The organism is Leclercia sp. EC_58 (assembly GCF_019584355.1).
GTDB lineage: Bacteria > Pseudomonadota > Gammaproteobacteria > Enterobacterales > Enterobacteriaceae > Enterobacter.
Window position 1 is genome coordinate 3,938,122 of record NZ_VDAM01000001.1, and the last position, 115,343, is coordinate 4,053,464.

The 115,343-nt window shown below is 53.1% G+C and carries 109 protein-coding genes, 8 tRNA genes, 1 pseudogene and 1 other annotated feature (1 of these 119 running past the window's edge); of the genes and pseudogenes, 43 read left to right on the plus strand and 75 right to left on the minus strand.

Features of this window, described 5'->3' with window-relative positions; translation table 11 throughout:
* Positions 1 to 307: 307 nt before the first annotated feature.
* The 6 genes from FHC51_RS19275 to uvrY form a co-directional block, all read right to left on the minus strand.
* Positions 308 to 394, minus strand: a tRNA-Leu gene (locus FHC51_RS19275).
* A gap of 12 nt (positions 395 to 406) precedes the next feature.
* Positions 407 to 480, minus strand: a tRNA-Cys gene (locus tag FHC51_RS19280).
* A 51-nt stretch (positions 481 to 531) separates the two neighbouring features.
* Positions 532 to 607: transfer RNA gene (locus tag FHC51_RS19285), tRNA-Gly, on the minus strand.
* A 152-nt stretch (positions 608 to 759) separates the two neighbouring features.
* On the minus strand, positions 760 to 1,308 hold the full coding sequence (pgsA, locus tag FHC51_RS19290; protein ID WP_032612063.1) for a CDP-diacylglycerol--glycerol-3-phosphate 3-phosphatidyltransferase: 549 nt from the start codon (positions 1,306 to 1,308) through the stop codon (positions 760 to 762).
* A 56-nt stretch (positions 1,309 to 1,364) separates the two neighbouring features.
* On the minus strand, positions 1,365 to 3,197 hold the full coding sequence (gene uvrC, locus FHC51_RS19295; protein ID WP_220436367.1) for an excinuclease ABC subunit UvrC: 1,833 nt from the start codon (positions 3,195 to 3,197) through the stop codon (positions 1,365 to 1,367).
* Positions 3,194 to 3,850, minus strand: coding sequence for a UvrY/SirA/GacA family response regulator transcription factor (gene uvrY, locus FHC51_RS19300; protein ID WP_103180122.1), 657 nt, complete (start codon positions 3,848 to 3,850; stop codon positions 3,194 to 3,196). Before uvrY ends, uvrC begins: the two co-directional genes overlap by 4 nt.
* 472 nt (positions 3,851 to 4,322) lie before the next feature.
* Here uvrY and FHC51_RS19305 point away from each other — a divergent pair, with 472 nt between their 5' ends.
* Positions 4,323 to 4,547, plus strand: coding sequence for a DUF2594 family protein (locus FHC51_RS19305; RefSeq protein ID WP_103180123.1), 225 nt, complete (start codon positions 4,323 to 4,325; stop codon positions 4,545 to 4,547).
* Between the two features lie 66 nt (positions 4,548 to 4,613).
* Here the strand turns inward: FHC51_RS19305 and sdiA are convergent, their stop codons facing one another.
* The 7 genes from sdiA to fliA all read right to left on the minus strand — a co-directional run bounded on the left by sdiA (position 4,614) and on the right by fliA (position 10,304).
* Positions 4,614 to 5,336, minus strand: a complete 723-nt coding sequence (sdiA, locus tag FHC51_RS19310) for a transcriptional regulator SdiA (protein WP_220436368.1) — start codon at positions 5,334 to 5,336, stop codon at positions 4,614 to 4,616.
* A 220-nt stretch (positions 5,337 to 5,556) separates the two neighbouring features.
* Positions 5,557 to 6,309 (minus strand): L-cystine ABC transporter ATP-binding protein TcyN, encoded by a 753-nt coding sequence (tcyN, locus tag FHC51_RS19315; RefSeq protein ID WP_103180125.1) that lies wholly within the window; start codon positions 6,307 to 6,309, stop codon positions 5,557 to 5,559.
* Positions 6,306 to 6,974 (minus strand): cystine ABC transporter permease, encoded by a 669-nt coding sequence (gene tcyL, locus FHC51_RS19320; RefSeq protein WP_103180126.1) that lies wholly within the window; start codon positions 6,972 to 6,974, stop codon positions 6,306 to 6,308. The genes tcyN and tcyL overlap by 4 nt, the downstream gene beginning before the upstream one ends.
* Before the next feature lie 21 nt (positions 6,975 to 6,995).
* Complete coding sequence (gene dcyD / locus FHC51_RS19325) at positions 6,996 to 7,982, minus strand: D-cysteine desulfhydrase (protein ID WP_220436369.1); 987 nt, start codon at positions 7,980 to 7,982, stop codon at positions 6,996 to 6,998.
* A 106-nt stretch (positions 7,983 to 8,088) separates the two neighbouring features.
* Positions 8,089 to 8,889, minus strand: a complete 801-nt coding sequence (gene tcyJ, locus FHC51_RS19330; protein WP_114314567.1) for a cystine ABC transporter substrate-binding protein — start codon at positions 8,887 to 8,889, stop codon at positions 8,089 to 8,091.
* An 88-nt stretch (positions 8,890 to 8,977) separates the two neighbouring features.
* Positions 8,978 to 9,529: a flagella biosynthesis regulatory protein FliZ gene (gene fliZ, locus FHC51_RS19335; protein WP_220436370.1), complete on the minus strand. Its 552-nt coding sequence runs from the start codon at positions 9,527 to 9,529 to the stop codon at positions 8,978 to 8,980.
* 55 nt (positions 9,530 to 9,584) lie between these two features.
* Positions 9,585 to 10,304, minus strand: coding sequence for an RNA polymerase sigma factor FliA (gene fliA / locus FHC51_RS19340; protein WP_039030897.1), 720 nt, complete (start codon positions 10,302 to 10,304; stop codon positions 9,585 to 9,587).
* Positions 10,305 to 10,637: 333 nt separating this feature from the next.
* Here fliA and FHC51_RS19345 point away from each other — a divergent pair, with 333 nt between their 5' ends.
* Positions 10,638 to 11,054, plus strand: a complete 417-nt coding sequence (locus tag FHC51_RS19345) for an FdtA/QdtA family cupin domain-containing protein (RefSeq protein ID WP_220436371.1) — start codon at positions 10,638 to 10,640, stop codon at positions 11,052 to 11,054.
* Positions 11,055 to 11,257: 203 nt separating this feature from the next.
* Complete coding sequence (locus FHC51_RS19350; RefSeq protein ID WP_220436372.1) at positions 11,258 to 12,361, plus strand: DegT/DnrJ/EryC1/StrS aminotransferase family protein; 1,104 nt, start codon at positions 11,258 to 11,260, stop codon at positions 12,359 to 12,361.
* A gap of 45 nt (positions 12,362 to 12,406) precedes the next feature.
* Here the strand turns inward: FHC51_RS19350 and FHC51_RS19355 are convergent, their stop codons facing one another.
* The 3 genes from FHC51_RS19355 to FHC51_RS19365 all read right to left on the minus strand — a co-directional run bounded on the left by FHC51_RS19355 (position 12,407) and on the right by FHC51_RS19365 (position 18,184).
* Entirely contained in the window at positions 12,407 to 15,934 is a 3,528-nt protein-coding gene (locus FHC51_RS19355; RefSeq protein ID WP_220436373.1) for a glycosyltransferase, read from the minus strand.
* A 196-nt stretch (positions 15,935 to 16,130) separates the two neighbouring features.
* Positions 16,131 to 17,066 carry a flagellin gene (locus FHC51_RS19360; protein WP_255584923.1) on the minus strand — a complete coding sequence of 312 codons (936 nt, stop codon included), beginning with the start codon at positions 17,064 to 17,066 and terminating at the stop codon, positions 16,131 to 16,133.
* Between the two features lie 182 nt (positions 17,067 to 17,248).
* Positions 17,249 to 18,184 (minus strand): flagellin, encoded by a 936-nt coding sequence (locus FHC51_RS19365; RefSeq protein ID WP_255584923.1) that lies wholly within the window; start codon positions 18,182 to 18,184, stop codon positions 17,249 to 17,251.
* 236 nt (positions 18,185 to 18,420) lie between these two features.
* Here FHC51_RS19365 and fliD point away from each other — a divergent pair, with 236 nt between their 5' ends.
* The 4 genes from fliD to amyA all read left to right on the plus strand — a co-directional run bounded on the left by fliD (position 18,421) and on the right by amyA (position 22,202).
* A complete protein-coding gene (gene fliD, locus FHC51_RS19370) occupies positions 18,421 to 19,824 on the plus strand; it encodes a flagellar filament capping protein FliD (protein ID WP_220436374.1) in 1,404 nt (467 codons plus the stop codon).
* A 21-nt stretch (positions 19,825 to 19,845) separates the two neighbouring features.
* On the plus strand, positions 19,846 to 20,256 hold the full coding sequence (gene fliS, locus FHC51_RS19375; RefSeq protein ID WP_220436375.1) for a flagellar export chaperone FliS: 411 nt from the start codon (positions 19,846 to 19,848) through the stop codon (positions 20,254 to 20,256).
* Positions 20,256 to 20,615, plus strand: coding sequence for a flagella biosynthesis regulatory protein FliT (gene fliT, locus FHC51_RS19380; RefSeq protein WP_103180134.1), 360 nt, complete (start codon positions 20,256 to 20,258; stop codon positions 20,613 to 20,615). Before fliS ends, fliT begins: the two co-directional genes overlap by 1 nt.
* Before the next feature lie 102 nt (positions 20,616 to 20,717).
* Positions 20,718 to 22,202, plus strand: a complete 1,485-nt coding sequence (gene amyA, locus FHC51_RS19385; RefSeq protein ID WP_220436376.1) for an alpha-amylase — start codon at positions 20,718 to 20,720, stop codon at positions 22,200 to 22,202.
* Positions 22,203 to 22,252: 50 nt separating this feature from the next.
* On the opposite strand, the gene yedD is transcribed toward amyA, so the two are convergent.
* Positions 22,253 to 22,666, minus strand: a complete 414-nt coding sequence (gene yedD / locus FHC51_RS19390) for a lipoprotein YedD (RefSeq protein WP_103822444.1) — start codon at positions 22,664 to 22,666, stop codon at positions 22,253 to 22,255.
* Positions 22,667 to 22,734: 68 nt separating this feature from the next.
* On the minus strand, positions 22,735 to 23,049 hold the full coding sequence (gene fliE / locus FHC51_RS19395; protein ID WP_220436377.1) for a flagellar hook-basal body complex protein FliE: 315 nt from the start codon (positions 23,047 to 23,049) through the stop codon (positions 22,735 to 22,737).
* Positions 23,050 to 23,276: 227 nt separating this feature from the next.
* Between fliE and fliF the strand changes: the two genes are divergently transcribed.
* From fliF to rcsA, 14 genes and pseudogenes are all read left to right on the plus strand, one after another.
* Positions 23,277 to 24,956 (plus strand): flagellar basal-body MS-ring/collar protein FliF, encoded by a 1,680-nt coding sequence (gene fliF, locus FHC51_RS19400; protein ID WP_220436378.1) that lies wholly within the window; start codon positions 23,277 to 23,279, stop codon positions 24,954 to 24,956.
* Positions 24,949 to 25,944, plus strand: a complete 996-nt coding sequence (gene fliG / locus FHC51_RS19405; RefSeq protein WP_114314557.1) for a flagellar motor switch protein FliG — start codon at positions 24,949 to 24,951, stop codon at positions 25,942 to 25,944. The genes fliF and fliG overlap by 8 nt, the downstream gene beginning before the upstream one ends.
* Positions 25,937 to 26,644, plus strand: coding sequence for a flagellar assembly protein FliH (gene fliH / locus FHC51_RS19410; protein WP_103822448.1), 708 nt, complete (start codon positions 25,937 to 25,939; stop codon positions 26,642 to 26,644). The genes fliG and fliH overlap by 8 nt, the downstream gene beginning before the upstream one ends.
* Positions 26,644 to 28,014: a flagellar protein export ATPase FliI gene (gene fliI, locus FHC51_RS19415; RefSeq protein WP_103822449.1), complete on the plus strand. Its 1,371-nt coding sequence runs from the start codon at positions 26,644 to 26,646 to the stop codon at positions 28,012 to 28,014. The genes fliH and fliI overlap by 1 nt, the downstream gene beginning before the upstream one ends.
* 20 nt (positions 28,015 to 28,034) lie before the next feature.
* On the plus strand, positions 28,035 to 28,478 hold the full coding sequence (fliJ, locus tag FHC51_RS19420; RefSeq protein WP_103822450.1) for a flagellar export protein FliJ: 444 nt from the start codon (positions 28,035 to 28,037) through the stop codon (positions 28,476 to 28,478).
* Entirely contained in the window at positions 28,475 to 29,671 is a 1,197-nt protein-coding gene (gene fliK / locus FHC51_RS19425; protein ID WP_220436379.1) for a flagellar hook length control protein FliK, read from the plus strand. The genes fliJ and fliK overlap by 4 nt, the downstream gene beginning before the upstream one ends.
* Before the next feature lie 111 nt (positions 29,672 to 29,782).
* A complete protein-coding gene (gene fliL, locus FHC51_RS19430; protein ID WP_103180148.1) occupies positions 29,783 to 30,250 on the plus strand; it encodes a flagellar basal body-associated protein FliL in 468 nt (155 codons plus the stop codon).
* A 4-nt stretch (positions 30,251 to 30,254) separates the two neighbouring features.
* The gene (fliM, locus tag FHC51_RS19435; RefSeq protein WP_103180149.1) at positions 30,255 to 31,259 is read left to right on the plus strand and encodes a flagellar motor switch protein FliM; all 1,005 of its coding nucleotides are present in this window, start codon (positions 30,255 to 30,257) and stop codon (positions 31,257 to 31,259) included.
* The gene (gene fliN / locus FHC51_RS19440; RefSeq protein WP_103180150.1) at positions 31,256 to 31,669 is read left to right on the plus strand and encodes a flagellar motor switch protein FliN; all 414 of its coding nucleotides are present in this window, start codon (positions 31,256 to 31,258) and stop codon (positions 31,667 to 31,669) included. Before fliM ends, fliN begins: the two co-directional genes overlap by 4 nt.
* Before the next feature lie 2 nt (positions 31,670 to 31,671).
* Complete coding sequence (gene fliO, locus FHC51_RS19445; RefSeq protein WP_220436380.1) at positions 31,672 to 32,046, plus strand: flagellar biosynthetic protein FliO; 375 nt, start codon at positions 31,672 to 31,674, stop codon at positions 32,044 to 32,046.
* Complete coding sequence (gene fliP / locus FHC51_RS19450; RefSeq protein WP_103180152.1) at positions 32,046 to 32,783, plus strand: flagellar type III secretion system pore protein FliP; 738 nt, start codon at positions 32,046 to 32,048, stop codon at positions 32,781 to 32,783. The genes fliO and fliP overlap by 1 nt, the downstream gene beginning before the upstream one ends.
* A 10-nt stretch (positions 32,784 to 32,793) precedes the next feature.
* Positions 32,794 to 33,063, plus strand: coding sequence for a flagellar biosynthesis protein FliQ (gene fliQ / locus FHC51_RS19455; RefSeq protein ID WP_032612271.1), 270 nt, complete (start codon positions 32,794 to 32,796; stop codon positions 33,061 to 33,063).
* 2 nt (positions 33,064 to 33,065) lie between these two features.
* Positions 33,066 to 33,858: pseudogene (fliR, locus tag FHC51_RS19460) on the plus strand (flagellar biosynthetic protein FliR); the annotation flags it as partial.
* Positions 33,859 to 34,144: 286 nt separating this feature from the next.
* Entirely contained in the window at positions 34,145 to 34,768 is a 624-nt protein-coding gene (rcsA, locus tag FHC51_RS19465; protein WP_103822454.1) for a transcriptional regulator RcsA, read from the plus strand.
* A gap of 92 nt (positions 34,769 to 34,860) precedes the next feature.
* Here rcsA and dsrB read toward each other — a convergent pair whose 3' ends face one another.
* Entirely contained in the window at positions 34,861 to 35,049 is a 189-nt protein-coding gene (gene dsrB, locus FHC51_RS19470; RefSeq protein WP_197080098.1) for a protein DsrB, read from the minus strand.
* Between the two features lie 127 nt (positions 35,050 to 35,176).
* Here dsrB and yodD point away from each other — a divergent pair, with 127 nt between their 5' ends.
* Both yodD and FHC51_RS19480 read left to right on the plus strand, forming a co-directional pair.
* Complete coding sequence (gene yodD / locus FHC51_RS19475) at positions 35,177 to 35,404, plus strand: YodD family peroxide/acid resistance protein (RefSeq protein WP_103822455.1); 228 nt, start codon at positions 35,177 to 35,179, stop codon at positions 35,402 to 35,404.
* Between the two features lie 299 nt (positions 35,405 to 35,703).
* A complete protein-coding gene (locus tag FHC51_RS19480) occupies positions 35,704 to 36,516 on the plus strand; it encodes a mannosyl-3-phosphoglycerate phosphatase-related protein (protein ID WP_103822456.1) in 813 nt (270 codons plus the stop codon).
* Here FHC51_RS19480 and dgcQ read toward each other — a convergent pair.
* The 3 genes from dgcQ to FHC51_RS19495 all read right to left on the minus strand — a co-directional run bounded on the left by dgcQ (position 36,498) and on the right by FHC51_RS19495 (position 39,476).
* A complete protein-coding gene (gene dgcQ / locus FHC51_RS19485) occupies positions 36,498 to 38,171 on the minus strand; it encodes a cellulose biosynthesis regulator diguanylate cyclase DgcQ (RefSeq protein ID WP_309236355.1) in 1,674 nt (557 codons plus the stop codon). The two genes, FHC51_RS19480 and dgcQ, sit on opposite strands and share 19 nt — an antisense overlap.
* A gap of 126 nt (positions 38,172 to 38,297) precedes the next feature.
* The gene (locus FHC51_RS19490; RefSeq protein WP_103822458.1) at positions 38,298 to 38,480 is read right to left on the minus strand and encodes a YodC family protein; all 183 of its coding nucleotides are present in this window, start codon (positions 38,478 to 38,480) and stop codon (positions 38,298 to 38,300) included.
* Between the two features lie 78 nt (positions 38,481 to 38,558).
* Entirely contained in the window at positions 38,559 to 39,476 is a 918-nt protein-coding gene (locus FHC51_RS19495; protein ID WP_103822459.1) for a DUF808 domain-containing protein, read from the minus strand.
* A gap of 177 nt (positions 39,477 to 39,653) precedes the next feature.
* Here FHC51_RS19495 and yedA point away from each other — a divergent pair, with 177 nt between their 5' ends.
* On the plus strand, positions 39,654 to 40,568 hold the full coding sequence (yedA, locus tag FHC51_RS19500) for a drug/metabolite exporter YedA (protein WP_103822460.1): 915 nt from the start codon (positions 39,654 to 39,656) through the stop codon (positions 40,566 to 40,568).
* Here the strand turns inward: yedA and FHC51_RS19505 are convergent.
* Genes FHC51_RS19505 through drpB form a run of 4 tightly spaced genes read right to left on the minus strand, consistent with a single transcriptional unit; the run spans position 40,540 to position 43,504 of the window.
* Complete coding sequence (locus FHC51_RS19505; protein ID WP_220436382.1) at positions 40,540 to 41,031, minus strand: very short patch repair endonuclease; 492 nt, start codon at positions 41,029 to 41,031, stop codon at positions 40,540 to 40,542. The genes yedA and FHC51_RS19505 overlap by 29 nt on opposite strands.
* Positions 41,012 to 42,445 carry a DNA cytosine methyltransferase gene (locus FHC51_RS19510; RefSeq protein WP_220436383.1) on the minus strand — a complete coding sequence of 478 codons (1,434 nt, stop codon included), beginning with the start codon at positions 42,443 to 42,445 and terminating at the stop codon, positions 41,012 to 41,014. The genes FHC51_RS19505 and FHC51_RS19510 overlap by 20 nt, the downstream gene beginning before the upstream one ends.
* 49 nt (positions 42,446 to 42,494) lie before the next feature.
* Positions 42,495 to 43,190: a phosphohydrolase gene (locus tag FHC51_RS19515; RefSeq protein WP_220436384.1), complete on the minus strand. Its 696-nt coding sequence runs from the start codon at positions 43,188 to 43,190 to the stop codon at positions 42,495 to 42,497.
* 41 nt (positions 43,191 to 43,231) lie between these two features.
* Positions 43,232 to 43,504: a cell division protein DrpB gene (gene drpB / locus FHC51_RS19520; protein ID WP_103822463.1), complete on the minus strand. Its 273-nt coding sequence runs from the start codon at positions 43,502 to 43,504 to the stop codon at positions 43,232 to 43,234.
* A gap of 641 nt (positions 43,505 to 44,145) precedes the next feature.
* Between drpB and FHC51_RS19525 the strand changes: the two genes are divergently transcribed.
* From FHC51_RS19525 to dcuR, 3 genes are all read left to right on the plus strand, one after another.
* A complete protein-coding gene (locus FHC51_RS19525) occupies positions 44,146 to 45,219 on the plus strand; it encodes a porin (protein WP_103822464.1) in 1,074 nt (357 codons plus the stop codon).
* A gap of 134 nt (positions 45,220 to 45,353) precedes the next feature.
* Entirely contained in the window at positions 45,354 to 46,967 is a 1,614-nt protein-coding gene (locus FHC51_RS19530; protein WP_220436385.1) for a sensor histidine kinase, read from the plus strand.
* Positions 46,964 to 47,689 (plus strand): two-component system response regulator DcuR, encoded by a 726-nt coding sequence (gene dcuR, locus FHC51_RS19535; RefSeq protein ID WP_220436386.1) that lies wholly within the window; start codon positions 46,964 to 46,966, stop codon positions 47,687 to 47,689. Before FHC51_RS19530 ends, dcuR begins: the two co-directional genes overlap by 4 nt.
* A gap of 163 nt (positions 47,690 to 47,852) precedes the next feature.
* Here dcuR and FHC51_RS19540 read toward each other — a convergent pair.
* Positions 47,853 to 47,942 (minus strand) — tRNA-Ser (locus tag FHC51_RS19540).
* Between the two features lie 92 nt (positions 47,943 to 48,034).
* On the opposite strand from FHC51_RS19540, the gene mtfA reads away from it, so the two are divergent.
* Positions 48,035 to 48,832, plus strand: a complete 798-nt coding sequence (mtfA, locus tag FHC51_RS19545; protein ID WP_103822467.1) for a DgsA anti-repressor MtfA — start codon at positions 48,035 to 48,037, stop codon at positions 48,830 to 48,832.
* A gap of 100 nt (positions 48,833 to 48,932) precedes the next feature.
* Positions 48,933 to 49,008 (plus strand) — tRNA-Asn (locus tag FHC51_RS19550).
* Positions 49,009 to 49,093: 85 nt separating this feature from the next.
* Here the strand turns inward: FHC51_RS19550 and cbl are convergent.
* Both cbl and nac read right to left on the minus strand, forming a co-directional pair.
* Complete coding sequence (gene cbl / locus FHC51_RS19555) at positions 49,094 to 50,044, minus strand: HTH-type transcriptional regulator Cbl (protein ID WP_103180169.1); 951 nt, start codon at positions 50,042 to 50,044, stop codon at positions 49,094 to 49,096.
* Between the two features lie 96 nt (positions 50,045 to 50,140).
* On the minus strand, positions 50,141 to 51,058 hold the full coding sequence (gene nac / locus FHC51_RS19560; RefSeq protein WP_103180170.1) for a nitrogen assimilation transcriptional regulator NAC: 918 nt from the start codon (positions 51,056 to 51,058) through the stop codon (positions 50,141 to 50,143).
* Positions 51,059 to 51,377: 319 nt separating this feature from the next.
* On the opposite strand from nac, the gene FHC51_RS19565 reads away from it, so the two are divergent.
* Positions 51,378 to 51,453: transfer RNA gene (locus FHC51_RS19565), tRNA-Asn, on the plus strand.
* Positions 51,454 to 51,534: 81 nt separating this feature from the next.
* On the opposite strand, the gene FHC51_RS19570 is transcribed toward FHC51_RS19565, so the two are convergent.
* The 3 genes from FHC51_RS19570 to shiA all read right to left on the minus strand — a co-directional run bounded on the left by FHC51_RS19570 (position 51,535) and on the right by shiA (position 56,179).
* Positions 51,535 to 53,322, minus strand: coding sequence for an aminopeptidase P family protein (locus FHC51_RS19570; protein WP_220436387.1), 1,788 nt, complete (start codon positions 53,320 to 53,322; stop codon positions 51,535 to 51,537).
* Positions 53,323 to 53,340: 18 nt separating this feature from the next.
* Positions 53,341 to 54,795, minus strand: coding sequence for an AMP nucleosidase (locus FHC51_RS19575; protein WP_114314543.1), 1,455 nt, complete (start codon positions 54,793 to 54,795; stop codon positions 53,341 to 53,343).
* 73 nt (positions 54,796 to 54,868) lie between these two features.
* Positions 54,869 to 56,179, minus strand: coding sequence for a shikimate transporter (gene shiA / locus FHC51_RS19580; RefSeq protein WP_220436388.1), 1,311 nt, complete (start codon positions 56,177 to 56,179; stop codon positions 54,869 to 54,871).
* A gap of 239 nt (positions 56,180 to 56,418) precedes the next feature.
* Here shiA and ldtA point away from each other — a divergent pair, with 239 nt between their 5' ends.
* Entirely contained in the window at positions 56,419 to 57,366 is a 948-nt protein-coding gene (ldtA, locus tag FHC51_RS19585; protein ID WP_114314541.1) for a L,D-transpeptidase, read from the plus strand.
* A gap of 48 nt (positions 57,367 to 57,414) precedes the next feature.
* Here ldtA and FHC51_RS19590 read toward each other — a convergent pair.
* Positions 57,415 to 57,490, minus strand: a tRNA-Asn gene (locus tag FHC51_RS19590).
* Positions 57,491 to 57,570: 80 nt separating this feature from the next.
* The gene (locus FHC51_RS19595; protein WP_103822472.1) at positions 57,571 to 59,046 is read right to left on the minus strand and encodes an EmmdR/YeeO family multidrug/toxin efflux MATE transporter; all 1,476 of its coding nucleotides are present in this window, start codon (positions 59,044 to 59,046) and stop codon (positions 57,571 to 57,573) included.
* Positions 59,047 to 59,239: 193 nt separating this feature from the next.
* Between FHC51_RS19595 and FHC51_RS19605 the strand changes: the two genes are divergently transcribed.
* Positions 59,240 to 59,315: transfer RNA gene (locus FHC51_RS19605), tRNA-Asn, on the plus strand.
* A gap of 109 nt (positions 59,316 to 59,424) precedes the next feature.
* Here FHC51_RS19605 and FHC51_RS19610 read toward each other — a convergent pair.
* The 4 genes from FHC51_RS19610 to dacD all read right to left on the minus strand — a co-directional run bounded on the left by FHC51_RS19610 (position 59,425) and on the right by dacD (position 62,856).
* Entirely contained in the window at positions 59,425 to 59,760 is a 336-nt protein-coding gene (locus FHC51_RS19610) for a DUF496 family protein (protein ID WP_103180181.1), read from the minus strand.
* 167 nt (positions 59,761 to 59,927) lie between these two features.
* A complete protein-coding gene (locus tag FHC51_RS19615) occupies positions 59,928 to 60,986 on the minus strand; it encodes an FUSC family protein (protein ID WP_114386184.1) in 1,059 nt (352 codons plus the stop codon).
* Positions 60,987 to 61,088: 102 nt separating this feature from the next.
* Complete coding sequence (sbmC, locus tag FHC51_RS19620; RefSeq protein ID WP_220436390.1) at positions 61,089 to 61,562, minus strand: DNA gyrase inhibitor SbmC; 474 nt, start codon at positions 61,560 to 61,562, stop codon at positions 61,089 to 61,091.
* Between the two features lie 121 nt (positions 61,563 to 61,683).
* Positions 61,684 to 62,856: a serine-type D-Ala-D-Ala carboxypeptidase DacD gene (dacD, locus tag FHC51_RS19625; RefSeq protein ID WP_220436736.1), complete on the minus strand. Its 1,173-nt coding sequence runs from the start codon at positions 62,854 to 62,856 to the stop codon at positions 61,684 to 61,686.
* Between the two features lie 192 nt (positions 62,857 to 63,048).
* On the opposite strand from dacD, the gene sbcB reads away from it, so the two are divergent.
* On the plus strand, positions 63,049 to 64,485 hold the full coding sequence (gene sbcB, locus FHC51_RS19630) for an exodeoxyribonuclease I (RefSeq protein ID WP_375373811.1): 1,437 nt from the start codon (positions 63,049 to 63,051) through the stop codon (positions 64,483 to 64,485).
* An 88-nt stretch (positions 64,486 to 64,573) separates the two neighbouring features.
* On the opposite strand, the gene FHC51_RS19635 is transcribed toward sbcB, so the two are convergent.
* The 4 genes from FHC51_RS19635 to FHC51_RS19650 form a co-directional block, all read right to left on the minus strand.
* On the minus strand, positions 64,574 to 65,932 hold the full coding sequence (locus tag FHC51_RS19635; protein ID WP_168194464.1) for an APC family permease: 1,359 nt from the start codon (positions 65,930 to 65,932) through the stop codon (positions 64,574 to 64,576).
* Positions 65,922 to 65,984: a membrane protein YoeI gene (gene yoeI, locus FHC51_RS23305; RefSeq protein WP_138370007.1), complete on the minus strand. Its 63-nt coding sequence runs from the start codon at positions 65,982 to 65,984 to the stop codon at positions 65,922 to 65,924. The genes FHC51_RS19635 and yoeI overlap by 11 nt, the downstream gene beginning before the upstream one ends.
* Positions 65,985 to 66,202: 218 nt before the next feature.
* Positions 66,203 to 67,132 (minus strand): LysR family transcriptional regulator, encoded by a 930-nt coding sequence (locus FHC51_RS19645; RefSeq protein WP_114314537.1) that lies wholly within the window; start codon positions 67,130 to 67,132, stop codon positions 66,203 to 66,205.
* Positions 67,133 to 67,172: 40 nt separating this feature from the next.
* A complete protein-coding gene (locus FHC51_RS19650; protein WP_156239266.1) occupies positions 67,173 to 67,997 on the minus strand; it encodes an SDR family oxidoreductase in 825 nt (274 codons plus the stop codon).
* Positions 67,998 to 68,171: 174 nt separating this feature from the next.
* On the opposite strand from FHC51_RS19650, the gene hisL reads away from it, so the two are divergent.
* The 9 genes from hisL (at position 68,172) to hisIE (ending at position 75,388) form a co-directional block, all read left to right on the plus strand.
* Entirely contained in the window at positions 68,172 to 68,222 is a 51-nt protein-coding gene (gene hisL, locus FHC51_RS19655; protein ID WP_001364200.1) for a his operon leader peptide, read from the plus strand.
* Positions 68,198 to 68,321, plus strand: a sequence feature (His leader region). Its footprint overlaps the gene before it by 25 nt.
* Before the next feature lie 45 nt (positions 68,322 to 68,366).
* Entirely contained in the window at positions 68,367 to 69,266 is a 900-nt protein-coding gene (gene hisG / locus FHC51_RS19660; RefSeq protein WP_103180189.1) for an ATP phosphoribosyltransferase, read from the plus strand.
* Positions 69,267 to 69,271: 5 nt separating this feature from the next.
* Positions 69,272 to 70,576, plus strand: a complete 1,305-nt coding sequence (gene hisD, locus FHC51_RS19665; RefSeq protein WP_220436391.1) for a histidinol dehydrogenase — start codon at positions 69,272 to 69,274, stop codon at positions 70,574 to 70,576.
* On the plus strand, positions 70,573 to 71,634 hold the full coding sequence (gene hisC / locus FHC51_RS19670; RefSeq protein ID WP_220436392.1) for a histidinol-phosphate transaminase: 1,062 nt from the start codon (positions 70,573 to 70,575) through the stop codon (positions 71,632 to 71,634). The genes hisD and hisC overlap by 4 nt, the downstream gene beginning before the upstream one ends.
* A complete protein-coding gene (hisB, locus tag FHC51_RS19675) occupies positions 71,631 to 72,698 on the plus strand; it encodes a bifunctional histidinol-phosphatase/imidazoleglycerol-phosphate dehydratase HisB (RefSeq protein WP_220436393.1) in 1,068 nt (355 codons plus the stop codon). The genes hisC and hisB overlap by 4 nt, the downstream gene beginning before the upstream one ends.
* Entirely contained in the window at positions 72,698 to 73,288 is a 591-nt protein-coding gene (hisH, locus tag FHC51_RS19680) for an imidazole glycerol phosphate synthase subunit HisH (protein WP_220436394.1), read from the plus strand. Before hisB ends, hisH begins: the two co-directional genes overlap by 1 nt.
* Entirely contained in the window at positions 73,288 to 74,025 is a 738-nt protein-coding gene (gene hisA, locus FHC51_RS19685; protein WP_220436395.1) for a 1-(5-phosphoribosyl)-5-[(5-phosphoribosylamino)methylideneamino]imidazole-4-carboxamide isomerase, read from the plus strand. The genes hisH and hisA overlap by 1 nt, the downstream gene beginning before the upstream one ends.
* Positions 74,007 to 74,783, plus strand: a complete 777-nt coding sequence (hisF, locus tag FHC51_RS19690) for an imidazole glycerol phosphate synthase subunit HisF (RefSeq protein ID WP_220436396.1) — start codon at positions 74,007 to 74,009, stop codon at positions 74,781 to 74,783. The genes hisA and hisF overlap by 19 nt, the downstream gene beginning before the upstream one ends.
* Positions 74,777 to 75,388 carry a bifunctional phosphoribosyl-AMP cyclohydrolase/phosphoribosyl-ATP diphosphatase HisIE gene (hisIE, locus tag FHC51_RS19695; RefSeq protein ID WP_039030242.1) on the plus strand — a complete coding sequence of 204 codons (612 nt, stop codon included), beginning with the start codon at positions 74,777 to 74,779 and terminating at the stop codon, positions 75,386 to 75,388. Before hisF ends, hisIE begins: the two co-directional genes overlap by 7 nt.
* 42 nt (positions 75,389 to 75,430) lie before the next feature.
* Here hisIE and wzzB read toward each other — a convergent pair whose 3' ends face one another.
* Positions 75,431 to 76,411 carry an LPS O-antigen chain length determinant protein WzzB gene (gene wzzB / locus FHC51_RS19700; protein ID WP_220436397.1) on the minus strand — a complete coding sequence of 327 codons (981 nt, stop codon included), beginning with the start codon at positions 76,409 to 76,411 and terminating at the stop codon, positions 75,431 to 75,433.
* 193 nt (positions 76,412 to 76,604) lie between these two features.
* Between wzzB and FHC51_RS19705 the strand changes: the two genes are divergently transcribed.
* Positions 76,605 to 77,609, plus strand: a complete 1,005-nt coding sequence (locus FHC51_RS19705) for an NAD-dependent epimerase (protein ID WP_220436398.1) — start codon at positions 76,605 to 76,607, stop codon at positions 77,607 to 77,609.
* Positions 77,610 to 77,654: 45 nt separating this feature from the next.
* On the opposite strand, the gene ugd is transcribed toward FHC51_RS19705, so the two are convergent.
* The 32 genes from ugd to wzc all read right to left on the minus strand — a co-directional run.
* Positions 77,655 to 78,821 (minus strand): UDP-glucose 6-dehydrogenase, encoded by a 1,167-nt coding sequence (ugd, locus tag FHC51_RS19710; RefSeq protein WP_103822486.1) that lies wholly within the window; start codon positions 78,819 to 78,821, stop codon positions 77,655 to 77,657.
* 252 nt (positions 78,822 to 79,073) lie between these two features.
* The gene (gene gndA / locus FHC51_RS19715; RefSeq protein ID WP_220436399.1) at positions 79,074 to 80,480 is read right to left on the minus strand and encodes an NADP-dependent phosphogluconate dehydrogenase; all 1,407 of its coding nucleotides are present in this window, start codon (positions 80,478 to 80,480) and stop codon (positions 79,074 to 79,076) included.
* 203 nt (positions 80,481 to 80,683) lie between these two features.
* On the minus strand, positions 80,684 to 81,781 hold the full coding sequence (locus FHC51_RS19720; RefSeq protein WP_220436400.1) for a glycosyltransferase family 4 protein: 1,098 nt from the start codon (positions 81,779 to 81,781) through the stop codon (positions 80,684 to 80,686).
* A 165-nt stretch (positions 81,782 to 81,946) separates the two neighbouring features.
* Positions 81,947 to 83,374 carry a phosphomannomutase gene (locus FHC51_RS19725; RefSeq protein WP_220436401.1) on the minus strand — a complete coding sequence of 476 codons (1,428 nt, stop codon included), beginning with the start codon at positions 83,372 to 83,374 and terminating at the stop codon, positions 81,947 to 81,949.
* A complete protein-coding gene (locus FHC51_RS19730; protein WP_220436402.1) occupies positions 83,374 to 84,795 on the minus strand; it encodes a mannose-1-phosphate guanylyltransferase/mannose-6-phosphate isomerase in 1,422 nt (473 codons plus the stop codon). The genes FHC51_RS19725 and FHC51_RS19730 overlap by 1 nt, the downstream gene beginning before the upstream one ends.
* A 141-nt stretch (positions 84,796 to 84,936) precedes the next feature.
* Positions 84,937 to 86,085 (minus strand): glycosyltransferase, encoded by a 1,149-nt coding sequence (locus FHC51_RS19735; RefSeq protein ID WP_220436403.1) that lies wholly within the window; start codon positions 86,083 to 86,085, stop codon positions 84,937 to 84,939.
* 26 nt (positions 86,086 to 86,111) lie between these two features.
* Entirely contained in the window at positions 86,112 to 87,425 is a 1,314-nt protein-coding gene (locus FHC51_RS19740) for a hypothetical protein (protein ID WP_220436404.1), read from the minus strand.
* 16 nt (positions 87,426 to 87,441) lie between these two features.
* Positions 87,442 to 88,254: a hypothetical protein gene (locus tag FHC51_RS19745; RefSeq protein ID WP_220436405.1), complete on the minus strand. Its 813-nt coding sequence runs from the start codon at positions 88,252 to 88,254 to the stop codon at positions 87,442 to 87,444.
* 325 nt (positions 88,255 to 88,579) lie between these two features.
* On the minus strand, positions 88,580 to 89,407 hold the full coding sequence (locus FHC51_RS19750) for a glycosyltransferase (RefSeq protein ID WP_255584927.1): 828 nt from the start codon (positions 89,405 to 89,407) through the stop codon (positions 88,580 to 88,582).
* Positions 89,407 to 90,642 carry a flippase gene (locus tag FHC51_RS19755; RefSeq protein WP_220436407.1) on the minus strand — a complete coding sequence of 412 codons (1,236 nt, stop codon included), beginning with the start codon at positions 90,640 to 90,642 and terminating at the stop codon, positions 89,407 to 89,409. The genes FHC51_RS19750 and FHC51_RS19755 overlap by 1 nt, the downstream gene beginning before the upstream one ends.
* 326 nt (positions 90,643 to 90,968) lie before the next feature.
* Positions 90,969 to 91,847, minus strand: coding sequence for a glucose-1-phosphate thymidylyltransferase RfbA (rfbA, locus tag FHC51_RS19760; protein WP_220436408.1), 879 nt, complete (start codon positions 91,845 to 91,847; stop codon positions 90,969 to 90,971).
* 52 nt (positions 91,848 to 91,899) lie between these two features.
* A complete protein-coding gene (gene rfbD / locus FHC51_RS19765) occupies positions 91,900 to 92,799 on the minus strand; it encodes a dTDP-4-dehydrorhamnose reductase (protein ID WP_220436409.1) in 900 nt (299 codons plus the stop codon).
* On the minus strand, positions 92,799 to 93,884 hold the full coding sequence (gene rfbB, locus FHC51_RS19770; RefSeq protein ID WP_220436410.1) for a dTDP-glucose 4,6-dehydratase: 1,086 nt from the start codon (positions 93,882 to 93,884) through the stop codon (positions 92,799 to 92,801). Before rfbB ends, rfbD begins: the two co-directional genes overlap by 1 nt.
* A 366-nt stretch (positions 93,885 to 94,250) precedes the next feature.
* Complete coding sequence (gene galF / locus FHC51_RS19775; RefSeq protein ID WP_220436411.1) at positions 94,251 to 95,147, minus strand: GalU regulator GalF; 897 nt, start codon at positions 95,145 to 95,147, stop codon at positions 94,251 to 94,253.
* Positions 95,148 to 95,325: 178 nt separating this feature from the next.
* Positions 95,326 to 96,711 carry a colanic acid biosynthesis protein WcaM gene (gene wcaM / locus FHC51_RS19780; protein ID WP_220436412.1) on the minus strand — a complete coding sequence of 462 codons (1,386 nt, stop codon included), beginning with the start codon at positions 96,709 to 96,711 and terminating at the stop codon, positions 95,326 to 95,328.
* Positions 96,712 to 96,724: 13 nt separating this feature from the next.
* On the minus strand, positions 96,725 to 97,945 hold the full coding sequence (gene wcaL, locus FHC51_RS19785; RefSeq protein ID WP_220436413.1) for a colanic acid biosynthesis glycosyltransferase WcaL: 1,221 nt from the start codon (positions 97,943 to 97,945) through the stop codon (positions 96,725 to 96,727).
* Positions 97,942 to 99,222 carry a colanic acid biosynthesis pyruvyl transferase WcaK gene (gene wcaK / locus FHC51_RS19790; RefSeq protein ID WP_220436414.1) on the minus strand — a complete coding sequence of 427 codons (1,281 nt, stop codon included), beginning with the start codon at positions 99,220 to 99,222 and terminating at the stop codon, positions 97,942 to 97,944. Before wcaK ends, wcaL begins: the two co-directional genes overlap by 4 nt.
* Positions 99,223 to 99,271: 49 nt before the next feature.
* Positions 99,272 to 100,750 carry a colanic acid undecaprenyl disphosphate flippase WzxC gene (gene wzxC / locus FHC51_RS19795; RefSeq protein ID WP_220436415.1) on the minus strand — a complete coding sequence of 493 codons (1,479 nt, stop codon included), beginning with the start codon at positions 100,748 to 100,750 and terminating at the stop codon, positions 99,272 to 99,274.
* Position 100,751: 1 nt separating this feature from the next.
* The gene (wcaJ, locus tag FHC51_RS19800) at positions 100,752 to 102,146 is read right to left on the minus strand and encodes an undecaprenyl-phosphate glucose phosphotransferase (RefSeq protein WP_156239307.1); all 1,395 of its coding nucleotides are present in this window, start codon (positions 102,144 to 102,146) and stop codon (positions 100,752 to 100,754) included.
* A 49-nt stretch (positions 102,147 to 102,195) separates the two neighbouring features.
* The gene (cpsG, locus tag FHC51_RS19805; RefSeq protein WP_156654870.1) at positions 102,196 to 103,566 is read right to left on the minus strand and encodes a colanic acid biosynthesis phosphomannomutase CpsG; all 1,371 of its coding nucleotides are present in this window, start codon (positions 103,564 to 103,566) and stop codon (positions 102,196 to 102,198) included.
* A 111-nt stretch (positions 103,567 to 103,677) separates the two neighbouring features.
* Entirely contained in the window at positions 103,678 to 105,114 is a 1,437-nt protein-coding gene (gene cpsB, locus FHC51_RS19810) for a mannose-1-phosphate guanyltransferase (RefSeq protein WP_103180216.1), read from the minus strand.
* 3 nt (positions 105,115 to 105,117) lie between these two features.
* Positions 105,118 to 106,341: a colanic acid biosynthesis fucosyltransferase WcaI gene (wcaI, locus tag FHC51_RS19815; RefSeq protein WP_220436416.1), complete on the minus strand. Its 1,224-nt coding sequence runs from the start codon at positions 106,339 to 106,341 to the stop codon at positions 105,118 to 105,120.
* A complete protein-coding gene (locus tag FHC51_RS19820; RefSeq protein WP_103180218.1) occupies positions 106,338 to 106,811 on the minus strand; it encodes a GDP-mannose mannosyl hydrolase in 474 nt (157 codons plus the stop codon). Before FHC51_RS19820 ends, wcaI begins: the two co-directional genes overlap by 4 nt.
* A gap of 2 nt (positions 106,812 to 106,813) precedes the next feature.
* On the minus strand, positions 106,814 to 107,779 hold the full coding sequence (locus FHC51_RS19825; protein WP_103180219.1) for a GDP-L-fucose synthase: 966 nt from the start codon (positions 107,777 to 107,779) through the stop codon (positions 106,814 to 106,816).
* Positions 107,780 to 107,781: 2 nt separating this feature from the next.
* On the minus strand, positions 107,782 to 108,903 hold the full coding sequence (gene gmd / locus FHC51_RS19830; protein WP_220436417.1) for a GDP-mannose 4,6-dehydratase: 1,122 nt from the start codon (positions 108,901 to 108,903) through the stop codon (positions 107,782 to 107,784).
* Positions 108,904 to 108,930: 27 nt separating this feature from the next.
* On the minus strand, positions 108,931 to 109,479 hold the full coding sequence (wcaF, locus tag FHC51_RS19835; RefSeq protein WP_103825081.1) for a colanic acid biosynthesis acetyltransferase WcaF: 549 nt from the start codon (positions 109,477 to 109,479) through the stop codon (positions 108,931 to 108,933).
* A 15-nt stretch (positions 109,480 to 109,494) separates the two neighbouring features.
* The gene (gene wcaE / locus FHC51_RS19840) at positions 109,495 to 110,241 is read right to left on the minus strand and encodes a colanic acid biosynthesis glycosyltransferase WcaE (protein WP_220436418.1); all 747 of its coding nucleotides are present in this window, start codon (positions 110,239 to 110,241) and stop codon (positions 109,495 to 109,497) included.
* An 11-nt stretch (positions 110,242 to 110,252) separates the two neighbouring features.
* Positions 110,253 to 111,473 carry a colanic acid polymerase WcaD gene (wcaD, locus tag FHC51_RS19845; RefSeq protein WP_220436738.1) on the minus strand — a complete coding sequence of 407 codons (1,221 nt, stop codon included), beginning with the start codon at positions 111,471 to 111,473 and terminating at the stop codon, positions 110,253 to 110,255.
* Positions 111,448 to 112,665 (minus strand): colanic acid biosynthesis glycosyltransferase WcaC, encoded by a 1,218-nt coding sequence (gene wcaC / locus FHC51_RS19850; protein WP_103825078.1) that lies wholly within the window; start codon positions 112,663 to 112,665, stop codon positions 111,448 to 111,450. The genes wcaD and wcaC overlap by 26 nt, the downstream gene beginning before the upstream one ends.
* Positions 112,662 to 113,150 (minus strand): colanic acid biosynthesis acetyltransferase WcaB, encoded by a 489-nt coding sequence (gene wcaB / locus FHC51_RS19855; protein ID WP_103181109.1) that lies wholly within the window; start codon positions 113,148 to 113,150, stop codon positions 112,662 to 112,664. The genes wcaC and wcaB overlap by 4 nt, the downstream gene beginning before the upstream one ends.
* 2 nt (positions 113,151 to 113,152) lie before the next feature.
* Positions 113,153 to 113,992 (minus strand): colanic acid biosynthesis glycosyltransferase WcaA, encoded by an 840-nt coding sequence (gene wcaA / locus FHC51_RS19860; RefSeq protein ID WP_103825101.1) that lies wholly within the window; start codon positions 113,990 to 113,992, stop codon positions 113,153 to 113,155.
* Positions 113,993 to 114,012: 20 nt separating this feature from the next.
* Positions 114,013 to 115,343, minus strand: partial view of a tyrosine-protein kinase Wzc gene (gene wzc / locus FHC51_RS19865; RefSeq protein ID WP_114386131.1) — the 3' portion only. Its footprint extends 832 nt past the window's final position; 1,331 of the gene's 2,163 nt are visible here — the last part of the coding sequence; the start codon falls outside the window, past its right edge — the gene reads right to left on this strand; the stop codon is at positions 114,013 to 114,015.

A 115,343-nucleotide genomic window follows, 5' to 3' on the forward strand; every position in this document is an offset into this window, starting at 1 on the left:
AATAGCCTAAATAGGCTGATTCGATGTGTTTGCGGGAAAAAAATCGGCCCAGATCCGCGAAATTTTAATCAGCGAGTCAGCTTGGGAAGAAATGACCTGCTTATTCGCACCTTCCTTAGCAAAAACTGATAATTAAATGCCGTAAAAATACTTATACACAACTTGCTATAATCATACAATATCTATCTTTCCGGTAGTCGGGGAACAGTAATGTCCTCATTAAATGGCGATATTTCAGGCACAAAAAAACCACCTTTCGGTGGTTTCACGACACTGCTTATTGCTTTGATTATTCTTGTCTTTCCCATGGTAGCCGGAGTGGGACTTGAACCCACACAGCGCGAACGCCGAGGGATTTTAAATCCCTTGTGTCTACCGATTCCACCATCCGGCCTCGGGAAGAAAGTGGAGGCGCGTTCCGGAGTCGAACCGGACTAGACGGATTTGCAATCCGCTACATAACCGCTTTGCTAACGCGCCTTAAATCTTTTGTCTTGCGACTGACACCCGCTGTTGCGCATGTCTTAAATTTGGAGCGGGAAACGAGACTCGAACTCGCGACCCCGACCTTGGCAAGGTCGTGCTCTACCAACTGAGCTATTCCCGCATTCATCAAGTCATTATGCTAATCACTTGATTTTGCTATCGACTAACGGGCCGTGCCGTCGTTCGATGCGTTGCATTCTACTTACCTGACGCTTTGAGTCAACGTTAATTTTCGCAAGGATAGATCGTTTGCTGAAAATTGCGCCGAAACGATCACTGATCAAGCAAATCGCCGCGCGCGGCGTTCAAATATTGCAACATTGACCACAGGGTCAGCACCGCAGCGACCATAAACAGGCCAATACCTGCCCACTCTACCCACTCGTTTGGACGCCACAGCATCCATACCAGCGCCGCCATCTGCGCGGTGGTTTTGACCTTGCCGATCCAGGAGACGGCCACGCTGCTGCGTTTACCCAGCTCCGCCATCCACTCGCGCAGGGCAGAGATAATAATTTCACGGGCTATCATGGTCGCCGCAGGCAGTGTGACCCACCAGCTGTGATAGTGCTCAACCACCAGCACCATGGCAATGGCCACCATCACCTTGTCAGCCACAGGATCGAGGAACGCGCCGAAACGGGTGCTTTGATTCCAGCGACGCGCCAGGTAGCCGTCGAACCAGTCAGTGACTGCCGCAACAAAAAAGATAAGTGCACATGCGAAAGGCGCCCAGACAAATGGCAGATAAAACGCCAGTACGAAGAAAGGAATGAGAACGACGCGGAAAAGCGTCAGCAATGTAGGGATATTTAATCGCATAGTGACGGTAACTGTTTGTTGTCAGTAATTATTAGCCCTATGTTGCTACAGAGCCCTCAATGTTTCAACGAGTAGTAGATCTTTTCTGCCAGCCCTTGCGAAATACCTGGCACTTTTGCAATTTCCTCTACGCTGGCGTTGAGTAATCCTTGCAAACCGCCCATATATTTCAGCAACATCTGGCGACGTTTTGGCCCGACCCCTTCGATCGTTTCCAGGGTGCTGGTATTTTTTACCTTTGCCCGTTTTTTACGGTGACCGCTAATGGCATGAGCGTGCGACTCATCGCGAATATGCTGGATCACATGGAGCGCAGGCGAGTCGGGCGGCAGGCTAAAACCCTCCCCTTCCGGCTCAAGGAACAGCGTCTCCAGCCCGGCTTTACGATCGGTGCCTTTCGCCACGCCCAGCAGCAGCGGATGATGCTTATCCCAGCTTACATCCAGTTCGGCAAAAACGGATTTTGCCTGGGCGAGCTGGCCTTTACCACCGTCAATCAGGATAACGTCCGGGATCTTACTCTCTTCGATAGCTTTACCATAGCGACGGCGCAGCACCTGGTTCATGGCCGCGTAATCGTCACCGGGAGTGATATCCGTAATGTTGTAGCGCCGGTACTCCGCGCGTAGCGGTCCGTTAGCATCGAATACCACGCAGGAGGCCACCGTCTGCTCCCCCATCGTATGACTGATGTCGAAACACTCCATCCGTTTCACTTCCGGCAGCTTTAACACCGTCGCCAGCGCGATAAGACGCTGATGGACAGTCGACTGCTGCGACAGTTTGGTGGTTAACGCCGTTGCCGCATTGGTGCGCGCCAGCTTGAGGTAGCGGGCACGATCGCCGCGCGGTTTGGTCTGGACGTTAACCCGACGTCCCGCCAGCTCCGACAGCGAATCTGACAGCAGCGTTTTATCGCTGAGATTAAAATCGAGCAAAATTTCCGACGGCAGGGTTCGCATCTGGCTGCCCTGCAAATAGAACTGGCCAACAAAGGTCTCGACCACTTCACCCAGTTCGGTACCGCCTGGCACTTTCGGGAAATAGCTGCGGCTGCCCAGCACCTTACCCTGGCGGATAAAGAGTACATGTACGCAGGCCATGCCCGCATCGAACGACACGCCAATCACGTCCAGGTCATCGCCGGTATTAGAGACAAACTGTTTTTCCGTGACCCGTCGTACCGCCTGGATCTGATCGCGGATCCGCGCCGCCTCTTCGAAGTTCAGCGCCTGGCTGGCCTTCTCCATGCGGGCAATAAGCTGGTTCAGCACCTGATCGTCTTTACCAGCCAGGAACAGGCGCACATATTCTACCTGCTGTGCGTACTCCTCTTCGCTGACCAGCCCTTCAACACAGGGCCCAAGGCAACGACCAATCTGATACTGCAGACAAGGGCGAGAGCGGTTGCGATAGACGCTGTTTTCGCACTGGCGAATCGGGAATATCTTCTGCAGCAGCGCCAGCGTTTCTCGCACGGCGTGGCCGTTAGGGAACGGGCCGAAATACTCACCTTTCGCATGTTTGGCGCCGCGATGGGTAGCCAGACGCGGATGGGTATCACTGCTGAGAAAAATAAACGGGTAGGATTTGTCGTCACGCAGCAGCACGTTATAACGCGGCTGGTAGAGCTTGATGTAGTTATGCTCCAGCAACAGCGCTTCGGTCTCTGTGTGGGTCACAGTGACGTCAATCTGCTGGATCTGAGCGACCAGCGCTTCAGTTTTGCGGGAGGCAAGATTGCTGCGGAAATAGCTGGAAAGACGCTTCTTAAGATCTTTCGCTTTACCGACGTAAATAACCGTCCCGCCTGCGTCATACATCCGGTAGACGCCTGGCTGGCTGGTGACGGTTTTCAGGAAAGCACTGGAATCAAACACTTCACTCACTGACTAATTAGGGTCTCGGCATTGCACAGACCATGACGGATGGCCAGGTGAGTGAGTTCGACATCGCCATGAATGTTCAGCTTACTGAACATACGGTAGCGGTAGCTGTTCACCGTTTTCGGGCTGAGATTAAGCTGCTCAGAGATCTCATTCACCTTCTGGCCTTTGGTAATCATCAGCATAATCTGCAATTCGCGCTCAGACAAACTGGCAAACGGTGATTCAGTCTTTTCTGGTTCAATCTGGCTGAGCGCCATTTGCTGCGCGATATCAGAAGCGATATAGCGCTGCCCGGAATAGACAGAACGGATAGCGTTAACAACTTCCTGAGGGGCTGCGCCCTTGCTCAGGTAGCCCGCGGCGCCCGCCTGCATCACTTTTGCAGGAAGGGGATTTTCAGTGTGAACCGTCAGCATGATCACTTTGGTATCAACCCAGGCGCGCGCGATTTTACGCGTTGCTTCCAGGCCGCCAATACCGGGCATGTTCATGTCCATCAGGACAACATCTGCACTATTCGTCCGGCACCATTTTACGGCATCTTCACCGCAGCAGGCCTCGCCAGCAACTTTTATACCTTTAATATCTTCAAGAATGCGTCGTATCCCTGCGCGCACCAGTTCGTGGTCATCAACAAGAAGGACGTTGATCAAAGGAAATTCTCCAGAATAGGGATAACGCTACAGACAGTTAATTCGGCTCATATTAACGTTTTTTATCGCAAACTGAAAACGTTAAAAAATGCAGGCCTTCGTTATAACTCTCTTTTTTGGAAATTAACTTGTACATCAACTGGAAACGGAAGCCTTGCGCCATGCGGCTCAGGCACCTTTTTTCAGGTTGATGTTTTCAAAAATTTACAAATTTTAGGGGCTATTTTTTTATTGTTAAAATACCTCACGTAATTTTGTAACAATAATTAACCTGCTAACTACCTTAGTTAAACAATACCCTCCGCTTAACGTCTTAAAAGTGTAGGACGAACGGTCGTGCAATTAAATAAACAAAACGGCTGAAAGTACAAAAAACAAGCACTGCGTTTTTTTTTAAGGCTTGTGGTATACTCCGCCACCTTGAACTTTTGAACTATGCGCTCAAGCGCCGTTTTTATCATGAGGAAAATAAATGAGCACACCTGATTTTGCCACTGCTGAGAATAATCAAGAACTGGCACAGGAAGTCTCCTGTCTGAAATCTCTGTTGACCCTGATGCTGCAGGCGATGGGCCAGGCGGATGCCGGTCGTGTGATCATTAAGATGGAACGCCAGATTGCCCAGATGGAAGACCAGGCTCAGGCTGAGGTATTTTCCAGCACCGTTAAGCAAATCAAACAAGCTTACCGTCAATAAAACAAAAACGGCTGAAAGCAATGCATTCAGCCGTTTACTCGCCTGCCACGCAGAACTGAAGTGTAGTCAGATAATTCCCGTCGCTGCCGCATAGCAGGCTATTTGCGTTTTATTCGGCGCATTGAATTTCTTCTGCATATTCTTCTGGTGGAAGTTCACCGTATTCTCAGAGATAGAGAGAATAATCGCTATTTCTGCCGAGGTTTTGCCTTCCGCTGTCCATTTCAGGATCTCCTTCTCGCGCTTACTGAACTTCATCTCGGGTGGCATCACCATTTCATGCTCCAGGCGTAGCAGCGTGGTCAAGGCCATTTGCACCAGCATTTGCAGACGCAACTCAACCACTTCATTCGCCATCATATTGACCGACAGGCTGGTGCTGGAGACCGACAGGAACCCCATCGCATGATTAGGCAGCATCAGACACTGGGTAATCCCTTTGCGCAGACCGTGGTCGCGCGCACCGTCCCATAACGGCTGCGCCTCGGCAAATAAGGCGTCGTTCCAGGGTAAGTGCCCGTGGACGAAATTCTCAGGTTTCAGCACAGGATCGATGGTAAAATAATTTTCCGCCTGATAGTGCGCCATCCACTGTTGCGGATAGGTTGAGTGCACCGAGACTTTCGGTCGGGTAAACGGTACCGGATGACGGACGCAGAGAGCGAAATACTCATAACCCAGGTTCTGAGTTTGACGCTGAAGTTCGGGATATACCTCGCTGGCGGATGTCATCCCCTGAAAACGGAGATAGCACTCCCGTCGCCATGTAAAAAAGTCTAAATCCTTCATACCAAGTGAATGAAGCCCCTGTAAAGATAATCATTATTATGATTTCTTAAATTAACACATAAATCTTATTTATATGTATAAAATATCGACCCTGAGTTAATTATCTACAGATTTTAAGCACTTAGGGGGTTTATGGCGGGATAAAATCGCGGGACCATTCATTTCAGGGAGGAATATTTTGCTCCGGAGATTAATTCCGGAGCAATTAAAAGCAAATATGCTATTGCATCAGGAATTTCTCAAGGAATTGCCGGGTACGGGGCTGCTGAGGATCGGCAAACAGCGCTTTCGCCGGCCCCTGCTCCACAATACGCCCCTGATCCATAAAAATCGCCCTGTCTGCTACGTCGCGGGCAAAGCTCATCTCATGGGTGACAATGACCATAGTACGTTTCTCCTGTGCCAGCTGGCGAATGGCATTCAGCACCTCCCCCACCAGCTCCGGATCCAGCGCAGAGGTCGGTTCATCAAACAGGATCACGTCAGGACGCATTGCCAGCGCGCGGGCTATTGCCACACGCTGCTGCTGTCCACCGGAGAGTCGGCGTGGGTAACTGCCCTCTTTCCCGGAAAGCCCCACTTTCGCCAGTAACTCCCGGGCGCGGGCTGTGGCCTCCTCTTTGGGTTCGCCTTTGACAATCACCGGGCCTTCAATGATGTTTTCCAGCACCGTGCGGTGAGGAAACAGGTTAAAGCTCTGGAAGACAAAGCCGACATGTTGACGCAGACGACGAATGAGCCCTTTTTGCTGACCCAGCGACTTACCGGTATCAATGGTGATGTCACCCACGCGAATGGTGCCAGCTTCCGGATGCTCCAGCAGGTTGATACTGCGCAGCAGCGTGGTTTTACCGGACCCGCTGGGCCCGATAATCGCCACCACTTCGCCCTCCTGCACTTCAAGGTCGATACCGTGCAGCACCGTCTGGCCATGGAATTTCTTCACCAGGTTTTTAACGTCGATAGCACTCATTTCGGATCACGCTCCTGGCGGTTAAGCTGGTTTTCAAAATAGTTTTGCAGCGCGGACAGCACGGTTGCCATGATCCAGTAGATCAACGAGGCGGCCAGATACATGGTAAAGACCTCCAGCGTGCGCGAGGTGATCAACTGCGCCTGGCGGAACAGCTCCGGCACCTGAATGGTGGCGGCCAGCGAGGTGTCTTTTACCAGGCTAATGAAGCTATTGCTGAGCGGCGGCAGCGCCACGCGCGCAGCCTGCGGCAGAATGGCCCGGCGCAAAGTCTGCCACGGCGTCATCCCGATACTGGCTGCGGCTTCCCACTGGCCTTTGTCGATGGAGGAGATAGCTGCACGCAGGGTTTCCGCCGCATAGGCAGCAGTATTAAGCGACAGACCTATCATTGCCGCCGGGATGGGATCCAGCTCAATACCAAACTGCGGCAGGCCGTAGTAAATCATAAACAGCTGGGCAATCAGCGGCGTGCCGCGGAAGATGGAAATATAAAAACGCGCCAGCCAGCGCACGGGCAGCAGAGGCGACATGCGCATCAACGCCAGCACAAAGCCCAGCACCAGACCGAAAAACATCCCGCCAATACTCAGCTGCAGCGTAAATACTGCGCCTTTCAGCAGGAAGGGCAACGAATCAATCACCAGTTGAATACTTTCTTGCATTATGATTTTTCTGCCTGTGATTTAAACGTGAGGATGGTAGGCAAAGAGAGCCGGCGCCCCGCCAGTATGAATAAACAGAATCGGCCCTTCATCTTTGAAGCGTTTCTGTTCGATCCCGTCAATAAGTCCGGCCATGGCTTTGCCGGTATAGACCGGATCCAGCAAAATCCCTTCGAGACGTGCCAGCAGTTTCACCGCCTCGGTGCCTTCGTCATTTGGCGTGCCGTAGCCCGGCGCGAAATAGTCATCCCACAGCACGATATCCGCCTTCGCGCTCACCTCCAGCTGCTGTGCCACCGCCAGTTGCAACGACACTACCTTCGGTTTTTGATCGGCGACGCTGCGTGATACGGTAACGCCAATCAGTTCAACCTCCGGCATCAGCTGCTCCAGTCCTACCGCCAGCCCGGCATGGGTACCTGCACTGCCGGAGGCGACCACCACCGAGGAGAGGCCAACTGTGCCTTCGCACTGCTGGGCAATTTCCAGGGCGCTTTCGACGTAGCCCAACGCACCCAGCGCATTCGAACCGCCAACCGGGATCACATACGGGCGAAAACCCTGGGCTTCAACGCGGGTCGCCAGCTCATTCAGCTGCGCCACGGGATCGGTCAGCGCATCGCACATCTCTATCTGCACGTTGAACAGATCCAGCAGCAGGCGGTTGCCGTTGCTGAGGTAGTTTTCTGCCTTTGTGCCAATCGGGTTTTCCAGCAGGGCGATACAGTGCAGGCCCAGCTTAGCCGCCACGGCCGCGGTCTGGCGAACATGGTTCGACTGGATGGCGCCTGCGGTGATCAGCGTGTCGGCGCCTTCACGCAGCGCATCCGCCGCGAGGAACTCGAGCTTGCGCAGTTTGTTGCCCCCCATTGCTATGGGCGTCACGTCATCACGTTTGATAAGGATGTCGCGCCCCAGGTAATCCGATAAGCGCGGCAAATACTCCAGCGGCGTCGGCGCGCCGATAAATTCCAGGCGCGGAAAACGCGTCAGGTTCTGTAATGACATGAAAACCTCCATAACCCTGTCTAAGTCTGATTTTTTTATTATGCACGTTGATGGCGAGGAAATAAAAAAGGCGCTTATCAAAGCGCCTTTTTTTTCAGTCAACTGCTTACTTTGTGACGTCTGCCCCGAACCATTTTTCGGAGAGCGCCTTCAGGCTGCCGTCTTTCTGCATCTCGGCAATGGCGCCGTCAACAGCTTTGACCAGATCCTCGTTGCCTTTGCGGATCGCAACGCCCGCTTCCTGACGGGAGAAGGCATCACCGGCAACGGCCAGGGTGTTGTTGGTTTTCTTCACCAGATCCAGCGCCGCCAGGCGGTCAACCAGAATGGCATCAATACGGCCTACGCGCAGATCCTGGTATTTGGTCGGGTCGTCGTCATAGGTGCGGATATCAACGCCCTGCACGTTCTGGCGCAGCCACTCTTCGTAGTTGGTCCCCAGACCGACGCCCACTTTTTTATCTTTCAGGTCGGCAGCAGATTTAATGGAGCCTTCGTTACCTTTTTTCACCAATGCCTGGATACCGGAGACGGTATACGGGGTGGAGAAGTCATACTTTTTCTTACGTTCGTCAGAGATGGTGACCTGGTTAATCACCACATCAATACGTTTTGAGTCCAGCGAGGCCAGCATGCCGTCCCATTTGGTCGGCTTCAGCGACGCTTTAACACCGAGGTGTTTTGCCAGCTCTTCGGCAAACTCCACCTCAAAACCGGTCAGTTTACCGTCGTCACCCTGGAAGCTGAACGGAGGGTAGGTTCCTTCCAGCCCAACCAGCAGCGTGCCGCGCTCTTTAACTTTGTTTAAAAGACCCTCTGCGGCGAAGGTCTTAACGCTCATACCCGCAACCAGCGCAACGGCCATTACACCCATCAGCGCCTGACGACCCAGAAGTGCAAATTTCATACATACCCCGATATGATTGGAATTTTGGTTGTAGTGTAGGGCGTTCGGCCGCAAGGTCAAACACGACTGCGCTACATGTTATTCATTTTTAATATATATCAGAAGTTGTTTCACGGTGGACTTTCTGCTTCACCGCCATCGGCATTTGCGACCTGTATTGCGCATATTTGCGCAGCGCGATCCGGTAGTTGTTGGTACTGGTCCCAGGCAGCCACGGCTCCAGATTTTCATCCAGATAACCGTCGGTCAGAAGCTCACGGGAAATATTCAGCGAGGTCAGATGCTGGCCAAGACGACGCAGACGCACAACATACTCGCGCACCGTTCCGTGACTCATCTCTGTCTGTTCAAACAGGAACTGCTTGAAACCAATAATATCGAAAAAGTCGCTATGCTCTTTGCAGTGCAGATCGCCACAAAAACGACATAACGCCACCCACTCCTGCTGCTCTTGCTGCCATCCGGCTTCATCCAGCAGGGTATCGAGACGGGAGATCGCGATTTTATTGACGATCTCTCCACGACGGACCAGCGTGATGCGGTCAAGCAGTTTATGGCAATGGGCGCAATGCGTCTGGCTGTGTTTAAAGTCTTTCAGGTAGCGGCTTAATGGCCGTCTTTTAGATTGCTGCACCGTCATGATAACTCCTGGTTGTCAATACGTTGTGCGGCACTTAACGGGTGACAAGGATCACCTATAACTTACCCAGCTTGGTACGTAAGCGTTTAATGGCCTGGCTGTGCAGCTGGCTAACCCGCGACTCCCCTACTTCCAGCACGGCGCCAATCTCCTTGAGATTGAGCTCTTCCTGGTAATAAAGGGTCAGCACCAGTTGTTCACGTTCCGGTAAAGCTTCAATAGCTTCCATTACGCGCTGGCGTACGTTGCCTTCCATTAACTGGTGCAACGGGTTTTCCTGCTGATGATCGTCCGTCACCAGTTCAATGCTATCGCCATGCTCTTCGCGCCACTCGTCATAAGAGAAGAGCTGGCTGTTGTTGGTATCGAGCAACATCTGACGGTAGTCGGCAGTAGTAATCCCCAGACGATCCGCAACTTCGGTTTCCGTCGCGTTACGTCCAAGCTCCTGTTCCAGCTGCCCCATCGCTTGCGCTACTTCGCGTGCATTGCGGCGGACGCTGCGCGGCACCCAATCCCGGCTGCGCAGTTCATCCAGCATCGCACCACGAATACGCTGTACTGCGTAAGTCGTAAATGCCGTTCCTTGCAGAGCGTCGTATCGGTCAACTGCATTCAGTAACCCGATCCCGCCCGCTTGTAGCAGATCGTCCAGTTCCACACTCGCCGGCAGACGTACCTGAAGCCGCAATGCTTCATGACGCACCAGCGGAACATAACGCTGCCACAGCGAGTGTTTATCCATTACACCTTCAGCGGTATAGAGTGAATTCACGATAAACAGCCCTGCGTTAGTTGAGTTATCGGCATGATTATCCGATTCTGGAGGGGTTTTAATCGTGTGAATAGGGGTAGAAAAGACGGTTTATTTTACTAGTCCAAGGTGGGTACATTAAAAAGTTCTAAAAGTATCAAAAAGATAAGGTTTCTTATTGAATTTGATCTTATACAACGCAAACATTCTGGTTAGTTATCGTCCCTGAAGCTCCGCAACGCAATCCAAGATAGAAAGCTCTATAATGTGCGTTTTTCCTACCATTCCATTTGCGTCTAGCTCTGTATTCTTGTGCTTATGTATCGGTGCTATTAATTGGAAGTGTGGAAAAGTATGCACATCAAGATGATTCGCTTACAAACTCACGGTGACGATCGTGGTTCACTCGTCGCCCTGGAACAAGATCATAACATCCCTTTTGAAATTAAACGTGTTTATTACATGTTCAAAACTGGCCAAAATATCCGCAGAGGGTGTCATGCCCATCGCCATTTACGGCAAGTTGTGATTGCTGTACGCGGGTCCTGTCGTTTTTTACTTGATGATGGCCGCGAGCAGATTGAGTTACTGTTAGATAATCCGGCCCAAGGACTATTGATCGATTCATTTATCTGGCGCGAAATGTCCGAATTCAGTGAGGATTGCGTATTAATGGTATTGGCTGATCAAATCTATGACGAAACGGATTATGTCCGTAATTATGATGATTTTATAAAACTAGCTCAAAAAAATGATTACGCAGGCGCTTAATGGCAATTGACAATTAACTGAGGATACTTTAATGAAAGCAAGCTATTGCCTTAAACATTAGATCAATGCCATGCAAAATTTTCATGTCATGACATGCGCCTCGACCTTAACATGTAATTAATAAAAAATTAATTATTCGCACATGGGCAAAAGAAGCGAAATAAAAATTAATTGAATTTTATATTATCCAATCAGGAAGATGTATGAAAATCGATTTTCTAAATTTAAAGAAAATAAATACTCGGTTCGAAGATGATTTACGCGACGCCTGCATATCGGTTATCAACTCTGGATACTATATTAATGGCGAGCAATTAGACGCGTTCGAGAGCGAGTTTGCACAATATTGCGATGCAAAGTTTTGTGTTGGTGTCGGTAATGGTCTGGAAGCTTTAAGCTTAGTATTACGCGCATGGAAAACGACAGGCAAGTTAGCTGATGGCAATGAAATAATCGTTCCTGCAAACACTTTTATTGCCACATTGCTCGCAATCACTAGCAATAATCTTACTCCAGTACTAGTCGAGCCCGATCCTGAAACCTTTAATTTAACTTGTAACGAAATAGAGAGGCATATAACGCCCCAAACCCGGGCGGTGATCCCTGTGCATCTTTATGGTCAGCTTGCCCCCATGAACGATATCATGGTACTGGCAAACAAGTATAATCTGTTAGTACTTGAAGATGCGGCACAAGCTCATGGTGCGCAACAGAATACAATTAAAGCAGGAAACTGGGGGCATGCAGCTGCTTTTAGCTTTTATCCGGGCAAAAACCTTGGCGCGCTGGGAGATGCTGGCGCAATAGTTACTAACGATTACGAACTTGCCCATGTACTCAAGGCACTCCGAAATTATGGCGCGCATGAGAAATACCAGCATATCTACACAGGGACAAATAGCCGCCTCGATGAGATACAGGCCGCTATATTACGTATAAAGTTGCGCACTCTGGATAATGATACAATGGCAAGACAGCTAGCAGCGGCACGCTATCTTGAGGGCATAAAAAATCCTCAAATCGTCCTGCCCAAAGTAGTAGATCCTTTTGCCCACGTCTGGCATCTATTTGTTATTAAATGTGAAAAGCGGGATGAGCTGCAGACATGGCTGTCAGAAAAAGGTATACAGACGCTGATTCACTATCCCGTACCACCGCACAAACAACCAGCCTATACACAGCTAAACAACCTGAAACTTCCTATTACTGAAAAACTTCACCAACAGGTACTCTCCCTTCCTCTCTCGCCAGTACTGACTGATGTTGAAATAGAATACATCATCGACGCTATTAATACGTTTTGTTGAGACAAAAAATCACCTGCTTCAGCAGGTGATTTTTAATAATTTATTTTAACCTGGTAGCCAGGCTTTAGCCCACTCTTCTGCAGCAGACGCATCAAGCATGTAGTCAGAATGGATCGCACAATAAAGTGCATCTCCCATTCGGGCACTAGCGACCGGATCGGACAAATGCATACGAATCGCATTATGCCACTCTTTAAAACGGTTTTTCACTCTCGTCACCGGCAGTGCCCCTTGATAGCAAGGGACGTCGCTACAAATTACCGGAATGGCGCACGCGCCATATTCCAGCAAACGCAGATTGCTCTTACAAGCATTAAAATAATTATCCTCTACCGGTGCCAGAGCTAAATCTAAATTAAGCGAAGCCAATTTTTGTGGGTACAACTCTATATCTACACCAACGTGAAATTCTTTTACGTAGGGACGCAGTTTTGACGGGCACATGCCGAAGAAAATCCAGTCAACATCATCTGCAAATGCCTTAATTACGTCAAAAATCATCTCCAGATCACCAGTATGGCTGGAACCACCAGCCCAACCAACTCGTGGCTTATCACCTTGTTGTCGTAGGCTAGTCAGATTGCTCCACCAGTCGTAAGAGAGCCGGTTTTTTCTAACTATAATATCAGGATGGACATTAGCAAATGCCTCAGCTAATGGCTCGGTCGAAACAACAAACCTATCCATATAGCCTAGACTTTTACGCAACATCTTCATAATATCATTGCCGAATTCAGAACGATGATGGTTTTTGATTGGGATATTAGGTAAATAGTCGTCAAGCTCAAAAACTTTAAATACTTCAGAGCGTTTGCCAACTATCCTTGCCCATTCATGAAATTCCGAAGTGAGCTGACGTTGCATGATAATACTGTCAGGCTTGTAACGCTCTAAATATGGCAAGCTGAGGAAGGTCTCAGAAAGTTTGCCATCGATGATGCCAGCGTCTCGCATGCTTTCAAAAGGTTTAATAATGCGGTAGTAACCGCAACCCGCATAATCGCCCATGTGTGGCAGAACAATAGGCAACGGTTTCCAATCGAGAGGGCGCCAGCTTAGTTGGCTATCAGGACAGAGATTAAACTGCTCGCCGGTCAAAGAGAGATTAACATTATAGGCAGGATCGTTTGCGATAAGCGGTTTCCACCGACGATAAAGCTCGTCATCATCCCACTCAGCTTGCAAGCCAATTTTTTCACGTGTTTTTTCATCCTGCGGCTTGCTGCCCGCCACGCTTCGTAATACACGAGCATATGGTGTCCAGACCGTCAAATAGCCCTGCTGGCGAACCCGCAGGCAGAAATCAACGTCGCTAAAGTGATGCAACGTCTCATCCAGACCATTGACGTTCAAGAATACTTCCCGGCGTACCAGCATAAAATCACCGGAGACCGCCGAATAGTTTTGATCGGCATGGAGACGTTGCATATGTCCTTTGTTCTCGTCACTCACGCCGTAAAAGGCTTCACCCGCCACACCGTTCACACCTAACACATAACCTGCATGGCGCACGGTTCCGTCGGCATAAATCTGTTTACCACCAACAATCCCTACCTCTGGGCGCATGCCATGGTTGAGAAGGTTATCAAGCCAATCGTTTTCGATAATTGCGACGCTGGAGTGCAGTATACAAAGGTAGTCGCCATATGCAGCACTCGCCCCAAGGTTTACTCGCTTTGAGTAGCGCCACTCATTCCCCTCCTTCATTACCTTAATTCGAGCCGGATCCACTGCTACCACAGAGTCTAGCCAGCGATGAGTCTCATCGCTCCGCCGCTCGTTGACAACAATAATCAACTCATAGTTTAGCCATGTCGTTTTTTCGATGATCGTTAAGACGCACGACATCAGCGCAGCATCATCATCATCAGCAATCACCACCAGCGACACCAGAGACGTACCAGCATGGTGATAGCGAAGCCGTAGATTTCCATAAGCAGCAAGTTCAACCGCGGCATTGGTGTAACCGCGACTGACCAGATGGCGTTGAACTACAGCAATCTCATCGCTTTGTATCTCGGCTTTTTCAGAAAGATGCAGCAAAGGTTCTCCAAGATGGCCCAGTGAATTAAATCCTTGATTTTCGATAATTTTTAACGTCATATCTAACTCATAAGCGCCAGAAAGCTGGGTATCAAACCCACCAGCGGCCTGTAGCACTTCACGTCGCCATAACCAGTGATGCGCCATATTGGCTGGGGAGCTAAGCAATAGATCGAGGTTAAAGTCAGGACGGAATTTTGCACCCACCTTTCTACCGTCAAGAGTAAAACTCTCATCACAATATACGGCAAGTAGCCCCTCCGCCTGGGCTAGCGCAGTAGTCAAAGCTATCAGGCCAGATGAATGAAACTCTGTACCGGCATCTACAAAAATTAACCAATCGCTTTGTGTCTCAGCAATGATGCTATTAAACGCAGCCATTTTAGTTTCGTGATTCGCGGCAAGATATCTTATGTTTGATTGGATAGCTTCACCGATCACAATAACCTCTATTGTAAGACCAGTGCGTATTTGTTGGGGTAATGAATCCAGAGTCGCTACTAATGCTGAATTTAACCCATCGGTAGCATTAATAACCACCAAAAGAGTTGTAGATAAATTATTCTGCTTCAAATAATCATCAATGAGGCGTTCCTGAATAGGCAGTAGCTTTCGAGCATCCAGCCAATCTGCAAAGTGCCTCTGTTTGAGATCATGCGTCATGGCATCATAAATATCATGATATGCAAAATCTTTAGGTGAGTTAAGCGGCGCAACACGAACATTATTACTCTTAATGTTTCGTTCCTCTGCTATCGCGGCAACAAACTGTTTATAGCATTCCCGACTGCGATTTGAACGGTTAATTTCCGCTCTTGCCTGTTCACTTCTCTGGCTACGGGAGATGCGAAAGCTACTAAGGGGTTTCGTTAAATAAGCAAGATGGCCTTTGCGCATTACCTTAGAAAATAGAGTGAGATCTTCAAGGTAGACCATATGCTCGCCATCAAAGCTGAACAGCCCATCAGGCATATCCATAAGTTCAATAATATCAGAACGATACATTAGAACTGCACATGGTTCTCCGACGAAGTTCACCGCATGTTGCGATTGGAATGCAAAGAAGTCGTCACCATGAATGATGCTGTCTGTAGTAACTGGCATTGCAGTCGCGAAGATATCTGATTGAGGCTTGTTTTCAGCATTGATGCGTATACGTCGGGATGTGGCAATACGAATTTCATCACTTTTTTCGATCGCACTGACTAACGCTGAAACGCAGTCAGGAGTCAGCAGATCGTCGTCAGAAAAGAGTTTGATGTATTTACCCTTGCTCTCACGAAAACATTTTTCGTGGTTGCCAACATCGCCCAGAGCAGGTTGGTTGCGACTGTAGATTATCGGATGACGGCTTTTCTTACGCCAGGCCTTAACAATCTCCCCGGGTTCACCATAGGGTGAATCATCACTGACAATAATCTCGCAGTTGGGATAGTCCTGTGCCACTGCACTGGCGAGCGCTTGCTCAAACCATGTCGTTTTATACGTTGGAATAATAATACTGACGAGCGCTGGATGAGCAATCGGCATTTTCAACCTACCCTGTTCTCTTGCTGCTATGGTGGAGCAGCCCATATTGATTAAATAAAAAAGACTATAACCAAAACTTACCTAATCAATTGGCGCATTAGTTTTGGAAAATCCCTCTATTCCCTGCGTTAGCCAGAGGGGTCTGATGCAGCTAAAAAAAACCCGGCAAAGCCGGGTTTTTAATCTGCGTTGGCAATTAACGCAGCAGGGACAGCATGGTCTGCGGAACCTGGTTGGCCTGTGCCAGTACGGAAGAGCCAGCCTGCTGCAGGATCTGCGCACGGGACATGTTGGACACTTCAGTCGCATAGTCGGAGTCCTGAATGCGGCTGCGTGCAGCTGTCAGGTTGCTTACGGTATTGTTCAGATTGGTGATTGTAGATTCAAAACGGTTCTGGGATGCACCCAGCAGGCTGCGCTGGGAGTCAACGGACTTGATTGCCGCGTCGATGTCTGCCAGCGGTGTGGAGCCAGAAGCTGCGCCAGATGCGCCACCGGTTACTTTGCCTTTCAGTACGTCGAAACCAACAGCTTCGGTGGTACGGGCGTTGCCGTTAACGGTATCAGTACCGGATGCCATCGCTTTGGTATTGAGTGTGGTGCCGGACGAGCCAGCTGCAGCCAGGTTGAAGCTGTCGCTGGAGCTGATTTTGATGCCAATGGTTTCATCGTCTTTAGAGCCGACCTGGAAGTCGTAGGTGCTGGAGCTGGCACCAGTATTCAGCACCTTAATGCCGTTGAAATCGGTCTGTTTGGTTACACGGTCAATCTCTTTCATACGCTCGTTAACTTCCGCCTGGATGGAGTCAACGTCGGATGCGGAGTTGGAGCTGTTCTGCGCCTGTACGGTCAGGTCACGGATACGCTGCAGGTTGTTGTTGATTTCGCCCAGCGCGCCTTCTGCGGTCTGTGCCAGGGAGATACCGTCGTTGGCGTTACGTGCCGCCACGGTCAGGCCGTTGATGTTTGAGGTGAAGCGGTTAGCAATCGCCTGGCCCGCAGCGTCATCTTTTGCGCTGTTGATACGCAGACCGGACGAGAGACGCTCAATTGCAGTGCCCAGAGAAGACTGGGATTTGTTCAGGTTGTTCTGAGTCATCAGAGACAGGGTGTTAGTGTTGATCACTGCCATGATAAATATCCTTGTTTAAATAGTGATAATGCTATTTCGGCATGTGCCCAACGGCCTCATCGCCTTCATTAAGGTTATCGACACGAGGCAGTGAAGCTTTAGGCTTTCTGAAGAATTTTTTTGCCAATCAGAAATTAAAAAAGCGCCGACAAGCGGCGCTTTGAGTAGATCGTATTAGCTTATTAACGCAGCAGGGACAGCATGGTCTGCGGAACCTGGTTGGCCTGTGCCAGTACGGAAGAGCCAGCCTGCTGCAGGATCTGCGCGCGGGACATGTTGGACACTTCAGTCGCATAGTCGGAGTCCTGAATGCGGCTGCGTGCAGCTGTCAGGTTGCTTACGGTATTGTTCAGATTGGTGATTGTAGATTCAAAACGGTTCTGGGATGCACCCAGCAGGCTGCGCTGGGAGTCAACGGACTTGATTGCCGCGTCGATGTCTGCCAGCGGTGTGGAGCCAGAAGCTGCGCCAGATGCGCCACCGGTTACTTTGCCTTTCAGTACGTCGAAACCAACAGCTTCGGTGGTACGGGCGTTGCCGTTAACGGTATCAGTACCGGATGCCATCGCTTTGGTATTGAGTGTGGTGCCGGACGAGCCAGCTGCAGCCAGGTTGAAGCTGTCGCTGGAGCTGATTTTGATGCCAATGGTTTCATCGTCTTTAGAGCCGACCTGGAAGTCGTAGGTGCTGGAGCTGGCACCAGTATTCAGCACCTTAATGCCGTTGAAATCGGTCTGTTTGGTTACACGGTCAATCTCTTTCATACGCTCGTTAACTTCCGCCTGGATGGAGTCAACGTCGGATGCGGAGTTGGAGCTGTTCTGCGCCTGTACGGTCAGGTCACGGATACGCTGCAGGTTGTTGTTGATTTCGCCCAGCGCGCCTTCTGCGGTCTGTGCCAGGGAGATACCGTCGTTGGCGTTACGTGCCGCCACGGTCAGGCCGTTGATGTTTGAGGTGAAGCGGTTAGCAATCGCCTGGCCCGCAGCGTCATCTTTTGCGCTGTTGATACGCAGACCGGACGAGAGACGCTCAATTGCAGTGCCCAGAGAAGACTGGGATTTGTTCAGGTTGTTCTGAGTCATCAGAGACAAGGTGTTAGTATTAATAACAGCCATGATGTATTCCTTAAAAAATATTTCAGATTCAGGCATCTGCCTACGGCTTTCTCACCGCTAACTTGATTATCGACCTCCTCTTCCTAACCTTTAGAAAAAAGATCATTTTTTTAAAGGGACAAACTGCCCGCTATTTTTCCGCTTAATTTCCGCATTGAAGACGGTAAAAAAAGCTAATCTTTTCGCAATTTCTGCCGATAGAGCATCCAGCGATTGTCTCAATAAAGGATGAAAACATGGCAAGTATTAGTTCACTCGGTGCAGGTACCAGTCTGGATCTCAATACGTTGTATGACAATTTACAGACAGCCGAGCAGACCAAACTCACGCCGATTACCCAGCAGCAGACCTCTTATAAAGCAAAATTGACGGCCTGGGGCGTGGTACAAACTGCATTAACCAAGTTTCAAACGGCTTCAGATGCACTGAAAAATACTTCTACTATTGCTCAGTCAAAAGTGACCAGCACGAATACGGCATTCAGTGCCACTCTGGCAAGCAGTGCCTCGGCCGGCTCATACTCGGTAGAAGTGACGCAGCTGGCCGCAGCGCAAACCCTGCTGAGCCCAAAATTAGCGAGCAAAGATACCGATCTTGGCGACAGCAGCATGAGTTCGCGCACGATCACTATCACGCAGCCAGGTCAGAAAGATCCGTTAAAAGTAACGCTGGCCAGCGACAAGACAAGCCTTGCAGATGTACGTGACGCGATTAACGCTAAACAAGGCAGCGTAACCGCCAGCATCATTAAAGCGGATGACAACAGTTACTATCTGTCACTGACCTCGCGTGACAGCGGTGTCGCCAACGAAATGACGATCACCACCGATGACAGCGAACTGGCGAAATATATCAGCCACGATCCGCTTGATTCATCAACTGGAATGAAAGTTCAGGTTGCCGCGGCTGATGCCATTGTTAACATCAATGGCATCAAAATTACCCGTAGCAGCAACGCCATTACCGATGCCCCGGAAGGCGTCACGCTCAACCTGACCAAGACCAACGTTGGCAGCCCGGAAACATTGTCGATTGCGAAAGACAATCAGCCGATGACCGATGCGATCCAGGCCTTTGTCGATGCGTATAACTCGTTGCAGACGACCATCAGCAACCAGACGAAATATACCGCGGTGAAACAGGGCGATGGTTCTCAGGACTCTAGCAACGGCGACCTGTTGGGCGACGGCACCCTGCGTAATATCCAGACTCGCCTGCGCTCTATGGTCTCGTCAGCGCAAGGTACCGGCGAACTGGCGACGCTGTCGCAACTGGGCATCACCCAGGATATTAACGGCAAGCTGACCGTGGACAGCACCAAGTTAGGTAAGGCTCTGACGGATAAAACTACCGACGTGCTCGCATTCCTCTCCGGCGACGGTAAAACAACCGGCATGGCGACGCAAACCAGCAACCTGTTGAAAGACATGTTAGGCAACGAAGGTTCAGTTAAAAGCGCCACTGATGGCATCAACAAAACGTTGAAAAATCTGTCCGACCAGTACGACCGTGTTAACGCGCAAATTACAGCCACCATGGCGCGCTACAAAACGCAATTTACCAGTTTGAGTCAGCTGGTCTCCTCCATGGATCAAACCGGGAGCTATCTGACCCAACAGTTCAATGCTATGAACAGTTAATGAATGAGTTGAGGTTTTACGATGTATACAAAATCGGGAATTCAGGCCTATGCGCAGGTTAGTGTTGAAAGTGCCGTCCTGAGTGCCAGCCCGCATCAACTGGTGGTTTTACTTTTTGATGGCGCGTTAAGCGCCATGAAAAAAGCCGTCATATTGATTGAGCAAGGGGACATTCCCGGTAAAGGGCAGGCGCTGGGAAAAGCCATCAATATTATCAGTAACGGTCTGCAGTCTGGGCTAAATCACGAGATTGGTGGCGAGTTGACCACCAATCTCGACAGCCTCTACGACTATATGACCAGACGTCTTTTACAGGCCAATATTCATAATGACATTGATGCCATTAATGAAGTGATGGAGCTGCTCAACAACATCGCTGATGCCTGGAAAGAGATAGGCCCTAATTCTCAACATATGCGGGACAATAACTAATGGAAGCCAATCTGGGATTGCTCCAACACTATCAACACCTGTTAACTACCAGCGCCTCGATGCTGGCGCTTTCAAAATCGGGGCGTTGGGATGAGCTAATTACTTTTGAAGTGAAGTATTTAACCGCCGTTGAAAAACTGACACAGTTTCAGGATGCGAACGAGATTGCGCCGCACATACAGGCGCAAATACGCCCCATGCTCCGGCAGATCATCGATAATGAAATTGAGCTTAAAGCCTTGCTGCAACAGCGTATGGACGAGCTGAGAACTTTAGTTGGGCACTCCTCCCGACAACATAATCTGAATGCAACTTATGGACGTCTCTCTGGCAATATTCTTTTCCCCACGGACATCTGAACTGGGGTTGATAACAGGCGGGTGAATATATTTCGTTATTTCACCCGCTAAATATCCCCGCCTCGCTCATACTCTCTGTGTTCTTAAACTGGAGCACGGAAGATGAAAAACCCCACCCTCTTGCAGTTCTTCCACTGGTATTACCCTGAAGGCAGTCAACTCTGGCCGGAAGTGGCCGAGCGCGCCGATGGCTTAAATGATATCGGTATCAACATGGTCTGGCTGCCCCCGGCGTATAAAGGCGCGACCGGCGGCTACTCTGTCGGCTATGACTGCTACGATCTCTTCGATCTCGGCGAGTTCGATCAAAAAGGATCTATTCCCACCAAATACGGTGACAAAACCCAGCTGTTGGCCGCTATCGACGCGCTGAAACGCAACAATATCGCGGTGCTGATGGACGTGGTGGTTAACCACAAGATGGGTGCCGACGAGAAAGAGGCCATCCGCGTTCAGCGGGTTAACGCAGACGATCGCAATCAGATCGATGACGAGATTATCGAGTGTGAAGCCTGGACCCGCTACACCTTCCCGGTTCGCGCCGGAAAGTATTCAAAATTCATCTGGGATTACAAATGCTTCAGCGGCATCGACCATATCGAAAACCCTGATGAAAATGGCATCTTCAAGATCGTCAATGATTACACCGGCGATGGCTGGAACGATCAGGTCGATAACGAGATGGGGAACTTTGACTACCTGATGGGCGAAAACATCGATTTTCGTAACCGTGCGGTAACCGAGGAGATCAAATACTGGGCGCGCTGGCTGATGGAGCAAACCCAGTGCGACGGCTTCCGTCTGGACGCGGTGAAACATATTCCGGCCTGGTTCTATAAAGAGTGGATCGAACATGTCCAGGAGGTAGCGCCGAAACCGCTGTTTATCGTGGCGGAATACTGGTCGCCAGATGTTGATAAACTGCGACAATATATCGATCAGGTGGAGGGAAAAACCATGCTGTTCGACGCCCCGCTGCACATGAAGTTTCACGAAGCCTCGCTGCAGGGACGTGATTACGACATGAGCCAGATCTTTACCGGCACCCTGGTGGAGGCCGCTCCGTTCCATGCGGTGACCCTGGTCGCTAACCATGACACCCAGCCGCTACAGGCACTTGAAGCCCCTGTCGAAGCCTGGTTTAAGCCGTTGGCCTATGCCCTGATTTTACTGCGCGAAAATGGCGTTCCCAGCGTCTTCTACCCCGATTTGTACGGCGCCAGCTATGACGATACCGGTGGTGACGGCGAGATGTACCACATCGATATGCCGGTGATTGAGCAGCTCGATCAGCTGATCCTCGCCCGCCAGCGCTTTGCTCACGGCATTCAGACCCTGTGGTTCGATCACCCTAACTGCATCGCCTTCAGCCGCAGCGGCACGGACGATAATCCCGGCTGCGTGGTGGTGCTCTCTAACGGTGACGAAGGCGAAAAAACCATTACGCTTGGGGAAAACTACGGCCATAAAACCTGGAAAGATTTTCTCGGTAACCGGGAAGAGGTCGTCATCACCGACGAAACCGGTACCGGCGTCTTCACCTGCAACGGCGGCAGCGTCAGCGTGTGGGTTATAGAAGCGGAATAGTAAGGCGTTGATAGCCGGGCGGCGTTGCCCCTGCCCGGCCTGCAAATCCCTTAAGGCAGCTTGCTCTCAAGCGGATTTTTACTCAGGTAATTTGCACACTCGACGGTAGGTTTGTCGACGCGCTGCAGGATCATGCCATCGTACTCAATGGCGGAGCCTTCCCGCTCCAGCGGGTAGATATCCAGCTTGCGGGTGACGTTGTAATAATCGTCAGAACGCAGCATGATTTTCCCCGGCACGGCCACCACGCGCTGCCACTGCCGGCAATCGAGGGTATCCCCCTCTTGTGTCACGACCAGCGTCGCGATCGCTTCCGGGCTGACCATGCTGCTCTGCGGCCCTTTCGACTGCCAGTAACCCGCCAGTTCAGCCGGGACAGGATGCTTGATCACGTCCTGATATCTGTCGACCTGCACACAGCCGGTTAAGGCCAGCAGCCCCGCTATAATTGCTATTTTTTTCATCATGATTCCGTCTATGTCGAAAAAAATAGTGTGGCATTAAAGCGGTCGCGTCGCCAGCACCAGAAGGACTAAACCTGCATAGACATTACGTCCTGATACGCCTGCATCAGTTTATTACGCACCTGAATGCCCATCTGCATCGACACCGATGCTTTTTGCATATCGGCCATCACATCGTTCAGACCAATGCCCGGTACGCCGAGGGTGAATTTTTCGCCCTGCACGCGCGCCGCGGTTTGCGTGTCGCTGATCCGGTCCAGCGCCGCATGCAGCTGGCCCGCGAAGCTGACCGTCGACTGCACATCAGCCACGTTCTGATTACGCGCAGACAACGCCGTTGCCTGCAGTTGACTGATGACGCTTTCAATGCCCTGTATTGCCATGACTTTCCCCTGATGGTTTTCTACGCGCTCAAGAGTAGCAGTCTGTCAATGAGATAAAGGCGCTAAATAGCGTTAAAAAACCAGGTTATTTGACGCATAGAAATTCCCGTTTCAACAAATAATGGCACAGCCATGATTATGGAATTTTTTGTGTGTTTGCCGACCCGGGAGTCTGTTTTGTTTCTCCACACTAATAATGAAATCCACGATGAGTCGCGAGGTGCGCTATGAGTGCGTCAGCAACAACAAGCCCTCAAACTAAATCTCTCGAATGGATGAGCCGCTTGCGCGCGAACCCTAAAGTGCCGTTGATCGTGGCAGGCGCTGCCGCCATCGCGATTGTTGTCGCTATGGTCTTATGGGCCAAACAACCAGACTACCGCACGCTTTTCAGCAACCTTTCCGATCAGGATGGCGGCGCTATCGTCACCCAGCTCACCCAGATGAACGTCCCTTACCGCTTCGCGGATAACGGCGGCGCGCTGGAAGTCCCCGCCGATAAAGTTCATGAACTCCGCTTACGTCTTGCCCAGCAAGGTCTGCCGAAAGGCGGGGCAGTAGGCTTTGAACTGCTGGATCAGGAAAAATTTGGCATCAGCCAGTTCAGCGAGCAGGTGAACTATCAGCGCGCACTGGAAGGCGAGCTGGCCCGTACCATCGAAACGCTGGGTCCGCTGAAAAGCGCCCGTGTTCACCTGGCCATGCCGAAACCTACCCTGTTTGTCCGGGAGCAAAAAGCCCCTTCGGCATCCGTCACCGTTAATCTGCAGCCTGGCCGCGCGCTGGACGAAGGGCAGATCAGCGCGGTGGTGCATCTGGTCTCCAGCGCCGTGGCGGGTTTACCGCCGGGTAATGTGACCCTGGTGGACCAGACGGGTCGCCTGTTAACCAAATCCAATACCGGCGATCGCGATCTCAATGACGCGCAGCTGAAATATGCCACTGATGTGGAAAATCGCATTCAGAGCCGCATCGAAGCCATTCTCGGGCCGATTGTTGGGACAACCAACGTTCATGCCCAGGTTACCGCGCAGATCGATTTCTCCGATAAAGAGCAGACCGAAGAGCAGTATCGTCCGAACGGCGATGCCGCCCAGGCGGTGATGCGTTCGCGTCAGGTAAACGAAAACCTGCAGGTGGGCGGCCCCTTCCCGGGCGGCGTACCGGGTGCGCTCTCTAACCAACCTGCCCCGGCCAACACGGCGCCGATTAATGCGCCAGCGCAGAATCAGCAGAACGGTCAGCAGGCGAATCAGCAGCAAACGACGGCTGCGGCCAATTCCGGCCCGCGCACCAGCAGCCGCAACGAAACCACTAACTACGAAGTTGATCGCACTATTCGCCACACCAAAATGAACACCGGTGATGTGCAGCGCCTCTCCGTGGCGGTGGTCGTCAACTACAAAACCCTGCCGGACGGTAAGCCGCTGCCGCTGACCGCCGAGCAGATGAAACAGATCGAAAACCTGACCCGTGAAGCGATGGGTTACTCAGAGAAGCGTGGCGATACCCTCAACTTGGTGAACTCGCCGTTCAGCGCGGTTGACGATAACAGCGGTGAGCTGCCGTTCTGGAAAACCCAGTACTTTATCGCGCAGATGATGGATGCCGGTCGCTGGCTGCTGGTGGTGATTGTCGCCTGGCTGCTGTGGCGTAAAGCGGTACGTCCGCAGTTGGTACGCCGCGCCGAAGAGGCGAAAGCGCTGAAGGAGCAGACCACGCTGCGTCAGGAAACAGAAGAAGCGGTGGAGGTCCGTCTCAGCAAAGACGAGCAGCTGCAGCAGCGCCGTGCTAACCAGCGCATGGGCGCTGAAGTGATGAGCCAGCGTATTCGCGAAATGTCAGATAACGATCCGCGCGTCGTGGCGCTGGTCATTCGCCAGTGGATGAGTAACGAAAATGAGTAACCTTACCGGAACGGATAAAAGCGTCATCCTGTTGATGACCATTGGCGAGGACCGGGCGGCAGAGGTGTTCAAACACCTCTCCCAGCGCGAAGTGCAGGTTCTCAGTGCGGCAATGGCCAACGTGCGTCAGATCTCCAACAAACAGCTGACCGACGTGCTGTCGGAGTTTGAGCAGGAAGCGGAACAGTTTGCGGCGCTCAACGTCAATGCCAACGAATACCTGCGTTCGGTGCTGGTCAAAGCCCTCGGCGAAGAGCGCGCGGCCAGCCTGCTGGAAGATATTCTCGAGACCCGCGATACCGCCAGCGGCATCGAAACGCTCAACTTTATGGAGCCGCAGACCGCAGCCGATCTTATTCGCGACGAGCATCCGCAGATCATCGCCACCATCCTGGTCCACCTCAAGCGTGGTCAGGCGGCGGATATTCTGGCGCTGTTCGACGAGCGCCTGCGTCACGATGTGATGCTGCGTATCGCCACCTTCGGCGGCGTCCAGCCGGCGGCACTGGCGGAACTGACCGAGGTGCTGAATGGCCTGCTCGACGGCCAGAACCTCAAGCGCAGCAAAATGGGCGGCGTGAGAACGGCGGCCGAAATTATCAACCTGATGAAAACGCAGCAGGAAGAGGCGGTTATTACCGCAGTGCGCGAATTCGACGGCGAACTGGCGCAGAAAATTATTGACGAGATGTTCCTGTTCGAAAACCTGGTCGACGTGGACGACCGCAGTATCCAGCGCCTGCTGCAGGAAGTGGACTCCGAATCGCTGCTTATCGCCCTCAAAGGCGCCGAACAGCCGCTGCGCGAGAAGTTCCTGCGCAACATGTCCCAGCGTGCGGCGGATATCCTGCGCGACGACCTTGCCAACCGTGGTCCGGTGCGTCTGTCTCAGGTGGAAAACGAACAGAAAGCGATCCTGCTTATTGTGCGTCGTCTGGCAGAAACCGGCGAGATGGTCGTAGGCAGCGGCGAGGATACCTATGTCTGATGAACTGCCGTGGAAGGTCTGGACCCCGGACGACCTCTCCCCTCCCCGCGCGGAATTTGTGCCTGCGACCGTCGACCCTGCCGGGCTGGGTGAGGAGGAGGACGAGCCAGAGCTGAGCGAAGAGGAGCAGCGCGCGCAGCAGCTGGCGCAGATCCAGATGCAGGCGCACGATCAAGGCTACGCGGCCGGTCTGAACGAAGGCCGGCAGAAGGGCCAGGAGCAGGGCTATCAGGAAGGTCTGGCTCAGGGGCTGGCCCAGGGTTTAGAGCAGGCGCGTGCCCAGCAGGCGCCGATCCATGCCCGGATGCAACAGCTGGTGAGCGAGTTCCAGAATACACTGGACGCGCTGGACAGCGTTATCGCTTCGCGCCTGATGCAGATGGCGCTCGAGGCGGCACGCCAGGTCATCGGCCACACCCCGCCGGTGGATAATTCATCGCTGATCAAACAGATCCAGAGTCTGCTGCAGCAGGAGCCCTTGTTCAGCGGCAAACCGCAGCTGCGCGTTCACCCGGACGATCTGCAGCGCGTGGAAGAGATGCTCGGCGCGACCCTGAGCCTGCACGGCTGGCGTCTGCGCGGCGATCCGACCCTGCATCACGGCGGCTGCAAAGTCTCTGCCGATGAAGGGGATCTGGATGCCAGCGTGGCAACCCGCTGGCAGGAACTGTGCCGCCTGGCGGCACCGGGAGTCATCTGATGACCGCTCGCCTCACCCGCTGGCTCACCACCCTCGACAACTTTGAAGCGAAGATGGCGCAGCTGCCCCCCGTTCGTCGTTATGGCCGCTTAACCCGCGCCACCGGTCTGGTACTGGAGGCGACGGGTCTGCAACTGCCGCTGGGGGCCACCTGCATTATCGAACGGCAAGACGGTAACGAGATCCACGAAGTCGAGAGCGAAGTGGTCGGCTTTAACGGCCAGCGTCTGTTCTTAATGCCGCTGGAAGAGGTCGAAGGCGTGCTGCCCGGCGCGCGGGTCTATGCCAAAAATTTCTCCAGCGACGGACTGCACAGCGGCAAGCAACTGCCGCTCGGCCCGGCGCTGCTCGGACGGGTGCTGGACGGCGCCGGTAAGCCGCTGGATGGCCTGCCCGCCCCCGACACCACCGAAACCGGGGCGCTGGTTACGCCGCCTTTCAACCCGTTACAACGCACGCCGATCGAGCACGTGCTGGATACCGGCGTTCGCCCGATCAACGCCCTGCTGACCGTCGGTCGCGGCCAGCGTATGGGCCTCTTTGCTGGCTCCGGCGTCGGGAAATCGGTGCTGCTCGGCATGATGGCCCGCTACACCCAGGCCGACGTTATCGTGGTGGGGCTGATTGGCGAGCGTGGCCGTGAAGTTAAAGATTTTATCGAGAACATCCTCGGTGCGGAGGGGCGTGCCCGCTCGGTGGTGATTGCCGCCCCGGCAGACGTCTCTCCCCTGCTGCGCATGCAGGGGGCCGCCTATGCCACCCGTATCGCCGAAGATTTTCGCGACCGCGGTCAGCACGTGCTGCTGATCATGGACTCCCTGACCCGTTATGCGATGGCCCAGCGTGAGATCGCCCTGGCGATTGGCGAGCCACCGGCCACCAAAGGCTACCCGCCTTCGGTGTTTGCCAAACTCCCGGCGCTGGTTGAGCGCGCCGGGAACGGCATCAACGGCGGGGGCTCCATTACCGCCTTTTACACGGTGCTGACCGAAGGCGACGACCAGCAGGACCCGATTGCCGACTCGGCACGTGCGATCCTCGACGGCCATATCGTCCTGTCGCGCCGTCTGGCTGAGGCGGGCCACTATCCGGCCATCGATATCGAAGCCTCCATCAGCCGTGCGATGACGGCACTGATTACCGAGAAGCATTACGCCCGGGTGCGTAACTTCAAACAGCTGCTCTCCAGCTTCCAGCGCAACCGCGATCTGGTCAGCGTGGGGGCGTATGCCAAAGGCAGCGATCCGATGCTCGACAAGGCGATTGCCCTGTGGCCGCATCTGGAGGCGTATCTGCAGCAGGGTATTTTTGAGAAGGCCGACTGGGAAAGCTCAATCCAGGCTCTGGAGATGATCTTCCCGCAGGTGTAACAGGGTAGAGGGCGAATGTCATGGCACAACACGGCGCATTAACCACGCTGAAAGATCTGGCCGAGAAAGACGTTGATAATGCCGCGCAGCACCTTGGGGTGATGCGTCGCGGACAGCAACAGGCGGAAGAGCAGCTGAAGATGTTGATTGACTACCAGCATGAGTATCGCACCAACCTCAATACCGATATGACACAGGGCATCGGCAGCCAGCGCTGGATCAACTACCAACAGTTCATCCAGACGCTGGAGAAAGCGATCGAACAGCATCGTCAGCAGGTGGTTCAGTGGAGCAATAAAGTCGACCTTGCGCTGACGGCCTGGCGAGAGAAAAAACAGCGTTTACAGGCCTGGCAGACACTGCAGGATCGCCAGATTGCCGCCGCAACCCTGGCGGAAAGCCGTCTCGATCAGAAAAAAATGGATGAATTTGCCCAGCGGGCAACAATGAGGACCCAGGAATGATCACCCTTCAACAACTGCTTTCGAGCGACAGCGATCTTACGGCTGGCACGCGGGGCGGAAAAGCGGCCGACGGCGCGCAGGATTTTCTTGCCCTGCTGGCGGGCGCGTTAAGCGATGCTAAAGGTCAGGGCAAAGATGTCGGCCTGACGCTGAACGATCTCCAGACATCGGGCGGCAAGTTCGCCAAAGCGGCGCTGCAAACCGGCGCCGCTGATAGCGACGTTGACGCCGATGCCGGCAAGCTTACCGAGCTGCTGGCGCGTCAGGATCTGACGCTATCCGATGAAGATGCCAGCCAGCCGGGGCTGGCGCACGGCCTGCTGCCGGTCGCCAAAAGCGAGGTGCTGAAATCGTTGACCCAGGCCGCTAAAGAGGCTGACAGCAAAACGGAGCTCAGCGAGGAAGAGCTGGCGGGATTAAGCGCCTTAATGGCGATGCTGCCCCACCAGCAGACCGCAACCGCGGCTACCCCTCAGTCAGTGAGCGCCGGGAGTCTGGATGTGAAGGCGACGCTGAACGGCGATCGTGGTCATCAGCCAGCGCTGGATACCGATGCGCTGCGCACCGCGAAAACCGTGGCCCAGGATAAAGGTGCGGAGCTTGCTTCCGATAACCAACTGACGCCAGCCGTCGCCGCGGCAACGACCAAACAGGGCGCAGAGACCACGCCATCCCCGACCGGGCCAACCGCCACGATGGGGCCGATTGTCAGCAATCTTACCTCTGCTCAGCCGACGATGGCCGCCGCACCGGTGGTCAGCGCCCAGTTGGGTAGCAATGAATGGCAGCAGACTATCAGCCAGCACATCACGCTGTTCACCCGTCAGGGTCAGCAGAGCGCCGAGCTGCGTCTGCACCCGGAAGATCTGGGCCAGGTGCAAATCACGCTTAAGCTGGATGATAACCAGGCGCAGCTGCAGATGGTGTCAGGCCATAGCCACGTTCGCGCGGCGCTGGAAGCGGCGCTGCCGGTGCTGCGTACTCAGCTGGCGGAAAACGGTATTCAGCTTACGCAAAGCAGCATTAGCAGTGAAAACTTTAACGGCCAACAGCAATCCTCTTCTCAGCATCAGCAGGCATCCCGCGCCGGCAATGCTGGCGGATTTGATGAAGAGAGCGATGAGCTGCTGGCGGCACCGGCCTCCCTGCAGTCTGCAGCACGTGGAAACAGTGCCGTCGATATCTTCGCCTAAACCTAAACGCCAGAGGTAGCGTGATTATCCCCGTCTTTTCGACCCTTTGACGGCGACAGGACACGGGATAATCACCACATTAGCAGTCCCGAAACAGGAAGCACGCAACAGATGACTGACTCCGCCATCACCAAAAAAAGTAAGCGTTCCATCTGGATCCCGCTGTTGGTGTTAATTACGCTCGCCGCCTGCGCCACCGCAGGTTACAGCTACTGGCGTATGAATAAAGCCCCTTCAGCCGAAGCCAAAGTGGAACCACCCCCACCGGCGGCACCTGTCTTTTTCGCGCTGGATACCTTCACCGTTAACCTGGGCGACGCCGATCATGTCTTTTACGTGGGCATTACGCTGCGTCTGAAAGACGAAGCCACGCGCGCGCGTCTGAGTGAATACCTGCCGGAAGTACGCAGCCGTCTGCTGCTGCTGTTTTCTCGTCAGGATGCCACCCAGCTCTCTACCGATGAAGGTAAGCAGAAGCTGGTGGAAGCCATTAAGCAAACGCTGGCCGCGCCTCTGATCAGCGGTCAACCTAAGCAGGAAGTCACCGACGTTCTGTATACAGCTTTCATTCTGCGGTAACGACATGGGCGACAGTATTCTTTCTCAGGCGGAAATCGATGCGCTGCTCAACGGCGACAGCGATAAAGCCGACGAACCAAAAGCGGGCCTGGCGGGCGAAAGTGATATTCGCCCCTACGATCCCAATACCCAGCGTCGCGTGGTGCGCGAGCGTCTGCAGGCGCTGGAGATCATCAACGAACGTTTTGCCCGTCAGTTCCGTATGGGGCTCTTTAACCTGCTGCGCCGTAGCCCGGATATCACCGTCGGCGCGATCCGCATTCAGCCGTATCATGAGTTCGCCCGTAACCTGCCGGTGCCGACGAACCTCAACCTGATCCATCTGAAACCACTGCGCGGCACGGGTCTGTTCGTCTTCTCGCCAAGCCTGGTGTTTATCGCCGTGGATAACCTCTTCGGCGGCGACGGACGGTTCCCGACGAAAGTGGAAGGGCGTGAGTTCACCCACACCGAACAGCGCGTCATCAACCGCATGCTGAAGCTGGCCCTTGAGGGTTACAGCGACGCATGGAAGGCGATCCACCCGCTGGACGTGGAGTATGTCCGTTCCGAGATGCAGGTGAAGTTCACCAACATCACCACCTCGCCAAACGACATTGTGGTTAACACCCCATTCCACGTGGAGATCGGCAACCTGACCGGCGAGTTTAATATCTGCCTGCCGTTCAGCATGATTGAGCCGCTGCGCGAAGTGCTGGTGAACCCGCCGCTGGAAAACTCCCGCCATGAAGATCAGAACTGGCGTGAGAACCTGGTGCGCCAGGTTCAGCACTCCCAGTTAGAGCTGGTGGCTAATTTTGCCGATGTGCCGCTGCGTTTGTCGCAGATCTTAAAATTAAAACCCGGCGATGTTCTGCCGATAGAAAAACCCGACCGCATCATTGCGCATGTGGATGGCGTGCCCGTGCTGACCAGCCAGTATGGCACCGTGAATAATCAGTACGCGTTACGCGTTGAGCACCTGATCAACCCGATTTTGAATTCTCTGAATGAGGAACAGCCCAAATGAGTGATATGAACAATCCGTCCGATGACAACACCGGAGCACTGGACGATCTGTGGGCTGAGGCGTTAAACGAACAAAAAGCACCGGCCAGCAAAAGCGTTGCCGATTCGGTATTCCAGCAGCTGGGCGGCGGCGACGTCAGCGGTACGCTGCAGGATATCGATCTGATTATGGATATCCCGGTCAAGCTGACCGTGGAGCTGGGCCGTACCCGCATGACCATCAAAGAGCTGCTGCGCCTGACGCAAGGTTCCGTCGTGGCGCTGGATGGCCTGGCCGGTGAGCCGCTGGATATTCTGATCAACGGCTACCTGATCGCCCAGGGTGAAGTTGTGGTTGTCGCCGATAAGTACGGCGTGCGTATCACCGACATCATTACCCCGTCTGAACGTATGCGTCGTCTGAGCCGTTAAGCATGAAGACCCAGGCAGTCGTCTCTCAGCCCTCTGCGGTGCCAAGTTCGCCGCTGCTTCAGGTCAGCGGCGCGCTGCTGGGTATTATTGCCTTTATTCTCGTTGCCGCCTGGCTGGCTAAACGCGTGGGACTGGCGGGCAAAACTGCCGGTGCCCGCGGGCTGAAGCTCGCTGCCAGCACCTCGCTGGGCCCGCGTGAGCGCGTGGTGATCGTAGAAGTGGAAGACGCCCGGCTGGTGCTGGGTGTGACCGCCTCAAACATTAATATTCTGCATAAATTGCCGCCTGCGCCGGTCTCTGAGGAGAGTCGCACAGAGGTTCCACAGGATTTTCAGTCCGTGATGAAGAGTTTGCTTAAGCGTTCCGGGAGATCGTGATGCGCCGTTTGTTATCCCTTACGCTTGCCGGTGTTGGCCTGTTTGCTCCCGCCGTGTATGCCCAGTTGCCAGGCCTGATCTCCACGCCAATGGCCAATGGCGGCCAGAGCTGGTCTCTGCCGGTTCAGACGCTGGTGTTTATCACCTCGCTGACCTTTATCCCGGCGATTCTGCTGATGATGACCAGCTTCACCCGCATCATCATCGTCTTCGGTCTGCTGCGAAACGCCCTGGGTACCCCCTCCGCGCCGCCTAACCAGGTGCTGCTCGGTCTCTCCCTGTTTTTGACCTTTTTCATTATGTCGCCGGTGATCGACAAGATTTACACCGACGCCTATCAGCCATTCAGCGAAGAGAAGATCTCCATGCAGGAGGCGCTGGAAAAAGGGGCGCAACCGCTGCGGGAATTTATGCTGCGTCAGACCCGCGAAGCCGACCTGGCGCTGTTTGCCCGTCTGGCGAACGCCGGGCCGATCCAGGGGCCGGAGGCGGTGCCGATGCGCATTCTGCTGCCCGCTTACGTCACCAGCGAGCTGAAAACCGCCTTCCAGATTGGTTTTACGATCTTCATTCCGTTTTTGATTATCGACCTGGTGATCGCCAGCGTCCTGATGGCGCTGGGGATGATGATGGTGCCGCCGGCAACCATCGCCCTGCCCTTCAAGCTGATGCTCTTTGTCCTGGTGGACGGCTGGCAGCTGCTGGTGGGGTCGCTGGCACAAAGTTTCTACAGTTAAGGAGCGCCCGGTGACGCCAGAATCGGTCATGATGATGGGCACGGAAGCGATGAAAGTCGCCATTTCCGTTGCCGCTCCCCTGCTGCTGGTGGCGCTGGTCACCGGTCTGATTATCAGTATCCTGCAGGCCGCCACGCAGATTAACGAGATGACGCTGTCGTTTATCCCGAAAATCATCGCCGTGTTTGTGGCAATCATTATCGCCGGGCCGTGGATGCTGAACCTGCTGCTGGATTACATGCGCAATCTGTTCACCAACCTGCCCTATATCATCGGCTAGGCATGCTGCAGGTTACCAGCATCCAATGGCTTGAGTGGCTCGGCCTCTACTTCTGGCCGCTCTTGCGTATTCTGGCGCTGATCTCCACCGCGCCGATCCTGAGCGAGCGGGCGATACCCAAGCGGGTCAAGATTGGCCTGGCTATTCTTATCACTATCATCGTGGCCCCGACGCTGCCGCCGGTAAATGTCCCGATTTTCTCCGCGCCAGCGCTGTGGGTCGCGCTCCAGCAGATCCTGATTGGCGTTGCCATTGGCTTTACGATGCAGTTTGCCTTTGCCGCCGTGCGTACCGCCGGGGAGCTGATTGGCCTGCAGATGGGTCTCTCCTTCGCCACCTTCTTTGACCCGGGCAGCCGGCTGAACATGCCGATCATCGCCCGTATCATCGACCTGCTGGCGATGCTGCTGTTTATGGCCTTCGACGGACATCTGTGGCTGATTTCGATGCTGGTGGATACTTTCCACACCCTGCCGATTGGCGGTGAACCGGTAAACAGTAACGCCTTTATGGCCCTGACCCGCGCGGCCGGGCTGATTTTCCTCAACGGGCTGATGCTGGCGCTGCCGCTGATTACCCTGCTCCTGATCGTCAACCTGGCGTTGGGTTTACTCAACCGCATGGCGCCACAGTTGTCGGTGTTTGTCATTGGTTTCCCAATCACCCTTACCATTGGCCTTCTGCTTATCGGCCTCTTAATGCCGCTTATTGCGCCATTCTGCGAACATTTATTCAGTGAAATATTTAATCTGCTGGCCAATATTGTGCGCGAACTTTCTGTGAAGTAATAACCCCTGTTTTTTATATTGTCTTTCTGAGGATATTCCTAAAAAAGAAAACGAGAAACATCTGCCAGGATATATCTGGAGCGGGTTTAATGCTTTTATACCCCTCACATTATTCAACATTTACTTTACTTTAAGATGTTTCCTGGCAAATTATACGTAACTTTACGGGATAGTGAGTTTGCCTGAAAGTCCATGTAATGCTCACAGGTAATTTATTTTTCCATCCCGTTTGGCTGTTATAGAGCTCTCAGGCAGGTGGTTAATTATCGTTATGCATTGAGTGAGGGTATGCCATGTCAACGATCATTATGGATTTATGCAGTTACACCCGGCTAGGGTTAACCGGGTATCTGGCCAGCAGAGGAGTAAAGAAAAAAGAGATCAACGACGTACATACGGTAGACGAGCTTGCCGCCGCATGTGACACCTTTACGCCAGGTGTGGTGTTTATTAATGAGGACTGTTTCATTCACGATCCCGCCAACAGTCAGCAAATAAAGCAGATCATTAATCAGCATCCCGGCACCCTGTTTATTGTTTTTATGGCTATAGCCAATATCCATTTCGATGAATATTTGCGAGTGCGTCAGAATCTTCTGATTAGTTCGAAATCTATTAAACCGGAATCGCTGGATGAACTGATCGGGGATTATTTAAACAAAGAGATAAAGAGTGTAGCCGAATTTAATTTTCCCACTTTATCATTAAGCCGAACTGAATCCAGCATGCTACGAATGTGGATGGCCGGACAAGGAACGATCCAGATTTCAGACCAGATGAATATCAAGGCGAAAACCGTGTCGTCACATAAAGGAAATATTAAAAGGAAGATAAAAACGCATAATAAGCAAGTGATCTATCATGTCGTTCGTCTGACCGACAATGTGACCAACGGAATTTACGTTAATCTGCGTTAACCCCTTCCCTTTTTTGCTACGCAATCCGATCTCTGGCTATGCCAGAGATTTTTCATTTCGGCCGCGCCAGCTCGCACCAGCCGACACGCATGTTACTCGACGCTCTCAACGAAAATGCCGTCAGGATGGCCGTACTCGTTAAAGAACCAGATCCCGAGCGGGTAGTCTTCCAGCGAGACCAGATACATCGTGCCTTCATTAAACTGCTCAACTGCCAGTACCACCCCCGGGCGACGCGGCCCGCCGTCGGTTTTCACTGTAACCCGATCGTTGACGTTCATAAAATCCTCCTCTGGTTTTGAGCCAGTGTAGAACAAAACGTGAAAACTGGCAGCGTGCTGCTGCGCGTTTGCCGCTTTTATCGGCGGTCTATACTTAAAGCTGTGAAGGGTAAACGAGGAGTACGCAATGAAGACCGAAAAAGAGTACAGCGAAACGGCTAAACGGGAAGTGAATGTTGATGTGGATGCCTTGCTCGCCGCGATCAATGAAATCAGCGAGAGCGAAGTACAGCGCATAGAGGATGACCCCACAAGGGTGAGAGTGAACGACCGGGATTACCACACCTGGCGCGAACTGGCAGAAGCCTTTGAGCTGGATATCCATGATTTCAGCGTCACAGAAGTGAATCGCTGAGGCGAAAAAAATCCCGGTCATGGGGTGACCGGGATGAAGCTTGCGTATGCAAGAAGCACTTGTAAATTCGTTACACCAGGAAATCTGATGTCGGGTAAACATTATCTGCAAATTTTTTGCAAGACAAGGAAATATTCTTCACATTTATAGTCGCCAGGTGAAATTAAAATATTGGTTATGGTTCCCCAACTGGCGTGGGCCGCGGGGCGCGCGGGATCGGTTCCATAAGAACATCGTTTTACAGGTCTGGCTTTTAAGAAAAATCCTATCATGGACCTTTATCTGTTACGGGAGATGCTATGCCTTCACTTGATGACCCGTTGCTCATCTACAGCGATCTGGACGGCACATTGCTGGACATTCACACCTATGACTGGCAGCCCGCACTTGGCTGGCTGGAGATCTTACAGGACCATCAGATCCCGGTGATTCTTTGCAGCAGCAAAACCGCGGCGGAGATGCTGGAGATCCAGAGCGATCTGGGGCTGGAGGGGCTGCCCTTTATTGCCGAAAACGGCGCGGTGATCCAGCTGGATGTCCGCTGGGATGACCATCCCAACGCCCCACGGTTAATTAATGGCGCTTCCCATGCCGATATCGTTAACATCCTCAATCAGCTCCGCACCCGGGAAGGTTATAAATTCACCACTTTTGATGACGTGGACGAGCGGGTCATTGGCGAATGGACCGGGCTTAATAATGCGCGCGCGGGGCTGGCGAAACTGCATGAAGCCTCGGTAACGCTCATCTGGCGCGACAGCGATGAAAGAATGGTCGCGTTTGAGGAGGCGCTGGCCGGGCTGGGGCTGAAATTTGTTCAGGGCGCGCGGTTCTGGCACGTCCTGGATGAGCGCGGCGGCAAAGATCAGGCGATTAACTGGCTCAACGAGCAGTACCTGGATCGCGAAGGCGCGCTTCCCACTACCCTCGGCCTGGGTGACGGGCCAAACGACGCCCCGCTGCTGGATAGCGTCGATTTTGCGGTGGTAGTTAAAGGCATTAATCGCCAGGGTATCACGCTTAAAAACGACGACCCGGCACGGGTCTACCATACTCACCAGCCTGGCCCTGCAGGCTGGCGTGAAGCGCTGGATCACTTCTTCTCATCCTGACCCACAACCTGATTGCGTCCTCGCTGCTTCGCCTGGTAAAGCCGGGCGTCGACGATGGACTGCAGCTGTTCAAAATCGTAATGGCCGTTTTCCTGCGCACTGCTGACGCCAATCGACACGCTAACCCGCGTCGTCTGGCTCTTTTTCACCAGGATCTCCCGGCGATTGATGCGCTCGCGGATCCGCTCGGCAATCGCCATCGCCTGCTCCGGCCCGGTGTCCGGTAACACAACGCAGAACTCTTCTCCCCCGATCCGCCCGGCAACGTCTGTCTCCCGTATCGTACGGGTGATCAATCCGGCCGTATGCGTCAGCACTTTATCCCCCGCCTGGTGACCAAATCTGTCGTTAATCCGTTTGAAATGGTCAAGGTCCATCTGCATTACCGAGTAAGGCTGCTTTTGCTGTTCACACCGCTTCGCCAGCGCTTTAGCCCGCTCAAAGAGCGCGCCACGGTTATTTATGCGGGTCAGCGGATCGTGCCAGGCCTGCCACTGCAGCGAGTGTTGCAGGCGGTACATATTGCTGACCATCCGGCGGATGACAAACCACGAGCCAACCAGCATGGCGGTGAAGAGCAGCCACAGCAGCGCCAGCGCGATAGTAATGCTGCCGAAATCGCCATTCGCCCCTTCTCTCAGGGTGTGGATGCGCAGCACAAGGCCATTGAAATGATCCAGATGATGCCAGTTGACGTAGCGGCTCCCCAGACGGATATCCCCTTCGGTATCCTTTTCCAGAGCAGCGGCAATTTGCGCCCGCTCGCGCTCGTCGAAATGGTTCACGTTGTCAGCAACACTCTCCGACGTGGCGAGCAGGTTAAAGCTTTTATCATAGAGCTGGAACTCCCCTTCACCGTTGCCGTCTACCGCATCCTGCAGCAGTTTATTCAGCCCGGGGAGGGTAAAGTCTAACGCCAGCGCGCCGTACCAGTAGTGTTGATAATCAACCGGCACGCTGACGGTAACGGTGCGTTCGTCCGCATCGTGGGTAAACCAGCGCACGCTGCGGGTCCGGTTCTCACGCTCCGATTGCCCGGTGTACCAGGGGCTGGTCACCAGCTGATAGTAGCGGGATACCACATCCGCGGCCCAGTCGGCGGGATCGGTCGAGACGTAAAACCCGGCGCGGGAGACATAGACCACGCGCTTCGCGTGTGCCGATGGAGAATTAATACGCAGCAAATAGCCCATTTCAAAGGTGGCGCTCAACTCCTTTGCGAGCCGCTCCTCGTCGCGTCTCAGGCTGGTGGTTTGCTCCACAAAGGCATCAGACACGCCGTTTATGGGTAAGGTGCGCCGCGCGTCGAAGGTCAGCTGCCAGAACGTTTGTTCCTGCAGATCTTTAAAATGGGCGACGGAATTACGCAACAGCGTTGAGGCGAGAGGGGCTTCCAGAGCATCGTCCATGCCGTTGCGAAAGAACAGCAGCTTTTCCACGCTGAACTCAAGCTGACGATCCAGTGAATTGGCCACCGTTTCCAGATGGTTTTTCTGGCTGGCGGCGTACGCATCCTCCAGCACCACGGCTTCACGCCAGGTCAACAGCGTGGAGAAGATGAGGACGACAATAAAGCAGATGTTAACAACCCGGCCCGGATGAAAGCGATGTTGTGTCGTAAAAGCCTCTTTTCCTGAAACGATGTCGTGCTTCACACACACTCCGCGAAAGCCACCTTTGCCATCCGTATGACGTCAAAGCCTGACTGATTTTGCTATGTTACTGCTGTTGGCGCGATTATAACCTACAAAAACGCCCGGCAGTGCCGGGCGTAGCGTGACTTAAGCCTTGTCCTGTCGCCGGGTGCCATCACCATGCTGAAGCTCATCTTCACGAAACGCTTCCTGCTTGATGCCGTAACCGTCGTACCAGCGACACTCTACCATTCCGCTTGCATAGCCGGTGACGACCATACTTGGACCGCCATTTTTAGGCTTAACTTCATCGCTGACCAGAAAGACCATAACCGCCTCCTTTATCAGTGTGAAACTGTATCAATTTAGACGAGGAATAGCAGTTACGCCTGGTATAGCTGCAATTTATTAATGCGAGCGACCTCGCATTTTTTCCACAACTTTTACCACTCCGACGACGATGAGGCCAATGATAAAGCCGAGAACCAGATTGAGTAACGTCGGTAAAATGGCTGCGATAACAGCCCCTTGCGCCTCAGCGAAGTGTTCAATGGCATGATGTAGCGGCGCAATACCGTGCACCACAATCCCGCCGCCGACCAGGAACATCGCCAGGGTGCCAATCACCGACAATGACTTCATCAGCCAGGGCGCTATCACCAGCAGCGCTTTGCCGGTCGTCTTCGCCAGCGCATTGCCCTTTTCGTTCAGCCAGTAGCCGATATCGTCCAGTTTGACAATAAGCCCTACCAGACCGTAAACCCCAATGGTCACCAGAACGGCGATCCCGGAGAGCACCAGCACCTGATTCAGCAGCGGCGCATCCGCCACGATACCCAGGGTGATGGCGACAATTTCCGCCGACAGAATAAAGTCGGTGCGGATAGCCCCCTTCACCTTATCGCGCTCAAACGCAACGGGATCCTTTGCAGCCAGCGCTTCCAGGCGTTGCTGCCGCGCGGCCGGGGACTCCTTCTCCTTGTCTTTACGCGATTCGATAGAGTGAAGGATTTTCTCTGCCCCTTCAAAACAGAGAAACGCCCCGCCGATCATCAGCAGCGGCGTAATGGCCCATGGGATAAAGGCGCTGATCAGCAGCGCCAGCGGCACGAGGATCACTTTATTGAGTAACGATCCCTTCGCCACGGCCCAGACCACGGGCAGCTCCCGGTTGGCACGCACGCCCGTCACCTGCTGAGCGTTTAACGACAAATCGTCACCCAGCACGCCTGCGGTCTTTTTCGCCGCCAGTTTTCCCATCAGTGAAATATCGTCCAGCAGCGTGGCGATATCATCCAGCAGTGTTAATAAGCTACTTCCCGCCAAAATAAGGTTCCTTCTTTTTGTTAATTACCACAATAGTATGGAGTAAAACCGCCAACCTCGAAACCACCCCGTATATGTCAACAAATTCTTCACATCATCGACACAATTAAAGGACTCGCCAGCGTGATAGTTTTCACGTTAACTATATGCCACCTTTTTAATACGCCGTGAGGGAGTATGCGTTTCAGGCAAGTCTTACCATTAGCGGGCGCCCTGTTTGCGCTCTATATCATCTGGGGCTCCACCTATTTCGTCATCCGCATTGGGGTGGAAAGCTGGCCGCCCCTGTTGATGGCGGGGGTGCGTTTCCTCTCTGCGGGGGCGCTGCTGCTGGCGTTTCTTCTCCTGCGCGGCCATAAACTGCCGCCGCTGCGTCCGTTGTTCAATGCCGCCCTGATTGGCGTCCTGCTGCTGGCGGTGGGCAATGGCTTTGTCACCGTCGCCGAGCATCAGAATGTGCCGTCCGGTATCGCCGCGGTGGTGGTGGCCACCGTTCCACTGTTCACCCTCTGCTTCAGCCGTCTTTTTGGCATCAAAACACGCAAGCTGGAGTGGCTGGGGATCGCCATCGGGATGGCGGGCATTATTCTGCTCAACAGCGGCGGTAATCTCAGCGGCAATCCCTGGGGAGCGGTGTTGATCCTGATTGGCTCGATGAGCTGGGCGTTTGGTTCGGTCTACGGCTCGCGCATTGAACTGCCCTCCGGGATGATGGCCGGCGCCATTGAGATGGTTACCGCCGGGATCGTGCTGCTGGCGGCATCCCTGCTGTCGGGGGAGAAAATGACCGCCCTGCCCGACCTCTCAGGGTGGCTGGCGGTGGGCTATCTGGCGATTTTCGGCTCGGTGATCGCGATTAACGCCTATATGTTCCTGATCCGCAATGTCTCACCGGCGGTCGCCACCAGCTATGCCTATGTGAATCCGGTGGTGGCCGTCCTGTTGGGTACGGGTCTTGGCGGGGAATCGCTCTCAGCGATAGAGTGGCTGGCGCTGGGGATTATTATTATGGCGGTGGTGCTGGTGACGCTCGGCAAGTACCTGCTGCCAGCAAAACCGGTGGTTACCTCGTGTCAGGCGGAGAAACCGTAAGCGGGCGAATGCCCTGCGTGTCGATCTGCGCGGTGTTACCGCCGCTGCAGATCCACTCTTCCAGCCGCTCGGTGAGCGCCCTGTCATCGAGCTTCATTCTGCCGCGCAGCGCGCACTCCCACACCACCAGGACCCGCCAGCCCTGCTCCTGCAACAGGGTGATATCCCGCGCGTCGCGCACGACGTTTTTACCAATTTTGTCCAGCCAGAAATCGGTGCGGGTCGCCGGGACTTTAAACAGATAGCAGTCGTGACGATGCCAGAAACAGCCGTGGGTAAAGATCACACACTTATGGCTGTCGATGACAAAATCAGGCCGTCCGGCAAGGGCGGCATCCTGCACGCGAAACTCAAAACCGACCTCCGTAAGCAGGCCGGCCAGCCGTTTTTCGATAGCCGTATTCCGCGTGCCGATGGCGCGCATATTTTTACTGCGGGTGGCCTTATTGTGAACGTCCGCCATTCGCGGCCTCAGCCTTGCGTTTCTCAACTGCCTGCAAAATGCGCGGCTCCAGCAACCGGGCGACGGCTGCAAAAGCTGGCACGACCACCGAATTACCAAACTGGCGATAGGCCTGGGTATCCGATACCGGAATGCGGAAGCCGTAGCCCTGCGGGGTTTCAAATCCCATCAGTCGCGCGCACTCCCGCGGCGTCAAACGGCGCGGACGGTGGCGCTGGTTTTCGGCATCATCGAAATCGCGCTCGCCAAGGGCTTTATCCCAGCCACGGTCAATCAGGATCTCGGCGCCATCTTTGTAATAGCGTGCCGACAGCGTGCGGGCGACGCTGTGCGGGTTGGTGGGATCGACCATCCCAAAACCAAAACCGTTGCCCTTCGCCTGATGCTTTTTGGCATAACGATACAGGTACTTCCACAGTACCGGGGTGAGAATGAATTTGGCGTCCACCACGGGCTCAAGCAGATCGGCAATGGTCGGGCGGCGGGTCGGCCACAGCCCCGGGAGATCCCGCAGCGTAAAATTACCGCGCAGGTTGAGATCGCGACGAAAGCCCACCAGCACTATGCGCTCGCGGTGCTGCGGCAGAAAATATTTACCGTCAACGATCTTAGGATCGTCCGGACCGCTGTCAGCGGCATCTGCCACGTCATACCCCAGCTCATCCAGGGTCTGCATGATGATGCGGAACGTTTTGCCCCCGTCGTGGCTCTTCAGGTTTTTAACATTTTCGAGGACGAAAATTGCCGGGCGCCGGGCATCGATAATGCGCGCCACATCGAAGAAGAGCGTTCCCTGGGTATCACAGGCAAAACCGTGTGCACGGCCCAGAGCGTTCTTTTTCGACACCCCCGCCAGAGAAAACGGCTGGCACGGGAAGCCCGCGAGCAGCACGTCATGGGCGGGAATGTTGTCACGAATGTGCTGCGCCGCCTCTTCGTCCGTCACACCGCTCTGGTTGCTAAGCGTCACTTCACGAATATCTTCGTTGAACTGATGCGTGTCAGGATCGCAATACCAGTTGGCTTTATAGGTACGCACCGCGTGTTTGTTCCATTCGCTGGTAAACACGCACTGACCGCCAATCGCCTCAAAGCCGTGGCGAATACCGCCGATACCGGCGAAGAGATCGACAAAGCGGAAAGCATAGTGAGGATGACAGGCGGGCGGACGAGGCAGCAGGTTTCGCAACACGCTATATTCGCCGTCGCTGAGACGCCGCCCTGCCCGCTCACTGGTCACCAGCCGTTTAATGATTGCCGGGCTCCAGTGACTCTCGCCCTGAGCATTCAGCAGATGTGCCAGCGTTCTGGCATCGTAAATTTCCAGCAGCTGGCACAATAACGCCTGAACTGACGCCGTTGATTTTTCTGCCAGCAAAAGCGCGGACTCCATCACTGATACATTTTCCTGCATACATTTAACCGGGCCAAAAGGGGTTAACAGAGAGTAACACAGAAAGACTTTACAGACTTTCCCGGAAACGCTGTAACACCGCACCGTCGGTGCCTTCGTAATCACCGCGTAGTTCGGCACTCAGCCGGGCCATAAACTGAATTAAAAAGTCAGCGCTCTGGCGCGCCAGCGCACGCCCTGCGGCGGTTTGCATCGTCTGCGGCAGGCGCAGCAATTTGGTCTGAAAATGGTCAAGCGCAAAGGCGCGGTCGTTCAGCTCGCGCTCATCGGCAAAGGGATCTTCCGGGTCGAAGAGAGGCACACCCAGCGCGCCAGAGACGGCAAACACACGTGCCAGGCCAATCGCACCCAGGGCTTCCAGCCTGTCAGCATCCTGCACGATTTTCGCTTCCAGCGTGTGCGGCGCAATGCCGGCACTGAAGCTGTGCGCTTCGATAGCATGGTGAACGGCGGCGTAATGCGCGGCAGGAAAATCGGCAAAGTCTTCACGCAGGATGGCGATCGTTTTGTCCGCTGCCAACTGCGACGAGCGGCCTCGCTGCGGATGATTTTTCGGCAGGCTGACAATATCGTGAAAATAACAGGCGGCCAGGATCGTCAGCGCATCGACCGGCTGGTCTGCCATGAGGCGTTTTGCGGTGTTCCAGACACGACGGAAATGGGAGATATCATGGGCAGTATCATCGCTGGCGTGATGCGCCGTCAGCCAGTTTTCAAAACGTTGCTGCCACTGCACAAGTTCCATAGCGCTTTCCATAAAGTGAAAAGCTGTACAATAGCAATTCTTTACCGATCTGACATTTCACGCGGCCGGGTATACCAGGCAATGCTACCGAGGATCGCCCCCACAACACTCAGCACCAGAAAGCCGCACAGGCCTCCCAGCCACTTGCCGGCTGTTGAGCCGGGATCGCATTGAATCATCGAACCTGATACCGAACTGACTTTACTGACGACCCACACATAGCGCGCCATCGCCCAGAGGAAGTAGCCGCAAAAGGCATAAAAGACCCACAGGGCAAGTTTGCCTCCCAGGCTGCGAACGTTTTTCTTTGCCATGTTGTCCTCTCAGCGCAGCAAGACCACTACATTCACACCAATAATATAAAATGTGAAATAAATCACATTTTTCTATCTAATGCACTTTCCTACGCAGATTTTATGCTGTTAATTTGCGTTAAGTTGATCTTACGCAATTTTTAAGCGTGCCTGTTTATTGCGCTGCTTCGCTTATGCGCGAATGAGAGGAAGCAGGAAAGCAATTATATTGCGCTATTTTTTTCACTCTCTTTATCCAGATAAACCTGTTTTCTCACGCTTATAATTGTGCAATGATAACGACGTTATGAGCTTTTTTGTCGTTTCATGATTAAACACCCTTAAATTACCCTTATCTTAGCCCGATAATATTATCGGGCTTTTTTTATTCTCTTCTCTCCTTCGCGCAAACATAAATCAACCCAATAAGTTTATACAACCAATAACTGATTGATATAAATATCAATAATCATCGCCTATATTTATTTAAAATTAATAAAATAAACAGATAAAGACATTTATATTAATATTTTGAAATAATCTAAATAATTTAGTTACATTTATTTTTAAACAGCAAAAACCTGCCCTGAAATAGTATTACCTCTGTAACCCGGAGGGGATTACGTATATTCATGAAGAAAACACATACAAAGGAATATATAATGAAAAGAAAAGTTCTGGCAGTTCTTGTCCCTGTTTTATTATGCGCTGGCGCGGCTAATGCGGCAGAGATCTACAACAAGGACGGCAATAAATTCGACCTGTACGGAAAAATGGTCGGCGAGCGTATCTGGGACAAGACCGATGATAGCAACAGCGAGAATGCCGATACCTCCTATGCCCGTTTCGGTATCAAAGGCGAAACGCAGATTAGCAACCAGCTGACCGGTTACGGCCAGTTTGAATACAACCTGAACGCCAGCACCCCGGAAGGCGAGCAGGATGAGAGCACCCGTCTGGCGTTTGCAGGCCTGAAATTCGGTGACTATGGTTCGTTCGACTATGGCCGTAACTACGGCGTAGCGTACGATGCAGGTGCGTACACCGATATGCTGGTGGAATGGGGCGGTGACTCCTGGGTTCACACCGATAACTTTATGACTCAGCGTACCACCGGCGTGGCGACCTATCGCAACACCGACTTCTTCGGCGCCGTTGAGGGTCTGGATTTTGCTCTGCAGTACCAGGGTAAAAACAACGATCGTGATATGAAAAAATCCAACGGTGACGGCTACAGCACTTCGCTGGCCTACAACTTCGATGGCTTCGGCTTCGTAGGTGTATACGGTAAGTCTGACCGTACCAACAGGCAGACTGCTGACGGCTACGGCGATACCGCAGAAATCTGGTCACTGGCAGCGAAGTATGATGCCAACAACCTCTATGCTGCGGTGATGTACGGTGAAACCCGTAATATGACCTGGGCGGGAGATGCCGGTTTCGCTAACAAAACCCGCAACGTCGAAGCCGTGGTGCAGTATCAGTTCGATTTCGGCCTGCGTCCTTCTCTGGGCTACGTCTACTCCCAGGGCAAAGACCTGTATGCTCGTAACGGTCATGGCGGCGTAGATGCCGACCTGGTGAACTATGTTGAACTGGGTACCTGGTACTACTTCAACAAAAACATGAACGTTTATACTGCGTACAAATTCAACCTGCTGGATGAAGATGAAGCAGGCATTACTGGCGCACATGCTGACGACCAGTTCGCACTGGGTATCGTTTACCAGTTCTGATTGAGATCGCCAAACGCTCTTAAGCCCGCTGCAAAGCGGGCTTTTTGCTTTCTGTCGCCGCCAGATTTACATCGCTTTTACAAATCCCGCCCATCAGCGATAATGCCCCCCTTTCCCTATTTGCCGGAGTTTCAATGCGCGATTTGCCGCCCCTTCCCCTCACGCACAAGCGCCCAATGAAACTGAACACGCTGGTCACGCTGATGGTGTACGGTGTAACGGGTGCAATATTACTGGTGATTTTTGTTCTCTATTTTGCACAAATCACCCGCGCCACCCGTGATGGCGTGCGGGATACCGCCCTCGCGGTCGCCAGAACCCTGGCCGACAGCCCGGAGGTGATCCGCGGCTTATCCCTCCCGCCGGAGAGCAACATTATTCAGCCTGTCGCCATGGCAGTGATGCAGCGTAATAATCTGCTGTTTGCCGTCGTCACCAATATGCAGGGGATCCGCTATTCTCATCCCAACAGTGCCCTGCTCGGTAAAGCCTTTATTGGGGCCGATCTGCGGCCTGCGCTGGAGGATAAAGAGAATGTCGCGATCAATCATGGCGTGCTCGACGAGGCGCTGCGCGTATTTACCCCAGTGTATAACGCACACCATCAGCAAATTGGTGTCGTTGCCGTGGGGATCTCACTGAATAAAGTGGAGCAGCAGATCGCCCGTAATCGCTGGGATGCCATCTGGCTGGTGCTGTTCAGCGCGCTGCTGGGGGCGCTCGGTGCCTGGGGGCTGGTGCGGATGCTTAAGCGCATTCTGTTTGGGCTGGAGCCTTATCAAATCTCAGCCCTGCTGGAGCAACGTCAGGCGATGCTGCACTCCCTGCGTGAAGGGGTGATCGCCGTGGATCAGCAGGGGCGTGTAACGATGGTCAACCATGCCGCCCGGCAGATCCTGAATATCAGCGCCAGCAGCAAGGCTCTGCACGAGGAACCGCTGCTGGCAAACCTGCGCGAGGTGTTGCGTAGCGGCATGGCTCGCCAGGACCAGGAGCTCAACTGCCACGGCCGGTTATTGCTCTGCAATACCTTGCCCGTCAGGAGCGATAATCAGCTGATGGGCGCCATCACCACGTTTCGTGATAAGACGGAGATTAGCCAGCTCCTGCAACGGCTGGACGGTATGGTGAACTATCTGGATGCGCTGCGCAGCCACTCCCATGAGTTTATGAACAAGCTGCATGTGATACTTGGTCTGCTGCATATGAAGCACTATGCCAGACTGGAAGAGTATGTCCTGTCGACCGCCAACGCCTGGCAGACCGATGTCGGCACGCTACAGCGCAACATCAAATCGCCGGTAGTGGCAGGATTTCTGCTGGGTAAAATCAATCGCGCCAGAGAGCTGGGGTTTCGCCTGACGCTCTCCGATGCCAGTCAGGTACCGGATAATCCCAATGCGCAGCAGGTCGCCGGGCTGATTACCGTGCTGGGTAATCTGATTGAAAATGCGCTTGATGCTATGACTGGCCAGCCCGAGGGCGAAATCGGTCTGCTGCTGCACTATCAGCAGGGCTGGCTTAGCGCCGAGGTGAGTGACGATGCTCCGGGTATCGCCCCGGAACATCTGCACGCCATTTTTAGCAAAGGGTTTTCTACTAAAGGGGAAAACCGAGGGGTGGGGTTATACCTGGCCCGTCAGCAGATCGAGAATCTGGGCGGAGAGATCGCCGTTGAATCGGAACCGGGCGTATTTACCCAGTTTTTTGTGCAACTCCCCTGGGAGAGTGAAAGGAATAGCGCGTGATACATGTTTTAATTGTTGATGACGATGCCATGGTGGCCGATCTTAACCGCCAGTACGTCAACCGGGTTGAGGGTTTTTGCTGCTGCGGCGTGGCCACTTCCCTGGCAGAAGCCGGGGCCATACTTCACTCCCCTACCCGGCAGGTTGACCTGATCCTGCTGGATGTTTACATGCAGCACGACAATGGCCTGAGCCTGCTGCCGGTTATCCGGGCATCCGGGCGCAAAACAGACGTCATTATGATCACCTCGGCCTCTGATGGTGCCACCATTCAAATGGCCATGCACTATGGCGTGGTGGACTACCTGATCAAACCGTTTCAGTTCCCGCGTTTCGAAGAGGCACTAAAGGGCTGGCGTGAAAAAAAGCAGCTGATGGAAGCGCATCAGTATTATGACCAGGCTGTTGTTGACCGGCTTCTGCGTGGCGGTGCACCGGCGCTGGCAGACAGCCGTCGCCTGCCGAAAGGGTTAACCCCGCAGACGCTGCGTACGCTGTGCCTGTGGATTGATGCGCATCCGGGAACGGAGTCCTCCACCGACGAACTGGCTGGCGCAGTTAATATCTCGCGAGTTTCCTGCCGCAAATACCTGATTTGGCTGGCGCAGGTCAACATTTTGCACACCAGCATCCACTACGGGGCGACCGGTCGGCCGGTCTATCGCTATCGCTTGCGGCCCGAGCAGATTGCCCTGCTCAGACAGTATTGCCACCAGGAGTAATACATGCACTTCAACCTCTTCGGATAAACATCCTGATTTAGCTCACATATATTGTCTTGAGGCAGTAAAGGGCTATTACTCCACATAAGTGGGATGATAAGGTAGCCAGCGTAAAAGATCTCTGACGAGAAAACGTGCGGAAAATGTGACGGAAGAGGCTGCGTGGCGGAGAGAGGGAGATTTGAACCCCCGGTAGAGTTACCCCTACTCCGGTTTTCGAGACCGGTCCGTTCAGCCGCTCCGGCATTTCTCCGTTTTGATGTTGCCATCATGCCGGGTAATTTGGCATTTTAACAGACCATAACCGTTCAATTTTGTTCAAGTGACGAGTTTGCGAGCAAAGCGATGATTAAGTGGCCCTGGAAATCGAATGAATCCGCCCGAAGCGCGGCGCTGCCGTGGGAAGAGGCCTTGGCAATCCCCGTCCTGTCTACTTTATCAGATGAGGATAAATCGCGTCTGGTACAGCTTGCCATACGGTTCTTACAGCAAAAACGCCTGGTTCCCTTGCAGGGTTTTGAGCTCGACGATCGCAAGAGCACCCGCATTGCCCTGCTCTTTTGCTTGCCGGTACTGCAGCTGGGTATCGAGTGGCTGGACGGTTTCCATGAAGTTCTGATCTATCCGGCACCGTTTGTGGTGGACGATGAATGGGAAGATGAGATCGGGCTGGTACACAATCAGCGGATGGTGCAGTCCGGTCAAAGCTGGCAGCAAGGGCCGATTATCCTCAACTGGCTGGATATTCAGGACTCGTTCGATGCCTCCGGTTTCAACCTCATCATTCATGAAGTGGCCCACAAACTGGATACCCGTAACGGCGACCGCGCCAGCGGCGTTCCCTTTATTCCCCTGCGTGAAGTGGCAGGCTGGGAGCACGACCTGCACGCCGCCATGAACAATATTCAGGATGAGATCGATCTGGTAGGCGAAAGCGCGGCCAGTATCGACGCCTATGCTGCCACCGATCCCGCCGAGTGCTTTGCGGTATTGTCGGAATATTTCTTCAGCGCACCCGAACTTTTCGCTCCGCGCTTCCCGGCCCTGTGGCAGCGTTTTTGCCACTTTTACCAGCAGGACCCGCTACAGCGTTTACGTGAAAATGAAGGACCTGGCGAAGATTCCGCCGTGCAAGTACACTAAAACAGCAGGCTGTGTCATAATTAATCAATTGAATCAGTGCGTTGAATTTAGTGTTGACACAAAATAGCGAGGCCATTAATATGCGCCTCGTTCACACGATTCCTCTGTAGTTCAGTCGGTAGAACGGCGGACTGTTAATCCGTATGTCACTGGTTCGAGTCCAGTCAGAGGAGCCAAATTAAAGAAGCCCGCTTAAGGAAACTTAAGCGGGCTTTTTGCTATTTCGCACCGTTAAAACCCCGCAACGCAGGGTTAATCTGGCTATATCTGGTAGTCAATCGCCACCTCTTCCGGCTCCATGACCTGACGTTTGATCTCCTCTACCGACAGCCCGGCGTTGCAGAGTTCGATAAAGCGCCAGACATAGTTGCGCTGCAACTGCCCTCGCTTAAGCCCCAGCCACACGGTGTTGGCATCGAAAAGATGACGGGTATCAAGACGCACCAGGCTCCCCTGCTCGTGCTCGCCGCCGGACTGTTCCGCCACCAGCCCGATACCCAGCCCGAGCTCGACGTAGGTTTTAATCACGTCGGAGTCCTGGGCGCTGAGCACCACATCCGGCGTCAGCCCTTTGCGGTTGAAGGCCTCGTCAATGCGTGACCGCCCGGTGATACCCTGGCGATAGGTGATTAAGGGCCATTTTGCGATAGCCTCGAGCGTCAACGGAGAGACCTGCGTCAGCGGATGATCGGGCGGCAGCAGCAGGCTGTGATGCCAGCGAAACCACGGGAACGCCGCCAACAGCGGATCGTTGCTTAAACGCTCGCTGGCGATGCCAATATCCGCCCCGCCGTTTTGCAACAGCATCTCTATCTCCTGGGGCGTACCCTGAATCAGCTCCAGGCGCACATCCGGGAACAGCTCCCGAAACGCCTTGATCACCGGGGGCAGGCTGTAGCGAGCCTGAGTGTGGGTGGTCGCGATAGTCAACACGCCGGTGGCGTCGTTGGTAAAGAGATCTGCCAGACGGCGCACGTTGCTGGCTTCATTGAGAATACGTTCGGCAATGGTCAACAGCGCTTTGCCGGGCTCGGTCATTCCCAGCAGACGTTTGCCGCGACGAATGAAGATTTCAATGCCCAGCTCCTCTTCCAGCTCGCGGATATGGCGGCTGACGCCCGACTGAGAGGTATAGAGCATGTTGGCGACCTCGGTCAGGTTGTAATCCCGACGGGCCGCCTCACGGATAATTTTAAGCTGCTGGAAATTCACGGTTCACTCCGGCGAAACTGACATGACGCTATTGTTAAAGTGCGTTCGCCGTGTAAACAAATAATAAAAACCCGCAACTTATGCTTTTATGGAATATTAACTGACCAGCTGCAGCTCGCGGTTCTCCAGCGACGGGCGGCTTACCAGCGACATCAGGATCTCTTTCACCGCCTGCGCCTGCGGTGACAGCGAGCCGCGGGCCGAGACGTTAAGCGATAACGGCAGGCTCATGGACGGCGAGCTGATTCTCGCCATCCAGCCGTTAGCGGCACTGGAGAGCGATCGCGCAGCCGATTCCGGCAGCACCGTCACCCCCATTCCGCTGGCAATGGCCGCGGTCAGGGTAGAAATGGAGTCGATCTCGCCAATGATTTTCGCCGTCAGACGGCGCAGCGAGAAGGCTTCATCGACGCGCAAACGCACGGCGCTATAATCACGCGGTAAGAACAGATTCATCTCGGCCACCGCCGTTAAATCGACGCTCTGACCCGGGCAATCCCGCGTCCCTACCAGATAGAGATCTTCTTTTAGCACCGGCTGGCTGGTGATCCCCGCCACAGGAGAACGATCGTAGAGCACCGCCATATCCAGCTGTCCGCTGAGTAATTTGTCGTTCAGCGCCGCGCCGCTGTTTTCATGCAGGTAGACCAGTACTTCCGGCAGCTCTGCGCGCACCGCCTGTAATAATGGCATGGTTACAGACGAGGCCGCCGTACCCGGTGCCAGGCCAATCGAAACCTGGCCGGTCAGCGTCTGCCCGACATTGCCCACCGCCAGCTGCGCCTGTTCACACTGGCGCAAAATAGTGCGTGCATGGGTATAAAGGATCTTGCCTGCTTCGGTAGGGGTCACGCCGCGTTTCGTGCGGATCAACAGTTGCTGATCGAGTTCACCTTCCAGAGTGGCCACCTGCTGGCTCAGTGCCGGCTGTGCGATGTGTAACACTTCAGCGGCCTGGGTCAGGCTGCCGATATCGACGATTTTTACGAAGTATTTCAGTCGTCTTAAGTTCATGTTGCCCCCTGTACGAAATGCGTTGCCGGTTCCGGCGCGAATGTACAGAGGGTTTTGCAAGATGCTTGCCAGTTTTAAAAAGAGGTCCGATATGTCCGCTAAGCGGCTGAAAATAAGGAAATCCAATTGCTGCCGTCGCTTTTTAAAGTGAAACAGCGGTTTATGATCTGCCCCATTCGGGGTATATCCGCACCAAAAACGTGCAATCCGCTGGGGAAAACATCACTTTGCTGATTTTGTCAGCAAACGAGTCAAACAGAGAAGATCACCCTTTGACAACGGCGACCCACGTCGATAATATGCGCCCCGTTCACACGATTCCTCTGTAGTTCAGTCGGTAGAACGGCGGACTGTTAATCCGTATGTCACTGGTTCGAGTCCAGTCAGAGGAGCCAAATTTGAAAAGCCTGCTTTTAAAGCAGGCTTTTTGCTTTTCCGGGACAGTCCAAAAAATGGCAACCCGAAGGCTGCCGTCATTACTTAATGATCCCCTGGCGGTGTACGCGCACCGGCGCCGTGGCCGAGATCAGCCATGGACGCGCCTCACTGTTAACGTGCGGCGAGAGCGCCTCACGCACCTGCTGGTGGTACTCATCCAGCCATTTAATCTCTTTTTCGCTCAGCAGATGCAGATCCACCTGACTCAGGTCGATAGGGACCAGCGTCAGCGACGCAAAGCGGCAGAAGCCCGGTACGCTCTCCACCACCTCCACCTGGTTTTCGATACGAATACCATACGCATCCGCCAGATAGTAGCCCGGCTCGATGGTGATGATATTTCCCGCCACCAGCGGCCAGGGGTTAACCTTCTTCGCAATACGCTGCGGATTTTCATGGATCAACAGTTGATGGCCCACGCCGTGCCCGGTGCCGTGATCAAAATCGAGCCCCAGCTCCCACAGCTCACGCCGCGCGAACGCATCGATCTGATGCCCGCAGGTTCCGGACGGGAATTGCAGGGAAATAAGCGATAAAAAGCCTTTCAGCACGGCGGTATAGTGCAGACGACACTGAGCGCTCAGTGGGCCGAAAGCGAGCGTGCGCGTGGCGTCGGTAGTGCCGTTGTGATACTGCCCGCCGGAATCGTTCAGATAAAAGTGGTCGCGGGTAATGACCGCATTCGTCTGTTCGCTGGAGTGGTAATGGCACATCGCCGCATTGCTACCAGAGGCGGAGATAGTGGCAAAACTCTGCTCGATAAAGCCCGGTCGCTGCTCACGGAAGAGAAGCTGCTGCGCCTGGGCTTCCAGCTCGGTAATAGGTTGACCAGAGGCTTCGCGACGGGGCACTTCGTGCGCCAGCCAGGCAAGAAAGTTGACCCATGCCACCCCGTCCTGATGGTGGCTGTCGCGGTAGCCCGCCAGCTCAATCGGGTTTTTGTGCGCTTTCATTGCGGTGATCGGGTCAGCGTGCCAGACGATCTCCCCCTGCGGCTCAACGGCAAAGCGCAGGGCGACAGGGGCGGAATCGGCATCCACCATCACGCGCTTACCGGCGCACAGCTGCTGGCTTTGCGACAGAAAATCAGATTCAGGCACCAGCGTCAGGCTCTCCAGTAGCAGGGCTGGAAGCGCGCGGTTTTTTTCAGGCGTGACAAACCACGTCACCGCACCGTCGCGGCTCAGCAGGGCAAACGAGTTCGGTACCGGGCTCGTCGGAATATCGCTGCCGCGTACGTTCAACAGCCAGGCGATGTTATCCGGCTGGGTGATGGCCAGATAATCGGCATGCTGTCCTGCCAGAATGGCGGCCACGCGCTGGCGCTTGTCGGCACTGCTTTCACCGCTGATCTCCACCGGCATTTCGCGGATGGCCCCGACAGGCGGGGCCGGACGATCCTGCCAGAGGGTATCAAACGGCGATGCATTCAGGGCGACAAGCTCACAGTGACTGGCATTGAGTGCTTCATACTGGGTTTGGGTCATCAGCATCGCTTCAAAGGCGATACGCGTCCCGGGGTTCATGTTCTGCTGCAACCAGTCTGCCAGCGGATCGTTGTGCAGATGCAGGATCTCAATCTCGGCCAGATTAACCTGTTCACGGGCCTGAACCTGATAACGTCCATCGACAAACAGCAGGGCGCGATCGCGCAGGATCAGGGCGTGCCCCGCTGAGCCGTCAAAGCCGGTCAGCCAGGCGAGAATATCGTCATGAGGATGACAATATTCGCTCTGAAAGGCATCGGCGCGGGGGACGATAATGCCATCCAGCGCCTGGGTTTCCAGCCACTGGCGCAGGGTGAATAGCGGTGAGGTGGTTTGCATAACTTTCCTTTTTTATGATCAGCGGAACGGCGGCTCGTTAAAGGTACGCAGTTTACGCGAGTGCAATTTATCCCCTTCGGCGCGCAGCAGATCGATAGCGCGAATGCCAATCTGCAGATGCTCGGAGATCGCCCCCTCGTAAAAACGGTTTGCCTGGCCAGGAAGTTTAATTTCCCCGTGCAGCGGCTTATCGGAAACGCAGAGCAGGGTGCCGTAGGGCACGCGGAAGCGATAACCCTGGGCGGCGATGGTGGCGCTCTCCATATCAATCGCCACCGCGCGGCTCAGGTTAAAGCGCAGGGCCGAGGCCGAGTAGCGCAGCTCCCAGTTACGGTCGTCAGTGGTAACAACCGTGCCGGTGCGCAACCGCTGCTTAACTTCTTCTCCCGGCATACCGCTCACCTCTTTGGTGGCGTCGTACAGCGCCCGCTGCACTTCGGCGATGCTTGGGATCGGAATATCCGGCGGCAACACCGCATCCAGCACGTGGTCGTCACGCAGGTAGGCGTGGGCGAGCACGTAATCGCCAATCAGCTGGCTTTCACGCAGCCCGCCACAGTGACCAATCATCAGCCAGACGTCCGGGCGCAGCACCGCGAGGTGGTCGCAGATGGTTTTGGCGTTCGACGGGCCCACACCAATATTAATCAGAGTGATGCCCTGACCTTCGGCGGTGACCAGGTGCCAGGCGGGCATCTGATGTTTTTTCCACGCCAGGTCAGAAATGGCCTGTTCCGGGGCTTCGGTTTCGGCGGTGATCCAGATCCCGCCCGCGCATGAGAGGGCAATGTACGGGCTGTCGGGATCGAGGATCTGGCTGCAGCCCCAGCGGACAAACTCATCCACGTAACGGGTGTAGTTGGTGAACAGCACAAATGGCTGAAAGTGTTCGGCGGGGGTGCCGGTGTAGTGACGCAGACGCGCCAGCGAAAAATCGACCCGGCGGGCATCAAAGTGCGACAGCGGGGAAAACTCTGCCGGGTGGTAGATCCCGTCTGCGGTCTCATCGCCGATCTGCGAAAGCTCGGTGGTCGGGAAGTGGCGCGTTAAGCCCGCGCTCATGGAGCGGTCCAAAGTCAGCTCTGAGCCATCGATAACGTACGGGTAGGGGATCTCATGGCGCGAGGGCTCCACGGTGATGTGGGCGCCGTAATCCTGATACAGCAGCGTCAGCTGCTCCTCCAGGTAAGGGCGGAACAGCGTTGGACGGGTGACGGTGGTGGAGTAGCATCCAGCGTGGGTGAATCGCGCATAGGCGCGGGTCTTCGGCGTATTGGTGGCGCTACCATCCCAGGTCACGGAAAGTGACGGATAAACAAAGAGGCCATTCATTCTGGCCTCTGCATCGGGGAGCGTTCCGTCTTTGATATAGTCGCTGATAGCGCTGCGCAGGGCGTTAACCGCCTGGTCGTACAGCGCATCCAGCATGTCCAGTGCCTGAGCCGGGGTCAGGCTGGAGTCCTTATTATTCATCTCTGTCTCCTTGTTCCACAGGTGTACGGCGTTATCCGATAGTATGTCACCTGTATGTGAAACAAAAGTGAGATCAGGTAGCGGCCGGTTTCATCACCAGGCAGGTGGCGGCGGAGAGCAGGCACCCGGCCAGCAGGTAGATCGCCACGCTGTGCCAGTCACCGCCGGAGAAAGTTACCAGCGCGGCGGCAATAAACGGCGTAAAACCGCCCCCTACCACGCTCGCCACCTGATAGCCAACCCCAGCGCCACTGTAGCGGTAACTCGCGCCAAACATCTCAGTAAACATCGGCTGCTGGACACACACCACCATGTCATGGGCGATATTCGCCAGCAAAATGGCGAACACCACAATCCAGAAAACGGACTGGGCTTCGAGGGCCATAAAGAACGGGAAGGTGCTCAATGCGCCTGTTAACGCCCCGGTGATGTAGACCCGACGGCGGCCAAACCGGTCCGCCAGCCAGGCGAAGCAGGGAATAGTGAGACAACTGATGCCGCCCACCAGTAGGCCGATATTTAAAAACAGCTCTCGGGGCAGGCCGAGATTCTGGGTGGAGTAACTCAGCGCAAAAGCCGTGACGATATACATGGTCAGCAGCTCGCACAGACGCAGGGCGATAATTTTCAAAAACGCCCCCGGATGACGGATCAGCGCATCCATCACCGGCAGGCGACGCTTCTCTGCAGGTTGTTGCCGCTGCTGCTCGAACTCGGCAGACTCATCCATCCTGTTACGCACCCACAGTGCCCCCAGCACCAGCACAATGCTGAACAGGAACGGGATGCGCCAGCCCCAGCTCAGGAACTGTTCGTCGGTGGTCAGCGTGCTGATCAGCGATACCAGCCCGGTAGAGAGCAACAGACCTACGCCATAACCCACCTGTACGCCGCTGCTATAGAAGGCTTTTTTCCGCGCCGGAGCGCTTTCGACAGACAGCAGCGCCGCGCCGCCCCATTCGCCGCCGACGGCAAAGCCCTGCACAGCGCGCAGGGTCACCAGCAGAACCGGCGCCCACCAGCCAATAACGGCAAAAGAGGGGAGGAGACCAATCAGCGCCGTGGCGATGCCCATCATCCAGACCGTCAGCATCAGCATTCGCTTGCGGCCCAGCTTGTCGCCGTAATGGCCGAAAATCACCCCGCCCAGCGGGCGGAACAAAAAACCGACGCCAAAGGTGGCAAAGGCGGCGAGCGTGCCCATCGCCGGACTAATCTGGGGGAAAAATTCACGGTTAAAAACCAGCGCGGCGGTAATGCCGTAGAGCAAAAAATCGTACCAGTCGACTACCGCACCGGCAAAACTGCCGAGGGCCGCGCGGCGCGCGCGATGCAGCGATGGTATAGCCCCGTCGGGGGGCGAGGAGGCGAGGGTGGTATCCATAGTGATCCTGTCTGACGTTATTTTTTTATAGGTATTAGAAAGAATATCGCTCACGTTGCGGTCGCCCTGAAAACGGCGACGGATATGAGACTACCGCGACAGCGGACGGGTGAAAACGATTTTATCCCCGCGTGAGGTAAACGGGTGATATTAATCGAAATGATGGTTTGTTAACTGGCTATAAACGCAGCAACAAGGCTATGCTTGTCAGATACGCGGAGCGACAGAGGAAGGGAATAATGCGTCGTATGATGAAGTTGGGCTTTATTGCTGCTTTATTGGTCAGTCAGAGTGCGCTGGCGGTGAGTTATCCGTTGCCGCCTGAAGGGAGTCGTCTGGTGGGGGCCTCGCAGGTGATCACCGTTCCACATGACAACAAACTGCCGCTGGAGGCGTTTGCGGCCCAGTACGGGCAGGGGCTCAGTAATATGCTGGAGGCGAATCCGGGCGTTGATCCGTTTTTGCCTCAACCCGGTACACAGCTGGTAGTGCCGCAACAGCTCATCCTCCCCGCAACCGTGCGTGAGGGGATTGTGGTTAACGTGGCGGAGATGCGCCTCTATTATTACCCGCCAGGGGGCAGCACCGTTGAGATCTTCCCCATCGGTATCGGCGAAGCCGGGCGCGAGACGCCGCGTAACTGGGTAACCGCCGTCGAGCGCAAGCAGGACGGGCCTACCTGGACGCCAACCCCAAACACCCGTCGGGCCTACGCCAAAGAGGGCAAGACTCTGCCTGCGTTTGTGCCCGCGGGGCCGGACAACCCGATGGGGCTGTATGCGCTCTATATCGGCAGGCTGTACGCAATTCATGGCACCAATTCAAACTTTGGTATCGGGCTGCGCGTGAGCCAGGGCTGCATTCGTCTGCGTAATGACGATATCAAATACCTGTTCGACAATGTCCCGGTCGGAACGCGCGTGCAGCTTATCGATCAGCCGGTTAAAGTCACCACTGAGCCGGACGGCAGTCGTTGGGTCGAAGTGCATGAGCCGCTGTCGCGTAATCGCGCGGAATTTGAGTCTACCAACAGAGTCCCGCTGCCCATGACGGCAGGACTGCGCGCGCAGCTCAACGGTGCGGATGTGGATGCCGTGAAGGTTGACGGGGCGCTGGAGCGTCGGTCGGGGATGCCGGTGAACGTGAGCGGAGCGGTGCACACGCCGCTGGTGACTATTTCTCAGTAACGACTCAGAAAAGCAAAAAGCCTGCTTTAAAAGCAGGCTTTTTAAATTTGGCTCCTCTGACTGGACTCGAACCAGTGACATACGGATTAACAGTCCGCCGTTCTACCGACTGAACTACAGAGGAATCGTGTGAACGGGGCGAATATTAGCGATGCCACCTGGCGTTGTCAAAGGCAGAATGCAGATTTTGCATCGTTTGCCGATTTATTCCCCACTTTGCGCATTCACTATCCGTTCTGCGGGGATCGCCGCCACATTTTCACGCACAGGCCGCGGATATTTCCACAGCCAGCGTCCGCTGACCATTCGCCAGTAGAACAGTGCGCCACGTACTGTCCAGTCGAGGAACATCCCCAGCCAGACACCTACCACACCCATTCCCAGCATAATCCCCAGGGTATACCCCGCTACCACGCGGCAGCCCCACATCCCGAGCATAGAAACCCACATGGCGAAGCGGGCATCCCGCGCCCCTTTCAGCCCGGCAGGCAGCACCCACGACGCCGCCCAGATCGGCATAAAGGCGGCGTTCAGCCAGATGAGGATCACCACCACATCTTTTACATCCTGTTCATGGGTATAGAACGACGCCATCAGGCTGGCGAACGGCGCCGTGCCCCAGGCAATGGCCGTGAGCCCGATTGTCGAGAGCCAGAAAACATGGCGCAGCTGGCGCTCCGCCTGACCTATCTGCCCCTTCCCGAGCCGTTTACCGGTGATAATGGTGGAGGCGGAACCCAGCGCGTTACCCGGCAGGTTGATCAGTGCCGCAATGGAAAAAGCGATAAAGTTACCGGCGATCACGTCGGTACCCATTCCGGCCACAAACATCTGGGTCAACAGCTTGCCGCCGTTGAACAACACCGATTCAATGCTGGCGGGTACGCCGATCCCCATCACTTCCCAGATAATGGCAAAGTTAAGCGGCTTGAAATAACTTTTGAGGCTGATGCGCAGCGACGGGTTAAAACCAACCGCCAGCACCACAATAATGGCGATGGCGCCAATGTAGCGGGAGATGGTCAGACCAAGACCGGCTCCGATAAAACCGAGCCCGTCCCATGAAAAAAGCCCGTAAATCAGCACGCTGCTGATTAAAATGTTGAGAATGTTCATTCCGCCGTTTATCAGCAGCGGAATTTTGGTATTCCCTGCCCCACGCAGCGCCCCGCTGCCAATCAGCGCAATCGCCGCGGCCGGGTAGCTGAGCACCGTCATTTCGAGATACGACAGCGCCAGGGCTTTTACCTCTCCGGTGGCATCGCCGGCCACCACATCGATAATCTCTTCGCCGAAATAGTGGATCACCGCTGCCAGCACAATGGAGAACAGGGTCATGATCACCAGCGACTGCCTGGCGGCAGCCCGGGCCCGGCGTGGATCGCGCTTACCCAGGCTAAAAGCCACCACCACCGTGGTACCCAGGTCTATCGCCGCGAAGAAAGAGATAATGACCATATTGAAGCTGTCGGCCAGCCCCACGCCCGCCATCGCCTCTTTACCGAGCCAGCTGACCAGGAAGGTGCTAAGCACGCCCATCAGCAGTACACAGGTATTTTCCAGAAAGATAGGCACGGCAAGGGGGGTGATTTCGCGCCAGAAGAGAACTTTGTAGCTCTTACGTTTGCTATACCAGCGCGTGCGCATCACGGCCTGGCGTAAAGCGGAGGTGACGTTCAAAATGGACCTTAGAGAGAAAGTTGAAACTACATTTCAAATAATGAGGGAGAAATGCAGATCCTGCAAAGTATTTCCCACAAAAATATGTAGGTAATTACGACAAACTGGTGACAGAATCGGCAGTTGATCGAATCGGACTAAGATCAGGTTTGACAAAAGTTTTTTCGCCGCTAAGATAACGCTCCACAACGATTCCTCTGTAGTTCAGTCGGTAGAACGGCGGACTGTTAATCCGTATGTCACTGGTTCGAGTCCAGTCAGAGGAGCCAAATTTAAAAAGCCTGCTTTCGAGCAGGCTTTTTGCTTTTCCGGGTTCGGTAAACCGGGGATAAAAAAAGCCCCCCGACAGGTCGGAGGGCTTAGCCTTTTCAGCGGTACTTATTCGCCTTTGGCTTCAGCGTGCTTCATCTCGCCCATCACTTTCAGTTTCTTAGAGATTTCGCGACGCTCTTTAGAGATCTCGGCGTTTTTGATGATGTAGTCGTCTACGCGGTCTTCGTAGTCGCTTTTCATGCTGGCAATGATGCCCTGGATTGCTTCAACGCTCATGCCTGGCTTGATGTAATCGCTCAGGTTGTCCAGCAGCAGAACGCGCTTCTGGTTGTCACGGATCTTCTTCTCAACGTCCTGGATTTCACGTTGCAGTTTGTTCTTGCGGCGGAACAGGCGGACGAACTCCAGAACATCCTGGAACGAAGGCTTAGTTGTTTCCATTTTTACACCCCTGATAATGTGAGATTCGGATTCGTTTAAACAACCGCGATAGCATTAACCTTACTGACAGCGATTGCTGATGACAATAATTTTTCCTTTGTCCCTATCATAACCTCAATTTCTGCTGAATCGAAGCAGCAGACAACAGAACCCTGCATAGCCGCTTTTTATTTGCGCAATGCCCGGCAGATAAGATGCGACAATAATTCCAGCTGGCGAGCAAGTTCCATGCTCAACCATACATAGCCGTGTATGGGCGTTTCCGCCACGTTTTCATTGTGATGATCGTTGATCAGCTGACGCAGCTCGGCAACGATTTCGTTCAGCCGCTCGGTGTTCGCCAGTATGGGCTGCGGATTGCCTTCATAAAGCGCATGGGCAATGGTGAGCAGCGTTTGCTGCGTCATCTGCTGCGTCTCTTTTAAGGTCCGGGCATTCAGCATCACAAAATGGCTGGCCCGGGAGGACCAGTGGGCGTTGATCTGTAGCTCGAGCATGCAGACCAGATTGCGGCTCACGGTCTGGATCGCTTCAAAGATCGCTTTCTGAATATGGGTCTCTTTGCTGGCCGGGGTGATCAGACCGCGCATTTTTACCACGTCATTGAGGATGGTTTGCAGGTGTTTTTCCAGCCGTGGTCGTTCCACCAGGTTGGGGGAAAAGCCCGCCTGATAGACCCGGTTAAAGGCGGTAACGTAGTTCGCCATCTGGATACGCCAGTGCAAAAAGGCCCGCTGCGGCCAGATGCCGGTAAAGAGCATCGCCAGCAGCGAGCCCAGGATCACATCACCGCTTCGCCACAGGGCAGTCTGCATGTCCCCGGTCGGCGCGCCAATTACCACCGCGAGGGTGATGCCGATCAGCAGCGCCTGATAGGGGCGTTTGCCCAGTGCCAGCCAGCCGCAGAGAAACATGGCCGCCGCGCACCACACCAGCATCAGCGGCAGAGAGATTAGCTCCAGCTTCAGGGCAATTAACCCCAGCGCCGAGCCCAGAATGGTGCCGCCAATGCGCTCGTACGCGCGCGGAACGACGTTCCCCCAGAAGGAGATCGGCCCCATGATGACCACCAGGGTGATCAGCGGCCATGTCCCTTCCGGCACGGCCAGCAGACGCACCAGTAAAAAAGTGAGGATAAACGCCAGCGCGATACGGCATCCATGTACGATGCGGTAATGACGATACAGTCGAATTTCAAAAGGCGTTAGAGATTTGTCGGGGCGCACACGCTCTCCAGCTTTACGGCAAACCCTGATTGTACTGCGTTTTCTGCCGGAGTAGTGCTCCCCGGCAGAAAAACCCTGTTAAAAGTGGGCATTAGTGGACCGTTACGCAATACGGCTCTGTACCGGAATAAACATCTCGATATCCCAGTAACCGTCGGCGTTACCGTCATTCAGATAACGTTCAAAGCAGGCTTTTGGCGCGATCTGGTAATCGACATCCTCAAGCAGACTGTCGAAAAACAGGTTCCAGGGCGTGGCGAAATCATGGTTTTCTACGCGGGCCGTCGCCACCGCGTAGTCGCCTGCGGTCACTTCGGTGAGGATCACCCCTTCACTGTTGGGAGGAATAACAAAATCGTCCGGCACGGTGATGACCGTGTCGCAGCGTAATTTTTCGGCAGGCACTTCGTCAGGGTTATCATAATAGACCGCCACCCATTCCAGCGGCTGGATCTGACGCCCCTGCACCCACATCATCAGTTGTTCAAAACCCTGCTTAACGGTTTGCTCCCACGGGCCAACCATATGAAAACCAGCAATTTTGCGTTTGTTCTGGTGCGTGATGCTGTAGTCCATGCTGCCTCCGATTGTTTACTGTATATACATACACTGTAATGCAGAAAAAAGCGGTTTAACAATAATGACCTGTCTATTATGCGAGCAGGCTCGCACAGTCGCCAGCCTGCTCCTCCATGCGCTACGCCTTATGGTGCAGATAGTCGCTTAGCCGCGAGAACATCCCACCTTTACCGACGCTCTCCAGCGTCACCAGCGGCCAGTGGGCTACCACTCTATCGCGATCGTACAGTTCGATCTCCCCGACCCGCTGATGGGCGGCAATCGGTGCTTCGAGCTCTTTCTTATCCAGGACATACTTCGCCTTGATGTTCGGCAGCTCCGCCTTAGGCAGCGCCAGCCAGAAGTCCTGATCGGTGCCTAACGAAATACGCTCCTTATCACCGTACCAGATGCGCTCGTTGCCCACCTGCTTACCGTTACGCAGGATCTGCACGGTATCGAAATTCTGTTGGCCCCACTGGAGCAGTTTGCGCGCCTGATCCTCGCGGCCTTTTGGGCTTTCAGCCCCCATGACGACGGCAATCAGACGGCGCTCGCCGTCGACAGCAGAGGCGATCAGGTTAAAACCGGCGCCGGAGGTGTGTCCGGTTTTCAGACCATCCACGTTGAGCGACTTGTCCCACAGCAGACCGTTACGGTTCTTTTGGGTGATACCGTTCCAGGTCAGGCTCTTTTCACTGTACATATGATAAAACGCTGGCTCACCGTGGATGATGGCGCGGGAGAGCACCGCCAGATCGTAAGCGGAGCTGTGCTGGCCCGGCGCATCAAGACCGTGTACTGTTTCAAAATGGGTGTCGCGCAAATTCAGCTTTTTGACGTAATTATTCATCATATTGACGAACTGTGGCTGCCCACCCGCCACGTAATCAGCCAGCGCCACGCAGGCGTCGTTCCCGGAATCGACAATCAGGCCACGGCTGAGGTCGCGCACGGAGACCCGTTCACCCGCTTTCAGGAACATCAGCGAGGAGCCGTCAAAAACCGGATTGCCCTTGGCCCAGGCATCCTGACCGACCGTGACCATATCGTCCGGGGTGATGCGATGGCTGTCGATCGCGCGATCGACCACATAGCCGGTCATCAGCTTGGTCAGGCTGGCCGGATTACGCTGCTGATATTCGTTGCCCGCCGTTAAAATTTGTCCCGTCGTATAGTCCATCAGCACCCAGGAACCCGCCTGGATAGCTGGCGGCTGCGGCGCATAATTAATCGGGTCGGCAGCCAGCGCGGATGAAATGCTCAAAGTGAGTAAAGAAACAGCAATAAACAGACGGCGTTTCAACGGTATATCCTCAGGTCATTTAAAATCGTTGCCCTTTTTACGGAAGTTTCCCGCTGGATACCTGGAATAATTGCAAAAAAATGTGACAGCACGCGGGTTTTTACCGGATGCCAGGTCGCAAATTTGCAGGTGGACAGCGCTTTTTCTTCGGCGTGCCTGGCCGGATGGTTTACCATAGCAGTGTCACTCATAAACAGGATGGTATTACTGGTGTCTGACTCCGCCGCGCGCCCTACATTTTTATTCCACGATTACGAAACCTTCGGCACCAGCCCGTCGCTGGATCGCCCCGCTCAGTTTGCTGCCATCCGCACCGATGCAGATTTCAACGTTATTGGCGAGCCGGAGGTGTTTTATTGCAAACCGGCCGATGACTATTTACCCCAGCCCGGCGCAGTGATGGTCACCGGCATCACCCCGCAGGAAGCCCGGGAGAAAGGGGTAAATGAGGCAGAGTTTGCCCGTCGCATTCATGACCTGTTCACCGTGCCCAACACCTGCGTGGTGGGCTACAACAACGTGCGCTTCGATGACGAAGTGACCCGCCATATTTTTTACCGTAACTTCTACGATCCTTACGCCTGGAGCTGGCAAAACCGTAATTCGCGCTGGGATCTGCTCGACGTGATGCGCGCCTGCTACGCCCTGCGTCCGGAGGGGATTAACTGGCCGGAAAACGACGACGGGCTGCCCAGCTTCCGCCTGGAACATCTGACCCGCGCGAACGGCATTGAACACAGTAACGCCCATGATGCCATGGCGGATGTGTACGCTACCATTGCGATGGCGAAGCTGGTTAAGACCCGGCAGCCGAAGCTGTTTGAGTACTTGCTCAGCCATCGCAGTAAGCAAAAGCTCACCACTCTGATTGATGTGCCGCAGATGAAACCGCTGATGCACATCTCCGGGATGTTTGGCGCCTGGCGAGGCAATACCAGTTGGGTCGCCCCGCTGGCCTGGCATCCGGAAAACCGCAACGCGGTGATTATGGTGGATCTGGCAGGCGATATTACCCCGCTGCTGACGCTCGATAGCGACCAGCTTCGCGAGCGGCTGTACACGCCGAAAGAGGCGCTTGGCGACGATGCCGCCGTACCGCTGAAGCTGGTGCATATCAATAAATGTCCGGTGCTGGCGCCTGCCAACACCCTGCGCCCGATCGATGCCGAGCGGTTGGGCATCAATCGTCAACACTGCCTGGCTAACCTGAAGCTGCTGCGCGAAAACCCGCAGGTGCGCGAAAAAGCGGTGGCGATTTTCGCCGAAGCGGAGCCGTTTATTCCTTCTGAGAACGTCGATGCCCAGCTCTATAACGGCTTTTTCAGCGATGCGGACCGCAATGCCATGAATATCGTTTTGCAGACCGATCCCCGCAACCTGCCCGCACTGGATATTACCTTTGTGGATGAGCGCATCCGGAAGCTGATGTTTAACTATCGCGCGCGTAACTTCCCCGGCACGCTGGATGAGGCCGAGCAGGAGCGCTGGTTGCAGCATCGCCGCAACGTCTTTACGCCGGAATATTTACAGGCTTATGCCCAGGAGCTGGAGATGCTCTACGGTGAGTACGAAGGCAATGCGGAGAAGCAGGCACTGTTGAAAGCGCTGTACCAGTATGCGCAGGAGATTGTGTAAGTTCAGGGCATAAAAAAACCGGAGGCGATGTACTCCGGTTTTTTTTGCTTTGCCCGGCAGCGTTACGCTTGCCGGGCCTGGAAAGTTGTTATGCGACGTCTTCGTACTGCGGTACCGGGTTGCGGAAGCTTTTAGTCACGCATGCCAGGTAAACCAGGCCGATACCACCCCAGATCAGACCCAGAATCATGGAGCTCTCTTCCAGGTTGATCCACAGCGCCCCCACGGTCAGCGCGCCACATACCGGCAGCAGCAGGTAGTTGAAGTGGTCTTTCAGCGTTTTGTTGCGCTTCTCACGGATCCAGAACTGCGAGATCACGGAGAGGTTAACAAAGGTAAAGGCAACCAGCGCACCGAAGTTAATCAGGGCAGTCGCGGTCACCAGGTCGAAGTTAATCGCCAGCAGCGCAATCGCACCGACCAGCAGCACGTTCCATGCCGGGGTACGCCATTTCGGATGAACATAACCGAAGAAGCGCGTCGGGAATACGCCGTCGCGGCCCATGACATACATCAGACGAGAAACGCCTGCGTGCGCCGCCATGCCGGATGCCAGTACGGTAACGCTGGAGAAGATCAGCACGCCCCACTGGAAGGTTTTACCCGCAACATACAGCATGATTTCTGGCTGTGACGCATCCGGATCTTTGAAGCGAGAGATATCCGGGAAGTACAGCTGCAGGAAGTAAGACGCACCGATAAAGATGATGCCGCCCAGCAGCGCTGTCAGGAAGATAGCACGCGGGATGACACGCTCTGCGTCTTTTGTCTCTTCAGACAGAGAAGAGATACCGTCGAAGCCCAGGAACGAGAAGCAGAGGATCGTCGCACCGGTGATCATTGGCACAACGTGCGCGCCTTCAGACCAGAACGGACGTGAGCTTACCAGCGTACCCGCACCTTCACCGTGAGAAACACCGTAGATGATCAGACCGACGATTACCGCAACAATACCCATCTGCAGGATAACGATCAGGGTGTTGAAGTTAGCCACGGTCTTGATGCTGCGCAGGTTAGAGATGGTCATGAAGGCCACCAGCGCCACAACGAAGATCCACGACGGCACGGAAGGCACCAGCGCTTCGAAGTAAATTTTTGCCAGCAGAATGTTGATCATCGGCATGAACAGGTAGTCCAGCAGCGATGACCAGCCCACCATAAAGCCAACAGCCGGGCTAATGGATTTCTGAGCATAGGTGTACGCAGAGCCTGCAGACGGGAAGCGGCGAACCAGCTTACCGTAGCTCAGCGCGGTAAAGAGGATTGCGACCAGCGCAAAGGCATACGCCGTTGCAACGTGACCGTCAGTGAGGCCTGATACGATACCGAATGTATCAAACAGCGTCATCGGCTGCATATAGGCAAGGCCCATCATAACAACCGGAATCAACGTAAGCGTTTTACGTAATTCCACGCGAGAGGTTTTTGGAGTTGCATTATGCGACATAGTTATTCTCCTTTACGGTGAATACCGCCACGTAAGCGAATGATTGCCCCATTTCTTTCTTCCTCAGCGACAACAACTGTCGGATTTTAGTAAGTATCTATCCGGTACGAAGCCCGGCCTCTTGGATTTAAATGATTTTCTTACATGCAAAAAAAAATAACCGACGCCTTTTATATCGTCGATTATTTATATGTTTGCAGCGGCGCATTTTGCCCTGGTTTGGGACGAAAAGGCAAGAGTGCAAAGGCTATCTGACACAAAAAATTCACACTAATCGCTTGATTTCTCGGCTTCGCTTTGGGCGTAAACGGCAGCAATAGCACTATTTGCTAAAATTTCCTGGCGCCACCAGGCGCTGGCGAGGCCGGCAGTCTGTTCATTCCAGCCTATCCACACGGAATCATAACTGGATTGCGCCATCACCTGCTTCTCAATTAACGCCCCGCTTTCGATAAAACGCTGAGCTAAATAACGCGGAAGGTACCCGCAGCCTAAGCCGCTAATTTGCAGTTCCAGTTTGGTTTTAAAATCGAAAACGGTAATGGCTTCCTGATCGTCGAGCAGTTGCGATGACGCGGTGCAGCCAGGCAGAGCGCTATCGCCCACTACAATGGCACGGTAGCTTTTAATGACCCGACGGTTAATCGGCTCGGGCTCCTGGGCTAAAGGATGGTGCGGGGCAATGACGAAGACCTGTTCGAGCTGTCCCAGGCAGGCAAAACCAAATTCGCTGAGCTGGGGCGGCTCATGTAATGCGCCGACGACAATATCCGCCCGCCCCTGCACCAGCGCCTCCCATGAGCCCGCAAGGACGCCGTTGATAAACTTAAGCCGGGTGACGCTGTGTCGCTGATAGAAGGCTTCAATCAGCGGCGACAGCAGTGAAAAGGGAAACGTATCGTCTACGCTGATTATCAGCTCATTTTCCCAACCCTGATGCAGTTTGACGGCCTGCTTTTCCAGCTCGCGTACTGAGTGCAACACTTCCCGTCCCTTTTCCAGCAGCATTTTTCCGGTGCGGGTAAAGCGCGCCCGGTGGCCGGTACGGTCAAGGATTTGAATATTAAGGTCGCTTTCCAGCTTGTGAACGGTATAACTGAGGGCGGAGGGCGTTTTAAAGAGCTTCGCCGACGCCGCAGCAAAGCTCCCCTCTTTTTCCAGTGCATCAAGGATTATAAGGACATCCAGCAGCGGTTTCATGCTCACCCCCTTGTGGTGCGCTTACGCTCCGCCAGCGGCGTTACTCCATTGGCATAACCAGCGGATCGGGAAAGAGATACTCAAATCCCAGTTCATGACAGATGCGGTTCCCATCAATCAATTTGCCCTTCCCCTCTCCGGGGGCATCGTGAAAGTGCGGTGGCGCCAGGCCAAGCTGACGGGCCATCGCCGGATAGAATGTACTGCGTGTTGGATGAGAGGGCGCACATATATTATAGATGTGCCCGCCCTTCGGGGCCTGTAATAACAGGGTAATTGCGCCGATCACGTCTTCAAGATGCACAAGATTGACGCCATGTTGCCCGTCCGGCGCTGATTTACCGGCAAAAAAGCGCCCAGGATGACGGCCAGGCCCGACTAACCCTGCAAGGCGTAATATATCCACCTGAGTGCCGGGTAAATTATGCAACCAGTCCTCCAGCTCTTTTAAAACACGCCCGCTGGAGGTTACCGGCTGGCGCGGCATATTTTCTTTGACGGCGCCTTCGACATCGCCATATACCGAGGTTGAGCTGGTGAAAATAATGCGCGGAATATGGTGTGCCAGCGCGCTGTCGACAATTTCCTGCACCGCTTGCAGATAATAGGTTTCACCCGGACCGGTGCGACGTGCCGGCAGCGTTAATACCAGCGCATCCACATTCATCAGAGCGTCCAGGTCATCGGCGTCGCATACCAGTTCCGGCTCAAGGCGCAACTCAACGCTCTCAATACCGCACATCCGCGCCGCCTCGACGCCATCTGCGGTGGTTTTGCTGCCAGTGACGTGCCAGCCCCGCGCCTGTAACGACATAGCCAGCGGCATTCCAAGCCATCCCAGACCGACAATTGCGACCTTTTTCATGCGTTTTCTCCTGACTATTACGCCTCTGCTGTAAGGCTACGCCAGCCACGCTGAACTGACAATTGATAGCGCTAATATGAAATCATTTAATGATTAAAAAAAGCCCTTGCTTTATATAGCGCAAGTGGTTTAGGTTAAACGACATCATATGAATAAGCATTCATCGAGAATTTTATGACACGCGTTCAATTTAAACACCACCATCATCACCATCATCCTGACTAGTCTTTCAGGCGATGTGTGCTGGAAGACAGTTAGATCTTCCAGTGGTGCATGAACGCAAGAAAAAGCCCCCGGAAGATCATCTTCCGGGGGCTTTTTTTTGGACCGTATTCAGGCAAGTTACAACAGGATCATGAGGAACCGACAATGTTAGATAATTCACGTTTACGCATAGCTATGCAGAAATCAGGTCGTCTTAGCGACGATTCACGCGAACTGCTGGCGCGCTGCGGCATTAAAATTAACCTGCACACGCAGCGTTTGATTGCGCTGGCAGAGAATATGCCGATTGATATTCTGCGCGTGCGTGACGATGACATTCCGGGCCTGGTGATGGACGGCGTAGTAGATCTGGGCATCATTGGCGAAAACGTGCTGGAAGAAGAGCTGCTGACCCGCCGTGCGCAGGGCGAAGATCCGCGCTACTTCACCCTGCGTCGTCTGGACTTTGGCGGCTGCCGCCTGTCGCTGGCGACCGCGGCTGACGAACCCTGGGACGGCCCGGCTTCCCTGAACGGCAAGCGTATCGCCACCTCTTACCCGCACCTGCTGAAGCGTTACCTCGATCAGAAGGGCGTGCAGTTTAAATCCTGCCTGCTGAACGGCTCTGTCGAAGTAGCACCGCGTGCCGGTCTGGCTGACGCGATTTGCGACCTGGTCTCTACCGGCGCCACCCTGGAAGCGAACGGCCTGCGCGAAGTTGAAGTGATCTACCGCTCCAAAGCCTGTCTTATCCAGCGCGACGGCGAAATGCCTGAAGCCAAGCAGCAACTGATTGACCGCCTGCTGACCCGTATTCAGGGGGTGATCCAGGCCCGTGAATCCAAGTACATCATGATGCATGCACCTACTGAACGCCTGGATGAAGTGATTGCCCTGCTGCCAGGCGCTGAACGCCCAACTATTCTGCCGCTGGCAGGGGATCAGCAGCGCGTGGCGATGCACATGGTCAGCAGCGAAACCCTGTTCTGGGAAACCATGGAAAAACTGAAAGCGCTGGGCGCCAGTTCAATCCTGGTGTTGCCGATTGAGAAGATGATGGAGTAACAACCATGAGCTTTAACACCGTGATCGACTGGAACACCTGTAGCGCGGAACAGCAGCGCGACCTGCTGATGCGCCCGGCTATCTCCGCGTCACAGAGCATTACCCGCACCGTGGCGGAGATTCTGGAAAATGTGAAAACCCGCGGCGACGAAGCCCTGCGGGAGTACAGCGCTAAGTTTGATAAAACCGACGTCGCGGCGCTGAAGGTCAGCGAGCAGGAGATTACCGAGGCCGCAGCGCGTCTGAGCGATGAGTTAAAGCAGGCGATGGCTGTCGCGGTGCAGAATATTGATACCTTCCACACTGCACAAAAGCTACAAACCGTCGATGTGGAAACCCTGCCCGGCGTACGCTGCCAACAGGTGACCCGTCCGGTCGACTCGGTGGGCTTGTATATTCCGGGTGGCTCCGCTCCGCTCTTCTCTACCGTGTTGATGCTGGCGACGCCTGCCCGAATCGCCGGTTGCCGTAAAGTGGTGCTCTGCTCTCCGCCGCCCATTGCCGATGAAATTCTGTATGCCGCCCAGCTGTGCGGCGTGCAGGAGATTTTCAACGTCGGCGGGGCGCAGGCTATCGCAGCGCTGGCGCTGGGCACGGAATCCGTTCCGCGCGTGGATAAAATCTTCGGGCCGGGCAACGCCTTCGTCACCGAAGCCAAACGCCAGGTCAGCCAGCGGCTGGACGGCGCAGCCATCGACATGCCAGCCGGACCGTCGGAAGTGCTGGTGATTGCCGACAGCGGTGCGACCCCGGATTTTGTCGCTTCCGATCTGCTTTCTCAGGCCGAGCACGGCCCGGATTCGCAGGTGATCCTGCTGACGCCGGATGCAGATATGGCAAAACGCGTGGGTGAAGCCGTTGAACGTCAGCTTGCGGATCTGCCCCGGGCAGAGACTGCCCGCCAGGCGCTCTCCGCCAGCCGCCTGATTGTCGCCCGGGATCTGGACCAGTGCATCGCCATTTCTAATCTCTATGGCCCGGAGCACCTGATCATTCAGACCCGCAACGCCCGTGAGCTGGTCGACAGCATCACCAGCGCCGGCTCAGTGTTCCTTGGCGACTGGTCGCCGGAGTCCGCAGGCGATTACGCCTCCGGCACCAACCACGTGCTGCCGACCTACGGCTATACCTCCACCTGTTCCAGTCTGGGTCTGGCGGATTTCCAGAAGCGTATGACCGTGCAGGAGCTTAGCCGTGAGGGCTTTGCCTCCCTTGCCGCGACGATTGAAACCCTGGCCGCCGCCGAACGGTTGACCGCCCACAAAAATGCCGTGACGCTGCGCGTCGCCGCCCTGAAGGAGCAAGCATGAGTATTGAAGAGTTAGCCCGCGACAACGTGCGCGCCCTGACCCCGTATCAGTCTGCCCGCCGACTGGGTGGCAATGGCGATGTCTGGCTGAACGCCAATGAGTTTCCGACGCCTGTCATCTTTGAGCTGACCCAGCAGACGCTGAACCGCTATCCGGAGTGTCAGCCGAAAGCGGTCATTGAAAACTATGCGGCCTACGCTGGTGTAAAACCGGAGCAGGTGCTGGTCAGCCGTGGAGCTGACGAAGGCATCGAACTGCTGATCCGCGCCTTCTGCGAGCCGGGTAAAGACGCGGTGCTCTACTGCCCGCCGACCTACGGTATGTACAGCGTCAGCGCAGAAACCTTCAACGTTGAGCTGCGTAAAGTGCCAACGCTGGAAAACTGGCAGCTTGATTTGCAGGGCATTGCCGATAATCTCGATGGCGTGAAGGTGGTATTTGTCTGCAGCCCGAATAACCCCACCGGTCAGCTGATTAACCCCCAGGATATCCGTGCGCTGCTGGAGATGACCCGCGGCCAAGCCCTGGTGGTCGCTGATGAAGCCTATATCGAGTTTTGCCCACAGGCGACGCTCGCCGGCTGGCTGGCAGAGTATCCGCACCTGGTGATCCTGCGAACCCTCTCAAAAGCGTTTGCTCTGGCCGGGCTGCGCTGCGGCTTTACGCTGGCAAATAAAGAGGTGATCGATCTGCTGATGAAGGTGATTGCGCCTTATCCGCTCTCGACGCCAGTGGCGGATATCGCCGCGCAGGCGCTGTCGGCAGACGGCATTACGGCCATGCGCAGCCGCGTGGCGCAGATCGTTGACGAGCGTCAGTATCTGGTCAGCGCACTTAAAACCATTGCCTGCGTTGAACAGGTTTTCGACTCAGAAACCAACTATATTCTGGCGCGCTTCACCGCCTCAAGTGCAGTATTTAAATCTTTGTGGGATCAGGGCATTATCCTTAGAGACCAGAACAAACAACCCTCTTTGAGTGGCTGCTTACGCATTACCGTGGGTACCCGTGAAGAGAGCCAGCGCGTTATCGACGCCCTGAATGCGGAGAAAGTATGAGCCAGAAGTACCTCTTTATCGATCGTGACGGCACCATTATTTCGGAACCACCCTCGGATTTTCAGGTCGATCGTTTCGACAAGTTGGCGTTTGAAGCCGATGTCATTCCGGTGCTGCTTAAGCTGCAAAAAGCCGGTTTTAAGCTGGTAATGGTCACCAACCAGGACGGTCTGGGCACCGACAGCTTCCCGCAGGCTGATTTTGACGGGCCGCACGACCTGATGATGCAGATCCTCACCTCCCAGGGCGTGGTGTTTGATGAGGTGCTGATTTGCCCGCACCTGCCTGCCGACAACTGCGACTGCCGTAAGCCGAAAGTGAAGCTGGTCGAGCAGTATCTGGCCGAAGCGGCGCTGGATAAAGCCAACAGCTACGTGATTGGCGATCGTGCTACCGACATCGAACTGGCTGCTAACATGGGCATTACGGGCCTGCGCTATCACCGTGACACCCTGAACTGGGCGATGATTGGCGAGCAGCTGACCAAACGCGACCGCTTCTCTCACGTTGAGCGCAATACCAAAGAGACGCAGATCGACGTGAAGGTCTGGCTGGATCGCGAAGGCGGCAGCAAGATCCACACCGGCGTGGGCTTTTTCGATCATATGCTGGATCAGATCGCTACCCACGGCGGATTCCGTATGGAGATCGGTGTTAAAGGCGATCTCTACATTGACGATCACCACACCGTGGAAGATACCGGCCTGGCGCTGGGCGAAGCGCTGAAGCTGGCACTGGGTGACAAGCGCGGGATTAACCGTTTCGGCTTTGTGCTGCCGATGGATGAGTGCCTGGCACGCTGCGCGCTGGATATCTCTGGCCGTCCGCACCTGGAATATAAAGCTGACTTTACCTACCAGCGTGTAGGCGACCTGAGCACCGAGATGGTTGAGCACTTCTTCCGCTCCCTCTCCTACGCCATGGGCCTGACGCTGCACCTGAAAACCAAAGGTAAGAACGATCACCACCGCGTGGAGAGCCTCTTTAAGGCCTTTGGCCGCACCCTGCGCCAGGCCATTCGCGTGGAAGGCGATACCCTGCCGTCGTCGAAAGGAGTGCTGTAATGAATGTGGTGATCCTCGATACCGGTTGCGCCAACCTTAACTCCGTAAAATCAGCCATTGCCCGCCACGGCTACGAGCCGCTGGTCAGCCGCGATCCGGATGTGGTACTGCGCGCCAGCAAACTCTTTTTACCGGGCGTCGGTACGGCACAGGCGGCGATGGATCAGATCCATCAGCGTGAACTGGTTGAACTGATCAAAGCCTGTACCCAGCCGGTGCTGGGAATTTGTCTGGGAATGCAGCTGCTGGGCCGCCGCAGTGAAGAGTCCAACGGCGTGGACCTGCTGGGCATTATTGATGAAGACGTGCCGAAAATGACCGATTACGGTTTACCTCTGCCGCACATGGGCTGGAACCGCGTCTACCCGAAAGCGGGCGATCGTCTGTTCCGTGGTATTGAGGACGGGGCGTACTTCTATTTCGTGCACAGCTACGCAATGCCGGTGAACACACACACTATCGCCCAGTGTCATTACGGCGAGCCTTTCACCGCCGCGGTGCAGAAAGATAACTTCTACGGCGTGCAGTTCCACCCGGAGCGTTCCGGGGCCGCGGGCGCGCAGTTGCTGAAAAACTTCCTGGAGATGTGATGATTATTCCTGCTTTAGATTTGATTGACGGCACGGTTGTCCGTCTGCACCAGGGCGATTACGGCCAGCAGCGCGACTACGGTAAAGATCCGCTGCCACGCCTTCAGGACTATGCCGCGCAGGGCGCTGAGGTTCTGCACCTGGTTGACCTCACCGGGGCGAAAGATCCGGCCAAACGCCAGATCCCGCTGCTGAAAAAACTGGTGGCGGGCGTTAATGTCCCGGTGCAGGTTGGCGGCGGTGTGCGTACAGAAGAGGACGTGGCGGCGCTGCTCGACGCGGGCGTGGCGCGCGTGGTGGTAGGCTCAACCGCGGTGAAAGATCCCGAGACGGTAAAAGGCTGGTTCCGCCGCTTTGGCGCCGACGCGCTGGTGCTGGCGCTGGATGTGCGTATTGATGAACAGGGTAATAAACAGGTAGCGGTCAGCGGCTGGCAGGAGAACTCTGGCGTGACGCTGGAGGCGCTGGTCGATCTCTATCTGCCGGTGGGCCTGAAGCATGTTCTTTGCACCGATATCTCCCGCGACGGCACCCTGGCGGGCTCTAACGTGTCGCTGTATGAAGAGGTCTGTGCCCGTTATCCGCAGGTGGCGTTCCAGTCTTCGGGCGGGATTGGTGATTTGAATGATATCGCGGCTCTGCGCGGTACGGGTGTTCGTGGGGTTATCGTTGGTCGCGCCCTGCTGGAAGAAAAATTTACTGTGATGGAGGCGATTCAATGCTGGCAAAACGGATAATTCCTTGTCTCGACGTGCGGGATGGTCAGGTCGTGAAAGGCGTGCAGTTCCGCAACCACGAGATCATCGGTGATATCGTCCCCCTGGCAAAACGCTATGCGGAAGAAGGTGCTGATGAGCTGGTCTTTTATGATATTACCGCATCCAGCGATGGCCGCGTGGTGGATAAAAGCTGGGTGGCGCGCGTGGCGGAAGTGATCGACATTCCTTTCTGCGTGGCGGGCGGGATTAAATCGGCGGACGATGCGGCCAAAATTCTCTCCTTTGGCGCCGATAAGATCTCCATTAACTCCCCTGCCCTGGCCGATCCCGAACTGATTACCCGTCTGGCGGATCGCTTTGGCGTGCAGTGCATCGTGGTCGGCATCGACACCTGGTTTGATGAAGCCACCGGCAAATATCACGTTAACCAGTACACCGGTGATGAGAGCCGTACCCGCGTTACCCAGTGGGAGACTTTGGACTGGGTGCAGGAAGTGCAGAAGCGCGGCGCGGGGGAGATCGTACTGAACATGATGAACCAGGATGGCGTGCGCAACGGCTACGACCTCAAGCAGCTGAAAAAAGTACGCGAGGTATGCCATGTCCCGCTGATTGCCTCGGGTGGCGCAGGCACGATGGAGCACTTCCTGGAAGCCTTCCGCGATGCCGACGTTGACGGCGCGCTGGCGGCCTCGGTGTTCCACAAGCAGATTATCAATATTGGTGAGTTAAAAACGTTCCTGGCGAATCAGGGCGTGGAGATTAGGGTATGTTAACAGAGCAACAACGTGCGCAGCTGGACTGGGAAAAAACCGACGGTCTGATGCCGGTGGTGGTGCAGCACGCGGTGTCCGGTGAAGTACTGATGCTGGGCTATATGAATCAGGACGCCCTGGCGAAGACCCTCGACAGCGGCAAAGTGACTTTCTTCTCACGCACTAAACAGCGCCTGTGGACCAAAGGCGAAACGTCCGGTCATTTCCTGAATGTGGTCAGTATCACCCCTGACTGCGATAACGATACTCTGCTGGTGCTGGTTAATCCTATCGGGCCTACGTGCCACCTGGGCACCAGCAGCTGCTTTGGGGATGCCAGCCACCAGTGGCTCTTCCTCTATCAGCTGGAGCAGCTGCTGGCTGAACGCAAAACGGCCGACCCGCAAAGCTCCTATACCGCGAAGCTCTATGCCAGCGGCACCAAGCGTATCGCGCAGAAAGTGGGTGAAGAAGGCGTTGAAACGGCCCTGGCTGCCACCGTGAACGACCGGGCTGAGCTGACCAATGAAGCCTCTGATCTGATGTATCACCTGCTGGTGCTGCTCCAGGATCAGGATCTGGACTTAACGACAGTGATAGAAAATCTGCGCCAGCGACACAAATAAAAAAACCGGGGAAACCCGGTTTTTTTAGCTGTTGAATCTGTATCAGGCTCTGGCGTTATAGTTACGCAGCGCGTTGCGGCCTAAGACAGCGCCGGAGCCAATAATCCCGCCAAGCAGCACTGCAAGAACCAGTACGATTGAACGTTTCGGGCTATCGCGACGAATCGGCAGATCCGGCTTCATCACGTAACGATAGGCATGGATGGTTTCCGGATCGATTTTAAGCTTCTGAATATCAAGCAGTTTCTGTTTGTTCTGGTAGTAACTGTCGGATAGCGTAAGTGGACGCGAAGATTCATGAGCAATCATGGATTGCAACGCTTCGGTACCTAACAGGAACATCGTTTCCTGAGTGACATCCTGCGTTTGCTGGATTTTAGGGGTGGTAATGTTGGCCGCCTCAGCATACTTCAGGGCTTCTGTGATCTGCCTGATTCGCAAATCTTTTTGTTCTTGAGCGATGGTCTCCTGGTTACTCAGTACATCCTTAAGGGTCGCAACCTGTTGCTTGATGTTGTCCTTTAGATCAACCTCGAGCTCTTTTTGAATCTGCTCATCAACCTGTTGGATATACTGCGCTACCTGCTTTTGAGCTGCCGTAGCCGAGCCATTTATGTAGCTGATACTTAAGGGTAACGACTGACCTTTAACCGTTTGTTCGATAACCAATTGCTCCGGTTCTTCCTTGTTTTTAAGGGTCTGAGACAACGCAGAGAAAGAGGCGTTATAGCGAGTAATTACCGTTTCCTGAATTTCCGTTAATTTCGGGGCATTATTTCCGTACAGAATATTCAGCGCGTTGCTGTAACTACCAATTTGGGCAGCATCAGGTTGGGTGATAATCGCTGTTGAAGTCCACTTCTCTTTGGCAAATATCAGGTAAACGCCGGAAAGAATCAGCGCTATAGCAACAAATACAGCAATGATCCATTTCCCACGCCACAGCTGTAACAATAGATCAATCAAATCAATCTGTTCAGAGTCACTACTTCTTGTGACCGCGTTATTGTTGTTCTGCGTCATATAATCCTTAGAAGGCCAAAAAGCGCAAATAATAAAGTTTCAGATATAGTTTATCGATTGTTGACGGATTTTCTATAGGAATCCGATGAAGCATATCGAAAATATGAGGTTTAGTTAGCCTGCGCATAGCGTTATCATACCTCAAATCCGGTACTTAAAGCACCGGGCATGATAAGAATAGATGAGGACAGTTATGAAATTTCTGGTCACTGGCGCAGCAGGCTTTATCGGCGCACATGTCAGCAAACGGCTTCTGGATGCCGGGCATCAGGTTGTGGGTATCGACAACCTCAATGACTATTACGATGTGAACCTGAAGCAGGCGCGTCTTGATCTTCTCACGTCCGCGAACTTCACCTTCCATAAGCTCGATTTGGCTGACCGCGAAGGTATGGCTACCCTGTTCGCCGATGAAAAATTTGATCGAGTGATTCATCTGGCCGCCCAGGCGGGTGTTCGTTACTCCCTGGACAATCCACACGCTTACGCAGAAGCCAACCTAGTCGGCCATCTGAACGTTCTGGAAGGCTGCCGTCATAATAAAGTGCAGCACCTGCTGTATGCGTCCTCGAGTTCGGTCTATGGCCTGAACCGTAAAATGCCTTTCTCGACCGATGATTCCGTAGATCACCCGGTATCGCTCTATGCCGCGACCAAAAAAGCCAACGAATTGATGTCGCACACCTACTCCCATCTTTATGGGTTGCCAACTACCGGTCTGCGTTTCTTTACCGTTTATGGGCCGTGGGGTCGGCCGGACATGGCGCTGTTTAAGTTCACCAAAGCCATGGTGGAAGGCAAGAGTATCGACGTGTACAACTTCGGTAAGATGAAACGTGACTTTACCTACATCGACGATATCGCCGAGGCGATTGTTCGCCTGCAGGATGTGATCCCGCAGGCAGACAGTGAATGGACGGTTGAGTCTGGCTCTCCGGCAACCAGTTCGGCGCCGTATCGCGTTTATAATATCGGTAACAGCTCGCCCGTTGAGCTGATGGATTACATTACGGCGCTGGAAGAGGCCTTAGGCATTGAAGCTGACAAAAACATGATGCCAATTCAGCCTGGCGACGTGCTGGAAACCAGTGCGGATACCACCGCCCTGTACGAGGTTATCGGCTTCAAACCCCAAACCTCGGTGAAAGATGGCGTGAAAAACTTCGTTGACTGGTACCGCGAGTTTTACAAGGTATAATAAAAAGCCCGGCGATAATGCCGGGCTTTTTCTTTAACCGCAGTATCAGTCGCTACCAAACAGATCGCGGGTATAGACCTTATCCGCCACGTCAGACAGCTCTTCCGCCATCCGGTTGGAGATGATCACATCCGCCTCTTTTTTGAAAGCATCCAGATCGCGAACCACACGTGAATGGAAGAATTCATCCTCTTTCATCACTGGTTCATAAATAATAACCTGTACGCCCTTAGCCTTAATACGCTTCATGATCCCCTGGATGGAGGAGGCACGGAAGTTATCCGAGCCGCTTTTCATGATCAGACGGTACACGCCCACCACTTTCGGGTGACGCGCCAGAATGGAGTCGGCGATAAAGTCTTTACGCGTCCGGTTGGCATCCACAATGGCAGAGATTAGATTGTTCGGCACGGATTGATAGTTAGCCAGCAGCTGCTTGGTATCTTTCGGCAGGCAATAGCCGCCATAACCAAAGGACGGGTTGTTATAATGGTTGCCGATACGCGGGTCGAGGCACACGCCTTCGATGATCTGACGGGTGTTCAGCCCGAGGCTCTCTGCGTAGCTGTCCAGCTCGTTAAAATAGGCAACACGCATTGCCAGATAGGTATTAGCAAAGAGTTTAATGGCTTCCGCTTCTGTCGCGTCCGTGAACAAAACGTCAATGTTCTTTTTAATTGCGCCTTCCTGCAGCAGCGCAGCAAAACGTTCCGCACGCTCTGAGCGCTCACCAATGACGATACGGGACGGGTGCAGGTTATCGTACAATGCCCTGCCCTCACGCAGAAACTCTGGTGAGAAAATGACATTATCGATACCCAGCTCTTCTTTGATCGACTGAGTGAAACCAACAGGAATAGTCGATTTGATGATCATCACGGCATTCGGATTGATTGCTGTCACATCCTTAATCACCGCTTCGACGCTTGAAGTATTAAAGTAGTTCGTCTTCGGATCGTAGTCGGTTGGCGTGGCAATGATGACAAAATCGGCCCCGCTGTAGGCATCAACTTTGTCCGTGGTGGCCCGGAAGTTTAACGGCTTGTTGGTCAGGTACTCCTGGATCTCTTTATCTACGATTGGGGAGATCTTCTGGTTCAGCATATCAACTTTGGCCTGCACGATATCCAGTGCGACCACTTCATGGTGTTGCGCAATCAGGATCCCGTTTGAGAGACCCACATAACCTGTTCCGGAGATTGTTATTTTCATCGAGTTAACTTCTTTAGATTAAGTGTCCGGGAGCGACTACCGCCCCACCGCAATAAGCAACTTTTGGGGTTTTTACCGCGTATGTCGAGTTGATGTCAAGGCGAATGGCTGGCTACAGAAAGGCATAAATACAGTAGTTTATGCTGCAGTCTGGCATGTCGGTTGAATCAGACGAGGCAATGCAGGGTATTACGCATAAAAAAAGCCCGGTGATGTTCACCGGGCTTCGCTACATGACTGAGTTAAATCAGATTAATCCAGCCACTCGGTGTGGAATACACCTTCTTTATCAGTGCGTTTATAGGTGTGTGCACCGAAGTAGTCACGTTGCGCCTGAATCAGGTTGGCAGGCAGCACGGCGGCACGATAGCTATCGTAATAAGCAACGGCTGCAGAGAAAGTTGGAACCGGAATACCGTTCTGTACCGCATAAGCGACGACATCACGCAGCGCCTGCTGGTAATCATCGGCGATCTGCTTGAAATATGGTGCCAACAGCAGGTTAGCGATGTTCGCGTTTTCAACGTAAGCATCGGTAATTTTCTGCAGGAACTGAGCACGGATGATGCAACCGGCACGGAAGATCTTCGCGATTTCGCCGTAGTTCAGATCCCAGTTGTTCTCGTCAGACGCAGCGCGCAGCTGAGAGAAGCCCTGAGCGTAAGAGACGATTTTACCCAGGTACAGCGCACGGCGGACTTTCTCAATAAATTCCGCTTTATCACCAGCAAGTTTCGGCTGTGGACCGGTCAGCACTTTAGATGCTGCTACACGCTGCTCTTTCAGAGAAGAGATATAACGTGCGAAGACCGATTCAGTGATCAGGGACAGCGGCTCGCCCAGATCCAGGGAGCTCTGGCTGGTCCATTTACCAGTACCTTTGTTTGCCGCTTCATCAAGGATCACATCGACGAGGTATTTACCGTCTTCATCTTTCTTGGTGAAAATGTCTTTGGTGATGTCGATCAGGTAGCTGCTCAGTTCACCGTTGTTCCAGTCGGTGAAGGTTTGCGCCAGCTCGTCGTTAGTGAGATTCAGGCCGCCTTTCAGAAGAGAATAGGCTTCAGCAATCAGCTGCATATCACCGTATTCAATACCATTGTGAACCATTTTAACGTAATGACCCGCACCATCCGGACCGATGTAGGTCACACACGGCTCACCATCTTCGGCAACGGCAGCAATCTTAGTCAGGATTGGTGCCACCAGCTCGTAAGCATCTTTCTGGCCGCCAGGCATGATGGATGGCCCCTTCAGTGCGCCCTCTTCACCGCCGGATACACCGGTACCGATGAAGTTGAAGCCTTCAGCAGAGAGCTCACGGTTACGACGAATAGTGTCGTGGAAGAAGGTGTTGCCGCCATCAATGATGATGTCGCCTTTTTCCAGATACGGTTTCAGGGAGTCGATGGCAGCATCAGTGCCAGCGCCAGCTTTCACCATTAACAGGATACGACGAGGCGTTTCCAGGGATTCAACAAACTCCTGAACGGTATAGAACGGAACGAGTTTTTTGCCTGGGTTTTCAGCAATCACTTCTTCGGTTTTATCACGAGAGCGGTTGAAAACGGAGACGGTATAACCGCGGCTTTCGATGTTCAGCGCCAGGTTGCGCCCCATCACTGCCATACCGACAACGCCGATCTGTTGTTTGGACATTACTTACTCCTGTCAGGATAGTGACTGCGACTTACGTACTATTTGAACTTTATCTACAGTTATGGATGAGTAATAACTTTTATAAAGTAACTTCTTAAGAATGTTTTTTTACTCATGTTGAATATTTATAACGTTTGATTAATTCAAAAGCAAGAGCTCTTTGAATTTTTCAAATCCCTAAAACCTCGATGCCTGCTCGGAAATTATCTTTTATATACTTCTGCGTACTGTTTGACCATACGCTCTTTGTCAAACATTTTATAGGCGTAGTTCTTTGCATTAATTCCATACTCTGATATGAGAGAAGGCTTTTCCAAGAAAATTAACATAGCCTGTGCAAGTTCCTTCTCGTCGCCTGTATAGAGTATACCTGAATGTCCGTCAATGATAACTTCTGGTACACCTTCAACGGCACGGGCAACTGACGGAATGGAAAAATTGGCAGCTTCTACAAAAACCAGACCAAAAGCTTCCCATTTTGAAGGCTGGCAAAGTACGTCAACATCATTGAGAAAAGTATCTTTATCTTTAATCCATCCGGGCATCGCGATAATATTATCAAGATGTAGGTAACTAATTAATTTCTTACATTCTTCATAGAGCTCCCCATGACCTGCAAGCGTGAATCGCGCCAGATTTCCGAAGGAAACATTATCATAAACAATTTTGACAGCCTTAATAAATTCAAGCGGGTTTTTTTGCTCATCTAGCCTAGCAAAAAATGCAAAATGTATTTTATCTTTTTTATTTTTCGGTATCGGTGAAAATTTAGAATAATCGATCCCATTATAAATCACCTTACTTTTAACCAATGGGTAATAGGAAGTATAAAATTTATTAACAGTAATATTATGATGCCCGAACAGCGTCGCGAAATTCTCAATTAGATAATAAAAACAACGCTTACTCAACCCCTCTTCCTTGTGAAAGGCAATACCATGAACGGTGTGAACGATATTGGGAACACCTGCACATCGGGCAGCGATTCTGGCAATTATACCAGGCTTGGTTGAATTAGTATGAACAACATCGAACTTATGTTTTTTAAAGATTTTATATAGTTCTTTAAAGCAGATGTAATCATGCAGACCGATATTTCTACGCAAAGAGGGCACAATAATCACATCAACACCACAAGCCTTAAACCTTTCGATAAATTGATCTATCTCATTTTGGTTATCATTTTCACCACAAATAACAAATTTTTGTATTTCTTTGTCCCTTAGGCCATCAAAAATATCCAGTGAAATTTGCTGTACGCCAGACATTTTTGGTATAACTTGTACATGCACTAATTTCATCGTTTGCCTTTGTTTATTAACGTATCACTCCTAATTCATTTCCATAAGGAGTAAATCTGAGAAAGCAGCACATTACGCCACTATAATATTCACTGCGTCTTCGCTCTTAATTATATTGCAAAAGACTTTCTCGATGTGAAAAGATTAGTCACATAAAAAAGATTCTTAAGTAGATAGCTTTTTAAGATGGGCAAGCGTATTCTCAACCAATTTAGCGGCAGCGGATGCACTACTGCTTTCCGCATAACAGCGCAGCTCAGGAGCATTACCCGACGGACGCAAATGGATCACGGCATCATCGCAGGAGGTAACTCGCAAGCCATCGGTAGTATCCACACTTTTGATGCTCAAGCTAAAGCCAATAGAATGCATAAAAACGTCCGGGTTCTGTTGGGCATCGGCAATGATTTGTTTGCTCAGCGCCGTGGGGAAGTTCTGGATGCGGTCTGAGTGGGTAAATCGCTGCGGCAGGTCCTCTAACAGATGCGACATCGGAATCTTTGCGGTCACTGTGCTGACTAAAAGCATCAGAAACGGCAACACGGCATCGCGAGTAGGCAGTGCGGTAATCTTATTATTACCAAACGTAATATCGCTACCGAGTAAAAACCCCCCGTTAGCTTCAAACCCGGCGATTCGCGCGTAATCGGCGCTTAAATCGGCAAAAGCCGCAATGACATAGGGTGAACCAATTTTTGTTAACTCGACATGCTTAAACAGGCCGGATTTAGCAATTGCGGTGTTACAGCTAACCGGAACAGCTAGGGCCTCAATACGCAGCGCCTTAGCACAAAGTAGACCTAGGATATCGCCTCGCAACCATTCGCCCTGTTCATCAGCGACCAGCGGACGATCTCCATCGCCATCAGTTGAAAAAATAGCATCGAGTTTAAGCCCGCTTGCCCATTTCAGGGCTTTCAATTTATCTTCTTCTGCGACTGCTTCGGTATCGATAGGCACAAACTCATCGCTTCGGCCAAGTCTAATCACGTCAGCCCCGAGTTGGGTCAGCATTTTGGCATAAAGATCGCGTCCAGCACTGGTGTGCTCATAAACACCGATACGCTTGCCTGCCAGCGTATCGGCAGCAAAAAGAGAGGTATAGCGCGCCATGTAGTTTTCGGCGGCCAGTGACGACGCCGTCAACTCAGGCAGAGGTAGGGCAATGTTAAAAGCAGACTCGCGCTGTAAAATGCCAAGCTCATCATCTTTGGTAATCTCACCATCAGGACGGTAAAATTTTAACCCGTTGCGATCGAATGGGATATGGCTGCCGGTGACCATAATGGCCGGGATTCTGTCTTGTAAAGACTGGTTGGCCAGCGCAGGCGTTGGGATCACACCGTAATAGACTACTTCAAGTCCTTTATCAGTTATGGCCTGAGCGCACGCCTGGGCCATAGTATAGCTGCTCGGGCGGTTATCAATGGCTAATGCGACCGTATCAAACGTAAAATCTTCCGCCATAACATCAACAAAAGCGTGAACAAATGCTGCACACACTTCAGGTCTAAAATCTACGACCAGCCCTCGTGCGCCGCTGGTTCCAAACGCAATATGACTATTTTCGATTACATGCTTGGAATTTAACATTATTTTTCATCCTTAATACGGCCATACTTATCATCAAAGCGCACGATATCGTCACTACCAAGATAAGTGCCGGACTGGATTTCAATCACTTCTAACGGCACCTTGCCAGGGTTTTCCAGCGTATGAACGACGCCTATCGGAATAAACGTTGACTCATTTTCTGATACCAGGAAGACGTCATCACCCCGCGTGACCTTGGCTGTTCCGGCCACAACGACCCAATGCTCCGCACGATGGTAGTGCATCTGGGTAGAGAGGCGCTCCCCTGGCTTAACGGTGATGCGTTTAACTTGGTAACGCTCCCCCCGATCGACAGAGTCATAGCGCCCCCAGGGGCGATACTCTTCTCGGTGGGAGATATGCTCGCTGCGGTTTTCACGTTTAAGGATGTCAACAACCTTTTTAATATCCTGAACCTGATCCTGTTTCGCAATCAGTAGTGCGTCTTTCGTCTGTACGATAACCATATCCTCTGCGCCAATTGTGGTGACCAGCGCGTTTTCAGCATAGACATAGTTGTTGTTGCTGTTGTGATAGATCACATCACCGTGAGTAACGTTGCCATTGTCATCTTTGGTAGAGATGTCCCACAACGAACTCCAGGAACCGACGTCACACCACTGTGCATCCATTGGCACAACGACGCTGTGGCTGGTCTTTTCCATCACGGCATAATCAACCGAGTCATCCGGGCAAGCGGCAAAAACTGCTTCCTCAAGTCGGATAAAATCAAGATCGATGGATGCACCCGCCATCGCAAGCTTACAGACGCTAAGGATGTCAGGGCGGAATTTTTCCAGCTCCGCCAGATAGACGCTGGCTTTAAACATGAACATTCCGCTGTTCCATAGGTAGTGCCCGTCACGTAAATAGGCTTCTGCAGTAACCAGATCAGGTTTTTCAACAAATGTATCAACCTTGTAGACCGACTCGGCAACGGCCTCGCCCTGACGTATGTAGCCATAGCCGGTTTCAGCCCGAGAGGGCACAATACCGAAGGTTACCATTTTGCCTACCGCCGCCTGAGCCTGCGCCTGGATTACGCTGTTACAAAACGCACCGATATTCTGGATGATGTGATCGGCAGCCAGCACCAGCATAATAGGATCATCATCGTCTTTTAGTGCATGCAGCGCCGCAAGGGCAATCGCCGGGGCCGTATTGCGTCCGACAGGCTCAAGAATAATGTCGAAGTCACTAATTCCCGCCTGGCGTAGCTGTTCTGCAACAATAAAGCGATGCTCGTTATTGCTGATAATCAACGGGATACTACATTCAAGGTTATCAAGCCGCAATATGGTAGCCTGCAGTAAAGATGCATCTTCCACTAATGATAGAAACTGTTTCGGGTATAGAGAGCGTGAGAGCGGCCAAAGACGCGTGCCTGAACCGCCAGCCATAATGACAGGTAATATTTTCATATTAAGCTCCCTCTACTACCTTTATAAGATAATTAACCATTTTGAACCTAGTGTAATGCTGTGTGAAATTTTCTGGCACGAGTACATGTCGACCTTCTAGCACATGGATATAACGGCACACAAAATAGCAAAGCTCCCGCTTTAGCTTTGTAATGAGAGAAATATTTTTTTAAAATAATCTGCGCAGGCACTATCTGAATAGTATTGTTCAAAAATGCTGCGAGTTGATGATGGAACCGAACGAGTCCTTCTTATTTTTTTAACTGCAGCTACGTACTCATCTAGATTATCACAGCTTATTATATCAATAGCATTGTTATTAAGCGCTTGCTCATAGCCGATTAAGGTAAAGGCCGAAGCGATCACTTTTTTATTATATTTAAATGCTTCAGCAATTTTCACTTTCATACCGGCACCGGTATAGATCGGCGACAAAATGACGTCAACTTGTTCATAAAAATCCGCCAGCGACTCAACATAACCATACGTCTTTAGATTTTTTTGATTAAGTTCAGATGCGTAACCATCAAAACCATTACCTGCAATGATGAACTCTATATCCATGTCGTTAATAAATATTGGGGCAATTTTTTGTGAGATATACTTAGCTGCCTGAGTATTGGCAAAAAATGCACTACCAATAAACCCAACGCGGAAAGGTCTATCATGAGTAATGGAAGCACCACGTGTAACCTTTTCCACATTGGGCTCGTCAACAATACAGACGGGCACACAAAAATCTGCTTCACGGTGATAGAGGTTTTGAAGACGCTTTGCATCCGCCTGATGAAGCATAATAATAGTATCGCTATATTTCGCTGCTTTCTTTTCAGCAAATAGGGTTGCAATCAACGAAGGAAAAAATTGTAGCTTACCACTTTTTAATCTAGCTACCTCAAAATCGATTTCGATATTATGAAAGAAGGTAACTACTCTTATTTGCGGATACGTACGTTTGCACCACTCGGCAAGGATACCTAGCATACTTGAATCTAGATAGATTATATTAGGCTCATATTCATCTACAATTCTTTTGATTTCATTAAAGATTTTTTTATTTAATCTACCAGCGTATCCAAAAAAATTATTAAGTGCCGTTTGTATCTTTGACGATTTAGCGACTAACTCCCAACCATAGATGCCCTCTTTTCTTCTAACTACCGCAACGTCTTTAACTTGTAAAAACTCATTAGCTTTAAGCCCTTTTAGATTTCCACGAGAAACAATGCTTCCACCGTAATTGGATTTTTCAAGCGACATTGATATATACAATATTTTCTTCATAATCATTACATACCGTTATTATTACATACCGTTCACGAATTTTTTTTTATATAATTTACAACAATAAATGGTAAAAGGAAGGTATAAAGTACCTCCATATTAACGGCCAATAAAATTGACAATAAAGAATACCATAGCGTCACACGGATCATGATTTTTTGATAATAAGTGGCATTGCTTGATTGAATATCTTTAAATGCATTTCTATATAAAATGGAATAGAAAAAAACAGCAAAAAAGCCGCTTTGTATTACAGAAAATAGTATTCCCGATTTAGCCGTTAGGTATTTACCCGTAGCAACCATTTCCGTAATCTCTGTCATATTTAAGGAGAAGGGAACAAAGCTATTAGCAAAGGCGGTAGCTACTTCCAGAGGGGTGGCATACCAGGCGGTATAATTTCCATAGCCCTCACCTAAAGGATAGTAGAACAAACTAAAGATAGACCATAGTGATGTAATTAGGCGTGTGCTGACGCTGGTGAAATTATCAATATCAACGGCGAAGGCAGGCAATACCTTGTTCAGCAGGATATAGAGCATAACACCAGTGACTGGAACAAGAACAATTAGTGATTTCAGTTTCTGCATTAAAGTCATATTGAAATAAAACACAAGAAACGCGCCAAGCATCATCAACATTAATGAGGACTTGGAACCAATAAGCAAATTTCCTATCAGTAGTGCGCTCCAAAGTATGAGCCTGACCATGCTAACGTTGCTAAGCGTTATTGCCAGTAACAAGAAGATATTAAACGTAAAAGCCGCTATTGATGGTTCAGGTGATAATACCCGGAGGCGAGATCCAACCTCATATCCTTCCATGCTCAAATGGAATGGCGCGAGTACATTTGGCATGACAGATTCGACAGCAATAATAGTTGTTAGGAAAAAGGCAATTAAAATAATAGATTTTGCTAAAAAACCCCACGATACCGATAACAGTGCATAACATGCACAGTAAATCGTCAAGAAATAGAATAAATAATAAGATGAAGCAAAGAAATGCTTGTTAAGAACAGATGCGCCATATGAATTTAACATAGTCCCTTTAGCAAAATAATAATAAATACATTGAATAAATGATATACTAAAGGTTAACAAAAAATAAACTATGAAAAGGCGACTATATTTATCTAAATAGAGATGGAATTTATTACCAATAACAAATAACGCAAACATTATTAACGACACTGCCCACATAGGACTGGCTCCCAGTGTGCCTAAAAATTGCTGTAAGGGCAAATCGTTTAGTGTCATTGCCATGAGTATGAATAGTAAACACAGAGAACTGAATCCAGAATATTTTCTGCCTGAAGCGCTTACTTCAATAATATTGGTATTCATTAATTAATTTCACTTATCATAATTTATGGCGCTTGTAAAAAGTGTAGAACTTGTTGCGTAGCGAGTTATAGATTCTGCTTAGTTTATCTTGGTAGATATCGTTGACATCAAGATCGTTCTCCAGCGCCTTATGAGTCAGTAACTTTTCATTAATGATAGCTTTGAGCTTAAACATTAGTATTGCTGAAGATGTTGCACCCGCCTTATACCAACCATTGCCATTAACAGGAAAAAGCCAGTGACTTAGATGCTGGTTAAGGTTGTCCGAGAAAAAAGGCACATCTACCTTACGCTGTACTAGGCCACTCTCGATTTGAGCGATGCGTTCGTCACTAATAGCCGAGGCACTGTTAAAAGGAAGCAGCTTATCGATATTTTCCATTCGACTTATGAAAACATAGGATGAGATCCATGCGGATAATGGGAGCTCGTTAACATAAAAGACCGCACCGGTACTGTTTAACTCGCCGTAGAACCCATTGCAAGTGCAGTGTGCTATTGTCCTGCGGTAGAGTATTCTGTCATAGAAAGTGAAGAAGCGATGGTGGCAGAAAGTATCATTCATAAACACGATAATATCATCACATCGTAGCGTACCTTTTTCCGCCAGAAATTTATAGCCTTCATCCCAGGCGGAAAATTCACCGGCTACGTTGCTGCCTCTAAGCCACTGAATATTATCTTCAGGCTCGTTTGGAGGGATAAGCTTGCCGCTATTGTCTACAAATAAAACATGAAAATCAGTTTTATTAAAAATAGAAAAAATTGCTTTCTTAACTTTTTCAAAATATTGCGGATAATAAAGAGCAACAATGACATAAATTTTCATGGTTTTTCTATCATAAAAAATAATAAATTCAACACTAATTCTATGGACACCAAAATTTCTACTATGCAGCATAGAGAAAATCTGTATAGTGGACACATTCTATAATAATTATAGTTTCAAGACTATTCCAGACTCAGAGCGCGGAAGTTCGCTGATGAATATTGAGATATTCTTTCATTTATTATTCCCAAACATTTATCCCCATATTGCTTTCAAGCTAATTAGTTTGAAATAAATGTAAGCACCGTTTAGTTAGTGGATGCAGTTTTTCTAACACAGCTTAAATTCCTAACTGCATTTACTCTCTTGCCGAGAAAAATATTTATTATTTAAATTTTCCCAATTTATTCTTCTTGTAATCAAAATATCCTTTGACAGTATTAATTATTTTCTGCCATTTATCGCTTTCAAAAAGCATTATGCAAATTAAAAGATAAATGTTGTCTTTTATATATCTACGCGTGTATTCTGGATGTCTTTTTTTTACAACTAATCGATTGCGAATAATATAGTATTTTCTTACTGGATTGTGATGCATTACATGAAGTTTATGACCAAATATAAAGCTATGTATTTTACTATTCCCTAACGAATGAGCCATGCGCACATCCGAAAGTAAATAAATATTATAGTTAGCCTTGATTAATTTAAAGCAAAAGTCATGATCTACCTCATCAATAAAAAGTTCATCATCAAAGCCGCCGACATAATTGTAGGCTTGAAGATTAACGATATTTCCAGAGGTAATGACTTTCTCTACAAAGCCATGGGGTTGCAACTCAGATGTTCTTGGTGCAACTATCGCTATATTATTATGCTGTTTTATTGTAGCTTCAAACTCATAAATGAACTTTGTTATTTCATGCTCAGGAAAACTTGAGTCCTGATCCATTGTCATTACCCATTCAAATCCATCTTCAATCGCAGATAAGCAGCCTTTATTTAATGCTGAAGCAATACCAACATTGTTGAGATTTGGATAGTATTTGACCTTTTCCGCTGAAAAGCCAGAGGTAATCAATAAATCAGAATTATCACTTTCGGAATTATCGATTATATACACTCTATCTACATGAGCATAATAAGATTTAATGTTAGATAATTCATTTCTCGATGGATTGTACCAAACAACTACACAGCTTAGAGCAGTCATTATAATTCGCTCCATATCTTTCTAACTTTATAAAAAATTATCAACATAATTAATACTTCAGTAATCAAAACAGATATAGCTGCACCTTCAGCCTGATAATAATATATAAGTGGAAATATTATTATTGTATTAATGACAGCACCAAACCAAACAATTGCACTAAATGCTTTTTTCATACCCATAGTAAGCATACCCTGCACGCCCAGAACATTACTTATGCTAATAATGAATACTAGTGGCGATATTAATTGCAGTAAAATAATGGCCTCAGTGTATTCTTTGCTATAAAGCATGAGTATTATATTTTCTGCAAAGATGAACATTAACAATGAAATAAATAATGCAACCGCACATTGTATTCCAAACAAACCTTTAATTAATCTTATTGCATTAGATTTATTAGTTGACATTAGTGCACTTATTCTTGGATAAAACACCTGCGTAACCGGCCCCATCAATCCTTGAATAGCCTGCCTGATTTTGTCAGCAGCTACATACTGTCCAACTGTTTCCGGTTTGGTCATAAAGCCTAAAAAGACTGGAATGCTATTTATATACAGATTGCCCGCAATATTTGATAAAAATATATGCCAGCCCCCTTTCAATGCCTCATTAATCTGTTCAATATTGGGCTTACGAAAATCAACCCAACGTTCAAGGTATACAATAATTAGGCTAAACAATGTAGCCAATACAATCCCAGAACTTGTAATTAATGCAGCAACCCAAGCATCTTGCGGTGTATGTACGAGTAAAAAGGTAGCAGGCACTGTTAAGAAACGGGCTAAGATATTATATATCGCCATTCGTCCCATTTTCTCCTTCCCCTGAAAAAGCCATGAAGGTAAAAATGCCATTCCAATTACACTTACAAAAGATGCAAAAACAATATCATCATGTTGTTTAAGAAGCGGCACAAATTGCGTAGCAATTAACAATAAAATTGCACTTAATATTAATAGCGAAATTTTACAGTAAATGACCGACCAAAAGATTTCACTCACTTTATCTTTATTATCTTTATGAACCGCTATCTCTTTGGTAGCTGAAAATTCGAATCCATATTGTGTTAATAATATGAAATATTGAATCAATGCCAGTGAAAATCCTAAATTACCATAACTCGTGGGCCCTAAGACTCTTACGAGATATGGAAGTGTAACTAGCGGTAAAATGTAACCAACACCCTGAACTAAAAACAGAGATGTGATGTTTTTTAAAATCGATTTATCCAAACTTTAAAGCATCCTGATAGAGTCTATTAAGATAGTAATGTGCAATAATGAATTTCCATTGGAAGATGATGAGAACAATCATTTTTTATGAATTATCATCCCTGTTTTAAAAGTAATTTATTTCCTTATGTTATCTTTCAGTCTTATAGTAAAATCCAACTCACTCATCTTTATTTTATATGGGCAATTACCATGATACTACTTAAATACGCTAAGCCTTTCATCAATAGTTTAAATTATCTTTTGGAATATTGATCTCACTATACCGTTGCACATTGACGACTGGAATTATTAGCCCAATAATTGCATATTAATTAAACTCGTTATTAATATCCTCTAATCATTTTTATCAAATACTGACCATAGGCATTCATCTTCAACGCTTCTGCTAATATTTTAACCTGCTCCGCATCAATAAACCCTTTGCGATAAGCAATCTCTTCCGGGCACGCCACTTTCAGCCCCTGCCGCTCTTCAATGGTCGCAATAAAGTTACTGGCTTCAATCAGGCTCTGATGTGTACCGGTATCCAGCCAAGCAAAACCGCGTCCCATCATGGCAACGGACAGACGGCCCTGCTCCATATACAAACGGTTAATGTCAGTGATTTCCAGCTCACCACGTGGCGACGGTTTAAGGCTCTTCGCCATTTCAACCACGCTGTTGTCATAGAAGTAGAGCCCCGTCACGGCATAATTACTTTTTGGCTCAGCCGGTTTTTCTTCGAGACTGACAGCCGTGCCTTCTTTATCAAACTCTACGACGCCATAACGCTCAGGATCGTTTACGTGATAAGCAAATACAGTAGCACCGCTTTCTTTGTTCACAGCGGAGTCCATCAACTTCGGCAGGTCATGGCCATAAAAAATGTTGTCGCCCAGCACCAGTGCACAGTCATCGTCACCAATGAACTCTTCGCCGAGGATAAACGCCTGCGCCAAACCATCCGGACTCGGCTGGACTTTATACTGCAGGTTTAGGCCCCACTGACTGCCATCACCAAGCAGTTGCTCAAAGCGTGGCGTATCCTGAGGCGTGCTGATAATCAAAATGTCACGAATACCCGCCAGCATAAGCGTCGTCAGCGGGTAGTAAATCATTGGTTTGTCATAAATTGGCAGCAATTGTTTGCTGACAGCCATCGTCACAGGATACAGACGAGTTCCTGAGCCACCGGCTAAAATAATCCCTTTACGCGTTTTCATTTCATCATCTCTTTATGGGCAAAATGCCCATATACGGGCATTAAATTTAAGGTCAGACCGCAGTCGTCGTAAACAGCTCAGACAGCATTCGTTTTACCCCGGTTTGCCATTCAGGCAATACGAGATCAAAGTTTTGCTGGAATTTTTCCGTGTTTAGACGGGAATTATTTGGTCGACGAGCAGGAGTTGGGTAAGCACTAGTAGGCACCGCGTTAAGCTTTGTAATCGCTAGTTCGATACCTGCCTTACGTGCTTCGTCGAACACCAGCGCGGCATAGTCGTGCCAGGTTGTGACACCACTCGCAACAAGGTGGTAAAGACCCGCGACTTCGGGTTGTTTCATGGCTACACGAATCGCATGCGCCGTACAGTCTGCCAGCAATTCCGCGCCTGTCGGTGCGCCAAACTGATCGTTGATAACCGACATCTCCCTAAGCTCTTTGGCAAAACGCAGCATGGTTTTCGCGAAGTTATTTCCTTTGCCCGCATATACCCAGCTGGTACGGAAAATTAAGTGCCGGGCACAATTTTCCTGCAGTGCTTTTTCACCTGCCAGTTTGGTTTCGCCATAAACGTTCAGCGGTGCGGTTGCATCAGTTTCCAGCCATGGCTTCTCCCCATTGCCAGGAAAAACGTAATCCGTTGAATAGTGAACAAACCAGGCGCCAATTTTTTCCGCTTCTTTAGCGATAGCCTCTACGCTTGTGGCATTCAGCAGGCGGGCAAATTCCGGCTCTGACTCCGCTTTATCTACGGCGGTGTGCGCCGCCGCGTTGACGATGACATCCGGCTTAATGCGACGTACGGTTTCAGCAACGCCTTCCGGATTGCTGAAATCACCGCAATACTCGCTGGAGTGCACATCAAGAGCAATCAGATTACCTAAGGGGGCAAGCGAGCGCTGTAGTTCCCAGCCAACCTGCCCTGTTTTGCCAAAAAGTAGGATGTTCATTACTGACGAGCCCCGTAATTCTGCTCAATCCAGGTTTGATAGTTGCCGCTTTTCACGTTCTCAACCCATTTGGTGTTGGCCAGATACCACTGCACTGTTTTGCGGATCCCGCTCTCAAAGGTCTCTTGCGGCTTCCAGCCCAACGTTTGGCTAATCTTATCAGCATCGATGGCATAACGACGGTCATGACCCGGACGGTCAGTCACGTAGGTGATCTGATCGCGATACGAGCCCTCTTTAGGCACGATCTCATCGAGCAAATCGCAGATGGTATGCACCACATCCAGGTTCTGCTTCTCGTTGTGTCCGCCGATGTTGTAGGTCTCGCCTGGCTGCCCCTGGGTTACCACGATATAGAGCGCGCGAGCGTGATCCTCAACATACAACCAGTCGCGGATCTGATCGCCCTTGCCATAAATTGGCAGCGCTTTCCCCTCCAGCGCATTGAGGATCACCAGCGGAATCAGTTTTTCCGGGAAGTGATAAGGACCGTAGTTATTGGAGCAGTTGGTCACGATGGTCGGAAAACCGTAAGTACGTAACCATGCGCGAACAAGGTGATCGCTGGACGCCTTCGAAGCAGAGTAAGGGCTGCTTGGAGCATATGCCGTTGTTTCAGTGAATAGCGGCAGTGCTGCCGAGGCAGGATGCTCGTCCGGGTGCGGTAGATCGCCATAGACTTCATCCGTGGAGATGTGATGGAAGCGGAAGGCTTTTTTCGCCTCTTCGTCAAGCGTAGACCAGTATGCACGGCCCGCCTCCAGCAGCACATAGGTACCGACAATATTGGTCTCGATAAACGCAGCCGGTCCGGTAATGGAGCGATCAACGTGGCTTTCTGCCGCCAGATGCATCACCGCATCAGGTTTATGCTCGGCAAAAATACGGTCCATCGCTGTTTTATCGCAAATGTCCGCATGCTCAAAAGCGTAACGTGGGTTGTTGCTCACGTCAGCAAGAGATTCCAGGTTACCGGCGTAGGTCAATTTATCGACATTAACCACTGAATCCTGGGTATTTTGAATAATATGTCGTACAACCGCAGAGCCGATAAAACCCGCACCGCCAGTAACAAGAATTTTCACGCGTTCTTTTCCGTTAATTGATATCAGGATGGTCACATTCTGCAGCTGCTATTACAGCCTGAACAGAAATCAGACACGCTACCGCCCCTGGCTTAACAGCTACCAGTGCACTGAACGTGGTCATAAAGAGGTATTTCGCCGCCAGCCCCCAGCATAATGGCAACAGGGTAGCGCGCAAATCAATTAATAATTGTCGTCCTAAATGCTGGCAGAAACAAGGGAAAAATAGGGCTAATGAAACAAAAATCCAGCAGTTAACTCACTGAAAATTAGGAATTTATTTAAAAAAAGAAACGGCAGTGTCATTCACATGGCCTATGAAAGCCCGGAATGATCCACTGCCGTTCAGATTTCGACGAACAACGGTTAATTGTTATTTAAGAGCTTCATCATGCTTTCGCGGAACTTCTGCCCTTCTTTCAGGTTACGCAGGCCATACTGAACAAAGGCTTGCATGTATCCCAGTTTCTTACCGCAGTCGTAGCTGTCGCCGGTCATCAGCATAGCGTCCACAGACTGCTTTTTCGCCAGTTCAGCGATAGCATCCGTCAGCTGAATACGATCCCAAGCGCCTGGCTCGGTACGCTCCAGTTCAGCCCAGATTTCTGCGTTCAGTACATAGCGGCCTACGGCCATCAGATCGGAATCAAGCGTCTGCGGTTGATCCGGCTTCTCGATAAATTCAACGATACGGCTGACTTTACCCACAGTATCCAATGGCTCTTTGGTCTGAATAACGGAGTATTCAGACAGATCGCCTTTCATGCGCTTCGCCAGCACCTGGCTACGGCCCGTCTCGTTGAAACGCGCCACCATTGCTGCCAGGTTGTAGCGCAGCGGATCGGCAGAGGCGTTGTCCAGAATGATATCGGGCAGGACGACCACGAACGGGTTATCCCCCACGACAGGACGCGCGCACAGAATAGAGTGGCCCAGCCCCAGCGGCTGCGCCTGGCGAACGTTCATGATGGTCACGCCCGGTGGGCAGATGGACTGCACTTCCGCCAGCAGTTGACGCTTAACGCGCTGCTCCAGAAGGGCTTCAAGTTCGTAGGAGGTGTCGAAGTGGTTTTCTACCGCATTCTTGGAGGAGTGCGTAACCAGAACGATTTCTTTGATCCCTGCAGCAACAATCTCGTCGACGATGTACTGAATCATCGGCTTGTCAACGATCGGCAGCATCTCTTTAGGAATGGCTTTTGTGGCCGGGAGCATATGCATGCCGAGACCGGCTACCGGAATGACTGCTTTCAAATTAATCATATTTCTTCCACCTTAAAATGGTTGCCGAATTATAGCCCTTTACCCTGGTTTAGCCAGCACGAATTGCTACAAATCTTGAGAGGATGTTACGCAATTACAGCGTAAATTCCAGCAGATGCAATCCGAATACTCGCCCTTTAATTCCAGGAATCCTCGCAAAATGTTGTCTGGTTAATATCTAGCGCTTCGGCAGGTTAAAATTCAGCCGTTCCGTATTGATCGTATGATGGTCAATTCGGTCGATATCGACCGAACTTTGTCCTTTTTCATTAACCGCGTTAATGTTCGCCAGCGAAAGCAGCGTCTCGTCTCGCGCCATAAACTTCCCGCGCACATCTTTACGCAGATCGAAATTCAGCTTCAGGGCTGGGCCCCTCTCTGCATCCTGCATCACGTTGATATTGCGCATAAAAAGATGCTGAGGTTTATTATGGAACTCCAGAGAGGCGCGCTTCATCTCAAGGTTAGTGAGGGCCACGAACGAGGTTTTATTGCCGGAGGAGATCTGTATTCCGCGCAACTTTCGTGCAAGTTTCTGGTTATCCAGATGAATATTGTTGAGGCGAAAATTCTGCGGTATCGACAAATAGTCGCCTTTAATCACGCCGTAGCCAATTAACATCCCGGCGCTATCGGTCATCTCAACATTATCGATGACAAAATTATCGCAGCCATATATCGCAACCGTTGCGTTATCGATGCCCGCTTTCTTACTGAAGTCCGGGGAGATATTGCGGGCCTTAACATTACGAATGATAAAGTGTTTGCCGTTTTCAACATGCACCAGCTGGCGACAATTGCTCCCGGTGATATTGGCCACCACGAAGTTCTTTACCGTCTGGTCTTCAGGGTAGTTGTTGTCATAGATACTACCCGCCAGACCGATGCCGATACCCCAGTTAATTTTCCCGTTGGTGCAGTCAATATGGTCGATCACGTGGTCTGAGATCAGGATGTTTTTGTCATTAATCGCCACGTTCCATTCGACGGCGTCACCCTGCAGGTAGCTGAAATGACAGTTGGTAATCTTTACGCCATCCATCTGGTTATGAAACCCCTGGCGCAGGATCGCATAGTTGGCTTTAGTGACCCGCAGGTTGTCGATCAGCAGATTACGCATCACCCGCTTTTGTTTACCGCCAATGTAAATCTGGGTCACCGGGCCATAGCCGCTCATCGTCAGGCCCTGGATCACGCAGTCAGAACCGCGCACGTCGAGGGTGATGTTTTCGCTACGCCCCTTCCCTTCCCCGATTACCTTGCTGCCATCCTGCAATACCAGCCGCCCGCGGCCATTGCCGGTCATCGAACCGAGAATGCGCAGGGTTTTGCCCTCGGGAATAAAAATGGCGGCGTTGATGTTCTCGCAGGTGACGTCCGCAGGCACCACGACGGTATCACCCTCGGTAAAGGCCTTCTTAAATGCGGCAATGCCGTCACGAAGGTCATACTGGCTGATCTCTACCGTGACAGCGTTTTTGGCGGCCCGAACGCCGACCAGCGGCGCGGCCGCCAGCACGGAACAGGCGGTGACAAACGCGCGTCGCGTTATCTCTTTCGGCATATCGCCTCCCTTTTTAAAGCGTCTGTAGCAGAGTGGCTAACTGTCGATTGATAAGGTGTTGATTGAAATCGGTCTCCACCTTTTTGCGCGCATTGTGCAGCACAGGCGAAAGCTCCTGATGGGCAATCGCGGCAAACTGCTCCAGCTGATTAGCCAGTGCCTCCGGGTTATTCTCCTCCACCAGCCAGCCGGAATGGCCTGGTTCGATCAGTTCCGGAATACCGCTATGCACCGTGGAAACGACCGGTATGCCTACTGCCATAGCTTCCATCAGCGCCACCGGGATCCCCTCCATATCGCCATCCGTGCCGGTGACTGACGGGAGCAAAAAGAGGTCGGCAGCATCCAGCATGGCTTTAACCTCATGGCTGGGCTTGAACCCCGGCATTTCGACATACGCCTCCAGCTCATACTGTTCGATCAGGGTACGCAGACGACGTTCCCAGGGGCCAATACCGAGAATGCGATAGTGAAAATCCACCCCGCGCGCTTTCAGCTGGCGGCAGGCTTCGATCGCCACGTGCAGCCCTTTTTTCTCGGTCAGACGTGCAACAGAGATGATTTGCAGTGGGCTTCCCGGCGTTTTAACCGGCCGTTGGGTAAAGCGCTGCATATCCACGCCCATGCGTGAGACGGTAATTTTCTCGGGCGGGCAGCCCATATTTTTAAGGCGTTCGGCCCACAGGTCGCTTATCGGCAGCATCATATCGCCGCGCTGAAACAGGCGTTGATACTCAGGGGTATAGTGCGCCAATACCTCCCGGCTGGAGATGTCGATCCCGTGAAAGACGGTAGCGATTTTCCCCTCGATAACCCCCAACTCGCGCAGCTTGGCCGCCGTGACGCCTGCCGGGCCGAAGTGGGCGATAAACACATCTGCACGCCAGGGCCGCACCGTCTGGCCGCAAATGGCGGAGAGGATCAGGTTGCGCGACTCGGCACCATAGCGGGAGACGTTCAACGCCTTCCATGTGCCGGGACGGTGCAGCCCGCGCAGGGTCTGGCGGGCGCGGTAGCGCAGTTTCGCAAGCCGGCCCTGCGGCTCATCCTGTAACCAGCGGGTTTTGCTGGCCAGGTCGTACTGCGTCCATGCGGCGTGGGTATTTTGCGTGTCGCCCTTTTGCAGGGCGACGATCTCCACGTCATAACCCATATCAATAAACGCGGTGATCTGGTTCAGCACAAAGGTTTCGGACGAGAGCGGGAATTTCAGTAAGAAGAAACCAACCTTCATTTGCCCTCCCCGACCCGATCCAGCACCGATTTCACCATTTTGATGCCGTTTTCACGTTCGGCTTTCACCGCTACCGCCAGGCGTTCGTTGATGGCTGGCAGCTGGCCGAGGGTATCGCCGACCATTGCCCCCAGGGAGCCGTCCAGCAGATGACGAATATCCACCGCCATCTCTGGCATGCCCAGCTGCTGCATGATCCCGGCAGACTTGTGTTCGTAGTTAATCGCGATGGCCGGGGTGCCGAAGTTCATAGAGATAATGGCCGAATGCAGACGTGTGCCTACAGTCAGATCGCAGGCACCCAGCAGCTTGCCCATCTCCAGATCGTTAAGTTCGTCCATCACTACGTGGTAGCGGGACGGATCGCTGACGTGCTGGCGCAGATTGAGCGCCACCATACGATCATCTTTGTTGTAGCTGTCGATCCCGGTACAGGTGGAGAGCGCCAGCACCTGATAGCCGCTATCCAGCACCCGGTTAACCACCTCGGCAAAGGCCTTTTCATAGGCCGCCTGGGTGGTACCCAGACGCTTATCAAACGGCGCCAGCTCACGCAGGGTGATGGCGACAGTCTTCTGCTGCGCCGCCACGTTCAGCCAGTGCTGCACGGCATAGCTGGGGGTGAAATTCGCTTCCTGATGATCCACCAGCCAGGCGGTATCCACTCCTTGCTCTACCTTGCTTGTGTCGATCTCGCTGCGCTGCATCAGATTCAGGCTCACCGACTCGCGCAGGATCAGCGCGTCACAGTGACCAAATACGTAGTTCGCCAGCTGGTTGAACTGGGGATCCTGGAACGGTCCGACGCTGTGGCCGACCATAAACAGCGGCTTTTTCGCCATAGAGGTGCAGAGCGCATGCTCGAACTGCGGCACGCCGTAGAGATCAACGAAGAAGGATCCCCCCACCTGGATGATGGCATCGTAGCCGGAGAGCAGGCGGACAAAATCGGTAAAGCCCTGGGCGATGGCGATGTTGCGCAGCTTACCGGTGTCGGTCACCCGTGACAGCAGGACCTGATGCTGATAGCGACGGCGCAGCACCTTTTTCACGCGGCCCATCATGCCCGCGGCGCTGTTATGCTGCTTCATCTGGCTGTAGAGCGGATCGCCCATCACCGGGCGGTTCAGCAGCCAGGAGGAGCTGACCGGGTAACGGCTCATCACATCCACTTCTGTCTCCGGAGACAGGGCGTAAATCGCATCAAGCAGGCCGCGCAGAATGGCGCTGTCACCACGGTTGCCACAGGTATGGTTGCCCAGAATCAATAATTTCATAATAACCTCTTAAAAATTCCCCTCCCCAGCGGAGAGGGGGAGGAAATAATTAACCTGCGCGAAGCAGCGTTTTTATCTTTTCGTTGCGGCAGAACTGGCGCTTGATCTCCACCACCAGCGCGTTCCGCGACAGCACAATCATCACCGCGAAGGCCAGGGCGCCCGCGGCGACCTGCACCGCCAGCAACGCCGCCAGCGGCAGATGGCCATTCAGGGCCAGCCCTAAGCCATAGCTCACGGCAAGGGTTGGCAGTGAGAGGTAAAATGGCAGCCACAGGCTCAGCATGTACTGGCGATAGCTGGAGCCCAGCACCGGCTTAATCATCACGAAGTAGCTCAGGATGGTGTTGACGATCTGCACCAGCAGGAAGCCCAGCGTGACGCCCATCGCGCCCGCCAGATGGCCGCCAATAACGATCGCCGGAATAAACAGGAAAGTTTTGAAGACGTTGAATTTAAAGCTGATATCGACGCGGGCTTTGGCCATCAGCAGCGATCCAATCGGGTTGCCGACGGAGCGCAGTAGCCCCACCACGCACAGCAGTTGCAGGATCGGCACAATGCTCAGCCACTTCTCACCGAATACCAGCGGCACCAGATTGCCGGAGACCACCATCAGCCCCAGCAGGGTCGGAAAGTTAATGATCCCCACTACCGACAGCAGCTTGTAGAAGTTGATCCTGAGCTTGTCGGTATCGTCCTGAATTTTGGCAAACGCCGGGAACAGCACGCGGGTGATGATCGGATTGAGCTTCATCGGCGGCACCACCGCCACGTTGTACGCCAGGTTATAGCCCCCGGCGACGCTGGCACCGAGAATGCGCGCCAGTACAAGAGTGGAGAGGTTGGTGTTGACGTAGTTGATAATGCTGTCGGCGGTCAGCCAGGCACCAAAGCGCAGGTTGGACGACACTGATGCGAGCGAGAAGTGGAAGCCCGGACGGTAGATTTTGCGCCCGAAGTAGCCAAACAGCAGCGTGCGCACGGCAGAGTTAACCAGATACCCAAGGATGGCGGTTAACGCCCACGGCCAGAAATGGGCGCTGATCACGGTAAAGGTAAATCCGGCCAGCACCGAGCTGGTCTCGATCATGCCGATCTTGCTGAACTCCAGCTCCTTTTGCATCAGCGCGCGGAACTGCTGCCCGTGGGGGATCACCACAAACGCGAACGACAGTGTACGCATCAGCGGTGCCAGCTCCGGGTTGTTCAGCGCCAGGGCAATGGCATCACTCAGCAGGAACAGCGCCACGAACACCAGGATGCCGAGGCCGACGTTCAGCCAGTAGAGGGTGGTCAGCTCCAGCTGGCTAATCTCTTTGCGCTGAATAATGGAGTTGGCGATGCCGAAATCTGACAGCGTATCGGCGAGGGCGATAATCACCAGCGAGACAGTCAACAGGCCAAACTGGTGGTTATCAATAATGCGCGCCAGCACCGTCATCTGTACCAGCCCGAGGCCGATGATGATCACCGTGGCGATAGCCGACCACTTTGCCCCGCTGAGGGTTTTTTCACGTAAGCTCATGTCAGTACGCCGCTTTGTTCACGAAGCCCTTGAAGACGGTCAGGAAAACGATTTTGATATCGAACCAGAGGCTCCACTCGCGGATGTACTCCAGGTCGAACTCAATGCGTTTTTCCATCTTCTCCAAGGTGTCGGTTTCGCCGCGCCAGCCGTTGATCTGCGCCCAGCCGGTGATGCCCGGCTTCACTTTATGGCGCAGCATGTAACCTTCGATAAGCTGACGATACTGCTCGTTATGGGCCACCGCATGCGGGCGCGGGCCGACAATCGACATGCCTCCGGTTAACACATTAATAAACTGCGGCAGTTCGTCGAGCGAGGTGCGGCGCAGGAAGTTACCGACGCGGGTCACGCGCGGGTCATTTTGCGTCGCCTGGGTCACCACCTCGTCGTTCTCCATCACCTTCATGGAGCGGAATTTCCACACCATGATCGGCTTACCATCCATACCGTAACGGGTCTGCCGGAAGATCACCGGCCCCTTTGACGTGAGCTTCACCGCCAGCGCAATGGCGCACAGCACCGGGGAGATCAGCAGCAGGATCAGGGATGACAGCACGATGTCCTCCACGCGCTTCAGCACCCGGTTGAGGCCGGAGAGCGGCGTGTCATACAGGGGAACCACCGGCACGCCGTTCACCTCTTCAATACGGGAGTGCAGGATGTTAAAGGTGAACACATCCGGGATGAGGATTACCGAGCAGGTGGTGTCTGCCAGCTTACGCATCAGGGTTTTGATGCGGGCCTCGTCACTCATCGGCATGGCGATATAGACGTTATGAATTTTGCCCGCTTTGGCATCGTCAATCAGCTGAGAATAGTTCCCGGCCCAGTCAGCGGATACGCCGCCAGGCTGCGCGTCGTGATAAACACCCACTACGTCAAAGCCCAGCCACGGCTCTTTGCGAAAACCGTCAAGCAGTGCCAGCCCGGCCGGCAGGCTGCCGGCCACCGCCACCCGGCGGGTGTTGTAGCCGCGGTTACGCAGCCAGCCCGCACCAAAACGGATAAGCGAGCGGCAGACTACCATCCCCACGCTGGTCAACAGGTACCAGGCGAAATAGGTGGCAAAGCGATTATCAAAGTCATTATTGAAGGCCACCAGCCCGAAGCTGAAGACCAGGCTTAAGGTCCAGTTCTGCAACAGCAGCAATAGCTCGGTGGCGATCTTGACGCCCCGCCATGAGCGGTAGAAGTCGGTCATCCCGCCGATCATCTGGAAGACCACCAGCGCGATCAGCGCCATCAGCAGATGCATGTAGAGGAACGGCAGCCCGCTGATTTTACACACCATCCACAAGCCACCGAACATGATGGTGATATCAGAAAAACGCTGCACCATAGAGATTAACGATGCATTCGTTTTGGCTCGCTCGCGCTTTTTTAGATTTGTCATCGTTGTTCCTGTTTCAGGGCCCCCTCCCCCAACGGGAGAGGGGGAAAGGTTACTGATTCAACAGCGCCATAATGTCCTGTGTTCGCGCCGCCATCAGCGCCGCATCGGCACGGGATTCCACGTTCAGGCGCACCACCGGCTCGGTGTTCGACGAGCGCAGGTTGAAGCGCCACTGCGGGAAGGTCATGCTGATACCGTCGGTACGGTCGATCTCCAGCGCGTGCAGGGCAAAGTGGTGCTCCACGCGGGCAATCGCCTCGGCAGGTGCCGCCAGCGTGCTGTTGATCTCCCCGCTCGCCGGGAAGGCGGCCATGCGGTCGCGCACCAGTTCACCCAGCGACTGGCCCTTCAGGCACAGCAGCTCGGTCACCAGCAGCCACGGGATCATCCCGCTGTCGCAGTAGGCAAAATCGCGGAAGTAGTGGTGGGCACTCATCTCGCCGCCATAAATCGCGTCTTCTTCGCGCATCCGCTCTTTGATAAAGGCGTGACCGGTTTTGGACATAACCGGCGTGCCGCCTGCCGCGGAGACCACATCCACCGTATTCCAGGAGAGGCGTGGGTCATGAATGATGCGCGAGCCGGGGTTTTTCTCGAGGAAGGCTTCCGCCAGCAGGCCGACGATGTAGTAGCCTTCGATAAACTGCCCCTTTTCGTCGAACAGGAAGCAGCGGTCGAAGTCGCCGTCAAAGGCGATGCCCATATCGGCACCGTGCTCGATCACCGCGTTGCGGGTATCGTCGCGGCACTCAGGCAGCAGCGGATTTGGAATACCGTTCGGGAAGGTGCCGTCCGGGGTGTTGTGCACTTTGACGAAGGTGACCGGCACGTTAAGCGCCTTAAAGCGCGCTTCCAGGGCATCCACCACCGGGCCTGCGGCGCCGTTGCCGGAGTTGATGACCAGCTTCAGCGGCTTGAGGTTCGCCACATTGATGTAGCCCAGCAGGTGATCGATGTAAGCATCACGCAGATCGATTTTCTTATAGCTACCGCGCGTTGACTCGTTCACCGGCGGGAAGTCGTTGGCTTCCGCCAGACGCTGAACGTCGCGCAGGCCGGTATCGCCGCTGATCGGGCGCGCACCCTCGCGCACCAGCTTCATGCCGTTGTAGTCCATCGGATTGTGGCTGGCGGTCACTTCGATCCCGCCGTCGACGCCTAAATGGAAGGTGGCGAAATAGATCTCTTCGGTACCGGAAAGGCCGATATCCAGCACATCCACGCCCGCGTCCTGCAGCCCTTTCGCCAGCGCCAGCTTTAACGCTTCGCTGGTCAGGCGCACGTCGCCGCCCAGCACGATGGTTTTCGGCTTTAAATATTCGCCGTACGCGCGGCCAATGCGCCACGCAATGTCCTCATTCAGCTCTTCACCCAGCTTGCCGCGAATGTCGTAGGCTTTAAAACAAGTTAACTTTTGCATCATTACCCCTTTTTCAGGCAATAGTTGGCCCGCCCGATATACAGGCCAATTTGATTTTTTTGTTTTCGTAGGCCCGGTAAGCGCAGCGCCACCGGGCAAAATGTGTGAGTGCTACACCCTGCCGTATCTGTCCTCAAATCGGACGATATCGTCCTCTTCCAGATACGATCCTGAGCGCACTTCAATCAGATCGAGAGGGATTTTTCCTGGGTTTTCCAGGCAGTGCGTCGCCCCCAGCGGGATATAAATCGATTCGTTCTCACCGAGCAGGGTCTCAACATTGTCGATAGTGACTTTGGCGGTACCTGCCACCACTACCCAGTGTTCCGCGCGGTGGTGATGCATCTGTACCGACAGCCCCTCGCCCGGTTTAACGGTGATACGTTTCACCTGATAACGGTCGCCTTCGTCGATGGAGTCATATTTCCCCCACGGACGATAGACTTCGCGGTGAATGTGGTGCTCATGGCGGCCATCGGCCTTGATCTGCTCCACCACTTTTTTGACGTCCTGCACCGCGTTGCGATCGGCAATCAGTACCGCGTCTTTGGTCTGTACCACCACCAGATCCTTCACCCCAACAGTGGTGACCAGACCCGATTCGGCATAGACATAGCTGTTCTCGGTTTTATGGCTGATCACATCTCCGTGATGAACGTTACCTTCCGGCGTGTGGGCGCTGATCTCCCATAGGGATGACCAGGAGCCGACGTCGCTCCAGCCCGCATCCATCGGCACCACCACCGCATCGGCGGTGCGTTCCATTACTGCGTAATCCACTGACTCCTCCGGGCAGGCAAGGAACGCGGCTTCGTCCACGCGGATAAAGTCCAGATCCGGGTCGACGGTGGCCATTGCGCGTTCGCAGGCTTCAAGGATGTCCGGGCGGTACTTTTGCAGCTCTTCCAGATAGCGTCCGGCGCGGAACAGGAACATACCGCTGTTCCAGTAGTACTCGCCGCTGGCGACATAGGCCTGAGCGGTTTCCAGATTCGGCTTCTCAACGAACTGCGCGACGTCAAAGGCCAGGCTGTCGCCCTCCCCCGGCGTGACGTTGCCGCGACGGATATAACCATAGCCGGTCTCCGGCAGGTCCGGCACGATGCCGAAGGTGACCAGCTTGCCGCTTTCGGCATAAGGAATGGCGGCGCGCACCGCATCGCGGAACGCCTCTTCCTGCTGGATCACATGATCTGCTGCCAGCACCAGCATCAGCGGATCGCAATCGGGGCTGCTGCGCTTCGCCGCCAGCGCGGCGAGGGCGATGGCCGGGGCGGTGTTGCGTCCGGCAGGCTCCAGAATGATGTTTTCGGTGAGCTTGTTCAGCTGACGCAGCTGCTCAGCGACGATAAAACGGTGCTGTTCGTTACAGATCACCACCGGGCTTTCGCAATCTACGCCATTAAGACGGTTTACCGTGGTCTGCAGCATAGTGAGTTCCCCTTTCAGGCAGAGGAACTGTTTCGGATAGAGCACGCGGGAGAGTGGCCATAACCGGCTACCTGAGCCACCCGCCATCACAACCGGGTACAACGTATTCTTATTCATGATTTATCCCCGAATATCTGCAATAAACTGGTTCAGCACGTTCTCTTTCTCGAGCGTGCGTTCGGCATAGTCACGCGCGATCGCGTTCTCTTTGGGCATATTCAGCGCCCGTTCGATCCCGGCCACCAGGGCGGGTACCGACTCCGGTTCGACGCACACCGCGATCCCTGGCTGGGTGTCGCACAGCTGGCCCAGCTCGGTATGGGCTTCGGCGGTGATCACCGCGTTGCCGCCCACCGCCAGAATGTTGGTCAGCTTGGAGGGCAGAACGGCATCCGCCGCGCCGCGCTTTTGTACAACCAGATGGCAATCGGCCATCTTCAGCAGCGCCGGTAAGGCCTCGTAAGGCTGCAGCGGCAGGAAAGTGATGTTTTGCAGGCCGCGCTCCTGGGCCAACTTTTGCAGCCGCGCTTTGCCACCGCCCTGGCCGACAATCACAAACTGCCAGGGCTGGTCGCGGAGCTTTTCAGCGGCATCAATAACGTTCTCAAGCCCCTGCTTCTCACCGATGTTGCCCGAATAGAGAATGATTTTTTTGGCTTCTGGCAGACCCAACTGCTCGCGCAGGGCCGCCGCCTCAACAACAGTCACGTCGCGAAAACGCGCCACTTCCGACCAGTTTGGAAAGAAGATCACCTTCTCCGCCGCTACGCCCTTCTCCTGCGCTTTGTTCATCATTGAGCGGGAGATGGTCGAGACGTAATCGACGTTATGCAGGCTGCTGCGCTCGAAGGCGCTGGCCAGTTTCGCCACTTTGCCGCCCTTGCCTTTCCCGGCCATTCCCAGGCCCAGCATGGCGTCCACTTCGTAATCCTGAATGTGCAGCAGGGTGCGGGCGCCTGAGAGCTTGCCCAGCAGGCGCATACCTGGAGTGCAAAACAGGGTCGGCACCACGCCGATAATGCGATCCGGCTTCCAGCGACGTTGCGCCATCAGCGGGAAGAAACTGCTCAGGGCAAAGCTGCCCAGATGAATCAAACGCTTTAAGGTCGAGGGCTGCTTTGGCACGTAAAGCGGACAGCGCCAGACGGTCGCGGCCCCCTCTTCGCGGCGGTAGCGCCAGCTGGAATAGTCCTCGTCCACCTGCCACTCCGGGTAATAAGGCGGTGCGGTAATGACCCGCACCTCATGGCCCTGACGGGCCATCCACTCCACCATCTCGCCGGTGTACTTACCGATGCCGGTCAGCTCCGGCGAGTAGTTAATGCCGTATACGAGAATTTTCATAAGCCCGGCACTCCGGCCTGCTTCAGAAAATAGGCCCGGCTGTTGTCATGGACGTTATCGCTTGCCAGCAGCGCGTCGGGCGTCAGCCAGCGATAGTCGTCATGCTGCGCATCAGGCAGATGCAGCTCTGCCTGGTTCACCTTCAGGCGGAAACCGAGCACCACATAGTGGGTGGTGAAATCGGTGCCGGAAAAGTTGTCGTCATAGAAGTGCTGCCAGACCCCGTAGAACTGCCCTGCCGTCATCGGCAGACGGAGCCCCAGCTCCGCCTGCGTCAGACGCGCAAAGGCATTTTCCAGCGTCTCATCTTTCTGCACCCGCCCACCCGGCACGAACCAGTAGCCCTGTGCCGGACGATTGGTGCGCTGTCCGAGCAGGAACTCGCCACGCTCGTTCTCCACAATCAGATCGATGGAGATCAGCGGCGTGGAACGCACTACCGTGGCAAAATCTTCCTGACTTAAAAACATATCTACCCCCGGAAGCGGTGCTGATTTTCCAGGAACCACTGGTAGGTGCTGGCCAGCCCCTGGGCCAGCGTCACCTCGTGGAACCAGCCCAGCTGGTGCAGACGGGTCACGTCCAGCAGCTTGCGCGGGGTGCCGTCGGGTTTAGTGGCATCGAAGGCCACGCGGCCCTTGTACCCCACCACCTCAGCGATGGTTTCAGCCAGTTCGCGGATGGTGCAGTCCACCCCGGTGCCAACGTTGATGTGCGACAGCATCGGCTCGGTGTTCTCCTGCCACACCTCACGGGCCAGCTCCATCACATGAATGCTGGCGGCAGCCATATCATCCACGTGCAGGAACTCGCGCATCGGCGTACCGCTGCCCCACACCACCACTTCCGGTGCGTTGCTGACGGTGGCTTCATGGAACCGGCGCAGCAGCGCCGGGATCACATGGGAGTTGCTCGGGTGGAAGTTATCGTTCGGGCCGTACAGGTTGGTCGGCATCACCGAACGATAGTCGCGGCCATACTGGCGGTTGTAGGACTCGCACAGCTTGATCCCGGCAATCTTGGCAATCGCGTAGGGCTCGTTAGTTGCCTCGAGCGTACCCTGCAGTAGCTCGCTCTCGGCAATAGGCTGCTTCGCCATCTTCGGGTAGATACAGGATGAGCCGAGGAACAGCAGCTTGTTCACGTTGTGCAGGTGCGCCGCGTGAATGATGTTGCTCTCGATCATCATGTTCTCGTAGATGAAATCCGCCGGGTAGGTATTGTTGGCGACAATCCCCCCCACTTTTGCCGCCGCCAGATAGACCTGGTCGATGCGCTGTTCAGCAAAGAAAGCCTCGACTGCTTGCGCATCCAGCAGGTTAAGCTCGTCGCGGGTGCGCAGCACCAGCTCGACGTTGCCGCGCTGCTCCAGCTGGCGAACAATCGCCGAACCCACCATCCCGCGATGTCCGGCAACAAAAATACGTTGTTTGGTCATTCTCAGGACTCCAGCGCGATGGCAACCTCGTAGCCGTGGGATTTAAGCAAGGAGTGTTTTTTCGCCGCTTCGAGATCTTTTGCCACCATCTCGGAAACCATCTCCTGCAGCGTGGTTTCTGGTTTCCAGCCCAGTTTTTCGTGCGCTTTGGTCGGGTCGCCCAGCAGGGTTTCTACCTCGGCAGGACGGAAGTAGCGCGGGTCAACTTCCACAATCACATCGCCCGGCTGTACGCCCGGTGCGTCGTGGCCGGTTACGGAGACCACAATCCCTTTCTCGTCTACGCCGGTGCCTTCGAAGCGCAGCTTGATGCCCAGCTGGGCAGCAGCCATCTCAACGAACTGACGCACGGAGTACTGCACGCCGGTGGAGATAACGAAGTCTTCCGGTTTTTCCTGCTGCAGCATCATCCACTGCATTTTTACGTAGTCTTTGGCATGGCCCCAGTCACGCAGGGAGTCCATGTTGCCGAGGTGCAGCTTCTTCTCCAGGCCCTGGGCGATGTTGGCGATCGCGCGGGTGATCTTACGGGTCACGAAGGTCTCGCCACGGCGCGGAGACTCGTGGTTGAATAGGATGCCGTTGCAGGCGTACATGCCGTAGGATTCACGGTAGTTAACGGTGATCCAGTAGGCGTACATTTTTGCCACCGCATACGGAGAGCGCGGGTAGAACGGGGTGGTCTCTTTCTGCGGGATCTCCTGCACCAGGCCGTACAACTCGGAAGTGGAGGCCTGATAGAAACGGGTCTTCTTCTCAAGACCGAGGAAACGAATCGCTTCCAGCAGACGCAGGGTGCCGATGGCGTCAACGTCAGCGGTGTATTCCGGGGATTCGAAGGAGACGGCCACGTGGCTCATCGCGCCCAGGTTATAGACTTCATCCGGCTGGACTTCCTGCAGAATACGGGTCAGGTTGGAGGTATCGGTCAGATCGCCGTAGTGCAGATGGAATTTCGGGTTCGCCGCGTGCGGATCCTGATAGATATGATCCACGCGCTCGGTGTTAAAAGAGGAGGCACGACGTTTGATTCCGTGCACTTCGTAGCCTTTTTCCAGCAGGAGTTCCGCCAGATAAGAACCATCCTGTCCGGTTACGCCGGTGATGAGAGCGACTTTAGACATGTTTATTTTCTCCAGACTTATCAGAAGTTATTCAGTTTCAACGCGTTCGCGTATCACCACTGCGGGATTGCCACGGCAAAGCCTGTTTGCCGGTAGCGACTTAAAAACACTGCTGCGCGCACCAATAACGGTGCCATTGCCAATGGAGACGCCGGGGGCGACAAATACGTCGGTCGCCAGCCAGCATTTCTCGCCAATGGTGATTGGCTGCGCATTAATATCAAAATGTTGACTCATATAATCGTGGCTGCCGGTACAGAGGTAGCATTTCTGAGATACCACTGCATTCGCGCCAATCGAAATTTCACCCAGCGTATATAACACCGCGTCGTCACCAACCCAGGCGTTATCCCCAAGGGTTAATTTCCATGGGTAAGTAATTTTTACCGACGGGCGAATGACTACGTTTTTTCCGATTTTTGCACCGAAGCTGCGTAATAAAAATGCGCGCCAGCGATACATAATTTGTGGGGACCAGGCAAATAATGTCGCCTGTACCGCCCACCATAACTGCACCTTAATCCCCCCTGCGCCACGAAATCCTTTTGGCACAGAGAAGCCGCTTAATTCCTGCATACTTTTTCCTTATATTCAGACTTTGTTATATAAGGCTTTGGCTTTACCCGTGGTTTTAAGACGTAATAAATAAGATAATTCCGCCCATACGCCCGGTACGCGTAATATGTCGCGTTGCACCTTGCGGGCATCCTGGCATAATTCCAGATTATTCGACGTTGACACGCCGCCCATCGAAAATTCAGAAACCAGACCTGGCAGACGTTTAAAAGGATATCCGGCTTTATACAGCCGAGCGGCCAGAGCGTAATCCGATGAAACGCGGTACTGCAGATCGTACGGGTACGTTTTTAACCCGCTCAGCGGAAAGAAAATCGCCTGATGGCTGGCCGGCAGGCTGTGATAAATATACCAGCCCGGTTTCGCCGTACGGCACACTTTATTTCCATCACCGAAATCAAGTAACGCATCGCCCATATACATAGCGTTATCCTGGACTCGAACGAGTTGACGGACAAACTGCGCTACGTCGTCATGAAAAATATCGCCGGAATTAAGGAAGATGGCATAGCGCCCCTGCGCCATGTCGATACCTTTATTCATGGCATCGTAGATACCGCGATCTTTCTCGCTGATGTAGCGTAAGTTATACTCACCATTCAGTTTTTCGAGGAATTCTGCGGTGCCGTCGTTCGAACCACCATCCACCACAATCCATTCAAAGTTGAGGCTGGGATCGCCTGCCAGATTGCGCAGCGACCGCCAGGTTTTTACCACGCCCTCGTAGTTACGAAAGGCGACAGTAATAACGCTTAGTAACATAAACCACCTCGTTATGAATGCGTAATATTAAGCGCTTTGCGCAAAATAAACGGGCATACAATCAAAAATGCATACTCTGGGCTAAATATTGACCCGGTAAAAAACAGCGATACTGGCGTAAAGAGATAAAGCTGTACGCGAAAATTCTGATTATCACCAAAGGCGCTGATCATCATTTTGAAAACTTTAAACAGATACCACGCCGTTAATAATACTGCGAACCATGAAAAATAAATAATCAGCAGATACAAACCATTGTCTATTGTTTTCCCGACGTCCGCACCGTTAAAGATTCCGAATGATGCGACATATTCATAAAGTGAGCCAAATCTGACTACACCGTCAATATGGGTTAAAGAGTACCCCACCATCACCAGCGGACCGATAATACGGTAATAAGAGGATGATCCTTCGGTGCCCAAATCACCCAGACGTTCGGAAATATACGGGAAGGCAAATACCACCCCGACTAAAAAGACGGACAATGAAATGATCGCTAAAGGTAACTTTTTCTTGATCGCCTCTTTATTCAGATACTGGAACGCCCACTCCAGAAGGTAAAACAGAATAAACGTCATCACCCCGGAGAACGATCCTGACAGAACAATTCCTGCAAGAATCATAGCATCGCTCTTAGGCGTTTTGATACCAAACTGTTTGATGCTGAGCCAAATTGAGATTAACGCCAGAGCGAAGAATGCCGGTTCAAAATAGAGCGCTGTGGTACGCTTGCCGCCAAATTTAATGAAATTCAGTACATAGCTATTACTGTAAATAAGATATTTCGAAATTATTTCCATCAGGCTACTGCCGCCGGTCAGAATAATTTGCGCCATCTCCAGTGCGGCGAGGGTGACAATGATTCCAATGACCAGATAAAAGAACCTGAGGATCCTCCGATAATTGTGCGGCGAGACCGTTTTAAAGCGAATACTCCACACCATGCCGATAATGATGACGATATAGACAAACAGCATGGTGGAAGTAACGTATTTACTGGCATCCAGCGACTGACCAAAAATGTAGTTGAAGGCCGTCAGCCCCGCCCCCAGCCCCAGCGCTATCATCAGCTTTTTCACGCTGATTTTGTCGACAAACAGCAACAGCAGCAGCGGTAAAAAGGTTACGATGGTAATGGGGAAGCTCTCACCCAGCTGGGCAATTTTGACGTTGACCAGCAGGTAGATGAGCGGCAGCAGCAGATAGCTACAGATTCTGATAGAACGAGACATACTCCTCCAGCATCTGTTGTCCACTGTAGGCCTGGCGGCTGCGGGTGCGGAATGCCTCAAGGGAGGTGCCAAATACCGCCTGGGCGATATCCGCTTTCGCTAACTGCACCAGAGGCAGCACTTCCTCTTCGCTGAAGGTTTTGCCCCCCGATTTTTCCAGCACTTCCCGCGCGGCGTCGCTGTGGGTGGCGATCACCGGCACCCCGATGGAGAGCGCTTCGCACAGGATCAGCGGATAGTTATCCACCCGGGAGCTGAACACCAGCGCATCCATCCCGTTTAGGGCGCTCATCAGTTTGCGTTTGTCGGTTTCGAAGCCGTGGTTCACCACGTTCGGCCCTTCAAACGGCGAGAATTTGCCGAAGGTGTGCAGCTCGATCTTGTCGCCGAGCGCCATTATGTTGCGCACCAGCTGCTGGTTGGTTTTGCCGTCGTAGCGCAGATCGTGAGCGACCACGGCAATTTTCGGCTTGCCGGCGGTAACGGCGACCGGGGTCAACTCTGCCAGAATGGCCTCTGTCGCCACGTCGATACCGTTGTTGATGATCCGGCAGCGCCCTGCTCCGTACAGGCTGTTAAAGGCATCGGCCACATGCTGGCTGGGAGAGATGAACTGACAGCCGAGCGCCAGCATGTCACGGAACAGCTGACGCTTGCCATCCACCAGCTTATGGGCGCGATCCACCTTCACCGGCGGATAGTTGCTGAGTGTCGGGCATTTCTGGCAGTTCGTTTTCCACCCTTCGCAGCCGTCGGTAAAGGCACAGCGGCCAGTGACGCTCCAGTGATCGTGCAGGGTCCAGACGAACGTGGTGTCGGGTTTGTGCGCCTGCACCTTCTGGCAAAACGCCACGACTTCTTCCAGTTTCAGCCAGTAGCTGTGCAGAACGTGAAAATGGAGCACTACCGGGCCCGGGGTGCGGGTCACGGTGCGATACAGGCTGTTGAGGTTGCCGAACAGATCGCGGTTAAACAGACGGAACAGGGCAATATTGGCCACTGAGGTCAGGCGCGGGGTGTGTTTCACCACCTGCGGATAGCGATCGTGGCTGACGCTTTTCTTGCCGCCCTTGCCGTAACCGTAGATAAAGCGCGACTGAAGTCCTTTTTGCAGCGCGCGCTGATGCAGATCCAGCGCCACCCCTGCCGCCCCGCCTTCGGCGAGACGAACGTTAAATTGCAGAATGTTCATTTGATCACCTTCACGCGGGCCTTCTCGCCCACCACCAGCGCGTTGTCGGGGATGCTATCCAGCACTACGCTTCCCGCCCCCACGGTGACGTTATTACCAACGGTGATATCACCGATCATCACCACGTTGGCGCCCAGCTCAACGTTATTGCCGATGACCGGACAGGCCAGGCTGTCCGGGCCGCGGTTACCGAGGGTCACACCGTGACGGATGGTAAAATCATCCCCGGCGACCACGAATTTATTGATCACCACGGCATAGCCGTGGTGAATGGTGAAGCGGCGGCCGATGGTGGCCGCGGCCTGGATTTCGTAGCCGAAGATGCACTCGGTGATGAGGCGGTAAAGCACCAGAACCGGCGCCGCCCACAGATTGTTGAGGACGTTTTTTTTGCGCCACACCGAGCAAAAATGGGCCACCCGGTAGGCCAGCACCATGCAGCAGGGGCGCAGGCTCCAGCTGTTTGCGCGACAATCTTCCAGCACCATTATTTCCCCCGCAGCCCGTCGGCCAGACGCTTACCGTTACGGACCGAAATCAGCGTCAACAGGGTGCGCCAGTTCATCCGCTTATTGCGGATCTGATACAGCGTAAAGAGCTGATACTTGCGGCTGGCGCGGTCGAACTTGTCCCGGTGCTTGCGGTAGAAGTGGAAGTAGCCGGAGAATTTTTTCGGCGACGAGGTGATCTGCATTTCACCATGATTGATGTGCAGGATCTGGGTGGCTTCTTCTACCTTCCACGGCTCGCCATACTCCACCACCATCCGCAGGAAGATGTCGTAATCCTGGGCGGCGGCAAGGGACGTATCGAACAGGCACTCCTTAAAGCGCCACGCCCAGGTAAAGACCTGATTGCCGATGATGTTGCGCTTGTAGAATAGCTGGCGGGAGTACGGCGATTTTGGGTACAACGGCAGGCTGGCGGGTTGAGAGTAGACCTCCCCCTCGCAAACGTAGTCGTTGGCGTACAAAAAGGCGTGGGTAACCAGGTGGTGCTGATGCGCCAGGAAGGTAGACAGCCGGTTTGGCGTCCACTCGTCGTCATCGTCAATACCGGTCAAATACTGCCCGGATGCCTGCAGAATAGCCTGATTGCGGACCGCGCAGGCGCCGGAGTTAATAGGGTTATGGGTGTAGATCACCCGCGGGTCGTCCAGGTCAGCGACAAACTTCTGGAGCTGCTCGTACGAGGAGGAGCAGTCATCAACGATGATCAATTCCCAGTGGTCATAATCCTGGCGCAATACCGATTTTATCGCACGGATCGCCAGCTGCTGACGGTTCCATGTCGGCATATAAATGGAAATCAAAGGACGTGGTGTCATGGTGTTCCCCGAATGGCTCATTACTTGCTGTCCGACTTATATTCGTACTCGTAATACCCGTAATCCTGATACCCGGTGGCGCGGCGGAAGATGGAGTTGAGGATCACCCCTTTCACCGGAATGCCGTTCTGCTCGAAGCGGCTGAGGCTGGTTTCCACCTCTTTCAAGGTATTCACCGCGTAGCGCGCTACCATCAGCGTGGTGCCCGCATGGCGACCGACAATTGCCGCATCCGTTACTGCGAGGATTGGCGGGGTGTCGATCAGCACCAGGTCATAGTTTTCACTGGCCCACTTCACCAGCTGGGTAAAGCGTTCGCTCATCAACAGTTCCGACGGGTTCGGCGGCACCTGTCCGCGCGTAACCAGGTCAAAGTTAGGGATGGAGGTCGGCTTCGCGCACTGGCTGATATCGCCCTTGCCCAGCAGAATGTCCGACAGACCGTTAACGTTGTTTGTGCCCAGCAGCTCGTGGGTATAGCCCTTACGCATATCGCAGTCGATCAGCAGCACGCGCTTGTTGGTCTGGCTGACTACCGCCGCCAGGTTGGCGCAGACAAAGGTTTTACCAATAGACGGGCTGACCCCGGTGAGCATCAGTACGTTGTTGCTGGCCTGCATCATGGCGAAGTGCAGACTGGTGCGCAGACTGCGGATAGCTTCGATAGCCAGATCCGTTGGGTTACCGACTGCCAGCAGTTGGCTCTGTTTGTAGCGTTTGACGCCATTGGTGGTTTTGACGCTGTCGCGCGACTTCTGCCACTCCGACAGCGGGATGCTGGCGTAGACGTTGATGCCGTGCTCCTCCAGCACCTGCGGGCTTTCGATCCCACGGTTAAACAGGGAGCGCAGCAGCACGCCGACGATGGAGAGCATCAGACCGAGAATAATGCTGCCGAGAATAATCAGCGCCTTCTTCGGCTTCAGCACGCCCGGCTGGGTGATGGCCGGGTCGACAATACGCACATCGCCAACGGTGCTCGCCTCGGTGATCTTCAGCTCCTGCTGTTTGTTCAGCAGCTGCATATAGACCTGCTGGCCAGACTCCACGTCGCGGGTCAGACGCAGGATCTCCTGCTGAGTTTTTGGCATCGCGGTGACGCGGTTATTGAGCTTGGCTTTCTCCTCTTCCAGCGTCTGGCGTTTTTCCAGCAGCGTACGGTAGGCCGGATGGCGTTTGGTGTAGAGTTTGGAAATTTCCGCCTCTTTAAAGGTCAGCTCGTTGAGCTGGGCGTCGATATTGACCATCGAATCCAGCACCGACTTCGCTTCGAGCGGCAGGTCGACGGAGTCTTTATCCTGACGGAAAGCGTTGAGCTTGTTCTCGGCCTGATCCAGATGGGCGCGCACTT

Bases quoted from the DNA above. Each gene is read 5' to 3' on its own strand.
- pgsA (WP_032612063.1), bottom strand. From the start codon at position 1,308: ATGCGATTAAATATCCCTACATTGCTGACGCTTTTCCGCGTCGTTCTC.
- FHC51_RS19305 (WP_103180123.1), top strand. From the start codon at position 4,323: ATGAGCACACCTGATTTTGCCACTGCTGAGAATAATCAAGAACTGGCA.
- sdiA (WP_220436368.1), bottom strand. From the start codon at position 5,336: ATGAAGGATTTAGACTTTTTTACATGGCGACGGGAGTGCTATCTCCGT.
- tcyN (WP_103180125.1), bottom strand. From the start codon at position 6,309: ATGAGTGCTATCGACGTTAAAAACCTGGTGAAGAAATTCCATGGCCAG.
- tcyL (WP_103180126.1), bottom strand. From the start codon at position 6,974: ATGCAAGAAAGTATTCAACTGGTGATTGATTCGTTGCCCTTCCTGCTG.
- dcyD (WP_220436369.1), bottom strand. From the start codon at position 7,982: ATGTCATTACAGAACCTGACGCGTTTTCCGCGCCTGGAATTTATCGGC.
- tcyJ (WP_114314567.1), bottom strand. From the start codon at position 8,889: ATGAAATTTGCACTTCTGGGTCGTCAGGCGCTGATGGGTGTAATGGCC.
- fliZ (WP_220436370.1), bottom strand. From the start codon at position 9,529: ATGACGGTGCAGCAATCTAAAAGACGGCCATTAAGCCGCTACCTGAAA.
- FHC51_RS19345 (WP_220436371.1), top strand. From the start codon at position 10,638: ATGCACATCAAGATGATTCGCTTACAAACTCACGGTGACGATCGTGGT.
- FHC51_RS19350 (WP_220436372.1), top strand. From the start codon at position 11,258: ATGAAAATCGATTTTCTAAATTTAAAGAAAATAAATACTCGGTTCGAA.
- FHC51_RS19355 (WP_220436373.1), bottom strand. From the start codon at position 15,934: ATGCCGATTGCTCATCCAGCGCTCGTCAGTATTATTATTCCAACGTAT.
- FHC51_RS19360 (WP_255584923.1), bottom strand. From the start codon at position 17,066: ATGGCAGTGATCAACACTAACACCCTGTCTCTGATGACTCAGAACAAC.
- FHC51_RS19365 (WP_255584923.1), bottom strand. From the start codon at position 18,184: ATGGCTGTTATTAATACTAACACCTTGTCTCTGATGACTCAGAACAAC.
- fliD (WP_220436374.1), top strand. From the start codon at position 18,421: ATGGCAAGTATTAGTTCACTCGGTGCAGGTACCAGTCTGGATCTCAAT.
- fliS (WP_220436375.1), top strand. From the start codon at position 19,846: ATGTATACAAAATCGGGAATTCAGGCCTATGCGCAGGTTAGTGTTGAA.
- fliT (WP_103180134.1), top strand. From the start codon at position 20,256: ATGGAAGCCAATCTGGGATTGCTCCAACACTATCAACACCTGTTAACT.
- amyA (WP_220436376.1), top strand. From the start codon at position 20,718: ATGAAAAACCCCACCCTCTTGCAGTTCTTCCACTGGTATTACCCTGAA.
- yedD (WP_103822444.1), bottom strand. From the start codon at position 22,666: ATGAAAAAAATAGCAATTATAGCGGGGCTGCTGGCCTTAACCGGCTGT.
- fliE (WP_220436377.1), bottom strand. From the start codon at position 23,049: ATGGCAATACAGGGCATTGAAAGCGTCATCAGTCAACTGCAGGCAACG.
- fliF (WP_220436378.1), top strand. From the start codon at position 23,277: ATGAGTGCGTCAGCAACAACAAGCCCTCAAACTAAATCTCTCGAATGG.
- fliG (WP_114314557.1), top strand. From the start codon at position 24,949: ATGAGTAACCTTACCGGAACGGATAAAAGCGTCATCCTGTTGATGACC.
- fliH (WP_103822448.1), top strand. From the start codon at position 25,937: ATGTCTGATGAACTGCCGTGGAAGGTCTGGACCCCGGACGACCTCTCC.
- fliI (WP_103822449.1), top strand. From the start codon at position 26,644: ATGACCGCTCGCCTCACCCGCTGGCTCACCACCCTCGACAACTTTGAA.
- fliJ (WP_103822450.1), top strand. From the start codon at position 28,035: ATGGCACAACACGGCGCATTAACCACGCTGAAAGATCTGGCCGAGAAA.
- fliK (WP_220436379.1), top strand. From the start codon at position 28,475: ATGATCACCCTTCAACAACTGCTTTCGAGCGACAGCGATCTTACGGCT.
- fliL (WP_103180148.1), top strand. From the start codon at position 29,783: ATGACTGACTCCGCCATCACCAAAAAAAGTAAGCGTTCCATCTGGATC.
- fliM (WP_103180149.1), top strand. From the start codon at position 30,255: ATGGGCGACAGTATTCTTTCTCAGGCGGAAATCGATGCGCTGCTCAAC.
- fliN (WP_103180150.1), top strand. From the start codon at position 31,256: ATGAGTGATATGAACAATCCGTCCGATGACAACACCGGAGCACTGGAC.
- fliO (WP_220436380.1), top strand. From the start codon at position 31,672: ATGAAGACCCAGGCAGTCGTCTCTCAGCCCTCTGCGGTGCCAAGTTCG.
- fliP (WP_103180152.1), top strand. From the start codon at position 32,046: ATGCGCCGTTTGTTATCCCTTACGCTTGCCGGTGTTGGCCTGTTTGCT.
- rcsA (WP_103822454.1), top strand. From the start codon at position 34,145: ATGTCAACGATCATTATGGATTTATGCAGTTACACCCGGCTAGGGTTA.
- dsrB (WP_197080098.1), bottom strand. From the start codon at position 35,049: ATGAACGTCAACGATCGGGTTACAGTGAAAACCGACGGCGGGCCGCGT.
- yodD (WP_103822455.1), top strand. From the start codon at position 35,177: ATGAAGACCGAAAAAGAGTACAGCGAAACGGCTAAACGGGAAGTGAAT.
- FHC51_RS19480 (WP_103822456.1), top strand. From the start codon at position 35,704: ATGCCTTCACTTGATGACCCGTTGCTCATCTACAGCGATCTGGACGGC.
- FHC51_RS19490 (WP_103822458.1), bottom strand. From the start codon at position 38,480: ATGGTCTTTCTGGTCAGCGATGAAGTTAAGCCTAAAAATGGCGGTCCA.
- yedA (WP_103822460.1), top strand. From the start codon at position 39,654: ATGCGTTTCAGGCAAGTCTTACCATTAGCGGGCGCCCTGTTTGCGCTC.
- FHC51_RS19505 (WP_220436382.1), bottom strand. From the start codon at position 41,031: ATGGCGGACGTTCACAATAAGGCCACCCGCAGTAAAAATATGCGCGCC.
- FHC51_RS19510 (WP_220436383.1), bottom strand. From the start codon at position 42,445: ATGCAGGAAAATGTATCAGTGATGGAGTCCGCGCTTTTGCTGGCAGAA.
- FHC51_RS19515 (WP_220436384.1), bottom strand. From the start codon at position 43,190: ATGGAACTTGTGCAGTGGCAGCAACGTTTTGAAAACTGGCTGACGGCG.
- drpB (WP_103822463.1), bottom strand. From the start codon at position 43,504: ATGGCAAAGAAAAACGTTCGCAGCCTGGGAGGCAAACTTGCCCTGTGG.
- FHC51_RS19525 (WP_103822464.1), top strand. From the start codon at position 44,146: ATGAAAAGAAAAGTTCTGGCAGTTCTTGTCCCTGTTTTATTATGCGCT.
- FHC51_RS19530 (WP_220436385.1), top strand. From the start codon at position 45,354: ATGCGCGATTTGCCGCCCCTTCCCCTCACGCACAAGCGCCCAATGAAA.
- mtfA (WP_103822467.1), top strand. From the start codon at position 48,035: ATGATTAAGTGGCCCTGGAAATCGAATGAATCCGCCCGAAGCGCGGCG.
- nac (WP_103180170.1), bottom strand. From the start codon at position 51,058: ATGAACTTAAGACGACTGAAATACTTCGTAAAAATCGTCGATATCGGC.
- FHC51_RS19570 (WP_220436387.1), bottom strand. From the start codon at position 53,322: ATGCAAACCACCTCACCGCTATTCACCCTGCGCCAGTGGCTGGAAACC.
- FHC51_RS19575 (WP_114314543.1), bottom strand. From the start codon at position 54,795: ATGAATAATAAGGACTCCAGCCTGACCCCGGCTCAGGCACTGGACATG.
- shiA (WP_220436388.1), bottom strand. From the start codon at position 56,179: ATGGATACCACCCTCGCCTCCTCGCCCCCCGACGGGGCTATACCATCG.
- ldtA (WP_114314541.1), top strand. From the start codon at position 56,419: ATGCGTCGTATGATGAAGTTGGGCTTTATTGCTGCTTTATTGGTCAGT.
- FHC51_RS19610 (WP_103180181.1), bottom strand. From the start codon at position 59,760: ATGGAAACAACTAAGCCTTCGTTCCAGGATGTTCTGGAGTTCGTCCGC.
- sbmC (WP_220436390.1), bottom strand. From the start codon at position 61,562: ATGGACTACAGCATCACGCACCAGAACAAACGCAAAATTGCTGGTTTT.
- sbcB (WP_375373811.1), top strand. From the start codon at position 63,049: ATGGTATTACTGGTGTCTGACTCCGCCGCGCGCCCTACATTTTTATTC.
- FHC51_RS19635 (WP_168194464.1), bottom strand. From the start codon at position 65,932: ATGTCGCATAATGCAACTCCAAAAACCTCTCGCGTGGAATTACGTAAA.
- FHC51_RS19645 (WP_114314537.1), bottom strand. From the start codon at position 67,132: ATGAAACCGCTGCTGGATGTCCTTATAATCCTTGATGCACTGGAAAAA.
- FHC51_RS19650 (WP_156239266.1), bottom strand. From the start codon at position 67,997: ATGAAAAAGGTCGCAATTGTCGGTCTGGGATGGCTTGGAATGCCGCTG.
- hisG (WP_103180189.1), top strand. From the start codon at position 68,367: ATGTTAGATAATTCACGTTTACGCATAGCTATGCAGAAATCAGGTCGT.
- hisD (WP_220436391.1), top strand. From the start codon at position 69,272: ATGAGCTTTAACACCGTGATCGACTGGAACACCTGTAGCGCGGAACAG.
- hisC (WP_220436392.1), top strand. From the start codon at position 70,573: ATGAGTATTGAAGAGTTAGCCCGCGACAACGTGCGCGCCCTGACCCCG.
- hisB (WP_220436393.1), top strand. From the start codon at position 71,631: ATGAGCCAGAAGTACCTCTTTATCGATCGTGACGGCACCATTATTTCG.
- hisH (WP_220436394.1), top strand. From the start codon at position 72,698: ATGAATGTGGTGATCCTCGATACCGGTTGCGCCAACCTTAACTCCGTA.
- hisA (WP_220436395.1), top strand. From the start codon at position 73,288: ATGATTATTCCTGCTTTAGATTTGATTGACGGCACGGTTGTCCGTCTG.
- hisF (WP_220436396.1), top strand. From the start codon at position 74,007: ATGCTGGCAAAACGGATAATTCCTTGTCTCGACGTGCGGGATGGTCAG.
- hisIE (WP_039030242.1), top strand. From the start codon at position 74,777: ATGTTAACAGAGCAACAACGTGCGCAGCTGGACTGGGAAAAAACCGAC.
- wzzB (WP_220436397.1), bottom strand. From the start codon at position 76,411: ATGACGCAGAACAACAATAACGCGGTCACAAGAAGTAGTGACTCTGAA.
- FHC51_RS19705 (WP_220436398.1), top strand. From the start codon at position 76,605: ATGAAATTTCTGGTCACTGGCGCAGCAGGCTTTATCGGCGCACATGTC.
- ugd (WP_103822486.1), bottom strand. From the start codon at position 78,821: ATGAAAATAACAATCTCCGGAACAGGTTATGTGGGTCTCTCAAACGGG.
- gndA (WP_220436399.1), bottom strand. From the start codon at position 80,480: ATGTCCAAACAACAGATCGGCGTTGTCGGTATGGCAGTGATGGGGCGC.
- FHC51_RS19720 (WP_220436400.1), bottom strand. From the start codon at position 81,781: ATGAAATTAGTGCATGTACAAGTTATACCAAAAATGTCTGGCGTACAG.
- FHC51_RS19725 (WP_220436401.1), bottom strand. From the start codon at position 83,374: ATGTTAAATTCCAAGCATGTAATCGAAAATAGTCATATTGCGTTTGGA.
- FHC51_RS19730 (WP_220436402.1), bottom strand. From the start codon at position 84,795: ATGAAAATATTACCTGTCATTATGGCTGGCGGTTCAGGCACGCGTCTT.
- FHC51_RS19735 (WP_220436403.1), bottom strand. From the start codon at position 86,085: ATGATTATGAAGAAAATATTGTATATATCAATGTCGCTTGAAAAATCC.
- FHC51_RS19740 (WP_220436404.1), bottom strand. From the start codon at position 87,425: ATGAATACCAATATTATTGAAGTAAGCGCTTCAGGCAGAAAATATTCT.
- FHC51_RS19745 (WP_220436405.1), bottom strand. From the start codon at position 88,254: ATGAAAATTTATGTCATTGTTGCTCTTTATTATCCGCAATATTTTGAA.
- FHC51_RS19750 (WP_255584927.1), bottom strand. From the start codon at position 89,407: ATGACTGCTCTAAGCTGTGTAGTTGTTTGGTACAATCCATCGAGAAAT.
- rfbA (WP_220436408.1), bottom strand. From the start codon at position 91,847: ATGAAAACGCGTAAAGGGATTATTTTAGCCGGTGGCTCAGGAACTCGT.
- rfbD (WP_220436409.1), bottom strand. From the start codon at position 92,799: ATGAACATCCTACTTTTTGGCAAAACAGGGCAGGTTGGCTGGGAACTA.
- galF (WP_220436411.1), bottom strand. From the start codon at position 95,147: ATGATTAATTTGAAAGCAGTCATTCCGGTAGCCGGTCTCGGCATGCAT.
- wcaM (WP_220436412.1), bottom strand. From the start codon at position 96,711: ATGCCGAAAGAGATAACGCGACGCGCGTTTGTCACCGCCTGTTCCGTG.
- wcaL (WP_220436413.1), bottom strand. From the start codon at position 97,945: ATGAAGGTTGGTTTCTTCTTACTGAAATTCCCGCTCTCGTCCGAAACC.
- wcaK (WP_220436414.1), bottom strand. From the start codon at position 99,222: ATGAAATTATTGATTCTGGGCAACCATACCTGTGGCAACCGTGGTGAC.
- wzxC (WP_220436415.1), bottom strand. From the start codon at position 100,750: ATGAGCTTACGTGAAAAAACCCTCAGCGGGGCAAAGTGGTCGGCTATC.
- wcaJ (WP_156239307.1), bottom strand. From the start codon at position 102,146: ATGACAAATCTAAAAAAGCGCGAGCGAGCCAAAACGAATGCATCGTTA.
- cpsG (WP_156654870.1), bottom strand. From the start codon at position 103,566: ATGCAAAAGTTAACTTGTTTTAAAGCCTACGACATTCGCGGCAAGCTG.
- cpsB (WP_103180216.1), bottom strand. From the start codon at position 105,114: ATGAATAAGAATACGTTGTACCCGGTTGTGATGGCGGGTGGCTCAGGT.
- wcaI (WP_220436416.1), bottom strand. From the start codon at position 106,341: ATGAAAATTCTCGTATACGGCATTAACTACTCGCCGGAGCTGACCGGC.
- FHC51_RS19820 (WP_103180218.1), bottom strand. From the start codon at position 106,811: ATGTTTTTAAGTCAGGAAGATTTTGCCACGGTAGTGCGTTCCACGCCG.
- FHC51_RS19825 (WP_103180219.1), bottom strand. From the start codon at position 107,779: ATGACCAAACAACGTATTTTTGTTGCCGGACATCGCGGGATGGTGGGT.
- gmd (WP_220436417.1), bottom strand. From the start codon at position 108,903: ATGTCTAAAGTCGCTCTCATCACCGGCGTAACCGGACAGGATGGTTCT.
- wcaF (WP_103825081.1), bottom strand. From the start codon at position 109,479: ATGCAGGAATTAAGCGGCTTCTCTGTGCCAAAAGGATTTCGTGGCGCA.
- wcaE (WP_220436418.1), bottom strand. From the start codon at position 110,241: ATGTTACTAAGCGTTATTACTGTCGCCTTTCGTAACTACGAGGGCGTG.
- wcaD (WP_220436738.1), bottom strand. From the start codon at position 111,473: ATGTCTCGTTCTATCAGAATCTGTAGCTATCTGCTGCTGCCGCTCATC.
- wcaC (WP_103825078.1), bottom strand. From the start codon at position 112,665: ATGAACATTCTGCAATTTAACGTTCGTCTCGCCGAAGGCGGGGCGGCA.
- wcaA (WP_103825101.1), bottom strand. From the start codon at position 113,992: ATGACACCACGTCCTTTGATTTCCATTTATATGCCGACATGGAACCGT.